Here is an 81,877-nt window from a genome sequence, read left to right on the forward strand (position 1 = left end):
ATATAATGGAATTTATGAAGAAGGTAAAAATAGTAAATTAACATATGATATTTATCAAAATTTCATATATAAAGATATTGATAAATTAATTAATAAATTTAAGGATCAAAAGAATAAAAAAGGTGTTCAATATATTTTATCTGATAATAATGGAAACTATGATTATATTAAATATAATTTAAATAATAAAAAAATACATAAATCTACTCCAATTTTAGATAAAAATAATAAAAAATTAAATAAAGTTGAAAGTAAAGATATTAAAGAAGGTGATATTATTATATATGGTAAAAATAATAGAAAAGCTAAGATACAAAAAATAGAAAATATCGATGGTAGTGATATGGCAACATTAGTTTATATGGATAATAATGAAATAGTGGAACAACCAGTTGATATAAATCTATTAAAAAAATTAAATTAAAATGAAAAATATAAAAACATATAAATTATTTATTGAAGGATATGAAGAAATTATGAAAGATATGGATTCTTCTGTTGATATTAAACAAATTGAAAACGCCGAAAAAGAAATTCAAAAGTTAAAAGATAATATAGAGCAAAAAAATGAAGAACTAAAAATAAAACTTCAACAATTGGAAGATTTCCAAGTTGATACATTAACAGATGATAATGTCGAAAAGATTGATAATAAAAAGAAAGAAATAGAAGAAACAATTGAGAAGATAAAGGATGATATAGAGAAACATAAAGAAACAATAGAAGTTTTTAAGAAAAAAATAGAAGATTTAAAATCAAATGAATAATAAGAAAAAGATACAAGAACAACGAATTAGAAACATCAAATCAAAATATTATTCAAGAATAAAAAGTTTATTCAATAAATCTCTAGGAAAAGATGGTGATGTTTTTTCTAAAATTGATGAAATAGATAATTTAATAAAAGAATGTGAGAAAGAAATTAGATTATATAAAAATGAACACCCATCACATATTCAAACATTTGAAAGTTTTACAAAATAATTTTTACAAATGGCATCTAAAATAGACCAAGCATTTATTGATAATTTACAAAACTTTACTAATGCACTAGAAGGTATTGTTGAATTATTAAAAGATCAGGCGGATAAAGGAGATTTGATAAATAAAATGGCTTCTGCTATGGATGGTGATAAAATATCCAAAATGACAGAAGATATTAAAAATATATTAGATGTATCTAAAAAAGTAGATGATAGGACAAAAGAAATATTAAATGAAATTAAAGCAGCCAGAAAACAAAAGGAAACTGGTATGTTTGAAAAAATACAAGATAAAGATAATAAGAAAAAAATTGTTGATGGTGTAGGAGTTATAATGTTAATTGCTGGTGGTGTTTTAGCAATTGGTATGGCTTTTAAAATAATAGGTAATATTGATTTCTTATCCGTAGTTGCATTAAGTGCTGGCATATTAATGATATCACATGCATTTGCTAAAATTGCAGAAATTAAAGAATTAACACCCAAAAAAGTTTTATATACTGGACTTGCTGTTATTGGTATTGCGGCTGCTGTAACGATATCTAGTTATATATTACAAAATTTTAAACCTATGAGTGGATTACAAATGTTCTCATTTGTTATTGTTAGTACTGCATTAGGGGTGGGTGCATATTTTATAATGAAATCATTAAATTCTTTAAAATTAGATAGTCCAAAAGATATAGCAAAAATATTATTATTACCATTGATATTACCTGCTATTGCTGGTGGTATAGTATTATCTAGTTTATTATTAACGTATATGCAACCGGTTAGTTTTATGCAGGCAATATCAGCAATATTTGTCGGTGCTATATTAGCTGTTGGTTCTATTGCTATAATGTTTATAATGAAAGCTACTAAAGGTGTTAATCCATTGCAAATGTTAATGACAACTGCATTAATCCCTTTAATTGCTGGTGGTATTGTATTATCTTCTATTATACTTCAATATTTTGAACCAATAAAGAACCCAATCGATCTTTTAATTGGTTCAGCAGTTATTGGTTTATCATTGTTGGCTTTTACTCCTACCGTATGGATATTAGGTAAATTGCCAATACAAGCAATGTTAATTGGATCATTAGGCGTTATTGTTGTATCAGCAGCTGTTATGATTTCATCATGGGTATTAAGTGTTGGTAATTATAGTAAATATCCAGATTTAAAATGGGCATTAGGAGCAGGTTTAAGTGTATTATTATTTAGTTTACCTATGTTTACATTGGGTATGTTGATGTTAAGTGGTGTTGGTGCAATTGCTTTAGCACTTGGTATAGGTGCAATTGGGATTGTATCCGCTGGTATAGTTTTAGCATCTGAAATATTAAGAAAAGGTAAATATGATGTATATCCTGGTTTAAAATGGGCATCAGGTGCAGGTTTATCATTATTTGCTTTTGGTACAGGTATGGTTATGTTAGGTTTAATACCATTTGCTGGTAAAATATTAAGTAGGGGTAATGAACAAGTACAAATGGTAGCAAATGCCATAAAAGATGTATCTTTTATTTTAGCTGGTGGTAATTATACGGGCGGTCCAACAAAAGAATGGGCAGAAGGTATTGGATTATCATTAAGTGCTTTTGCATATGCAGCGTCAGTATCAATGGAAGGTAAATCATTATTTTCATCTGGTAATTTAAATACTGATAAATTTAGAGAATTTATGGTATCTATTGCTAGTGGTATGATAGATGTTGCAAAAGTTTTAGGAAATTATGATTGGAATGATAAACACCCAAGTAAAGAATGGGCAGAAGGAGTTGCTACATCACTAGTTCCTTTTATAGATGCATATGATTCTATAAGTCAAAGAAAAAGAGCAAAAAATGAATCTTTTGGAATTTTAATGAAAGATATCGCAACATCTATGGTAGAAGTAGCAAATATTTTAAAAGGTGGTGATTTTACAGGTGGTCCTGATGAAAATTGGGCAAATGGTATATCAAAATCATTAAATGCATTTACCGAAAGTATAAGTAATATAGATGACAAAAAGGTTAAAGTTATTAAAAAGTTTTCAGACGCAATTAAAGACTTAGGTGAAAATATAAACAAATTAAATCAAAGAGGTATAGATAAACTTAATAATTTATCAACAAGTGTAAAAATTATATCAGTTATTGATCAAAATAAATTAGATGAAGTATTAGATATATTAGAACAAAGAAAAAAAGAATTATCTAATATTATTGAAAATCAACCAAGAAATATAGTAGATACAACAAAACAAAAAATAGCAGATATAATAAACCCAAAATCAGAATCAGAAGATAATTCTATATTAGAACAAGCTCAAATGAATAAAAAATTTGATATGATATTAGAAAAATTTGATATTCTATTAGAATTAATGACAAAACAAAATGCAGCATCTGATGTTGGATTAGAAGATGATGAACCTACTAAATAATTTTAAACTAAACCCATATTTTTAAATATATAAATAAAAAAAATTCTTATGCTTAAAAAGATAAAATATTTTTATTTATATCTAAAAATTTTAAATATAAATAAAGATAAATTAAAAATAGAACATGATCTATCTATTGATTGGGTATATAGACTTTATAAAACTTATAATCTAACAGAAATAGATATAGAAAACACTAAAAGTTTAGGACCAAAATATTTTAATGATGTTTTAAAAAAAGAAATAAATAGAATAGATAAAACATTTATTGAAATAGGATTAAGTGAATTAATCGGATTAATGGAAGTTATTGAACTTAATGATAATCAAGTAGGAATGGCATTTAGATTTAAATTTTTTAATACTGCTAAATTATTTAAAAGAATAATATGGTTATTGTTATATTTAATTGGTGGATTAATTGGATTTTTATTTTTTTCATATTTGGGAATTGGGATTGGACTTTTATCAATTTTTATAATATACTTAATCACAATAATATTTGTATAAAAAATAATTTAAATATATGATTAAAACAGACCAGTATTACGAACTAGATGATGAAATTATTGATTTTTTTAAAAAAATCGAACAAGAATTTGTGTTTGCGATTGACTTCAATTATACGTTTCAATCCAATAATAAACAGAAAAAATTAATACAAATAAAAAAGATACCAGATAATTATGCGGTTTTATTAAATAGTGAGATATTAGTTACTGTAAATGATACTTTATTTGATAAATTAGATGAAGAAATAAAAACTATTTTATTTGAACAGGAAATAGATAAAATAATTCCAAATTTAGAAAAAGGTACATTTTCAATTACTCAACCTACTTTAAAAACATCAACAGGTATAGTTAAAAAACACACTTATGAAAAAGTCGAAAGAGCAAATGAAGTAGAACGAATGTTAATCAAAGGATCAGATAAGGAAGAATAAAAATTTTTAAAAAATAATTTAAAATATGATCAAAAAACAAATTGAGCAAAAATTAAGAAATTATTCACTAGTTAAGATATAACATTAATAATTGCTATAATGGCTTTGGGTATTAGTATATGGTCGCTATCCATATCATATAGTGTTAAAAAAGAATTAAATTGGTTAAATAATAAACAAGATTATGTTATAGAAGGTTTAATGTTTAAAGATTTTAATATGGATAAAAAAAATAATGATTAAATATGAGTGAAGATAAAAAATTTAAAGAAGTATTAGATAAAGCTAAAGAATTAGAAAATATAGACTTTAAAAAAGTTAAAGATTTTAATTATGATGAATATTATAAAACAATTGAAGAAATAGCTAAGAAAAATAATACATTTAAAAATGAGGAAGCTGAAAATTTAATAAAAAATGACAATGGTGTATTATTAAATATTGACTTTTATAATGAATTAAATAAAAAGAAAGAAACCATTTTAAATTTAATTAGAAAGTATGATCCAAATACAGATATTATTAAAAATATGTCTGAACATGATGTGGATAAAGTATATGCGATATCTAATTATTTAGTTAATTCATATATTCAATATTTAAATGAAATGACATTTAATTTTGAATTAAAAGTAGAAGAATTAAAATTTTTAAATAAAATTTTAACAAATGTTATTGAATACAATGGTGATGATGTATTTAATTATGTTGAATTATATGAAAATTTTTGGCAACATGTTATGACTGAATATGAGTCTGATAAATCAAAAGATGTTTATGTTTTTAAAGTAAGTATTAAAAAAATATTAATTTTACATCATTTGATAAAGAATTATAAAGTTAGAGGAATAACAAATGAATTTAAATATTTTAGAAATATTTTATATAAAATTGCACAAACAAATAAGTTATTTAATGCCTACAATATCATTGTAGAAAGAGTTAAAGATGATTGTAAATTATGGGGTATTGCTTTAGATGAAGTTCTTTCAAATAAACAGAAAGATAATAAAGTAGAAGATATAAAAGAAATAACAGATACAAAACAAGAAAAAAAGGAAGTTTAAAACTTCCTTTTTCTTTTAATACAAAATTATTGTGATGATTTATATGTTTCTCCTAATACATAAGCACCAACAAACGGTGTTAATGCACCGAAGTATGTTGATAAATCTATTAAAGGTAAAGGTTTTAATATTGAAAAAACACCAACAATAGTCCATAATAATATAACTATATATGTTAATATTTCTCTTTTTGATGAATTTCCTGATTTGAATACTGTTGTTTTATTAGATTTTCTAGCAGATTCTCCCCATACATAAGCAATAATAAAACCAGTTAATGATATAAAATATACTGACAATGTTTTAAAATCATTTACACCATTAGTATTAAAATACATTAATGATGCAAAAAATATCCATAAAAATATAACTATAAAACCAAAAGTAATCTTTTTGAATTTATTGGTATTGGTAAATTCATTTATGATTTTAATTTTTTTAAAATATATTTAACATCATATTCTTTAACTTCATGTTCATTTGTATCCTTATTTATAATATCTAATAATACTAAATTACCCTTTAACCCAATTATTTGACCTGTTATACCATCAATTTCAATGAATTTACTTGATCTTAAAATATCATAAGGGTTTCTCATAGATTTATTAGGTAAATTATTAAACATTGGTTTATTTTTATCATCCTTTGTTCCTTTTATATGATCATCATTAAAATCATTTAAATTTAAAATATCTTTATTATTTTTTGATTCATTTAAGAAATCATTAAATTTTTTAATCATTTTTGTATTATTCTTTTTTAGATAATTCATCATAAATGGAATTGATTAAATTATTAATAGATTTATCAGATATATTTGTAGTAAAATTAACTAATGATTTAATTAAATTTATAATTTTATTTATATCTTTTGTATCCAAATAATAATTGTATATATTTGTATCTTTCCATATATAACTTTTATTATTCTTTATATTATAAAGACTAAAAGATATTAATTGTTGTCTATGACCTGTATATATATCAAATGAAAAATGAACATTATATCCATCTTCTTTTACATTTATTATTGGTTTTACTATTATTTCAGCATCTATTTCTTGAATACCTGATGATGTTTTATAATAAACCTTAATATCTTTATCAGGTAAAATATCATCAATGACTTCAACTATTCTTTTTTGGTATTCATTTTCACCTTTTTTGAAATCAATGGGTTCATGTATATTTTTTTCATTTAAGAAATCATTAAATTTTTTAATCATTTTAGTTATTTTTATTTTTTAGTCTTCTGTATTATTATCATCATCAGATACTAAAGTCATTTTACCACTAGGTGCAACATCTATTATTCTACCATCTTTTAATTCATATCTATTAAAAAAATCATTAGGTGATTCTATTTGTTTTGCTCCCTCTACTTCTTCTTCTGTTAATTGATCAGAAATATCAACTGATTCATTTATTTTAGATGATTTTTTAGCTTTCTTAATAATACCTTTTTTTAAACCTTCTGGTAATTTTCTTTGTTTTGGTGTTAAATATTTTTCTTCATCACTTTTATTAATATCATTCTTTTTATCTTTTTTATCATCTTTCTTATCATCGTCGCAGTCATTGCATTCTTCTTTATCTTTTTTATCATTTAATTTTTTACCGGATTTTTTCATTTTTTTAATAATTCCTTTCTTTAATCCTTCTGGTAATTTTCTTTGTTTTGGGGTTAGATATAATTCTTCATCATTCTTAGATTCATATAAAAAAGAATCATCATAATCAATACCTAATATATTAAATATATCTTCATATACACTAGCTAATCCATTCCTTTCTACAAAATATATCAATTTTTGTTCCCATGTTGTAGCTTCTAATAAATTATTATCTTCTGCAAATGATTTAATATCACTTTTTACACTTTCTGATTCTTCTCCTTCAATAATTGAGATTATGTCATTAGTATATCCATAAATATCCATATCATCTAAGATTTCGGTTATTTCATTAATTTGCCATTTTTTTAATTTTTTATTTGATTCAAATAATTTTTTATCTTTTGATTCGTATACTGTTTCATTGAATGCGTTTTCTATCATATCTTCAGTTGCTCCAATAAAAGATAATGCTTCTTTTTTATCACTATCTGACATCTTTCTAAATGTTACAAGAACATCATTTGTTTCTTCTAAATCATATTTAGACATTAATTTATATAATTTATCAAATCCGTCCTTATTAATATCATAGTTTTCTGGACTTTCATGTAAATCAATAAATAATTCTTCCATTTCACCAATAGGTTTATCTATTTCAAATTCAGGTTTTTTAGATTCGTTTATTGATTCTTTTAAGTTACTCCTTTTTTTAAAATCGGTAAATCTAGATAATTTCTTAATATTAGATGGTTGTGTGGATGCAGCAGCAATTGATTTATTATTAGCATCATTTTTGGAGAAATGTTCCCATGTATCTATTTCTCTTTTACTACTAAATGGATTATCCATATAATAAGCATTAGGCATTTTATTCTCTTTATATTTACTTGTGGTTCTTACTTTATGTTCTATATCACCACCTTCACTATCAATTGTTCTCTTCAAATTTTGAAGTTGCTTTTTAGTTCTATCTCTTAATAGAGATTCATCTATTTTATTATTTCTTTTCATTTTTTCTTTTTATTTTTTAATTATATATAAAAATCTAATATTAATATTTAATATATATTAAAAAATATAATTAATAATTATGAAAAAAATTAAGTCTTTTAAAAATTTTATAAAAGAAAATTTAGAGTTAGCTGAACCAAAAGTTAAACCAACTACAAAACCTACAACTAAACCAACTACAAAACCAGGTAGACCATCTCCATTTAGAAGAGATAAACCATCTGTTATACCAAAACCAAAAGCTACTGATAAACAAGTTGCTGATAAATTTCTTAAATTAACAAAAGGAAACAAAGAAATTGAAAATTACTTAATGAAAAAATATTCTAAAAATATTACCGAAAAATTTATGGGTAGTAAAGGAAATGAAAGAATATCTATTGATTTAAGAGGACCAGAAGGCAATGCTTATGCGATATTAGGATTAGTGAATAGATTATGTAAACAATTAAAAGATGTTGATCCTGAAAAATATGATAGTGAAAGAATAACAAATGAAATGATGTCAGGGGATTATAAAAATCTTGTAAATACATTTGAAGAATATTTTGGAGATTATGTTGATATATATAATTCAGATGTTCTTGATGAATATTAAAAATAATATAAAAAATAAAATAAAATAATGAAATTAAAAAAGTATAAAGAAATATTTGAAGAAGCAGATATTAAAGATGCTCTAGATGATGAATATTTAAAAAATGTTGAAAGAAAAGCTCGTCAACAATACGGTTATGGTCCATCTCGTCAAGAAATGATGGAAGCAATGGATTTAATAAATAAAATATCAAGAATTCAAAGAGGACATGAGAAAGAATTAGAAGAAATTGGAATAAATGTACTTAAAAAACATTATCCTATTTTAAATGATATTGAATTAGATGTTAAAATAGTTAATCCTGATGATGAAGAAAAAATGGAAATGGCTCAAAAAATGATGGATGATGATCAAGAAGAAATGAATTTTGATGGAAATGAAGATTATGGACCAGATGCACCACAAGATGAAATAAATAAAAGAAAAATTATTAATAATTTAATGCAAGGTGAATCACAAAATGTACATCCAATGCTTTTTGATTGTAAAGAAGAAGTAGATAAAATTAGTACTGAACTTATTAATCTTCATATGAGACATCTTGAAATTAATAAGAAATTTGATTGGTTTGATCAAGTATCATTAGAAGAAATGATGGAACAAGCACCACAAATGGTAAATGCAATGGAAACTGATTATGAAGAAGATGAAGAAACAGGTGATACAAAACCAAAAATTAAAGCAAGAGTACTAGATTTAGTAATGCTAATACATGAAGTAGTTAAAGGTATATATGAACTTATTGCCGCAAAGGCAATACCAGAAGATTCAGTTATGGCTAATAAAATATTATCAAAAACTGATAGTTTAAAAGATGAGCAACAAGATATTCGTTATGGACCATATATTGCAGCCGATTTAAGAAATTATTTAAACGAACATTTTGAAAAAATAATGATTGGTTATCAAGGAGATAATGTAAAGGAATTAATTTATGGTGAATTGGTTATGTTGCCGGCATCAGAATTTATTGACGTTATTAAAGGAATGTTAAGTAATGATACAACTGTTACATTAAGAAAAATTAAAAAAATAGTTGACGATGTTGTTAATGAAATAGATAATTATTATAAGAAATCAACAATGTCTGAATTTGAATATGAAGATGATGAAGATATTTTAGATTTACCAGTTAAAGAAGAACCTAAAAAAGAATTAACTGATAAAGATTATAAGAATATGGGACAAAATGAATTAAATTACCAATTAAATTTAGCTATAGACAATGGAGATTTTGAGTTAGCTAAAAAAATATCAGAATTTATAAAAGATTAAAAATAATAAAATATTATGAAACATGTAAAATCTTTTGATAATTTTAATAATGAATGGATTATAGAAGAAAGTGAAACTGAAATAATAACACTTTCATTAAATGAAAGTATTGATCAGGTTAAAAAAGTTGATGATGGTATAATATATAGAGGAGAAAAATTTACAGGTTATAATAAACCTAAAAAATATACAGGTAAAGGAAAATTTAAAAAAAGAGTTTTGGCTAAAGAAGGTGATAAAATTAAAATCCTAAACTATGGACATAAAGATTATGAAGATTATACAACACATAAAGATAAAGATAGAAGAAAAAATTTTAGAGCAAGACATAATTGTGATCCAGTTAGTAACTTATCGAAATTAACAAAAAGATATTGGGCTTGTCAAGATTTATGGTAAAAACAAAAACCACTTAAATATTAAGTGGTTTTTAATAAAATAAAAATTATTTAAAAGGAATTTCATTTTTTAAAATATCTTCTATATTTTGATCATATCTTATTCTTATAAGTTTAATATTATTATTTTGACAGTATTCTGTTTTAATTTGGTCTCTTAATTGTCTAGTCATTAAATTTTTTTTATTTTTTTCAAATCTATATTTCTTAAAATGTTGCTCACCGTCATATTCGACACATATATTATAATTTGGTAAATAAAAATCAAATTTTAATTTTCTTTTATATTCACATCCTTCAAACATTTTTTGTGATTCATATAGAATATTATTTTTTTCAAAAAATGATTTAATTATCTTTTCATTTTTACTTAATTTACATTTTGGGCAACCAGAACCATTCATATGATTTTGCGCATTTTGTTCAAATTCACCATGTTCATCACAAATTATTTTAATTTTTGATGTTAAATTTATTAAATTTACTAAAGAATAATCATATTTAAAATCGTGTTTTAAATTACATCTGTTAATATATTCATCTCTTATAATTTTATTATTTTTAGCACATTTTGGACATCCAGAACCATTAATATGATCAATTGGATTTTGTTCAAATATACCATGCTCTTTACAAATAATTCTAATTTTTGTTTTTGCATTTATATAATTTACCAAAGAATAGTCATATTTAAAATTATGTGTAATATTAGACTTTTTAATAATATAATCATTATCTCTTTTTAATGTTTTAGAACATAAATAACAACCATGACCACTTAAATGATCATCTGGTCTTTGTTCAAATACACCATGTTTATGACAAATAATTTTAATTTTTGTTTTATTATTAATATAATTCATTAAAGAATAGTCATATAAATTATTATGAACCTTATTAAAATCATTAATAACCTGCTCTTTTGTTTTTCTTTTATTTGACATAATAATTATATATAAAAAATCCCTCTTTTTAAGAGGGATTTTTGAGCAAAGACACCGGAATCGAACCGAACCCTATTTACTGGAAGTAAATCATGCTACCGCTACACCATTCTTGCATTTTGTATATTACATATATTATATATCAGTTAAAAAGTTTAATTTTTTTTCAATATTTTCATTATATTTTATCCTTATTAATTTAATATTATTATTTATACAATATTCATTTTTTATTTGATCTCTTTTTAATCTATTTTCAAAATCATCTTTTTTATCAAAAAATTCATTTATTATAAAATGCTGTTTACCATCATACTCTATACAAATATTATAATCAGGTAAATAAAAATCAAATTTTAAATTTCTTTTATATTTACAACCTTTAAAATATTTTTGATAATCATATTTTATACTATTATATTCTAGAAATTTTCTTATTTCTTTTTCTCCTTTTGATTCATTACAAATAGGACAACCTTGTCCTAATAAGTGTTTGGCAGGTGTTTGTTTAAACATACCGTGTTTAGGGCATATTATTTTTACTTTTTTTATATTATTTATATAATTAACTTGACTATAATTATAATAATTATTATGAATAATATTAAATCTTAATATAACATCTGATTGTTCTGAAGTCCTGTTTTCATTATAACAAATAGGACAACCATTTTTCTTAATTATATGATTCTGTGGTGTTTGTTTAAATATACCGTGTTTAGGGCATATTATTTTTACATTTGTATGTGCATTTTTATAATCTACTAATGAATAGTCATAAAAATTATTATGTATTATATTTGATTTTAATTTAAATGTTATGTTGGTATATTTTTTATTTTTACTACAATATGGACATCCACTGCCCATTAAATGATGATCTGGTCTTTGTTCAAAAACATTATGTTCTTTGCATATTATTTTAACTTTAATTTTAGAATTTTTATAATCTACTAATGAATAATCATATCTATCACCATGTATTTTATTAAATTGATTGATAATTTTTTCATTACTTTTCATTAAAACAAATTTTCATTTTATTTATATATTTATTTCAAACAATCATAATATAGTTTAATATAAAATAAAAAATAATTAATATTTAAATGTTAATAGATTATGAATATAGGCAAAAGAAGTTAATTGTAAGTTACATTGATGATAATGGTAATATAAAGTTAAAATATTATCCTTGGAATAATCCCACTAAATTTATAATATGTGATGATAATGACAGTGATAAATCAGGTAAATATGTTACTTGGGATGGTAAATCTATAAAAGAAATATACACACAACACCCGAATAGATATTCGGTTTATGATTTTTTGGATAAATTACCAGAAGAAGAGAAAAAATTATTGTTCGAATATAAAGAACCTAATATATTCTTTATAGATATAGAGAACGAAATAATTGATAAAAAACCACAACCTCATTTGGCTGAATCTGCTATTCAATCAATATCTATTGTTAATAAAGATAAAGTTTTAGTTTTAGGTACTAAGAAATTAAATAAATCGGAAATAGATTCAATTAAAAGTGGTATAAATAACCATTTCGATAAATTAAAAACAAATTATGATTTTATGTATCGTTATTATAATAGTGAGTATGACATGTTACTTAACTATTTTAAGTTAATGGTACCAAAAATGTCAGTATTAACGGGATGGAATTTTGTGAATTATGACTGGGTTTTTTTGGTGAATAGAGCAAGGAAATTAGGTATTGATCCTAGTATTTCTTCATTTACTGGTAATTTAAGATCATCTTGGATGCAGAATGATCATTCTGAAATACCTGCACACCGTGTCATAATTGATTATATGGAATTATATGCAAAATGGGATACGTCAATAAAAGTTAAAGAATCACAAGGGTTAGATTTTGTTTCTGATAATGTACTTGGTGTTAAAAAGATTAATTATGAAGGTAATCTTAAATATTTATATGAAAGTGATTATCAAAAATTCATATTGTATAATGCTATTGACTCAGCACTAGTTCAGCAGATACACTTAAAGATGAAATATATTGATATTTTATATGGTATTGCAACATTATCAAAAATTAGAGTTATTGATGCATTTACTACATTAACAGTAACAGAAGGTATATTAAGAGAGAAAATGAGATTTGAAAAGAATGTAGTATTTGTTAAAGATGATACAAAGAAAGATGATACTATTGATGACGATATGAATGTTAAAGGAGGTTGGGTTAAAGATCCGATAGTTGGAATGAATAGTTGGACTATTTGTTTTGATTTTGCATCTCTATATCCTACAACTATGCAAGAATTTAATATATCTGCTGATTCTTATATTGGTAAAGTTATAAAAGATAGAGGTAAAAGTATAAGTGACATGATAGATAAATTGCAATCTGGTGGAGATGTATATTCGGTATTTAATGGACATAAAATAAAATTAGATAAAAACTCAATTATAACATTAAATGGTGCTGTTTTTAGGAATGAAGATGGTGTAGTTAAAAAAGTTATGGGTAATATTTACAAAGAAAGAAAAAAATATAAGAAAATGATGATGTCTGCAAATGAAGAATTGAAAGATTTGCAAAATGAATTAGAAAGATTAGAAAAAGAATTAAATTAAGTGATTTTATATCCCTTTATTTTTTCTTATACATACCATAATTGGAGTTAGCTTTTGTTTCGTTGTCTTTACCTTTTCTTTTTTTAACTTCTTCTGATTTTAATCTATCAACTCTGTTTCTATTTTCGTGATTATATTTACTTCTTTTGCCTGATATTTTTCTATCTTTTTTCGATGTAATATATTCATTATCATCTATACTAGTTCCATCGGGTGCAAAACTTTTAATACTATTTTTATTTTCTTTATTTGTGTTTATTATATTTTTTCTTGCATCTTCTTGTATCTCTTTAGAGTTTTCAACATTAAATCCAACAACATCATCTCCATTTTCTTGTTTTGGTGATACAATTGTAGTATCATCATGTTCTACTTCATTTGTTATTATATCTCTTTCTAATGTATCTATTTTATTATTATCATTAAAATATACATTATCAGATACAAAAATATTTGGATTTTGTAAAAATTTTAGAATATGTTGATCTAATTCACTTTTAACAATAGGTGTACCTGAATTGCCCACCATTGATGTTGGTTTAACAAGAATATTTAAAAATTCTTTAAACCATTCTATTATAAAATGATCACCCAGTACTGCTCTTTGGTTTGCTTTTTCTGTACCTATATTAATTTTTCTTTTATTATCTTTTAATTCTATGTTTATATTGTCGTTATTCATTACTATTCTATTTAAAAGATGATCTATTATAAAATTATCTTTGTCTTGATATACTTGTGTTTTATGACTAAATAGTAAAGAATAAAAACTAACATAATCTTCATCAGATAAACTATCTAATTTATCTTGTAAATTTATATTATACATATCTGTATATATGTAGTATGGTGAATATATATCACCATTATCAAATTTTATACTAACTGTTTTTCCAATAGGTGGAATTGAATATGAACATCCGTATGGTATAATCTGTGGTGATGACCAGGGTATATGAGATGTTGGTATATTATCAAATACACCAATAATTCTTACTTTAACTCTTCCCTTTCTTCTAGGATCTATATTATCTTCTACTATTCCACTAAATATACCATCTTTATAATTCATAAAAATTAATTATTTTCGTCATAAACATTACCATCAGGGTATTTTCTATTATATTTATTATCTTCTTTCTTGTTTGTATTTGGAAATTTTTGGTTATAAGTTCCGTCTTCTTGTAAGTCACCTTCTGGGAATTTTTGATTGTATTGGCCATCTTCATGAACATCTCCTTCTGGGAACTTTTGATTATACTGCCCATCTTCATGAACATCTCCTTCTGGAAATTTTTGATTGTACTGCCCATCTTCATGAACATCTCCTTCTGGAAATTTTTGATTGTATTGACCATCTTCATGAACATCACCATCAGGATATTTTTGGTTATAAATTCCGTCTTCATGGACATCACCATTAGGGAACTTTTGATTGTACTGCCCATCTTCATGAACATCTCCTTCTGGAAACTTTTGATTGTACTGCCCATCTTCATGAATATCACCATCAGGAAATTTCTGATTATATTGAGCATCATTTTGATCTATGTCATCACCGATATTTAAGATATCATCATTTTCAATATCTCTATTTCTTGTTCTTCCTTCTTCGTCATATGCATTTGTATAATTATCTCTCCATTGGTTTCTACTCTTTATAGGATCAACATTATTATTTTTATTCTTTTTATTTCCTTTTATATCATCTAATTTTTTATCAATAAAATCACTAACAAATTTATCAACCATTCTAACTTTATCACCAGCTTTATCATAATAAACATTAACATCAGTTAGTGTTACTCCTACCTTTTCATTTAACCAATTTTGTGCTTTATCTGCTAGTTCAGTAACTTCATTTTTTAATTTATTAACAATGACACCTCTTATTTGTCTTGTTTCGTTTCTTAAATATGATAATAATTTACTTTTCTTAGTATTATCTTGTTCACCAATGGGTGATACAACACCGGGTATTGTATCATCAAAATATTCAAAATATATATCATGCTCTGGTAATCTCTTTCTAAAATCTAGTATATCAGAATTTCCTATAATGTGATCCCTCATCATTACTTTACTATATGACTTAAAATTTATTTTAAAGTTACTTTTAGATATATTTGGTTTTTGAGCATTATATCCACCTCTAATAATTTCACTTTCAAAATTTTTAGATTCAAAAAAATCAAATTGACAGTCATGTAAAATGTATATCATTTTAGACGGAATGCTATTCATCATATTATCATCAGTTTTCATATTTCTATAATCGCTTATTATTAATGACATATCAAATCTTAAAAGATTTTCGGGTATCAATACTCTATGTGTATCATAAGAATAAACTAAATTATTATATAATTCTGTCAAATATTGTGTACTCATAACAACATCTTCTGATATTGTAAATATTATTTTATCTTCTGGATAATTTATTATTTTTTTAGTTAATACATCTAATCCTGATATTGACTCTATATAATGTTCTTTATAACTTTTATCTTTATTTATTTCTGGAAGATTAGATGGAAATATTTTTTCAACTTCTAATTTAAATTTATAATATAAATCTAATCTATTATCATTACCTATTTCTGGTATATTAGAAGAATATTCATTAATGAAATTTTCTATATTTTTAATATTATTATTAGTTGTAAATAATGGAGAATTATCATAATCAATTTTAATATCAAAAACTAAATATGTTGGATCTTGAAATTGGTCAACACTATTTTTATTAAATCCTATTGTTATGTATGTGTTTAAATTTTGTTTAAACACATCACTTTGATTATCAAACATACCAAATCTATTAGTACCAGCATATTTATTTTCATTACCACTTATTTTTTTAACTAATTTTTTATTTTGTAAACCTGGTCCAAAATGTTCACCTGACTTACTAACATATTCACCATAACCATCAACATATCCTAAATTTTCTTTAGATTTAGTATCTGATGTATTGTCTAATAGATTAGAATCTTGTACATTTTTATTTTGTTGACTACTTTGTTTAGCCTCTTTTCTTAACTGTTTATTAATTTGTCTATTTGACATTGGTGCTCCTGGTTTGGCCATTAATTTTAATTATTTTTATAATTATATATAATTATTCTAGTTATTAAAATCATCATCATTAAATCCTAATTCTCTCTTAACTAATGTAACTTCTTGTGAAAACCCACTAATTTTATTAAATGTGTAGTTTATTGCAGTAATTAACCATTCACCTGATAATCTTTTATTTATTCTATTTTCATCATAATTTTCACCATTGTAATTTTCTACTTTTTCTGGTGTTGGTTTAATTGGTTTATCATCTGTTATTGATATATCATCCATTTTATAAAATTTAAGTTGTATTTTTTGAAATCTATATAAATTAAAATTCATAAGATTTATTACAACTTTTACTTTTATTTTCTGTAATGCATTTAAATTTTTAATATTTTGTTGTTTGGCATAAAGATAATTAGAATGAACATTATCAGTATCAATTTTACCTAAATTCATATAATCAATAGAATTTTCCATTAATTCTGATATTTCACCGACTTTACCTTTTAATACTACCTGATCATTATTCTTACCTGTTGTGGTTATAGTATCCATTAACAATTTATATATTACATTATCATTTTTATCATTGTATATTAATATAGATTTATATCCTATATCTAAATTAACTCTAGTTGAACTATTTATAATATTAAATTTATTAATATAATTATTTGAGTTTAACTTATCTGGGTGATTTGTTAATATTAAATCCATTTCTGTTTCTTCTGAATCATTATTTAGATTTGTTGTTAAATTGGAAGAAAATAAAATACCAGTTTGATCAGATATATCTTCATTTAATGCTGACTCAATATCCACATAATTTAAATTATAATAGAAATCAATATATGCATACATAAATGTAGAATCGTTTAAATATGAATGACTTACGACATTTTGTATAAATTTTAAATTTGTATTACCAGTATTAATCCATATCATACCATCATTCGTGTTATCTATATTAGTTGCGAATCCTAGTTCTGAATCAGTTGCTATTTTTTTTAAAACTTCAAAACTAGTATTTGGATAAGACGAGAATGAATTAAAATATAAATTATTAACATTCAGTATACCAACAATAGAATAAATTAGATCATTCTTTTCATTTTCTTTATTCTTTATAATATTAAAATCTAATATTTTAAAATCCATTCTAATCGGCATTAATATTTCACTATTGGATTGTATAAATAAACTTAATATCTCATTGTCAACTGGAAAAAGAACATCAAATAATCTATTAGTTGGATCTCTAAATTGTACTTCTATTTTAGGCAAAAATTGATTATTATACAGTATTGTTTGTATCATGTTATTAATTTCTATAACCGTATCTCCAATTTGTAGATATGGATATTTCCCAATTTGTTCAACATAATACTTAATATCATCATCATTTGTATCACCTTCATAATCAATAACTAAATCTCTTAATATTATAGAAGGTCTTTGTATAACTTTAATCATTTATCTAAATTTATTTATTAATTTAATTTTTTTAGAATCAAAATTAACATCTATTTGTTTTAAATTATCTGGTTTTATAGTAGGTGGTGATCCTAGTCTATTCGGATCTTTTTTAGTAGTTTTATTTTTATTCATATTAAGAATTCTATCTTTTTGTTCATTTGTATCTGGATCTTTATCATATAAAAAATCAAAATCACTTTTATTAGGTGGATAATAAATTATATCACCTGACTTTATTGTAAATGGATTAATAATATTATTTATAACCATTAATTCTTCTATATAATTTGTACTACCATATAGGAACATAGATATGAGATCTAATCTACCTGAATATTCATCAGTGACTACAAAATAATTAATATTTACATCATCTGACATCTTTATTGTCTTTTGAAATATGTCATAAAAATTGTTATTCATTTTTAATTTATTTAAAGAATAAAATTCCATATTAATTATTTTATTTTATTATAACTTCTTTTATATTGAATACCAAGTGAATCTAAAATTTCATTTTTTCCCATGTTTCTACCTTGTGATATATCAATACTAGCAGTTATATATTTTGGAATATCATTATATTGCATATCTCCATTTAATTTAACTGTAATGTTATCAACTTTTATATTATTTAAAGATAATAATGGGGCATATGGGTTTCCTATTGTTAAATGCCATGGTGTTGCTGCTTCACCAGTTAACATTGCAATAGAACCTCTTAATGGCCATACATATTTACCAACAGTAGATGCCAATATATTTTTTACTAAACTACCATGTAACACTTTATTTAATATAGATGTTTGTTTTTCTACAGATTCTAATCTTTTTTTATCATCTCCTGTATATGATTCACTTCTTTCTTTTTCATCTTCTTCTCTTTTTTTCTCTTCTGCTTCTATAACTTCTTTAGATTTAGGACTAGGTTTTAATTGTCTATTAACTGCACCAAGAAATGAATTAAAAACTTCTTTAATTAAATCAATCCAAGCAGATACATCTGTTGAATTATTATTAGCACTTCTTAATTTATTTAAAATACTTGAATTTAAATTTCCGATATATCTAATATCTGATGTACCCATAGTTAATAAATTTCTAATTATATTATATGTAGATGCAGTCATATCTACCCCACCAATATATTTTTGTTCATATACAGTTTCAAAACTAATGTTAAATTTAGATGTATGTCCTACATCTTCAGTTGATCTGGTTAATGATTCTCTTAATACATTAGGATCACCAAATGGTACTTTTGTATCAGGACTTACTAAACCAATTGTTTTAAGTATTCCAAATAATGATCCAGCTAACCATCCTGGCACAGGTGCCATTGAATCTAACCCAATTCCAAACTCTTTAGACATCATTTGATTTATTAATAAGTGTAACATTTCATCTTTATTTTGAGTTCTCCAATTTTCATTAAATGAAAAATTTAATATCTCATCTGAATCTGATTTTACCCACCCTACAATAACTGATACAGGTTCTACATTCATTTTAGATAAATCCTTTCTAACAACTGCCCCTTCAGGAAATCTTCTAAGTATTATTAATCTATTTAATGGGTAAACACCAATATCTCTTAAATAAGAAAAATCAGTAGGTTTTAATTTTAAACTTTTTGACATATTGCTATCACTACCTTCTCCGTTAAAATCCTTTAATAATTGAATATATGGATTTCTGCTAGTTGCATCATATGGAGCATTTACGCTAGAACTAATATAATTTTTAACATCACCTTGTGTTATAATATAATTATTTATACCGAATGTGTCATCTTCATTTTGGTTATATCTAACATCAGTGGATTGTATTTCTCCATATTCATTAGATATATAGTTTTCCATTTCAAATAAAAACTTCATTTCATCAAACATTATAAAAATGATTAATTTTTTAATAGTGTGTAAATATAAATGTATATATAAAAATAATTTTAATAACTTTTTAATATTTGAGATGCGTCAAATATATTCATGTTTGATAGAATAGATTGATATATATCTTCATCATTTTTAAATTCATCAAAAAATATTAATATGTTAAATTTTATATTTGAATCTAATACTTTTTTTATTTTAAAAATATCATTAACATCTAATTTTTTATTACTAAAATTGGGTATGTAATAAATATCTCTATTTTTAGAAAAAGATTGCACTATTTTATTATATATTAATAAATTAAAATAGCTTTTATAAATATCATAATTATTATGGATGTCGTATTCTTCTAATTGTTGTTTTATATCAATGATAACCTTATTTCTAATCTTATTAACTTTAACATATTTATCAAACTTTTTTTTACTTTTTGTAAACACTAAATAAAAATTCATATTATTAAATTATATTTTTATTATATATTGAATAGTAATAGTTCAGAATATATATTTTAAAATAAATTTAACTATAAATTAAACTTTTTATAGTATTTATAATAAAATTATAAAAATATAAAGATAATATCTTAAAAAATTAATAGATTATGCATGGCAAAGAAAAAATCAAATTCAAAAACGTTCTCGATATCACAATTATCAGGTTTAATAGATAAAATATCAGATGAAACAGAAATAATTGTACAAGGTAATGAAGATTCTGGTTTTATTGATACTGGTGTTTATATTTTAAATGCTCTTTTTTCAAAAAGTATTTTAAATGGTGGTATTCCAGATGACAGAATAACAATATTTGCAGGTGAACCAAATACAGGTAAATCATATTTATTGTATAATATTGCTAGAAATGCTCAAAAAAGAGGAGACTTTATAGTATTTATTGACACTGAACATTCTGTTAGTAAATCTACATTACAATCATTCGGTATTGATTCAAGTCCTGAAAAATTAAAACTTATATCTTCTAATAAAGTTGAAGATTTAAAAATATTCCTAACCAAATTTCTAGATGGTCTTAAACAAGAGAAAAAATCAGGATCAGAAATTCCTAAAATTATAATTTTATTAGATAGTATAGGTCAATTAGCATCAGAAAAAGAAATTGAAGATGCTAAAGAAGGTAAAAACAAAGCTGATATGACAAGAGCTAAAGCTATTAAACAATTGTTCAGAATTATTAACTCTGATTTAGGATATTTAGGAATTCCAATGGTAGCAACAAACCATACTTATCAAGATACTAGTTCATTTTTCCCTGTTCCAGTTATGGCAGGTGGAAAAGGAGCAGAATATTCAGCATCTACTATTATATTTTTAAGTACTGCTAAATTAAAAACTGGCAGAGAAGATGACTTAGATTTAAGTTCAACTGGTGTATTGGTTACAGCACAAGCAAAGAAAAACAGACTAGCTAAACCTAAGAAAGTTAAATTTGAAATTGATCATAGTTATGGTACAAATCCATATAAAGGATTAGAATTTTTCTTTACTCCACAAAATTTTGAAAATTTAGGTGTAGCAAAAGGAAAATTAAACGATAAGGGTGAGTTTGAACCAGGTGGAACAAGATGGTATATTAAACATTTAAATAAATCGGTTTTTGAAAAACAATTATTTACATCAGAAGTTTTTACGAAAGAATTATTAGAAAAATTAGAACCAATAATTTATAAATATTTTGATTACTCATCATTTGAAGAACAAGAATTATTTTTATCTAAAATGGACGAGCATGGAGAAGATTTAGATGCAGATTTTGATGATATTGATAATGATGATTTATTTTAATAAAATTTTAAAAATTAAAAAATGGGAGCTAATACAAATTTAGAAAAATTATTTTTTGCCAAGATCTTAGAAGAACCTAATCAATTTTATAAAGTAGAATCAAAATACTTTGAAAATGAATTGATTAGGTTTGTATATGATGTTATTAGAGAATATTATATAAATTCAAAAGATAAAATTGTACCTAGTCCAAAACAAGTTTGGTCTATGGTAAGTTTACAAGATGATAAAAAATTAGTTTCAAAAGAAGCTTTAAAATCATTGTTTACAGAAACAACACAAGATATAACTGATGAATGGTTAGATAGATCATTTAAAGCATGGAAATCATCAAAATATACAAGAGATAAAATTTATGAATCCATTGATATTATAAAAAACATGGATGAAGTAAATTATGACAATGTTATGGATATTGTCGGTAGATTAAAAAAGAATTTTAGTGAGATAGATATTATATCAAATGATGATGAAGATTTAGGGGGAGATTTTGATGATCCAGAAGAACATAAACAATTGATATCATTAAGAAAAATACCGACAGGATGGTCAAATTTAGATAAAATATTAGGTGGTGGATGGGATCATGCTACTTTTAACATAATAATGGGAGAAACTAATGTGGGTAAGTGTCTTATTTTCAACACTTTAATAAAAATTAAAAACAAAAAAACTAATAAAATCGAAAAAATAAAAATTGGTGATTTTTTTAATATGATAAAAAAATCTTCCTAAATTGGATTCACTTATTTTTATATATAAAAGTAAAAATGATTATGAAATGTAAAATTTGTAATAATGAATCTAAAGATATTAGAGGATTATCTATTCATTTAGTAAAAAAACACCATTTTAATAAAAATGATATTAAAAATTATTATGATAAATATTTAAAAAAAGATAATGAAGGTAAATGTTATTTTTGTGGAAAAAATTCAATTTTTAAAGATTTATCTAATGGATATCATAATATATGTGATTCTAAAGAATGTTTAGGTAAAACAAGAGCAACAGGTACATATGAATTTTTAATGTATAAATATAATTTATCAAAAGATGATGCTATAAAAATGATGAATGAAAGAGCATCTGAAAGAGGCAAAAAAATTAAAAAATCATTAAATGAAAAATTTGAAAATAATAAAAATTTTTTTAAAGAAAGATCACATCAATCAATTAACTACTGGCTGAAAAGAGGATATTCTGAAGATGATGCTAAAATAAAAGTTAAGAAAGTTACTGATATGATACATGAAAAAACATGGAAAAAGAGAAGAGAATATCCAGAATTATATGATGATGTTAGTCCAACACAATTAAAATATTGGTTAAAAAAAGGATATAATGAAGAAGAAGCAAAAGAAAAAGTAAAAGATAGACAAAGAACTTTTACATTAGAAAAATGTATTAAAAAATATGGTGAAGACGATGGTATAGATATTTGGATAAAAAGAAATAAAAGATGGTCTAAAAAAATGAAAGATATTTTATTAAAAAATGGAAATTATAAACAAGACTCATCAAATTTAGAAAAAATTTTTATAAATGATATTTTAAATGAAACGAATATTAATGAATATAATTGTTATATAAATAAGCAATTTATAATATTTTGTAATAGTGATTTTTATTACACTTATGATTTCAAGTATAATAATAAAATAATAGAATTCAATGGTGATTACTGGCATTGTAATCCTATTAAATATGATATGGATTATTTTAATATGAGAAAACAAATGTATGCTAAAGATATATGGATATATGATAAATTAAAAATTCAAAAAGCTAAAAAAGAAGGATATGATGTATTAGTTATATGGGAAAGTGATTATAAGAAAAATAAAGAAAAAATTATACAAGAATGTGTAAATTTTTTAAACAAATAAGAGATAATATTATAAAATATAAAAACAAAATTGTATAAATGATAAGTGACAATACATATAAAAAATTTATAGAAACATTTGATGTATCAGATTGGCAAATAGAAACCGATACGGGATGGGAAGATATAAAAGAAGTTGGTAAAACAATTGAATATGATGAATGGGTAGTAAAAACAGAAGATGGTTTAGAATTAATTTGTGCGGATGAACATATTTTATTTGATAAAAATTATAATGAAATATATGTAAAAAATTTAAAAATAGGGGATTATATTTTATCAAAAAATGGTATTTCTAAAATAAAAGAAGTATATAAAACTGATAAAAAGTCAAATATGTATGACTTGTCTTTGTCTGATGATTCAAATCGTAGATATTATACAAATGATATTTTATCTCACAATTCAATGTGGTTACAAAATATGGCTGCTAAAATGGCAGATAGTGGATATAATGTTGTTTACATAACATTAGAGATGGCAAAATATAAATGTATTAAGCGTTTAGGTGCAATGAGATTAAAAATTGATATTGATGAATATGATACAATAAGTAAAGATAGTACATTTATTAAAAATAAAATAAACGAATTAAAAACAATGGCATCGTCAAATAAATTATTTGATGGTGGTAAGGTTGGTAAATTATATGTTAAAAAATTTCCAACTAGTGATTGTACAGTAACAGATTTAGAAAATTATGTTAAAAAATTTCAAGAAACAAAAAATATAAAATTAGATGCAATCGTAGTAGATTACATTAATATTATGTCAATTGAGAAAGGTTATAATTTAGACACTATGTTATATCTTAAAGGTAAACATTTAGCAGAAGGATTAAGAAGATTAGCTGATAAGTGTGATGTTGCTGTTATTACAGCTACACAAGTTGATAAATCAGTATGGGGAGCAAATGATATTAATTTAGATGATATACCAGAAAGTAAAGCAATAGCAGAAGCAGCGGATTCTGTTTGGGCAATAATTAGAAACCCTTCTATGAAAAAAGAAAATACATATAGATTAAAAATATTAAAATTAAGAGATGGTGAACATCATGAGGAACAAGTGAAATTTGATTTTAATACTAAATATTTAACAATGGATAATGATATATTATTTGGATCAAAATAAAAAATAATAAATTGAAATGAGTGATGATAAAAATTACATAAATTTTGATGACGATTTAAATCAATATGATATAGATGAAGAATCAAATATTAGTAATGATAATATAGAAGAAGATAATAATATTGATGTTGATGATGATATTATAAATAATGATGATGATAATGATTTTATTGACATTGATGATGTATCTGATATAGAGGATTGTGAAAATTTTGATCTAATTTATAAATTTAATACTAATAAACATAGGCAAGAAGGTAAACATAGATTACAAAGAGATACTATTTTTAAAGGCAAATTAGATAAAAAAGAAAATGAAGATAATATAAGTAACAGTCATATAGATAATGATTATGATAATATTAATATATTTGATATTCATAATGATAGTGATGATTATTTAAGTACAAATGACTTAACTAAAGATGTCTATGATATACTAGATAAAAATACAGATTTAGATTTTAAACAAAATAGAAGAAAACCAAATAAAGAGGTTTTTAATAATTATTATAATTTATTAATAAGAGAATTAGGATACAGATATACAAGATCAGAGATATTTGTTGAATTATCATATTATTTTACAGATAACATATTTAATATGTTTAAACTTTTAGATAAAAAACCAGCTACATATATAATTAAAGAATTAACACAAAAAGGATTTTTAAAAAACCTTAATGGTATTAATTTTTTATAAAAATAAATATAAATATAAATGAATAAATACAATAGAAAAGAAGTAGAAAAAAATACATTAGATTATTTTAAAGGTGATTCTTTAGCTACTGAAGTATGGATAAATAAATATGCATTAAAAGATTCAGATGGAAATATTTATGAATTAACACCAGATGATATGCACAAAAGATTATCTAAAGAACTAAATAGAATTGAAAATAAATATCCTAATCCATTATCAGAAGATTTAATTTATAATCTATTAAAAGATTTTAAATATATTATCCCACAAGGAGGTCCGATGTCAGGTATAGGTAATGATTTACAAATTGTTAGTTTATCAAATTGTTTTGTGACTGGAAATGAAAGTGATAGTTATGGTGGTATATGCAGAACTGATGAACAACAAGTACAATTAATGAAAAGAAGAGGTGGTGTAGGTCATGATTTATCACATATTAGACCAAAAGGATCACCCGTTAAAAACTCTGCACTAACATCAACAGGAGTTGTTCCTTTTATGGAAAGATATTCTAATTCAACAAGAGAAGTAGCACAAGATGGTCGTAGAGGTGCACTCATGTTAAGTTGTTTTGCACCAGATACATTCGTATTAGTTGATTATGGTTGGGATAAAATTATTAATGTTATTAATAAAATAAAAAACGGAGAAAAAATAAAAGCATGGACACATAATGGTTTTAAAAATATAACAGATATTCAGGAATTTATTAATAGAGATGTTTATGAAATTGAATGTGAAAATGGCAAAAAGATAGTTGTAACACCAGATCACGAATTTCAAGTTAGAAATAAAAATACAAAAAAAGAATATTTAAAAGCTATTATTGATGTTGATATAGAAAACGAAGAATTAGTATTCTTTTTTTAAAAAAAACAAATTCGGGGTGTTTTATTTTTATATATAACAATAAAACACCTTAAAAATGAAAATAAAATTAAAGAAAATTAAAGAAGACAGAATTAGAATTATCTATAAAATAGATCAATATGATATTAATTTAGATAATAAAATATTTAAAATTAATAAAAATACATCTAATTTGAGTGCATATTTAAATAATAAAGGGGATAATTTGATTAATTTTTTAAATAAATCAATTAATAATAAATGTATAAATTGTTCAAATACAGTAACGAAAAATAGATTTGAAAGAAATAAATTCATTACGTATAAATTTTGTGATAATTGTAATAATATTGAAAATTGGAATAAATATGATAAAGTAAATTGTATAATATGTAATACTGAACTTTTTAAAAAAGATATGATATTTTCAACATGTGGAAAAGAAGAATGTAAAAATACACATAGAAATAACATTAATAAAATAATTAAAAATACACATTGGACTAAAAAAGAAAATGTTAATGAAATTTTAAAAAAAAGAAGTGAAAAAAGATTGTCTAATGATAAAAAATTAAATAGAAAATACAAAGCATGGAATAAAGGGAAAAAGGGCATATATACAAAAGAAACAATAGAAAAAATAAGAAATTCTACAATTAAACAAATGAAAGAAGGTAAAATTAAAAAAACTAAAATTGAAATAATATTTGAAAATTTTTTAATTGAAAATGATATAAAATATGTATATTCTTTTATTTATAAAAAAAGACAATTCGATTTTTATTTAAAAGATTATAATTTAATAATTGAAATAAATGGTGATTATTGGCACGCAAATCCTAAATTTTGGGATATTTATGGTAATGATAATAATAAAAAAAAGTTATACGAAACACAAAAAATGAAGATTAAAGATGACATAATTAAAGAGAAAATGATAGAAGATTCTAATTATAAATTTATTAAATTTTGGGAAGATGATATACATAATAATTTTTCATTAATTATAGAAACTTTAATTAAAAAATTTAATATAAAAATAAAAAATAAAAAATAAAAAATGGATAAAACTTATAGTAAAATATTTAAAATAACAAAAAAGGGTAAAAGTAATGTTTATGATTTTACTGTTGATGAAACACATAGAATACTCGCTAATAATTTTTATACTTCAAATTGTCATGTCAAACATCCTGACGCAGAGGATTTTATAGATGCTAAAATGACACAGGGAAAAGTTACTGGTGCTAATGTTTCTGTTAAATTGGATGACGAATTTATGAAATGTGTTATCGAAGAAAAACCATATATACAAAAATATCCAATCGATTCTGATAATCCAATTTTCACAAAAGAAATAGATGCTAAAAAATTATGGAAAAAAATTATTTATAATGCTTGGAAATCTGCTGAACCAGGTTTGCTATTTTGGGATACTGTTATTAAAGAATCAGTACCTGATTGTTATACTGAACATGGGTTTAAAACGGTGAGCACTAACCCCTGTGTTGTGGGTGATACTAAAATATCCGTTGCTGATGGAAGAATGGGTGTAACAATTAAAGAATTAGCAGAAGAATCAAAAGATGTACCTGTTTATTGTTTAGATAATAATGGGGAATTAGCAATTCGTATAATGAGAAATCCACGTATAACAGGTTATAATAAACAAATTTATAAAATTACATTAGACAATGGACAATATATTAGGGTTACTGGTAATCATAAATTTAGATTAAAAAACGGAACATATATAGAAGCTAAAGATTTAAAAAATGGTGATAGTCTTGATGTTTTTTCAAAGGTTATTATAAATAATAATAAAAGAAAAAACAATTACTATACATTAGTAAATAATTCTAATTCATATCTTGAACATAGAATGGTATCAGAATTTAATAACGGTAGAAAATTAAATGAAAATGAAGTAGTTCATCATATCGATTATAATGGATTAAATAATAATATTAACAATTTAAAAATTATGACTATTGATGAACATAATTCATTACATAGAATTGATAAATTAGGTAATAAAAATCCATATCACAGGATGTCAGATGAATGGAAATTTAATTTTGCATCAAGAAAGGGTGACACAAATAATAAATTTTGTGGTATATATAATGATGAAATTAAAGAACATTTTATAAAACTAACAAAAAAATTAAATAGAAGAATATCTAAAAAAGATTGGGTTGAATATGCTAAAGAAAACAATTTACCTCAATATTTTTCTTCTTATAGAAGAAATTACGGAGGAGATATTGTATCATTAGCTAAATTAGTATCATTAGAATTAAATATAGATAATAATTTTGTTGATGTAGATCCTAGAATTGTAAAAACTTATAAAAAATCTTTATCAGAAGGTTATAATTCTAAAATAGATAATAATTCAGTAATAGTAGAAAAACAATGTGAACATTGTGGTGAATTATTTTGGGTAGATTATCAAAAAAGAGAAATTAGTTTTTGTTCACAAAAATGTGCAAATGTTTATATAAATACCGATAAAAATATTAAATTAAAGAGAAAAATATCTATTAATGATACATATAAACAAAAGATGATAAACATCAAAAATAAACAAATGGATATTTTCAAAAAATTAGAATTTAATTTAAAAAGGTGTCCTAAATTAAAAGAATGGGAAAAAGAATGTAAATTAAATAATATTCCATATAGATTAAAAACTAAATATGGTTATCAAACATTTAGTGATATTAAAAAAGAATCAGAATATTATAACCATAGAGTAATATCTATTGAGTTAGATGGATTTGAAAATGTATATAATGGAACAGTTGATGATTTTCATAATTTTTTCAGTGGTGAATTTGAAGAAACTACAAAAACAAATAATAAAAAATATGTTTATATTAATCAATTAAACTGTGGTGAGATCCCCTTAAATGTAGGTGACTCTTGTAGATTACTGGCATTAAATTTATATTCTTATGTAGAAAACCCATTTACAAAAGATGCAAAATTTAACTATGATTTATTTAAAGAACATGTTATTTATGCACAAAGATTTATGGATGATATTGTTGATTTAGAAATAGAAAAAATTGATCAAATTTTAAATAAAATTGATAATGATCCAGAGCCAGAACATATTAAAAGAGTTGAAAGAGAATTGTGGAAATTGATTAAAGACAATGCAGTAAAAGGTAGAAGAACAGGATTAGGAATTACATCAGAAGGTGATATGATTGCAGCGATGGGGTTAATTTATGGCACATCAGAAGCTACTGATTTTGCAGAAAATATACATAAAATATTGGCTACTTATGCTTATAAATCTTCTATAATAATGGCAGAAGAAAGAGGTTCATTTACAGTATTTAATAAGGATAATGAAAAAAATAACCCATTTGTAAATAGAGTTCTTAATTCTTTGAAAGAATTTAAAGAAAATGATATTATAGAAAAGTATAATAAAACAGGACGAAGAAATATATCATTACTTACAATTGCACCAACTGGTTCTGTTAGTATAGTTACACAAACGACATCTGGAATAGAACCAGTATTTTTACCATCTTATACTAGAAGAAGAAAAATAAACCCAAATGATAAAAATACTAAAACATCATTTATTGATGAAGTTGGTGATCATTGGGAAGAATATAATGTATTTCATCATAAGTTTAAAACATGGGCTGAAATAAATGGTTATGATACATCTAAACTAGAAACAATGAAACAATCCGAACTAGATGATATAATCAAAAAATCCCCATATTTTAAAGCAACATCTAACGATGTTAATTGGGTAGAAAAGGTTAGAATGCAGGGTAAAATTCAAAAATGGGTAGATCATTCTATATCTGTTACTATTAATTTACCTTCAGATGTTACAGAAGAATTAGTATCACAAGTATATCAAACAGGGTGGGAGTCTGGATGTAAAGGAATTACTGTATATAGAGATGGTTCTAGAAGTGGTGTATTGATAACAAAAACAGATAATAAGAAAGCAAATATTTTTCAAGAAAATAATGCACCAAAAAGACCAGAATCATTACAGTGTGATGTTTATAGATTCCAAAATAAGGGAGATAAATGGATTGGGTTTATGGGATTATTAGATAATAAACCATATGAGATATTTACAGGTCTGCAAGAAAGTGTAAATATACCTAATAATATAACAAAAGGTGAGATTAAAAAAGTTAAATCAGCTGAATCTGATGGACATTCTAGATATGATTTTATTTATATAGATAAAGATGGATATAAACAAGAATTTAGAGGGTTATCTAGGGCATTTAATAGAGAATTTTGGAATACAGGTAGATTGATTTCCGCAGTTCTAAGACATGGTATGCCGTTACCAAATGTTTTACAAATAATGGATAAATTAATATTTGATAGTGATGATGTTATAACATCATGGAAACAAGGTATTAAAAGAATTATAAAAAAATATATAAAAGAAGGAACATTAGTAAAAGGACAAACATGTGATGTATGTGGTTCATCTAATATAGTTTTTAAAGAAGGTTGCATGACTTGTATGGATTGTGGTACATCTAAATGTGAATAGATAAAAAGACTCATTTAAATGAGTCTTTTTTATTTTAAAATGATTTTAGAACCATTGTTATATTATATATAATAATAAAAACATATATTAAAATGGAAGAACAAATTACAATAGAACAATTAATAGAAATTTTAGAAGATGCTAAACAAGATTATGATAAATTTTATGGCAGAAATATTAAAGCAGCGTCAACTAGACTTAGAAAAAAAATACAAGATGTTTCTAAACTAACAAAAGTAATGAGAAAACAAATAATTGATTATAAAAAGACAATTAAGAAAAAAGGGGAAATTTAAATTTCCCCTTTTTTTACATATTAAAAATATCTTTTATTACTTCTTTAAATTTATCTTTGCTTACACCCCCAACCATCATTTGTGGCTTTTCATCAACAGGTATAAATAATAAACTAGGTACACTTTTAATCCCGAACATAGCTGATAATTCTTGCTCTTCTTCTACATCTATTTTATAAAAATTGATATTATCATATTCATTATCTAATTCATCTAAAATTGGTTGAATTTGCTTGCAAGGCTGACACCATGAAGCTGTAAATTTTAAAATTGTAGGTTTATTTCCTAAATATTTCCAATCTTGATTATTTTCAAAATCAAATATTTCTGTTTTAAATGTTTCTAATGTTAAATTGTTCATAATTTTATTTTTTATTTATACATAGTAAAAAAAACAAATAAAGTTTATTTATATATACAATAAAAACCAATATGGATAATATACTTACATATCTAGAACAATCTATTGAAATCGAATTAAATATATCTGAATTATATAAGTTGTTTTTTCTTAATTTTGAAGAAGATTATGATTTTTGGTGGAGATTATATATAGAAGAAATAAATCATGCATCATTATTAAAATCAGGTAAAGATTTTATAAAAACGAATGATTTTCCAAAAGGTTTGTTATTAGATAATATAGAGGATATTGTTAGTATAAATAGTAGAATTCTATCATACATTGATTATTTCAAAAATAATTCATCAAGAGAACAATCATTTAAAATCGCACTTGAAATTGAAGGTTCAGCAGCAGAATTACATTTTGAAAATTTCATGAATAGTATATCTAACAATAAAGTGGTTAATATTTTCCAAAAATTGAATGGTTTTGATATAGAACATTATAATAGAATAAAAAAATATATTGAAGATAATAATATTAATATTAATATTGATAATATTAAATAAATTTATTATTTTTGTAAATTAAAATTAAATAATATGACAAAAGAAATTAAAAAATTTAATGAATTTGAAACGGATTTAAATAAGTTAAAAAATGATATTATAGATATTCCAGATTTTCCAAAACCTGGAATTTTATTTAGAGATATATCTACACTATTATCACAACCTAGTAAGATTAGATTAATGGTAAATAGTTTTTATAATTATTTAAAGAATAAAGATATAGATATTGTTGTTGGTTTAGATGCTCGTGGTTTCATTTTAGGTTCAATGATTGCAGATAAATTAGATGTAGGATTTGCTATGGCTAGAAAAAAAGGTAAAGCACCTGACCATTATGTATATAAAAAATATGATTTAGAATATGGTAGTAATGAAATGGGATTATCACCATTAATTATTAAAGAAGGTATGAGAGTTCATATTCATGATGATTTATTAGCAACCGGTGGTTCATCTAAAAATATTATAAATATAATTGAAAGCTTTGGTGCCATTGTAGATTCTATTTCATTTATAATTGAATTAGAAAATTTAAACGGTAAAGAAATATTAAAAGGATATGATATATATTCATTAATAAAATACTAAAAAATAATATAATAAAAATGATTAAAAAATTTAGCCAAATGAATGAATCAATTAGTATGAATTATACTAATACATTAATATCATTTTCAGGTGATGATTGGGTAGGTATTTATAAAGATGGTATTCTTTATCAACAAGGACATAGTATATATTGGAAAAATTTACTAAAAGATCTAATTAATGATAAAGTTGATTTATATTCGTCTTGAAAGAAAACCAATAAATCTTTAGTTTATTGGATGAATTTCAATTAAATTTTTTAAAATATTTTTAAACTATAAATAACTATAAATCAATATTTTAACCATTTAATTTTTAAAAATGGAAAAAATGATATTTTTCATTTAATATATAATTATACAGATAAATCAAAAAAAGGTTGTATAAAAATGAAAACATATCAAATAAGATTATATCCTACTAAAAATCAAATAGATGAATTGAATGAATTATCATTCACCAGAAGTGAAATATGGAATGAATTATTGGATATACAACAAAAATCATATGAAAATAATAAATCTATATACAACAAGTTTGATCTTAACAATATGTTACCTAAATTAAAAGAAAAATACCCAACATGGAAAAAATTAAACTCTAAATCAATTCAAACAATATCAACAGAATTATTTGGTTCTTATAGATCATTTTTCAATTTAATTAAAAAAGATAAAAATACTAGACCTCCGAAAAAGATAGAATTTAATGATTACCATACGATTACATGGAATCAATCTGGTTGGATAATAAAAGAAAATAATATTATAATAATAAATAAAATATCTTTTAGATATAAATCTAATTTGGATATTAAAAACTTAAATATTAAAGAAATTAGAGTTAAACATGTAAGAAATAAATGGTTATGTGATTTAATTGTTAATGATGAAATTAAATATAAAAATGATTTAAATATTAAAACAAATGTTTTAGCCTTTGATTTGGGTTTGAGTAAATTAGCAACAGGAATAGATAACAAAGGAAATCAAATAGTAGTAGAGAACAAAAGTAAAAAAATAAATAAATATTTTCAAAAACAAATAGGCAAAGTACAAGAAAAAAGAAGTAAAACTAAAAAAGGTTCAAAAAGAAATAAAAAGTTAAGAAAAGATTTAAATAAATTATATCATAGAAAGAACGAACAAATAAAACAAACTCTCCATATTCAGAGTAAAAAATTAGCGAATATGAACTATAATACAATTATAGTTGGTGATCTATCAGTTAAAAAATTAATGGAAAAAGAAGGAACAAATAAAAAGAAAAAAGGTATTAGAAAGTCATTTCATCAATCTAATATCAATATGTTTTTACAATTTCTTTCTTATAAGTGCCAGAGTAAAAATATTAATTTAACAAAAATTGATGAAAAATGGACAAGTCAATTAAATTGTTTAACCGGTAAATTATTTGATAAAAAAATAGAATTGAATAACAGAAAAGTTAAATTATCAAATGAAATAACAATAGATCGAGATTTAAATTCAGCCATAAATATAATAAAAAGATGGTTTGAAAATCATTTTGCTTCCATGAACGAGCCATTGGATTTAACCAATGTACTTGAAAAGTATAATCTTTCCAATGAAACACACAAATCTTTACCATTCATGGTTATTTAGTTTGTGTGTAGTTCATCAATAAATGATATATATGATGAAGAATTCTGGAACAAATCAGGATATAATTGTCCAAATACAATAAATGAGTTAGTTAATATTTGTAAAGAATTAAATATAAAAATAAAAATAAAATAGTATGTATAAAAATATCATTAAAAAAACATGTGAAGAATGTGGATATTATGGTGATTTTGAAGAAATTTTAACGGAACAGGATGAATATTTTATAAATTGTAATAGATGTGGATATTTTAAACAAAAAATGATAAAAAATGTTATTAATGATATTAATAAGATAAAAGAAACATTTCCTAAATATACAGAAGATGAAAGGTTTATAACAGTAATAAAAGGTGGTTTTGGGACTTGGAAAATTATACAGAATAATGTTAAAAATGAAGGTTCATTTGTAGATCAAAATCATATAAATGATTTTCTATCTAATATAGAAAAAATTATTGATATTGAAGGTGTAACTGAAATTTCATATAATATAAAAGTTAATAATAATTGGGAATATAAAGAAATAAAAAAACCTTCTTAAAGAAGGTTTTTTTATTTATAAATCATTAAATCTTCGTATAATTTTCTTATTATTATCTGATATTGTTTCTATTGGTTTATACTGTTTAGTTTTAGTTAATGTATCTTTTTTATTATCTCTGCTCTCATTTTTTGGCTTATTATCTACATTTTCTTCGATTTTTGATTCTTCTTCTAATTTTTTCATTTGTTGAACCAATTCTATTTCTTTTTGTTTTTCTCTTTCTAAGATATCATCTATGTTATTAACATGTTTAACAGTTGGTATTACTTTTTCTTCAACTTTTTTTGGTTTTTCTTCAACTAATGGTTTATCTTTTTCTAAAATAGCGTCAACCATTACTTTAGGTTTAGATGGTTTTTCTATTTCTTGATAAAGTTCTTCTATTTTTACATTGGCTCTTGTTTTAATTTCAAATTCATCTGACCAAACAGGAAAATATAATTCTTCTGATATTATTTCGAATTTTATTTTTCCGGTCTCACCTTTATTATAATTTGATAATTGTGGAATATTAAATGTACAAATATTATCTGTAACATTACCAAAAAATAAATAATTATTATTTTCATTAGTTATAATTAATCTAGGTTCAATATTATTAATATCGATTCCTTCTATATTAATTTTAAATTTTAATTTATCGTTCTTTTCATTATTGTAGAATTCCATAATTGTTAAAATTCTTTTTTATTATATATAAAAAAATAAAAATCATTTTTATTAAAAATAATAAAATACATATTTTTTATTTAATATATATATTAAAATATACAATTAATATATTTCTATGATGAATAGATTAAGATTACATAATATTTTAATAAATAGTGGGTATGAATTAAATAGTGATAAAGTCATAATTTATAGCAATCCATCTAAATTTTACTATAAAGATGGTATAATTATAAAGTTTTTTGATGATAGAAGTGTTATAATAGATGATACTTTTTATAATAGAAAGTATAAATTTAATAAAAATGATAGTAATTATATAATATCTAATTTTATAAAAATGTTAGAAAAAAATCCAGATAAAGTTTTTTAGATTAAAAATTATTTTATATATTTGCATCTAATTTGTTAATTTAGATAAAAATGAATAAAATAAACAACAGATTTAATATTCTATACAAAACAATAAACGACTTCAATTTAAATATAATAAATAAACAGAATATTTATAGTAAATATTCTGACATTCATGGTATTAGAATATCAAATGATTTATTGTCGTTTTTTACAAATCTCAATGATACTAATAATAAAGCAGAATACATATTACAGTTATTATTTAGTAATACAATGAATTATGATTATTGCAATCATATTAAAAATAATTTTTTAGTAGATTTAATTAGTTTATCATTTGGTGATAATGGTTATATAAATACACATAATGATAAACAAAAAATAAAACTTGGTAAATTTATAAATAAAATAGTATTATTAGTAAATCAATATGGTTATAATGAATGTATAACTGATGATCAAATTGAAAAAATTGTTGATAAATATAAATCATTTAATACACCTAATGATAACATATATTTTAATATACTAGAAGGTGATGATATTTTAAAGGGGTATCAGATAGATAATTACGAAAAAAGAAACTCTAGTGCACTACATGGATCTTGTATGAATAATAAATCTGATCTATTAAAATTGTATACACAAAATAAAAATAAAGTAAAATTATTAACATTAAATCGAAATGATAAGATAATCGGAAGATCGTTAATATGGGATTTAGATAAACCTAAATACATATTTATGGATAGAATATATGCAGTTGATAATTATTTATATAAAATATTTGAAGATTTCGCAATATCTAATAATTGGATATATAGGGAAAATTATGCTAGAAATGTTTTTAAAGTAAATTGTTATTTTAAAAGTAAAAATTCACATATTGAAAAACTATCAAATAAAATACGTTTAACAGTAAAATTAAATACTGATAATATTAAACTATATCCATATATGGATTCATTTGTATATAGAAGTCATTTAACTAACAAATTTTATATAAATAGTAAAAATATGATAAATTACACATATTATCAATCTACTAATGGTGGTAAAACAACCATTAAAAATATACCAATGTTATCATTATTTAGTTAATTTTAATTGAATTGATTGTATTATTTGTAAATATTTATTTTGTATATACTTTATAATATCATTTTTTTTACTAATATCTGATGTAGTTAATAATTTATTTACTATGTCTTGTATCAATTCATCTCTGTTATATTCAGATATAAAATGAGATAATTTTATATTATTATGGTATATTTTATTTAATATTATTATATCATTATCGAAATTAGTATTTACTATTTCTACAATTTTTTCGTATATAAGTGATTTTTTAGGAATAAACATTGTTTTTTCGTTATTAAATAAAATATTATCTATAATATCATTTACAGAATTTGTTACATCTACTAATGATGTTTTTAATGTTAAAGATATCATATTTATACTGGATTGATCATCTAATATATTTTTATGTTCTCTTAGTTGTTCTATTTTATCTATTATTTTATTATTTTGTTCTTCAAAACTATTAACAATTTCTTTAATTTTTTTTCTATCATTTCTCTTATTATAAATAATAGTAAATACATATGCTAATGTTATTATTATTAAAGCAGATAACTTGTAAATACTATCAATAGAATCTATCACACTAGGATCAATTTGAAGCAATAACATAAATATTTATTTTTATTTTATATATAAAATTAAGAATATTAAATTTTAATATATAGATAAAAATATGTGAATTAGATGTATTATTTACTAGATAAAAAATCAGATGAAACTTTTACAATAAATTTTATAGGTTCAGAAAAATTTGATATTGGTAATAAACTAATATTAAAGATGCCTGAATGTGTAAAGGGAATAACTAAAATAACATCATTTAATGATATAATTATAGGAGAAACAAAGACATCATTTTTAAAAAAATCATTCAGATATAAAAATGGAAAAACATATGAATGGTCTAATATTTTATCAATAGATGAAATAACAAATATAGAAATATGTCCATCTAGATGTTTAGAATTAGAAATAATATATTTTAGAGTAGATGATAATAGAGATAATAATACTGAGATTTTCTTAAACGGTGTAACTATAAATGGGGAATATAATATAATGAAATCTGATAGTTTTGTAACTTTAACTATTGATAATCCTTTACAAATATTAGAAGTAGGTGATTTATTAAAAATATTCTCAATTGATGCTTTTGAAATAATATCTACATCTAAACTAGATGATCATTTTACAATAAAATATAGATATTCACAAAATGATAAAAGATCATGGACAAAATGGGAACCATTAACAAAAGAAAATATATCTACTGCAAAATGGGATAAATTAAGATTTGTTGAATTACAATATCTATTTGAACTATCACCAAATGTTATAAAACCAGTTAAAATATATGACGTTATATTATATGGCGATTTCCAAAATGTAACAGCTAACTATAAAAAAATCAATAAATTCGGATTAAAAGAAAACTGTGTGAATTTAGCATTTAAACCTTCTGATATAAAAGAACAAACAAGTGGTATAGATGAAACTATACCAGCTAAATCTTTAGATTCTAATACATTATCATTGATAAAGGAAACATCAGAATACCAATTAAGAATGAATTGGTTAACACAAGGTATAAATTGTTATTCTAATGTATTATCATCTGAAGGTATGACACAATTAGATGTGTTAAATGCTGAAAATAAAGCTAACTCTGCTAATTTTTGGAATCCTTATGAATTTGATAAGATAACAAATTTTCATGATATGTTAGCTAAACAAATATCAGATATGTTGGGTATGACAGTGGAATACCATCTGACCGATCCTGATGGAAATGGTATAGATAGAGTAATTCATGAGTATCAATTACATAACATAATAGATTATAAAAATATTAAAGTATTAGTACCTGATAATCAATTCCCAGAAAATCAAATTATAATAAATCAGTTTAATCTTGATTTATTTGATACATTTAAGGTACATATATTAAAAAGTGATTTTAAAGAAGTATTTGGTATAGGTAAAAGACCTGGACAAGAAGATGTTTTATATTTTTGTCAAGTTAATAGAATGTATATTGTAAAACATGCTCAAATTCATAAGAATATTATGAATGCTGGTATTTATTATGATGTTGTTCTTGAGAAATATGAAAAAAGATCTAATGTTATTAATAGGGTTGAAGAATCTAAATCAAGAATTGAACAACTTACAAGAAATACAACAATTGATGAATTATTTGGTTTTGAAGAAGAACAAGACTTTAAAAAGGTTGCAAATAAAATTCAGTTAAAACCAAAATCATTCGATTTTATAAGATCAAATATAAATAAAGATACTAAAATTGTTAAAAATGATATTTATAATGGAAGTATTAAAGTAATGGAAAATTATTATGATATTTCAAGAGTTCAATCATCAGATAACGCTGTAACTTATAAAAAAGCAGATAATAAATTATTAAAATCTGATAACAGGTCATTTATATTTTGGTTTAAATTTCCTAATGAATATGATGTTAACAAAGCAATAACTAAAAGAGTGATAAATGGTTATGATATAGATGATAATAGATATTATTTTTTAGTAAATTATGATGATGATAGTGGATTAGGCTATTCTATATTTTATCAAAGTGGATATATATATCTTCAAATAAATGATAATTTATATAAGATGGAATCAGATATTATGACAAATGTTTGGTTTAGTTTAATTATTAATTTAGAACAAAGACAGAATAGTATTACAATGAAACTATATAGAAGAAATACATCAGTTAATGTTTTACTATTCAATCCATTATCATATGATAGAATTCAATTAAATATTGAAGATATTGAAGACATTGATTATGAAATGAGAGTTAATGGATTTAGAGCAGTAGATAATATTGAGATAAATTCAGAAGAAGTTAAATCTAAATATTTATTAATAAACTCATTAGAACAACAAATAAACCCAATTGATTTTGAACATGTGAAAGATATGTATATACCTGGTTCTAAGATGAGTATATCTAATATAAGAATATTTAATGATATTATTCCTAATGATTATGATAATATAATATTAAACCAGTTAATTATAAAAGATGAGCAGAATTTGATATTATCAGATAATGCAAATAAAAAATTAATAACTACAAATTATCCAAATAAACAATGGAGATAATTTTTTTATTCAAAAAAAATTATTATATTTGCAAATAATTTCATAATAAAAATGGATAAATTATATACAAGAGTTAATTTAATAATCGAAGTTAAAGACTATCCTGTTGGTGGTATAGTAAAAATGCATTTTTGGTTAAATTATATATTAGACGTTGAAGATGTTGATAAATTTATCAAAGATAATATAGAATTTAATCAAGATTTTAAAAATAAATATACTATAAATAAGGTATCAGTGGGAGGAATTCATTATTGTTCAAGTATGTCTAATAAAGAAGGATTTGGTAATTTAATATTTGATTCTTATATTAGACACACACCAATATTTAATAAAGATAATAAAAATGAAAATAATACTGAATATAAAAAGAAAAAAAACATAACATTAGATGATATTGATCTTTTTAATATAGATAATGAAGAATTAAAAAATTATATAAAAAAGATAAATAATGAATTATTTAAAAGAGAATATTTTTTAAGTGATGATGAATTTAATTTTTATGATAAATCTAATGGATCAATTGATATAAAAGATGTTAAAAATATTTATAAGAAATATAATGGTGATTTAATAAAGTACAAAAAAGATATAATAAGAAATAAATTAAAATGTCTAACTATATAGTTAGACATTTTCTTATATCTTTTGAGTTATAGTATACAAATATCTTATCTCTTTGTTTAACATTTATAATATCTAAGTTTTTAACTTTATCTGATATTTCATTTATATAATCTTTTAATTCTTTTAATGATTGAGTATAATTAAATGGTGGGTTATAATAATCAGGAAATTTATCTAAATATGTTGATATTTCTTTAGTTATAGTATTTTTATTTATATATAACTCGTCTTTTATAATATTACTTTTTATTTGTAATATATCTAATATATTTTCATTGAATCGATGTATTAGGTTATTGGTTTCTATTATTTTTAATAATCCAATTGCATAAGCATCATTTTCACTTAACGATATTGGTTTATTATCATTTACTATTTTTTTTATTTGATCTTCATCTTTATCATGTAAACAAAACTTTTTATATTTATCCCATAAACATCTTTGTATTATATCATTTGGTGTAACTATTATTTGCATATATTATATTTATTTTTTAATATTATTTTCATTTAAATAGATATTAATAGTTTCATACTTTTTACAATTATTTATAAAATTTACTTCATCATAAATGTCTAATTTAAACCATTCTCCATTAACTTTTTTATGTCTATAAATATTATGTAATGTTTTTTCTATTATTTTACTATAATCTGATTGATATTCATCAACTATAATAATTTTATTAGGACAACCTGTTTGTAAATTTTTTAATCTTGAATTTACTGTACTTTTTGTATATCCTATTTTATATATTGGAGAATTATCATCAATCATTTTTAATAAGTATACTTTTGGCATATATAATATTCTTTTTGGTTATATATTATAATATATATGTCCAAAAAGAATATTTATTTACTTATATCTTCGGTATTAATATCTACATTAAGATCAACATCAACATCGATATCTAAATCTACATCTACATCTACATTAGTATTTTCATTTTCTACCACATTAGATATTTGCTGCTGATTTTTTAATTGAAATTCTTTAACCTTTTCAAAATAATCTTTTATTTTTTGTTCTTTTAATCTCTTATTGGTTACTTGAATTTGTCTTTTATATTCCGCTACTTTCTTTTTGTGTTTTTTCCCATGTTTTGATTTTGGCATAATTAATTTGTTATTTTTTAAAATTATTTAATTATTTATTATATTTTATTAATGTTTTAAAGTTTATTTTCATTTAAAAAATTATTTAGTATTTCTTCTGTATTTGGTATGCTATTATGTATAAAATAGATTAATTCGTTTATTTTATCATAGTCATAAATATTATCAATGTTTAATTTTATTAATAATTTGTCTTCTGGTACTATTCTAATATTTCCATTTCTATCATACCAATATCCTATTTCATATATATCTTCACCTGCAATCATATTTAATAATAACGCTACACCATTATCTATTTTACCAATATAATCAATTATACTTATGGATATTGGTAAATCTTTAATAATATCATTCATATAAATAGAAACATTTTATTTTTATATATAATAGAAAATAATATTTGTTTTATGCCAAACGCGGATATTAAAGATTTTAATATTAGATATAAAGGACATCCAAAATTTAAAGATTTAAAATTAATAGAGGATAGAACATTAGAAGTAATAATACAGAAATTAGAAATGATGCTTTTTACAAATAAAGGCGAAGTTCTAAATGATTATAATTTTGGTGCCAATTTAGAGTATTATTTATGGTCAACTAAAGTACCTGTAAATAGAATAAAAGATGAAATACAAGAACAAATAAATCAATATATACCAGAATTAAATAATTATGAATATACAATTGATACAAAATTATATAATGGTACAAAAAGAGATATTTTATTTATAAATATAAATATAAAAGATATTGAAGTTACATTTCTCTTAAAATAAAAATGTATTATGAAATTAAATAAAAATGAGTTAGATGAAAAGTATATTAATATATTAACAACCAATAGAGTTAATGATATTATAGAAAAACAAAATTTAAATTTAAAATTAACCAAAGATGAACATATATGGTTTGATAGGCAATTTGGTGTTCGTAGAGCAAATCTAAAATTTGCACATACAAAAAAAGAATTAGAGGAATATACCAAATGTAAGATGGATATTCATTATTTTGCTGATAATTATTGTCAAATAAAAAGAGAAGATGGTACAATAGGACCAATGAAATTAAGAGATTACCAAAAAGATATTTTAGATTTATATGCAAATAACAGGTACTCAATATTAATGGCTAGCCGGCAAATGGGAAAATGCAACTCTTTGATTTCTAAAGTGTTAGTAAAAGATAATAATGGAAAAGAGTTTAATATAACAATCGGTGAATTATATTATACTTATATTCAACAAGAAAGAAAATTAACACTAATAGAAATATTAAAATTATTTTTATATAAAATATTGTCATTTTTATAAATTACTTTACCAAATTATCTTTTAGCCATAAAATTTTTATATATAAAAGAAAAAATAAAAATATGAAAATTAAAATATTAAGTAAATTAAAAGAAAAAAATATTGTTATTAAAGAAAATATAATAATTAATGATAATGATGAATCTGTTACATCTAGAATTGATGGAACTCAAAGAAAAAGGATATATGGTAAATATTTAAAAAGTATTGGTTTAACAAGCGAAGAATATAAAATATTATTTCCTGATGCACCATTGATGGCAAAATCTGATTATAAAAATACTACTAAAAATTCAGGTCAACATATGAAACAAGAAAAATATAAACGACTTTTTTCAGAAAAAATTAAAGGATGTAAAAATCCAAATCATAAATCAAAAACTACAGAAAAAGAAAGAAAAGAACGAAGTCCTTTTAGTAAAGATTTTTATAAAAATAAATATAAAAATATAACAGATAAAGATATTGATTATATTAGAAAAAATTTTATAAAAGACTTTATTAAAGATAGAGTCACAACAACTCAAATCGAATATTATTTAAATAAAGGTTATGATGAAAAAACATCAAAAAAAATGTTGTCTGAAAGACAAAAAACATTTAGTTTAGATTTATGTATTAAAAAATATGGCAACGATAAAGGAAAAGAAATTTGGAATAATAGGCAAATAAAATGGCAAAAATCGTTATTACAAAATGGTAATTTAAAATGTGGATATTCCAAAATATCACAAAAATTATTTTATGATATTTTAAATAAATATAATATTAATGATAAATCTTATATTTATTTTGCTACAAAAAATCAAGAATATTATTTATCTGGTGGAAAAGAATTATTTTATCAATATGATTTTGTTGATTTAAAAAATAAAAAGATAATAGAATATAATGGAGATCAATATCACGCTAATCCAAAAATATATGAATCAAATGATAATCCACACCCGTTTAGAAAAAACATAACAGCTCAAGAAATTTGGGATAAAGATAATAATAAAATACAATTAGCTCACGATAATGGATTTGAAGTATTAATAGTATGGGATTCAGAATATAAAGAAAATAAAGAAATAATATTAAAAAAATGTTTAAATTTTTTAAATATTAATAAAAAATAAATGGTTTATGTTTAAACTTATATTAAGATTTATTATTTATAAAATAATAGAATTTATTGAAAAAATAGAATACCGAAACTATAAATTTGATAATGATAATCCATTTAATAAAATAATCAATATTATAAATAATAATGATTTATTAATTAAAACTGATTATGGATTTGTACCATTTAGTGAAATAAATTTAACATCGCCTTTGCCACTTTATAGATTAGAATTAGAAAACGGTGATTGGTTAGAATGTGCTGATTATCATATAGTTTTTATAAAAGGACATCATCAAAAATTCGTTAAAGATTTAACTATTGATGATTATGTTTTATGTAAAGGTGATTATATAAATGGTGTGAAGGTAAAACGAATAACAAATTTAAAATCTAAAGTTAGTATGGTTGATATTACTGTGGATACCAATGAACGAAGTTATTATTCCAATAATATATTGTCACACAACACGATAAGTGCTGCCATTTTAATTCTCCATTTTTGTCTATTTAATAAAGATAAAGGGGTTATGATTGTTGCTAATAAAGGAGCAACAGTTGTTGAAATCATAGAAAAAATCAAGAGTATATACAAATTATTACCTTTCTTTTTAAAGGTTGGAATTGTTAACTGGAACCAATCTAGTATAACATTTGATAATGGGTGTAGAATAAAAACAGATAAAAGAACAAAAGAACCAGCAATCGGTTTTACGATTGATCTACTTTATTTAGATGAATTTGCACATATACCTAATAATATTGTAGAACCATATTATACATCAGTTGTTCCAGTAGTATCATCTGTAAATAATTCAAAAATAATAATAACATCAACCCCAAAAGGTTTAAACTTGTTTCATAAATTATTAACAGAATCAGAATTACCAGAAGATGATCCAAACTGGAATGGATATAGATCATTAAGAATATATTGGTGGCAAATGAAATCTAGAAGAAATACAAAAATATTTTTTAATGATAAAAAATTAAGAAAATTTAAAATTAGAAAAGATGATATTAAAAAATTTTTAATAAATAAAGGTTATGATATATATTCAGAAAAAGAAAATGGTATGGATGGGATATTTATTGAACATGATAAAAAGAATGAAGAAACAAATATAGAATTTATAAGAATGTTGAGAATGAATGATTTACCATTAGCTGAATTAGGAATCATTACCAACTGGCAAGAACAACAAACAAAATTAATTGGTGGTGAAGATGCATTTAAACAAGAATTTGATCTACACTTTATTACAGGTAATAAGATGTTATTTGATAATATTACAATTGAAAAAATAATAGAAGATAGATTAAAATTTGAATATGTTGATATAGATAAGTTTAACAAAAGATTAAAAATACCATATAATGGATTACAATTTGTAAAGGATAAAAATTTATTTAATTTAGATGAATGTAAAAATTATCATATTGGTATATCCATAGATTTAGGAGAAGGCTTAGGAAATGATTATAGTATAATAAATATATTTAGATTATTGCCAAAAACTAAAGAAGAAATAGATATACATAAGAAAAAATTTACAGATAAATATGACTATTTTAAATTAGAACAAATTGGAATATTTAAATCTAATATTTATTCAGTAAAAGAAATATCTGATATCTTATATATGATAGTATTTGAATTATTTGATGAAAACAAAGTTAAAATTGCATTAGAAAGAAATACATATGGTGATGAACTTTTAGCACACATACCACACGTGTTTAATGATAATAATAATTATTCAAATCATGTTTTCTTAAGATATAAACATAGAATTGAAGATAAAAATACTAAATTAGGTATCAAAATAACACAAAATAAAAAAATATTAATAAAAGATTATCAGATAAATACCAAAAAAGGAAATATTATCATACATGATCAATATACAATAAATGAAATAAGTACATTTACTAGACATGATTTAGCATCAGGTGATATAACATTCAGAAGTGAATCTGGTCATGATGATGCTATTATGTCAACAATAGTTATGTCAACAATATTTTCAATGATTAGTTATAGGGATATGATAGATGAGTATATGGAAAATAATTCATTGAATATTACAGAAGATATAAACACATTTATAGACGAATATGCAGACGATTCTCCTGATCTCATAACAATAGTAGGTGGGTATAAAAAAGTCTATAATAACCCACATAAAACACCAAATAATGGAAATTTTAATAAAAGATTCACTCCGGTTAATCCATTATCTAAATTTCCTAGTAAAAATAGATTTTAATATGAAATATAGTAATAAAAAATCAAATACATTAGAATTTATAAAGAGGTCTAATAATGTACATAATGATAAATATGATTATTCAATTGTGGATTATAAAAACAATTCAACTAAAGTTAAAATTATATGCAAACAACATGGTGTTTTTGAACAATTACCTGTTGCACATATTAATTTTAAACAAGGATGTCCTAAATGTAAAGGTGGTGTATCTATAACAAAAGAAGATTTTATTAAAAATTCAACAAAAATACATTATGACAATTATGATTATACTCTAGTAGAATATAAAAATATGAAAACTAAGGTTAAAATTATATGTAAAAAACATGGTGTTTTCGAACAGATACCAGATAATCATATTCGTAAAAAATATGGTTGTCCAAAATGTAAAAAATCTAAAAATGAAATATTAATCGAAAAAATATTTATTGATAATAATATTAAATTTGAAACACAAAAAACATTTGATGGGTGTAAATATAAACAAAAACTAAAATTTGATTTTTATTTAACAGATTTTAATACTTGTATTGAGTATGATGGGGAACAACATTTTAAAAAATATAGATTCGAAAAGGATGATAGTAATTTAAATATTAGAAAATTAAGAGATCAAATAAAAACAGATTATTGTAAAAATAATAATATTCAGTTAATTAGAATAAAATACAATGAAAATATTGAAAAAAAATTAAACTTTTTAATTAATATATAATAAATATTTGTACAAATGCAAGAATAGTGTAGTGGTAGCATGATTTACTTCCAGTAAATAGGGTTCGGTTCGATTCCGGTGTCTTTGCTCAAAAAGGAATAAATTATTTAATTTATTCCTTTTTATATTTAAAACAAAAATATTTTTTTAATATAAAATATAAAAACATAAAAATAATATGGCAAAAACATTAGAAATCCCATTTAAAATAACCAGCGAAAATCTATTAAAAATTATAAACATACTTAAAGATTTAAGTGTTATACATGATAAATCATTATTTAAATTTGATAAGAATAATCTTTTAATATATTCTATGGTTGGTGAAGGTAATGGTATAAATGCTTTTAAAAGTTATACATTTAGTATAAAAGATATAATTGATATTAATGTTGATGAATTGGATGTAAGTGTAGATTTTATAGCAAAAGATATTAAAAGTATTTATAGAAATCTACAAATAATGGTTGATATGAATAAAGATATAACTGGTAAATTATACTATGATCAAATTGGTGATAAATATTTTTCAGATAGACTATTTTTTAAAGTTGATAGTAAATTAAAATTAAATTTTTATGGCAGTGATCCAATGTCATTTAATACAAATATCACTATTAATCATATTAATAAACTAACAAATATAGATAATTCAGAATTTAGTTTTGAACTAAAAATAGATGACTTTAATAATATTAAAAAATTATCACTTACAAATAAGGAATCTGATGTTTTTTATTTGAATACATTTGAAAAGGATGGTAAGTATTTAATATCAATAGGAGAAAGCAGTTGGGATTTAATATTGGGTGATATAGATAAGGATATTATAAAAACTTTATCATTTCCAAAGAAATATTTAAAAATAATAAATGTGGATGATATATCTAAAATATATGTATTTGATAGGTTTTTAATGATTAAATCAGATAATTCTAATTTATTAATTAGTACAGAAATAACAGTATAATGGAAATAACGAGAATAATTAAAGAAGCAATAAACTTCTATAAAAATGATCCAGTAAAAAATTGCACATTATATAAATCGGTTGGTTGTTCTCATATAGATTCATTTTTATGTGATTTTCCAGAATGTATTATGTATAAAGAACATTGGAGTAGTATAGAAAGATATTTTAAAATTAAGAATATAATTAAAAAGGGGTTAAAAAATAATTCCCCTTTTAATATTATTTAACTTTTAATATTATTTAACGAATTTTACTTCATTTCCGAATTCCCATGTTTTTATATAAACATATCTATTTTTTTCATCAATTTGATCAGATAAGTCATTTTTTTCAAATTCTTCACCCCAATCATCAGAACATTCATTATCTATAAATTTTCTAACATGTTCAATTTCATCATCTGTTAATTCTTCATCAGATATAACATCAATAATAAATAGACTTTCATCGATATTAAAATCAGTCATTTTAATTTTAATATCCTTATTAATATTTAATTTTTTAGATTCATTATAGTTATTAAAATCAGATGATACAATTTCAAATATTTTGGTTATTAATTTTTCATCAATATCATTAAGTGTGTATTCATTATTTAATTCATTTATAATATCATTCCAAAACTCATCTACAATATCATTAAATATTTCACTTTTCGACATAGATATATAATCATCATACTCTTCTTCATTATCGCTATTAACATCTAATCTATATTCATATTCATCAATAATAAAATTTAAATCTATATCATATTCTTTTTCTAATTTTTTAATATCTTTTATTGATTCTATGTCAAATTTTGTATCATCTACCTGATATAATACTTTGACTGGTGATGTAAATTTGTAATTATACATAATACATTATTATTTTTCTGTTTATATATGTAGTTTCTTTAAAAGTTTAGAAATTATATTATTTAATTTATAATTTCTTTTAATATCAATTGGTGTTAAACAATCAATTATCCAATTTTTTAAATTATGATAATCATCATTGTCTAATACTATTTCATATCTTAAAGATTCATGATTAAATATTATTGTACTATTTTCTATTAATATATTAGAAACATTATTTAAATCATCCCCATAATTATAATATTCAGATTTAAATATTTGTAGTACTCTATCTCTTCCTTGATAACTCACAAATACAATTAATCCATTTATTGTTATTGCTATATAATTTGTAATATATAAATTATAAATATTATTTAATGAATCTTTATATGTATATATTTCATTATTCATAATTATATTCAAATTTTAAGTTTCCTGAATTATATATTCTATATATTTTTCTTTCTAACATTATATCATGTTCTGATTTGGTTGGATCAAATCCTTCTTTAATTAAAATGTCTTTTCTAAATCCAAATCTATATTTTTTAATACCATTAACTACATAATAGTAGTTAGGTTTTGTTATATGTCGTAATTTAAATTTAAGTTTTTTATATAAATCACCATTACTATAATTTCTATCTGCATATGATATAATTTTCTTAGGATTATAATTTTTAATAAAATAATTAAATAGTTTAGATCCACCTCCAATGACAATGGTGTTGAGTTTATTACAAAATCTTAACATCTCATATTCATCATTTTTAGATATATTATTCATAGATTTCCTCAATTTACCAAATGTCATTAAACTAACTAGTTCATCATTATAAAATAAACCTATTTTATGTTTTGAACCAACAAAACCTTGAATATGGTTTTCATCTAAAAACTTTTTAATCAATTCGTTATTATTTACTTCTTTAATTTTACATTTTCTTGCAAATATTTTATTAGATATTCTATTTAATTTATTCAATATCATTGATTTGATTATTTCTTGTTTATAAACCCAATCGTCTTCATAAATATGTATTAACTGAATTCCATTTCTTGTACATAAATCGGTTTTCATTTTATGATAATTATTATCACAATATAACTCGTTATGCCAATATACACCATTAAATTCAAATGCTAATTTTAAGTCAGGTAAATAAATATCTAATTCATACGGGTTTATTATTTTTCTATCATTTTCTATAATATCACCATTATAATTTTCTTTAATAAAATTTAACAATTTAATTTCTAATCCTGATGTATGTAACCCAATAGGGTTACAAATTATACACGGTATGGTATTTGAATGTAATCTTTGGTTAAGAAGAACGTAATTAATTATATATTCATTGTTACACAATGGACATTTAACTAAATATTTTTTATCATAATAATTTAATAAATCTATATTATATTTTTCTTTATATAATTTTTTATTTTTAATAAATAAAGTTGATAATATATTATTTTTAATTTTATTAGATATATGTAAATTACATGATGGTACATGTGATCCATATTTTTCTAAATTTGTATTAATTGTATTATTTCTAATAATATTGTTTTGTTGTGGATGTTTAAATCCATATTTTTTTAAATTAGTTTTTATTATTTTTTCTTTTATAAATTCATTCTGAAAAACATTTTCAACTCCATATTTTTCTAAATTTGTATTAATTAATTTTTGTTTTATTTCTTCCGAATACATAGGATGTTCAACACCATACTTATCAGTTAATGTTTTCTTAATTTTATCTTTAATATTGTCATTTAAAAGAGGTGTTATATTTCCATATTTTTGTAAATTAGTATTATCTTTCTTTTTTTTAATATCAGGTGATGACAATCCATAATCATATCCATATTTTTCTAAATTAGTACTAATTAACTTTTGTTTTATTTCTTCCGAATGCATTGGATGATCAACACCATACTTATCAATTAATGTTTTTTTAGATTTTTCTTTTATTTCTTCTAATTGAAAAACATTATCAACACCATATTTATTTTGTAATCTCTTTTTACATTTATTGTTTGCGCATTTCTTACTACAACAATAATCTTCTTTTAAACCATTAGTATTCTTGTAATAATTATGATATTGGGTTTTTTTGGTTTTTCCACATATATCACATTTAACATCTATTTTATAATGACTACTATGTGGTAAATCTGTTATTTTAACAATAGAATTATCAGTTGAAACATCATATCCAATTGATTTATAATAATTCTTTAATTTTCTATTGTTTACAGTTATATATTCATCTATTATCATAATTTAACTTTCATCTCGTTAACAGGAAATCCTTGTTTTTGATAGATTTTATCTCTTCTACTTATATATTGATTATATAATATGTTATTATACTTTTTTGATAATTTATCTGTAATATCAAATACTACTAATTTACTCTTTTCTTTATGCAACCTTAATCCCCTACCAATGGACTGTCTAATTAATTTATCAGATTTAAAACTATCCGCAAAAACAATATTAAATATCGATTTTATGTTTATTCCTGTTGAAAAAGTACCAAAAGATGCAACCAATATTTTTGGTTTATCTTCTGTTATTTCCATTAATTTTTTAATAGTTTCTCTTTTTTCTTTTATTGTTGTACCGTCAACATAATATAAATGTTTATTTATACAATTATCTCTTAAATATTCATATAACATTTTACCATACTCTATATTATGGAATAATATTAATGAGTTATTATTAAATCTGTCACATAATTTTTTAAAAAATAATTTTCTTCTTAGTGATTTCTGAACAAATTCTTTTTCAAGTAAATAGGCTCTTTTCCCATCCCCTCTTTTTTTAATCATAAAAACATTTTCAGCAAACTCATTTTCATTGTGATCTAATATTATTGAATTAATTTTTACTTTTGATACTAAACCTTTGTCCATTAATTCTTTTGCTTTAACAGTAATTAATTTTGGACCCATTAAGGATTGTATGGTAAGATATTCAGCAGAATCATTATTGGGATATGTACCAGATAAACCAATACGATATTTGGCAAATCCAAAAGTTTTTGATAGTATGGTATCTAAACTCTTACTTTTTGCAGTATGTGATTCATCACATACTACAACATCAAATTGTTCAAAAAATTCTTTTGGATAATTAATTAAACTTTGATATGTTCCGATAAAAACATTTGGTTTAATTCCATCTCTTACTTTTCTTGGTTTATCAGAAAATATCTCTTCTACTCTTAAATCAAATGGTTCTTTTTGTTCCTTATTATAACCTAAATTATAATCAATAATATCGTCATAAAACTGAGTTACCAAACTCATTTGAGGAACTATAAGTAAGAATTTATAATCAGGATTAATATATTTAAGAATATAGAACATAAATACTGCAAAAATTAGAGATTTACCACCTGCGGTTGCCACTTCAACTATACCAAACTTATATTTTAACATATTAAAAACTGCATCAGTTTGGTGTTCATATGGTATAAAATATCCTTCTGGATTATTTTCAGTTGGTTTTACTCTATAATCTTTAAAATATTCTGTGCAAAAATTTACAATATCTTCTTTTTTTATATCTAAATCAAATGGAAATTGTGATTTATCTATTTCAAATTTATAACCATGATCTTTACAACATTTATATATCTCCTTCCAAAGACCATATCTCATTATACCGTTTTTAAAATGATCTATACTACCATCCCATAATCCCATCTTATGTCTTTTTTTAAAAAAATAGTTATCTACTTTTCTGGTAAGATGTAATTTAAGTTGATGATATTCTTCTCGTGTTGATTCTTTTAAAACGATTTTACTTTTATCTTCTGTTATATTTAATTTCATTTTCTTAATTTTCTTATAAATTTATTATTAAACAAATAACAATAAATTATCCATTTTTGTAATTTATACCATCTATATATTTTTATATAAAATGGTTCATTATCCATTTCTTTTAATAAATCATCTATTATTTCGATATTATAACTCATATTATAACCCTAATGCGTTCATTAATTCAATTCTATTCTTCACTGCATAATTGAGTGATTCTAAATTAGATGCAGTATCTCTTAAAAATTGAATATGTATTTCTAGTAATTCACTTCTTTGTCTAATTCTTGCAATATCAGCTTCAACTAATGATTTTTTAGCAGTATCATTTTTAACATTTAATTGATATTTAGTAGAATAAAATTCATATCTTTGTTTTATTAATTCTTTTATTTGTGTATTATTTTTAGATAACATTAAAGCATAAGTTTTTATTTCTTCTGATGCTATTTGACTATAACTAATTATTTCTGCTTGATACTCTATTAATTTTTTAATATCAGCATATATATTTCTAGTTTGTTGTTTTACTATTTTTGACCAATTTTTAGATTCGATATCCATTTTATTTTCTAATGATTTAGTATCTTCAATAAAAATATTTAATTTATCATCATTATTTGCCATTTTAATAATTTATTTTTAAATGATATAGGTTTATATTCTAATAAAGTTTAGAACAAAATAGTAATCAAATTTATATAATTTTGATGTTTTTGTTTGTTTATAATTTAATTCTACATTATTTTCAAAAATAATTGAATTTGCATTTTTTATTAAATTATCTTGATTTTTAATATTTACATCAAATTTTGGATTATATTGTAAATTTGATTTTTTATTAAAATCCCCATCATCTAATGTTTTATATTCAACATAGAAATTAATTGTATTTAATTCATATCTATTTAATATATTTTTATCAATATAATTTTTAATATAAAGGTTTATATTGTTACCTAAAACATCATTATATTTTATTCCTTTAAATACTCTTTTTTCTTTTATTTTATAAAATAAATATTCTTTTAATATATTTCTCCATTGTATATTTATAGTCCAATTTGTATTTGTTATTTTATCCATATCAGATTGAGGTGATAATACAATTGTATGATTATTATTTTTTATATCAATTAAATCTATTAAATATATTTTCTCATTCTCATATATATCATTATAGTATTGATAACCATTGTTATTTGTATTATCATTTATTTCACTATATTGTATCGTCTTTTCATCAATTATTATAGTATTCTCAACATTTATCATTTTTGAACCAAAAAATGTCCTTGGTTCATAATATGATTTTGTTCCTATTATTGGTTCACTTTTAAATCTTGTTATTATTAAATCGTTTTTCATAATATATTATATGTTTTTATTTATACTGCAATTCCACCTGAAAAGTATATATTCCTAACATTAACTGATATTACTCCATGATCAGGATTTGTTAATATAGTAAATGGTTTATTACTCCAATCTTCGTTATCTCTAACACATTGAACTGTTATTGAACTAATTCCACTACTGCCACTTGATGGATAAACATTAAAATAGGTACCATATGTATTATTTATTGTCCAATTAGAACTAGATGTTATTTCAATTATAACTTGATATACAATTGAATATCCACCATGTTGAAATATTACTGATATTGGACTAATATATATACCATTTAACGTAGTTACTGATTTAGTTTCACCTAAAAATAATTGTTCACCAACTTTTACATATGATCTATAATAATATGTTGTACCTGGTAATAAATTACTAATTAAAGAATTATAACTATTTGTTGATAATGAACTATTGTGATTAATAGATTGAAGTGGTATAAATGTATTAGATAATGAGTATTGTATACCATATTCAGTAATAAAATAAATATCACCATCTGTTATAATACCGCCAGCTCTAAAGGATTTCATTGTTAAATCAGTATAATTTGTTGTTGATAATGTTATATCCAATATATGTTCAAATTCCCATATATAAGTATCAGCAAATTCAATATTTGATATATCTGTAGTACCTGGATTCATAGATTGATTATTATTAATAATTTTACCCCCTCCTATAATATATCCTTTGTTATTTGATGTAGCAAATGCACAATATGTTCTATTTATACCTGTAAATGATAAATTATCGTATTCTTGAACGACTATAGAATTTATTCTATTAACATACATCTTATTATCTATATCTGATGAAAATTTATTTGATAGTGTCATATATATTTTATTACCATTTAAAAGAAATGATGATCCACTTCCTCCTAATTGTTCAATATCAGTAAGACTAAAATTATATATTGTTATATTATCATTACTACTAGATGATGATATACTATTATATTTATAAATATTAGTACCTGTATTAGTTGTGTTATCTATATTTATATAACCACCAATTTTATAATATTTATCATCGTAAATGACACTTGAACTATCATATGTTCTTTGTGAACTTATAGCACTATTATCCATTTGTTCATTGATTCCACCATAGGCATTAATAGTGTATTTTTTATCAGATAATCCAGATGATGTTCTACCTCCTCTTATACATAAAAAATCACCTTTTACAAATGAATCAGCATAAGCTAATCCCGCTGATAATGTAAAATGATAAGAATCGAATGTATTTAAATTTATATTATATCTAGATATTGATGTAATATATCCTGTAGAATTTATACCACCTGTTATATATATGTGTGTTCCATCTGTACATATTGATGAAAATGCTCTAGGTATATTATTATCTAATTCTGTTATAATTTTAGTATTTACATTATATTTATAAAAATCACTCTTATAACCAACTGATGATCTACCCATACCATAATAAATATAATCACCGATTCCTATTGCTACCATACCAATTCTACCATTTGATCCAAAAATAGGTTCTTGTTCCTTTACTACTTTCCAATATTGCTCAACTTCAATTGTTTCTTCTACAAATACTCTATTATTTGTATCTTCTTGATTTAAATCAAATATATTAACCGGATATTCTACTGCAAATACAATTTTCTTCTCTGTAAATCCACCAACCAAAGGAAATGTTATATTATCGAATGATACATCGACTTCTAATGTACCTACTGATACTGTTTGTTCACTCATTATATGATAATCTAACATAGAATCATCTATTATCATCAATTTAACAGTAGCATTATGAGTTGGTTTAATATTATTTCTACCATTATTTCTAAATTTCATACTAAAATCATATGATTGATTTGGTATGTATGTTATACCAGTTTGCAATTCATATTCTAATATTTCGTAATTAATATCATCATTATATAGATCAAATCTTATATCATTATTACTATATAATATTTCACTTGGTTCTTCTAAACTATAAAATTCAAATCTACAAACAGTTGTAGTTTTTATTTGATTATCATCATATTCTATTGGTCTATTAAATTCTATATTTTTTTGTATTGTAACATCTTTTCCTATTGTACCCAATGATTCATCAGATATTAATGTACTAGATTGTTGATTTAACTTATCATAATATAATTTAACACCATATGTTTTAGAAACAATTGATAAATTAGTTACATTAAATCTAAATGTTATTTTATCGCTAGGGTTATTCTTATTAAATCCATATATCATATTATAAGTTGTTACTGCTGCACCACTTCTTCTAGATGCTTCTCCTCCCACTTGTTCTTCACCGGTTGTATAAAATTCTAATCCTAATGGATCAGATACTGAAATACTATTAACAGATAGTATTGCTTGATATGATATAATATAAGTTGGAGACTTAACAAAATCTGAATATAATGTATGTTCATTTAATGTTTTTAAATAAAAATTACTATCCCACGAAGATAAAAATATATTTCTACTTGTTTGTGATAATCCAATTTCATCAACCATTGGATATATACTTCTATCAGTAGATATATTATTTAATTTTAGAAAATTACCATCATCACTAACTTTCGAATATACCATTTCTCTTATTGTTCCAAAATCAGATACATCATTATCAAAACAATAATTTTTATCTAATCCATAATACCTATTTTCATCTGACCAATAATATAAAGGTTTAAATACATTAATATCATGAAATACTGGATCATAATACCCGATAAATCTTTTAATTAATTTATCATTCTCTATTCTTTCGCCATGCCTTACTATATTTATAGTTTCATCTTTTTTATTAATAACTATTTTTCTAGATAATGGTTGATCTATTATAGATTGAGTAACAGGCATATCATCTAGATATATCATATACTTATCATAGATATTATAAGATGGTCCTTTTATTGGATAAATATTATAAGAATTTTTCTTTAATAAAATATCATCAGGTAAAGATACTTCAACATAAAAACTAGGTATCTTATTATTTAATTGATTTAATTTAAATTTACTAACATTATTACCATTTATTTCATAATATATTATATGTTGATCAAATATACCCTTTTCATTTAAATTATTCATCGATTGAATAAAATAATAAGCTGTTAATTTATTTGGATCATATGTATTGATAGATAATCCATCTACAGATGGCATAGTATTATAATCATCTTTAGTTTTAGAATAATATATACCATTTGATTCTCCAAATACTTTAGTATTATTAAATGATATCCATTCTTTATTTATTGGTATATTTTGATTTATTATTATAATAATATTTTTAAAATTATAATTGACAATAACATGTATACCATTCTTATCGGGTGAGTCTAATGTAGCATTTAAATCGTCAATTGGTGATGATACACTATTTATAAAAATAGGATTACTATATACTCCTGAATTTTCATCAAAATCATAATAATGATATCTATCATTTAATATAACAGATAGTTTATATTCATTAAAAATATTACCACCTCCTGGTATTATACTTCTAATTGATCCGTCATTATTAAATACAATATCTTCAATTGAATTTATTTTATATTCAATTCCTCTAAATAATGATGATGCTGGTAATTCATTATCACCTCCATTAAAATATGAATATTTTTTATAATATTTTTTATATAAATTTCCATTATCTTCTATATACATTTTATTATTAAAGAAATACTTAAAATAATCAAAGTAATTGGCTTCATATAGTGATAAGTCAAATTTATCATTATCTAATAATGATGTTTGAATATTAGTGCTTTGGTTTAAATAGTAATTAAATTCTATTTCTGTTACTATAATTTCTTTAAATGTACAATTTACATATCCACTATATAATGTTATATAACCATTTTTACATTTACCCATGAATGATATAATCACATCATTTCCGGTTGTAAATTGATTTGATTTACCATTATCAAAAGAACTATCATATATACCAACAGACCAATTATTATTGGGTATTGCATCATCAATTGTTATCCTTAAATATACATAATAGTAATTATCTGTACCTAAATATGTAGTATAAATAGATTTATTTTCTGATGTGTTATTTGAACATATTAATGTATTATTTAAGTACGTCCAATATGTGCCTGTGTCCCATTCACCTGCATTAAATTGTTCAACAACATTATCATCTTTTTTACTAAAAAAATTACCAATTCTATAAAAATAGTCATGTGTTTTTTCTTTAACACTAGATACTGATGTATCACAATTTGTAGTTCTATTATAAACACCGCCGTGTTTTTTAGAGTTATTTAATTTATAGATATAATCAGAATGACTTATAGAACCAATATATCCCCATTTACATATATTTTGGTTCTTTTCCCATATATAACTTATACTATTATCCAATAATTCAAATGTTTCGTCACCTGCTGAATATTCTGATGATATATTTAATGGTTTGTATTGTCCATTGCTTCCTTTATCATGTGTTTTAACTCTTTTTGGTACACTAAAATCTCTATATTCAATTGCATTTAATTTATCTTCTTCTGTTTCTACATAAACATTTTTTTCATATTCAAAATCAGAATATCTTGTATTTATTCTATCAAAGTCAAAATCTTTTATATCAGAAAATTTTAATCTATAAATATTATATTGTAATGGTATATCATCATTTACTATTTTCTTTGTTATAGTATTATTAACACCACCTTTCCAATATTTTAAATATTTATTATCAGATGTAATTGCATAATCTCCGCCTATATAAAAATTATTAATATATTTATTAGTTGTGTTATCAAAATATTTATCATTTTTTAAAACATGATATATACCATCAATTTCAATTAAATATAAATCAGCTGGTAATTCATCAACGTGTCCTTCATTATTAATAAATTTATCTATTGTTAATTCAAGTTGATCATTTAAATTTTTTATATTTGTTCTGTTATTTACATATTCTATTTTAATTTTATTAGAATTAAATATAGTCATATCATTTGATGATATATCAAAATCTGATATTAATTTATAATAACCATTGTTCAGTTTTTTTATTTCGTAAAGTTTGTTATTATACATTATCCATCCATTTTCTTTTATTTTATTAGTAAATGGGTTTACTGCATTATCATTATTATCAACAAATATATTATTTTCTATTCTTATATTTACATTATCATCAAGATCATCAAGATCATAAGTTGTTAAAGATTTTATATGTTCAAATTTATCGATATAAAATCCAAAATATCTATTAATAGAATATTCATTGTATTTATCTGGATCTCCTGGTTTATCATCAAATAAATATTTAATATTAAGTATATATGGATATATTAATCCGTTATTTTCAAATCCTTTTGTTATAAAATCTTCTAATACAAAATGGGGATTTTCATAATATAATTTATCATCTAGTATTGTTTCGCTAGTTGTATAAATACCATTTTTATAATTTAATCCAGACCATTTTGAAAAGTTAAACTTTTTAGTATCAAAAAAGAATGAAAATTCAGGAAATCTATTATTATCATTTATATTTCTTTTTAAGAAATTACCAAAATTAGAGTTTTCACTTAGATCTATAACTTTTACACATTTCCATTTATCAATTATTTCACTTCTAAAATTATCTTTATTTAAACCAATTAATCTATAATCAGTATCATAAATATCATAAATACCTGGATCATCTACTCTTAATATTATAAATTTCTCTGGTATATTACCCTTCTTAATATATAATGGTGCAAAATATTCAAATTCTTCGTTATACCATTGATCTTCAGCATTTTTAGCACCCGCAAAATATGTATCATCAAATTGATTGTTGAATGAATCATACATTATATTTACATCAAAATCAGTTTTAGGTGAAAATGCTAAGTTTTTTGGCAAAGAGTCATAGTATTTTGGTAATTCATCTTCTAATAATGCCTCTTTATTTAATAATTTATGTTTATACTTATCATCACTTAACTCTTTACAAGAATCAAAACTTTCAAAATATAAATTATATTTACTATCAACAACTAATTTAATATTAGTTGTTAATCTTGGATTAGTTCGTATTAGTTGAAAACTTTTTTCCATTTATTAGTTATTTTTTCTTTTAATATTAAATTTAACACTAAATTCAAAACTAGAATTTAATGATGATGGATTTAATCTAATTCTTATGGATTTATTATGCTCTACTTGTGATAATGTATTTAAATTTACAATTGTGTCAATTGCCGTTTTAAATCTCCAATATATATTAAATGGAATAATAATATAATTAGATGGATTAACTGATTTAAAGTTAGTTCCAATATTTTCTATTGATATTAAATCATTTATCGAATTAACAGATGGACATATTAAAGTTGCTAAAGTATCACCAATATACCAATCATTATTAGTAAGTGGCGTTCCTTCTCCTAATGCGTTATAACCATTTCCTTCTAGATTACCATCTTTACCTTTATTTATATAATCTCCACTAAGACCTGGTAATTTATCTGTGCTAATTATAGCACTATTTATCTTAGAGTATCCTGGTATTGATGGATCATGAAAAGTATTACCACTATATAATAAATCACCGCCTGATTTATCACAGAAATAGATAAATTGATTTGGTTCTTGTACAACAAATTGATTATCTTTATCAACCAAACATGGTAAATTATCATAACCTGTTCTTATTGTAGTTCCGCTATTATAATTATCTCTAACTAAAAATGATAATTGTGTATTTGATATATTTTCTAGTTTTATATAATAATCTGTATTAACATATATATTATTTTTGTACTGTGATCCAATTGTTCTTATTGCGTTCTTTTCACATATAAAATCTAAATTAACTGTTGAATTATTATCTACATTTATTTCATCTATACCATTAAAAATAGATACTTTTAATTTACCTTTAGCAGAATATACAATATCTTCTAAACTTTTTATTTTATTTGTAAGATATTCAAGATATTCTTTTAATGTAAAGGATTCACCTGTATCATCCTTATATCCTGTTTGTATATTATCATCATAGTGAGCAATAAATTGATCATTTAATGTAAAAGAATCTCTAACATGTCTATTTATTCCTTTTGATTCTAATGTTTGTTCAAATTGAATAACCATGTTATCTTGTGATGCTTCTTCTAATATATATTGATTAGAATCTAATATATCATTTAGATCATCTGGGAATTCAACTGTTATAATATCTGACCAATCACTTTCTATTATTGAATCTGGATATCCAACTTCTGATATTGATGATACTCTAATTTCAACTTTTTCCCCTTGTTGTATTGGTATATCTAATTGATTAATATTAGGAGTATCTGCTTCTGATATATCTTCTATTTTCCATACCCACTCTCTTTTCATGTCATCGTATACTCTCTTTCTTAAATCTGATTTTATTGATACCCAGTTTGAAAAATAACCAGTTTTTCTAACCTCTTCATTTGATGTAATTACACTATATCCTTCTGTTTGATTTTCTAATCCACTTTTAGATGAATATCTATATTGTATATTAAATTGTACTACCTCTTGTGGTCTATATCCAGCTTGTGTCTTTGGTTCTGGCATATTCCAAAATCCCCTTACTCTAAATTTAGGTTCACTTTTTGTTAATGTATTACTTTGACTCTTTATCTGTGTAGTTATAGATTGCATCAATTTAGATAATGATTCTTGTTCTTGTACCAATTTAGTTAATTCATTTTGAGATTTATCTTTTTCTGCAATTGTTTGGTATTTTTTTACAGATAACTCTTTATTTTTTTGTGATATTGAATTATTTACCTGATCTAATTTTGTTTTTATCTTATTCTTTTCTGAATTTAGATCTTTTAATTTTTTAGTATCAGACGTATTAGTTAAATGTTTATTTATTTGAACAACTTTAAAATTTTCATTATTTAATACTGGTGAATCTGGTTTTATTGCATATTGACTTGGTATGGTTTTATTTATTAAATCTCTTAATAATTCACCATAATCATAAACAGTGTCTAAGTAATATTTTGCCATAGATACACTATTATCAGTACTTAATACTAAATCGTTTGTGTATAATCCAGTACCTTTAGACCAAACACTTCCTTTAATTCTATTTTTACTATTTGTTGGTTTCATAAAAACAACAAGGTATTCATCAAAACCAACTGATATATTAACAGTTTTTTTAATACTTACATTACCATAAAATTTTAAAATATTTGTTCCTGTTGGAAGCGGATCAAAACCTTCAATTCGTTCTACCCTTATTCTAAAATCAGATTCTGCTACACTAGTTTCTATAATCTTCCATCTAGTAACAGACTCTTGTTTATTTAAAACTAATTCATCACCTGATTTAAGTGTTTTTTCTTCTCCGTTTAATGTTGCATAATTAAATGGGTAAATATGATACCACATTTTATTATTTATTGTATCTATATCTTGTTTTAAAATTGAAAATATACCATGTTCTGTTATTTCTTGATAATCAAATGTAAAATGTTGTTCATCATAATTCATTGTTCTATTATTTATAACACCTAAATTTGTAGGATTAGTATACCAATTAATAAAGTCATTATAATTTATATTATCATTATTAACAAATTTATCAATAAAATCATTTCTAGATTTTAATCCATTAGTTGTATATTCACCATCAGAATCTCTTTCAAATGATACTATATATCTTCTTGATATAACACCATCTACTGTTCTATCAACTTTATCAGTCATATCAAACTGTAAAGAAATTAAAGGATTCATTAATGATTCAAAAAACCAATTATTTTTTGAATTAAATTGAGTAACTTTACCTAGTAAATTAATATTATTTGGTTCTCTATTTAAATCTGATAAATATACTTTTTTAGTTGATTTTCCATCTATTATATGTACATTATTATCATTTAAACCTGATAATCTCATAATATTATTATTTATAGTATTAATATCACTTTGTAATTTACCCACTGTTGGTAATGAATAATTTGTTTCATTTCCTTGTTCATCTAATTGGGTTACATTTACAACAGAATCACTACTTGATACAATATCACTGATTCTACTTAAAACTTCAACAGAATTTTTATTTAGTAAACTAATTTGTTCTGCAATACTTACAAAACTATTCTTTTTTGATGGCATATTGTTGTTATTAATTTTTATTATATATAAATATAATATGGTTAATCAATAGTAAAATAATAATAAACCTTATTATATATATTTGTATTTATTGACCATTTATATTTAAATGGCATTTTTTTAAAAATATTATCATTTATTATATTATATAAATATTTTTTATTTATAACATCATTATTACTTGATTCTATAATCACACAAAATTTATTATTATTTATTGATATATAAACATCAATATCATCATATAAATGCAAAACATTTATAAATACTTTTTTATAATGATTTATTAATTTTAAAGTAGATAAAAATTTATTAGATAATATATCAATATTTATATCGGTATCATTTGATATTATAATATCTGATATTTTTTTAATATCAATAGTTTTATACTTAAATTTACCTATATTTATTCTTTTGTTATTTATAATATACCCAAAATTTAAATACGAATAATGATCAATACCAATATAAAATTTTATCTGAATATTATTATCAGTATATAAATCAATAGATGTAACAACAGTAGATAATATTTTACTATATTTAAATTCTCTTTTTACATCTGTACTATTAATACTATTAGTTTCAAAATAAATATCATAATTATCGTGATTTAAAGAGTTATTAATACCTTTAATATATTGATTATTTAAAATAAATTTAAGTTTTAAATTTTTTAACCTATTAATAAAATTATAAAATAAACTATTTGATACAATTTTTAATGATTCTAATATAACATCATCTTTAACATCTAATTCATTATCATTATTAATAACAGTTATTTTATAATATTTATCTATTAAATTTTTTGCAGATTCTAATGATGATAATCCATCATTATAATATTTCTCTATCTCTTTATTTATATCTATATGTTTTTTATAATTTGGTGATAATAAATTATCAGTAAATATGGTAGCCTTATCTTCTGACATATCTTTATTCTTTATTAATTCATTAACAATATTTTTCCTGATTTTTTCTTTAAATCCTTTAAAAAGAATAGAATAAGCATCATCACCTGTATTTAATTTATAATCTTTAAATGATACTTTAAATTGTGTATTTCTATATGGTCTATAAAAAAAATTATTAAAATAATCTGACATTTAAATATGAGTTTTTATGTATATATAAAATAAAAAAGGTGAATTTTTAGATTCACCTTTTAAATAAAAAAATTATTATTTTACAAAATCTCTTGCTTTTTCAGGACCTATATATTTTTTATATTCATCAATTAAAAATTGAGCAAATCTTTTTGTTTTATAATAATCTGTATCCATTTTTACACCACCAATCAAAAAAACAGCTGATGATAATTCTTCATCAAGAGACCATTGTACTTCAATTGTAATTTTTTCGTCACCTGTATTATAATGATATTGACCAGGTAGGTAATAAGGCGTTCTAATACCTATGTTTTTTGATACTGTGATCTTTGATGGATCAAAATTATTTTTAATTTTTGATACTATTTTATCAAATATCCAATCATCTTTTCTTTCTTCTGATTTTAATTTTGATTTTTTACCGAAAAAATCTATTTCTTCATTTACAAAATTTTCAAAATTTTTAATATTTTTCATAATCGTTTTTTTTTGGTTCTACCATATTTTAATATTATATATTTAATTTAAAAACTCGATTTTTAATTAAATTCTTCAAATTTTAAGATTGTTCTATCAGAAAACATTTCTATTTCATAATTTTTATTTTCTTTTACTGGTACCATCTTAAATAATTGATCTTTTGTTATTTCTACCCCCTTTTCGTCAACTGGTACAACATTCCATACATATTCTTCTATTTCTCCTTTTTCTGTATTAATAGTTAATTTAGCAGTAATTGGTTTTCCTGTTACTTTTAATACTTCTCCCCACAAATCAATATTTTCTGGTTTACCATATTTTTCGTTTTTAATAATTTTAACGAAATCACCTTTCTCGTAAAAAATATTAAATGTTTTATCATTATAAATTTTAATTTTCATATCACCATTTTTATTTTTAACTATATATTAAATCTTATCTTTCAATTTCCATTCTTTATCTTTTATAGACCAATATGCTGACCATGTTTCATTGTTATAATTAATAACAACTTGCATCCAATCCTCATTATCATTCCAATATGGAGATATAACAATTTCTGAATTAATATATCTATCTGTATCAAATAAATTGACTTTTATTATATCACCAATCTTATATTTCTTAAACTTATTTAAAGTTTTATCTATACTATTTTGTTTAGTTTTTATAAGACTATTTACACTTTCACTAACAAATTGTTTAAACGTTTTCATATTTTTAATTTTTTCTCATTTTTTTTATAAAACTATATATTAATTTAAAAAACTAACTTTTTAAAAACATTTTATCATATTCAATCTATATTTTAAAAAACTATTTTATATTTAAATGTACGAAAACAAAATTTATCACCCCCTAAAATATAACCCAAGGGATATACAAATAGATGCATTAAACTTTACCAAAACAAATATAAACAGAGGCAAAAAATATATACTTATTAATGCTCCAACAGGAATAGGTAAATCATTTTTTTCTGTTATGTTCATGAATTGGTATTTAAACTATATAAACGATGATGCAAGATTCGATATACTAACTAATAGTAAAATACTTCAAAATCAATATGTTAAAGAATTCCCTTTTATGAAAAGTTTAAAGGGTAGAAATAGTTATACATGTGATACTTATAATTGTTCTTGTGCAGAAGGTAAAGAATTTAATAAGGCATTAAAGAAAAAATGTACAGATTGTCCTTATGATAGAGCCTTTTCTGAATGGAAATCAACAAATACAGCGATGACCAATTTTCACTTGTTTAATACAATTCATTTATTTTTACCTAAATTAATAGAAGAAAAAAAATCTAATGTATTAATAATAGATGAAGCAGACTCATTTGAATCAGTATTATGTGATTACATATCAATGAAAATATCACACAGAAGTTTAAAATTAATGGGGTTTAATGACACTAATATTAATCATGTATATCGTGAAATATCAAAAGTTAAGAACATATTTCATTATATTGATTTTGTTAAAAATTACTTTTTAAATATATTGGATGAAATATCAGAATCATTATTACAGAAATTGGGAAATCCTTCTATTATACAGTCTGAAAAAATTAAAATTAGTAAATATATAACAAATATAAATGGAGCAAAAGAATCATATACTGCATTTATAAATGATATAGATGGAGAAGAAGGTAATATTAATAATTGGGTTATTGATATAGATAAAGATGAATCTAAAATATTTCCAACTAACTATTCAATTCAACCAGTATGGTCAAATAAATATTTATATGATGTTATTTGGAAACATTATGATCATGTTATATTTATGTCTGGTACTATATTAGACAAAGATATGTTTGCATATATGAATGGATTAGATACTAAATTATGCTGCTATTACAGTGTACCATCACCATTTAAAGTTAGAAATAGACCAATTTATTATATAAAAGTTGGTAAAATGACATATACAGAAAAAGAAAAAACATGGGAAAAACAAAAACTAATTATAGATAAAATAATAAAGAAGAATAAAAATAATAAAGGTATAATTCATACAACAAATTATGAACTATCAAATTGGTTACAAGAATATTATAAAAATGATGATAGATTTATATTCCATAAATCAGATGATAGAGATCAAGCATTATATAAACATATAACATCCACTAAACCAACAATATTGGTAAGTCCTTCGATGATGTCCGGTGTAGACCTTAAAGATGAATTATCTAGATTTCAAATAATCATGAAGATACCATATCCAAATATTTCAAGTAATAAAATTAAAAAAAGACAAAAAGATAATAAAGATTGGTATTCATGGAGGACTGTTGCTGATATTATACAAAGTTATGGTCGCTCTATTAGATCAGATGATGATTTTGCAGAAACTTATATAATTGATGAATCTTTTTCTAATATATTAAGATATAATTATAAATTTTTACCCGATTGGTTTACTGATGCTATTAAGACACTCAAATAATTTTTCTTCTATATTTTCATCATATTTTATCCTTAATAAATTAATATTGTTATTTTTACAGTATTCGTTTTTTATTTGATCTCTTTTTTTAATTATTTTTAATTGGGTTTTTCCTCCCCAAATTTCTTTAGTTTTAAAATGTTGTTCTCCGTCATATTCTATACATAAATTATATTTTGATAAATATAAATCAAATGGTAATGGGTATTTATATCTACAATCTTTAAATCTTTTTTTGTGACTCAAATTTTATATTATTTTTGTTTAAATATTTTTTTATTTCTTTTTCTCATCTAGATTCATTACACATATAACACCCATTATTTTGAATATGTGCATCTGGTTTTTGTTCAAAAATACCATGTTTAGGGCATATTATTTTAACTTTAGTCGAGTTATTTTTATATTCAACTAAAGAATAATCATACTTATTACCATGAATTTTTTAGCTTCTTCTATAAATTGTTCAGTTGTTTTTCTTGTCATTTAAACAATTTATTATTTTTTCTAATTGTTTTTCTATCCAATTATTCATTTTGTAACTATTTTTATTACAGTATTCTTTAATATCATTATGCAATTTTGGTGATATTTTAATTGTTTTAAACTGGCTCATTTCTATTTTTTTATCCATAAACATTTTTATTTTTTAACTATATATAAAAAACAAAAGTGTAAAAATGTGTAATTAAAATAAAAAATAATAAAATAATCATGAATGAATCTAATTTAACAAACGGAGAAATTAAAGAGTTAAGAGATAAACTTAATAATGAACATATTAAGTTTGAACCCAATTTATTAAACAATAATAGATTTGAAATATATTCAGTCTTAAAAGATAAAAGTACAATTAAAATAGGTGATATAGAAGATCGTGGTATTATATCTGATTTTTTTATAGATGATAATATGATATATGTTAGATACGCAAATATATTAAGAGGACATGACAAAATAAAGATTAAGAAAAACGTATGTAAATTATAATGAAAAAAGATATAAAAATAAATTCCATATATGATGACGTAATATCAGAATACAAAGAATTTGGTATGGATATGATATGGGTTATGAAGGACGGGAAAGAAATTAAAATAAAAAATATGGAAACATCACATGTTAAAAATTGTATTAATATGTTAAATAGAAAAAGAGAAAATGAAACTAGAATAGCATGGATTGATATTTTCACAGATGTATTAATGAAAAGAAGAGAAAACAAATTAAATAAAATATTAGATAACATAAATGAGAACAGAATATGAATATGGTGAAAAAAATGTTTTTTATGTTAAAAAAACAAAAGATCTAAAATTATTTAATAATAGTATAATTAAAATTTATAATTGTACTAATTCAGAAGACTTTTATGAAGTAAAAATAAATTATGATTTATATAAAAGATTAGTTAAATTAAATAAAATATCAAAATCAGAAAAAATAGACAATATTATTAAAATGGTCGATTATATTGAGAAAAATATGACATCATTTAATAATATATTTGAACATGAATTGGTTAAAGAATTAACAAAAGAAATTGATAAACAGATACTTAAAAATTTATTAGATTTAAAATGATAAACGAAATAATAATATTTAAAGTAAATATTGATGATTATTATGATAGACAATTAATAGAACAACAAATGTTAAAATATCCATTTATTGAATCTATGGGAGTTAGTAGAATTGATGCTAAAATGTTAATAAAAATAAAAACTGATATATTAACTGAAAGAAAAAATAAATTAAATAAATTACTTAATAAACCATCAGATATTGATATATTCTTAGAAAAGTATAAAAATAAAATTCAATATGTTGATCTTTTTAAAAATATCAACAAAAACGACTTAAATTAAAAAATAAAAATATGATGTGATATTAAAATTTTGGTATTATGGTGATTGTAACTTACAAATTGTAAAAAAGTTTAAGAAAGTAAACGATTATGGTACAACAATTTGGCCATATTTCCAAGTTCAATTATCTAAAAATACAATAGATATAATTTTTAATGAAAAATATGAAATATTGCAACAACTATTTCGTAGAATTAAGATAGAAAAAATGAATACTAATAGTATTAAATTTGATAATGAATTTTTAATATTTTATATAGAAAATATTGATAATATAAACATAACAAAATAAAGAATATGGCAAACTTAAAAGAATTGTTGTTTTGGGAAAAGTATAGACCAAAAACATTAAAACAGATGATATTAATACCTAGAATAGAATCCATTATTAATAATGGTGTCTTTGATAATAAGATTTTATATGGTACACCAGGCACAGGAAAAAGCACATTAGCGAATATATTATCAGAACAAAACAGTTTTATTAAAATAAATGCATCAATGGAGAATGGAATTGATGTATTAAGAAATACAATTGATAATTATATAGATACATTGGATTTTAGTTCTATAGATGGATATAAAGTTATATATTTAGATGAATTTGATAGAGCGAGTGTTCAATTACAAGATGCATTAAAAGGATATGTTGAGACTCATCATGATAGGGTTAGATTTATATTTACTACGAATCATATTCATAAAATAACACCAGAATTAAGATCCAGATTTACTGAAATTTGTTTTAATCCAATTGGTTCAAATGAAAGAAAATTTTTATATGAAAAACAAGTTAATTATTTAAGGGCAATTTGTAAAAAAGAGAATTGTGATTTATATAATGATAAAGAACCATTTAAAAAAATTGTTAATAAATATTTTCCAGATTTAAGAAAATCTATACAATTATTAGGACATATTATAAAATCAGGTGATTTATCTATAATAGAATCCGATATAAATACAGAAGTTGTTGATGTATATAAATTTATAATTGATGGTGATTTAAATCCTATTATAAACTATGATTATGTCATGAATAATTTTTATACAAATTATGAAGAAGTATTTGAACAATTAGGAAGACCTTTTTTTGAATATCTAAAAGAATACCATATCGAAAAAATATTAGAAAAGGGTTCATTAATATTAAATATTCAAAATGAATATAATAATAATATATCAATTTCACCAGATCCATTAATACTTTTAATAAATTACATTTTATCACTAAAAAAGGCATTAATAAATTAATATATATCTTCATGATATATGATTACTTAAAAGATAATAATATTTCCAATCTAGGTTGTGTTGCTATTATAAATGATAGCTATTATCTTTTTATTATAACCGAAAAAGAAATTATGAAGGGTATACCAATAGATGATAATGAAGGTATATATGATGGTTTACAATATAATGATATAGCATTAGTTGGTGTAAATATTATAGGAGAAGATGATTTTATTGATGCTTCACAAATAACAGATGATAATATGGTTTCATTATTATATGCTATTAGTATATTATATATTTATACTTTAAAAACAGATGGATTAATAATAGAAGATATTGTAGATCTAAGTCTATTTGAATATTTAATAGATAAAGTAATTGATGATTTTGAAACTAATAATTATTTAAAAAATTTATCATAGATTATTTCTGCACTATATTTTTTCCTATAACCTAGTTTTTCATGTTCTTCTATATTTTTTAAAATATCTTGATTATTATGAACAGATAATTTAGTTGATTCTATTATATCATCATATCTTTTAAAATCTTTTTCAGATACTCTATTTTCTTCTCTTACTATTTCTATTATATTAGAAATAACATCTTTTAAATATGATGGTTTATAATTAAATATAGAATCTATACTTTCATTTAATTCATTGAACTTTTTTATTTTCATATTATTCATTATTTTTTAATACAGACAACGCCTTTTTGGTATTTTTAATTCTTATATTCATTGGTACACTTATATCATAACTATTTAAGCTATCGTTATAAATTTTATCATAATTTTCTTTTTTAAACCATAATGGTATATTTTTATTATAGAATACATTATACCAGTTTATATAATCAGGAAATTTTTTTATAATATTAATTAATTCTTCTTCGTTATAATTTGGATTGTCTAAAACATTATCAATAAAAGACGGAAATAATTTTAAATCTTTATATTTATCTATAAAATCAATACTCAATTTAATATTTCTTAATGCATTTTCAAATTTATATCTAAAATCAGAAAATCTAATATTATTTAATTTTCTCATAACAATATTCCAATTATTATGACCTATAAAATCTAAAATTTGTTTTCTTTCATCTTTTAAGGAATCATTACCTTCTAATACGTATTCATTAAAGTTTTTAATCATTATATTTCAATAATATTTTGAGATAATTCACAATCAACAAATTCTCTTTTAGTTTGTGTACCATCTTGATTTTTAGTTCTTAATTTAGCTCTTAAAAATTGACCTTGATAAAAAGTACCATTGAATATTATTCCATCTTTAAAAAGTCCATCTTTCCAAACACCATTAAACCAAACACCATCTTCCCATGTACCAAATTTCCATTCTCCCCCTCTAAATGCACCAAATTTCCATACACCATTATACCATGTACCAGCATTAAAAACTAGTGTATCATTTAAAATTTCTAATCTGGTTTTAAATGTTTCGGCATCAATAAACCATGACATTTTTTCTTTAACTAAAATTTCTTCTATCTGATATGGTTCAGTATATATCTTTCCTTTATATTTTAATTCTATATATTTACTCATACTTAAAATATATTTTTTAGTATATATTAAAAAATAAAAACCATCTTTTTAAGATGGTTTAAATTGTTCTTTCTATTTTTTTAGATTTATAATATGGTATTAGTTTTAGTTCTGTTAATGTATTAATATCATCAGAATCTATTTTAGATAACACTTTTTTGTTTTTTAATAATATATTAATATATGAATAATTTTTAATTTCAATTGAAAGTTTAAGTGCTTTATTATTTGCATAAGAAGGATCAAATCTATTATCACATAATAACATATTTAATATTTCATATCTATAATCATTCATATTATATTCAATAAAATCAGTAAATAGGTTATTAATATGGTCGGTTATTTTTATATCTGGTAATGATAAGAAATATGATAATATCTCTAATTTATTAGAATGTAGACAATTATAAATTATTGTTTTTAATAGATTATCTATTTTATTTTTTACTCTTTTATCATTTATTAAAATTTTAAAAACTTCTAAATTAGATTTTTCTATACAAAGTTCGAATGCATGATAATTAAAATCTAATGGATTTACACTATTAAATTTAAGTAATTCCTTTAATATTTCTATTTCATTGTAGTATGATGCCCATCTTAATGCATAATTTTGATCAGAATCAACATTTACATTTTTCTTTGTTTTTAATATGTGAATAATATAATTGGGGTTAACAGTACCAACTGTATTATACAATATTTCTTTAATATTATATACTTCTTTACTCATAATATAAAAAATTTATGATGCAAAGGTAATAAAAATTATTTGATTTTCGTGCTTAAAAATATAAAAAATTCTCTAACTTCAGTAACATTTATTTTAAACATTTTTCCGTTATATTCAAAAAACCCTTTTCTTGCTTCGTTTTCTGGTTTGAATATTCTTATTCTGCCTAAATTATCACTTTCATATTCTATATGAATTGATGATTTTTTTGAACCGTCTATTTCTTCAATTGTATTACCAATTGATATTTTATGATAAATATTATTATCTATTTCAAATTTTATTTCTTTTTTAATAAAATCAAATGAAATATCATTATCATCATTCATTCTTTTTATTTTTCGATAATTTAATTCTCTTTCCATTTGATCTCTTTCATTATTATCCATAAAATTTTTATCAAATTGATTAAATTTTTTTATAATAGGCATTATTAAGTATTTATTTTTTAAACAATAATTAAACTTTTTACTATATATAAAAAAAATTAGACAAAAATGAGCCAATTTTATAAAAAAGATGATGCACAAAGAAAGATTGTAACAATTGTTGATGAACAAGATATATTTTATCAATTATCAGATGGACAAATGATTAAAAAAGATATCTTTAATAAATATTATTTACCATTTGTATCAAAACAAAATACAAATATAAATAATCCACCATTAAATGAATCAAGTGAAATTGATCCTGTATCTTTTTTTAATACACCATCAGTAAAACAAGATGTAATTCAAAAAATAAAGAATACAGATACATCAAATATACCAGACGTTAAAATGCCACCACAAGTTGTAAATAAACCAATTGATAATTTACCAAATCAACAAATGGTTAATGAAAGTATAGTTAAACAAGTTGAAGATTTACCTATACCTAATAATACAAATACTGATGTATCACAATATAAAGTATATGATAATGACGATGATGCATATCAAGATTTTATTAAAAAAAATCAGCACCCACCAGTTCAACAACCACCAACACCTGCTCCTAAACCTTTAAGTGAAATAGATCAATTATTTGAAGACGAAAAGATGGCATTTGGTGAAGAAGAAGCTATAAAAAGAAGAGATATTAGATTAAAAAAGAATCCTGTTGTTCAAAGACAAACAATAGAACAAACACAATCTACTCATCAATTTGATCCATCTGAAATGATGTTTAAATCATTTAAGAGAAATCACCCTATTAGTGTAACAATTAAATTTGAAGATAAAATAGGAAATCCTGATTTTGTTAAAATGATGATGGAAAATATGGATGGTGATATTGTAGGATATTATAAAAAAATAATAATGAATAATATTATTAATAATATTAAACATGTTGAAGACGAAGTAGAAAGATGTATAAAATTAGAAATTTTTGGAGAAGAACCAGAAGATGAATTAATTCCAGGTGGAAAAACAAAAGCAGGTAAACAATTATATAAATACATTGACGAAAATGGTAAAATAATTGAAATGTTACCAACCACCGCTAAAAAGAAAAACTTAAAACCTTATAAAACAGAATAATGAATATTGTATTAGATTTTGATGGAACTTGTGTATCACATGAGTTTCCATCTATTGGAAAAGATATTGGTGCAATACCAGTATTAAAGGAACTTGTAGATAATGGACATAATATAATATTATTTACAATGAGAAGTGATAGATTGGAAAATAATGATACTGGTGATGATAATATAGATGATATCACTGGTAATTTTTTAACGGATGCTGTAAATTGGTTTAATGAAAATGATATACCTTTATATGGTATACAAACAAATCCTACACAAAAAAATTGGACAACATCTCCTAAGGCATATGGAGATATTTATATAGATGATGCTGCACTTGGTTGTCCTTTAGTTTATGAACATGGACATCGACCATATGTTGATTGGATAAAAGTTAAAGAAATGTTAAAATTGATGGGATTAATTTAAAATCCCATTTTTTATTTTTAATATGTACTAAAAAAATATAAAAATATGATTAAAAAATTTAAACATTATATAAATGATTCTGATAAAATATCAGAAGATGATTATAGATATTTTAAAAGAAACTTCTTAGATGATAAAGGTAAATATGTAAAAGATATTAAGGATAATAGAAATAAATGGGAAAAGATGATGTTAGCAACATGTAAAAATCATTGGGGTATTGGTGATGGCGGAAAAGATTTCCCAAAAGAAGAAATGAAAAAAGTTATATCTGAATTTTTAGATGATTACATTAAAAAATTTGATAAGATAGATTCTATTTAAATTCTTAGATTCATTTAAACAAAAATAATAAAAACAAAATACAAAATTATCCCTATATATATATTATATGGGGATTTTTTATGACAATGTATTTAACTAAACCACCATCAAATCCTAAAGATGGTGATTCTTTTTATGATAAAACAAACAATCAATTTTATATTTACCATTTTAATAAGTGGTATTTGTTTTCTATTGTAAAAAATCAAACAAATATATTATTTGAACGAAAACAAAAAATAAATAAACTTTTATATAATATTAATAATATAAACTAAAATTAAAAATTAAAAACTAAAAATTATGAAAGCAAAAATCGTTAAAAAAGAGTATTATGTAGCTGTTACAAAAGATGGTAAAGAATACTATGTAGATATTGAAGATAAATTAATTAAGGATGCTTACAAAAATAAAAAATCCATTAAAGGTAATATTATAGAAGATACAATTGTTAATGTTTATGATGATGGTACAATGTCTAGAAGTTATTCTGTTTATGAGAAATTTATACCTATTGAAGATAATTGTAAATGCAATAAAAAATGTGATTGTGAAAAATAATGTAAATAATAATGAAAATAGATTTACTATATCTAAATGAAGCAAAAAGAATAAGATTAGATTATTTAAATAACCTAAAGTATATATCTGATAAAGAAGAAGATATTAAAAGTTATTTAAGTAAATTAGATGATATAAAGAAGTATATAACAGAAAATGAAATAGAAGATAGAGGAGAATATAATGATATACTATTAAATATAAATAAAAATATCGATATTTTAAAGGATTATATAAGTGTATATAATGATAATATTAAACAATTAGATATAGATCAAAAGAAATTATATTTCAATATTAAAGATAAATATAAAGATATATCTGATGATGATATAAGAAAACAAATAATAGAGTATATTAAACCATTCGATGAAGAATTTAAAAAAAAATTAAACAATGAATAAAGAATTTTTAATAGATTATTTAAGTACAAACTCTCCTTCTACATATGAATTAGAAGGACAACTATTATGGAAAAATTATTTATCAAAATATGTTGATAATTTTCATGTTGATAATTATGGTTCAATTGCAGCTATAATTCATAACAATGACATAATGGCTGAAAAATTTAAAGTTGTAATTGAAGCACATGCTGATGAAATTGGTTTTATTGTAAATAATATTACAGATGATGGTTATATTAATGTAATCGGTAATGGTGGAATTGATTATAATATTGTACCAGGTACACATGTTAACATAATGGGAAATAATGGATTAATTAAAGGTGTATTTGGATGGGTACCTGTTCATCTTATTGAAAAAGAAGATAAATTATCACCTAAACAAGATAATGTTTTTATTGATATTGGAGCTTCTTCGAAAGAAGAAGTTACTGAAATGGGAATAGAATTAGGACAATTTATTGTATTTAATAGAAAACCAGAAATAATTAATAATAAGATATTTAGTAAATCTTTAGATAATAAAATAGGTGGATATATTATAGCAGAAGTAGCTAGAAAATTAAAAGAAGAAAACATTAAATTGCCTTATGATTTATACATTATAAATGCTGTTCAAGAAGAAGTTGGATTAAGAGGAGCTAGAATGATAACCGAACAAATAAAACCAGATATTGCTATATGTATAGATGTATGTCATGATACCAATATACCATTAATAGATAAAAAGAAACACGGTGATTATAAAATAGGTGAAGGTATTGTAATAACACAATCCCCTGCTATACAAAGAAACTTTTTAAAATTGATGAAAGATACAGCAAAAGAAAATGATATTAAATTTAAATTAGAAATTAATAAATATAATACTGGAACAGATACAGATGCATATAACTTATCTAATGGTGGTGTAATATCAGGTTTAATTTCTGTGCCAGTTAAATACATGCATACACCAAATGAAGTAGCATCATTAGATGATGTACAAAATGCAATAGACTTCTATTTTAATTTATTACAAAATATACAACATCAACATGATTTTAAATACTTCTAATCAAATGATTAATAACCACTTAAAAATAAGTGGTTATTTTTTTATAAAAAATTTGTATAATTAAAAAAAGTTATATACTTTTGTAATCTCATTTGAATTAAAAGAATGCACACTAAATTAGACATTGAGATTACAATAAGTGATTTGAAATTATCTGGTAATGGTATATTGAAAGATGATACCATTAAATCTATTTACATTAAATTTAATGATGTTGATGATAGATTTCAAATATTTAATTGTATAAAAAGACACCAATTATATATTGATACCAATGATATGAGAGTGTTGTGTTCTGATGAAGCACCTACGGGCAGATTAACACATAAAGCTATAATAGTACCATCTTTATCTAATATAGGTAATGAAGTATCATTAAGTTTTTTTGATGATGAATGTAGAAAAGATTACCTTAAAAAATTATATACTACATTATTAAACTGGGCAAATAATTGGCATGGTTTTGATAAAGATTCACCTAGTAATATATCAGTTGTTGATAATAGATGGGTAGTTTATTGTGATAAAAAAAATATGGATGAATATGATGAATGTTAAAAATAAATAATATGAAAAAAATTAATTTTGATGATTTAAAATTTATGGTAGGTATAACCATTGGTATTGTGGTATTTGCAGTAATTATGTATTCAATTTTTAAAATATTAATTTAATTAAAAATGAAAAAACTAAAAGATTTTCTTTGACAGTATTTAACTATAATTGATAAAGTATCAAATATAGTTCGGTTGTATCAATCGTTAAAAAGGTAAATAAAACAAAACAATTAAATTATTATTAACTTAAAACAAATTAAATTATGTTAACTTTTTTTGGAGTATTAGCTGTAATTTTAGGAATTGCACTATTTATTATTAAACCATTTTTATCATTATCTGATGAATACCAAGTAAAAACAGATAGACTTGGAAATCAAGTTAAAGTATTAGTTAAGAAAAAGTCACACCCATTTTTAATTCAACTAACTAAAAAATGGAATGCATTATCGATCCTATTAGTTGGTTTATTTCTAATTATGATACCGTATTTATTTTTCTATGCAGAAAGAGGCTATAATTATCTATTAGTATACCCAAATGGTAAAATGGATGCTGTAATGACACAAGGTATTAAATTTAGATGGTTTGCAAAAATTGATCAATGGCAAAAATATATTGATGTAAAAGTTGTGAATGAAACTAATCAAAAAGAAACAGATGTCAGTGAATTGGAGGGTGTAATGAGACCTGTTCCTATTAGATTTATTGATCAGGTAACAGCAGATGGTTATGTTTCTCTTAGGTTTCAAATACCAGAAGTTAAAGAACTATTTATTGAATTAGCCGTAAAATATAGAACAATGAGTAATTTGGTTTATAATACAATTATACCAACCGCACGTGAACAACTTATTAATACTGGTTATATGTTTGCTGCGCAAGATTATATTTCAGGAGATGCTCAAAGTTTTAGACAAACATTTGAAGAACAATTAAAAAATGGCACATATGCTGTTAATAAAATTGAAAAAATTGATACAGTATATGCAGATATAGAAATGAAAGATAATTCAAGAAGAATTAAAGAAATAAAAACTAGATATGAAGTAAAACGTATTGAAGTAGATGGTATAGTTAAACGTATCCCACATGAATTATCAGAGAATAATATTATTGTATCACAGGTTATTGTAGATGATATTGATCTTGAAAAAGCATTTAAAACAAGATTGGAAAAACAGAGGGATGAATCAGCAAAAAGACAACTTGAACAACAAATGATTGAAACTGCTAAAGCAGAACAACAACGTATCATTGCTCAAGGTGAACGTGATAAAGCACAAGAAAGAGTAAATCAAGAAAAAGAACAAGTATCTAAACTTATTGCAATTGAAACTAAACTTAAACAAGAGTCAACAGAACGAGATTTAGCAAAAATTGCACTCGAAACTGAAAAATTAAAATCACAAGCAGTTAAAGTAAAAGCAGATGCAGAATCATATCAAAATAGACAACTTGTTAATGCTGGTCTTACTCCACAGGAAAGAGCTAAAATTGATAAAGAGACCGCTATTGGTGTAGCAGCTGAGTTAGCTAAAATGAAATTTCCTACCTATATGGTTATTGGTGGAGAAAATGGTGAAAGTAATCCTATTGAAGCATTAATAGGATCAGCAATGGCAAAACAACTCTTAGAACCAACAAAAAAATAATTAAATTATAATTATTTTTAAACCCTGTCTCAAAAAGATAGGGTTTTTTATTTTATATATATGGGTATAAAAAATATTCTTAATATATGAAATTGATAAAAACACATCAAGATTACTTAGAATATCTAATAATTGAATCTATTAATAATGATGAATTTCTTTTTATTATTTCTTCTGAATTATATAATTTATTAAAAACAATTAATCATCCCATTGCAGAAGAATTAGTAACACAATACTTAGGTATTTATGATAATTTAAAAAAACAAACATTTTTAGATATTGTTTATGATGAACATGATAAATTTTATTTTGTTAATAGTAATAAATTGATATCCGTTATTAATAAAGATTATCCAGAATCATGGAAAAAATATAATCCAAATAGATATATAATTGATTTAGTTAGAGAAAATCCATCAATTATAAATAAAATAAGAACTAAAATCAGAATAGGTAGATTAATAAAAAAATTATTTGGTGATAAATTTCCAGAAAGCGGAAAACCAGGAGAAGATATACAATCATTCATGGATGAATACGCAAGACAATTTGAAGTAAAAGGGGATTTTAGAGTAGTAGAAGGTGAAGATATTATAAAATATTATAATGTAAATAAATATTCTCAATCTACTAAATCAAATCCATTAAGAGGGTCATGTATGAGATATGAAGAATGTGGGGATTATTTAAAATTTTATGCAATTAATCCAGATAAAGTTAAACTTATTATATTAATGGATGAAGATCATGATGATAAAATAAAAGGCAGAGCATTATTATGGAAGATAGATGAAATAAATGAAGAAAAAGTAGACGATGTTTATTTTATGGATCGAATATATTTTATTGATAATGAAACACTTAATAATTTTGTTGCTTATGCTATACAAAATGGTTATCTTTATAAAATGAATCAAACATCACAAAATGATGAGAAAATTGTTAATCCTAAATTACAAATATCTGATAAATTAATATTAAAAGTTAAAGATATAAATTATGATAAGAATTTATTATTCCCATATTTAGATACATTATATATGTATAATCCATATGAAAAGATATTAACTAATGATGATCAAAAATATGGAGCAAAACAAAATTATGTGACATTAGATGCATTAGAAGGTAAAACTAAAATAATTTGGTCAGATAGATATAATGATATTTTATTAAAAAAAATCAATTCATACTATTCTGAATATTTAAAAGAATATATTAAAAAAGAAGATAGTGAAACAGTTGTAATTAATGGTGTATATGATAATATAACAAAAGAAGATTTAAAAAAACTTAAATTTAGTAAAGAGTATCAAACATATTATGATGAAAAAAATGTTATATACCTAGAAGAATATGACGATTATATACCTTTAAATAAATTAGATTTATATTTCGTATATTCAGACTTTTTTAATAGATATTATAGAGATACAGATGCAATATATTCTAAATATATGAATGATTATATACCGATTGAACATGCAATAAGAGTTTATACTGATAAAAATCGTAATAATTACTATATTACATTGATAGATGATCCAAATGAAAATTTTTACAAATATAACGGAGAATATTATTCAAATGATGTTAAAAAAGAAGATTTAAAATAAATGAAAATACTATTAGATTTTAATGATTATATAATAGATTTAGTTTTAGAGAACATTAGTAAAGATTTACCATTTATTTTATCAGGAAGATTAGTGGATATATTAGAAAACATAGACCATGATATTGTAGATGAACTTTTATCAAAACATAACCAATATGAAAAAATATCATTAATTGATATATCAGATGAATTTGATAAATTCACTGTATCAAATTCACCAAAAATAATTGAACTTTTATCAAAACATTATAACAAAGATAATATAACAGATATAGATTTTTATAATTATATTGATACAAATAAAGATATATGGGATAAATTTAGAAATAAGGTAAAGATAGGTAGATTAATAAAAAAATTATTCGGTGATAAATTCCCTGACAGTGGTAGTGATGATAGTATAGAATCATTTATCA

87 protein-coding genes, 2 tRNA genes and 2 pseudogenes are annotated in these 81,877 nt (G+C 22.3%); 52 read left to right on the forward strand and 39 right to left on the reverse strand.

The genetic code is table 11. The features are described 5' to 3' along the window. The 7 genes from RBR25_RS06635 to RBR25_RS06665 form a co-directional block, all read left to right on the forward strand. The coding region (locus tag RBR25_RS06635) for a hypothetical protein (RefSeq protein WP_432818761.1) at nucleotides 1-424 on the forward strand (424 nt) is incomplete at its 5' end. Nucleotide 425: 1 nt separating this feature from the next. After that, nucleotides 426-767 (forward strand): hypothetical protein, encoded by a 342-nt coding sequence (locus RBR25_RS06640; protein WP_432818762.1) that lies wholly within the window; start codon nucleotides 426-428, stop codon nucleotides 765-767. Continuing rightward, on the forward strand, nucleotides 760-984 hold the full coding sequence (locus tag RBR25_RS06645; protein ID WP_432818763.1) for a hypothetical protein: 225 nt from the start codon (nucleotides 760-762) through the stop codon (nucleotides 982-984). The genes RBR25_RS06640 and RBR25_RS06645 overlap by 8 nt, the downstream gene beginning before the upstream one ends. Nucleotides 985-993: 9 nt before the next feature. Beyond that, the gene (locus RBR25_RS06650; RefSeq protein WP_432818764.1) at nucleotides 994-3,399 is read left to right on the forward strand and encodes a hypothetical protein; all 2,406 of its coding nucleotides are present in this window, start codon (nucleotides 994-996) and stop codon (nucleotides 3,397-3,399) included. Between the two features lie 48 nt (nucleotides 3,400-3,447). Beyond that, nucleotides 3,448-3,909, forward strand: a complete 462-nt coding sequence (locus tag RBR25_RS06655; RefSeq protein WP_432818765.1) for a hypothetical protein — start codon at nucleotides 3,448-3,450, stop codon at nucleotides 3,907-3,909. A 16-nt stretch (nucleotides 3,910-3,925) separates the two neighbouring features. Continuing rightward, nucleotides 3,926-4,345: a putative metallopeptidase gene (locus tag RBR25_RS06660; RefSeq protein WP_432818766.1), complete on the forward strand. Its 420-nt coding sequence runs from the start codon at nucleotides 3,926-3,928 to the stop codon at nucleotides 4,343-4,345. A 245-nt stretch (nucleotides 4,346-4,590) separates the two neighbouring features. After that, complete coding sequence (locus tag RBR25_RS06665) at nucleotides 4,591-5,412, forward strand: hypothetical protein (protein WP_432818767.1); 822 nt, start codon at nucleotides 4,591-4,593, stop codon at nucleotides 5,410-5,412. 26 nt (nucleotides 5,413-5,438) lie between these two features. Here the strand turns inward: RBR25_RS06665 and RBR25_RS06670 are convergent, their stop codons facing one another. From RBR25_RS06670 to RBR25_RS06685, 4 genes are all read right to left on the reverse strand, one after another. After that, nucleotides 5,439-5,750, reverse strand: coding sequence for a hypothetical protein (locus RBR25_RS06670; RefSeq protein ID WP_432818768.1), 312 nt, complete (start codon nucleotides 5,748-5,750; stop codon nucleotides 5,439-5,441). An 83-nt stretch (nucleotides 5,751-5,833) separates the two neighbouring features. Next, nucleotides 5,834-6,157, reverse strand: a complete 324-nt coding sequence (locus RBR25_RS06675; RefSeq protein ID WP_432818769.1) for a hypothetical protein — start codon at nucleotides 6,155-6,157, stop codon at nucleotides 5,834-5,836. Nucleotides 6,158-6,164: 7 nt separating this feature from the next. Then, nucleotides 6,165-6,641: a hypothetical protein gene (locus tag RBR25_RS06680; protein ID WP_432818770.1), complete on the reverse strand. Its 477-nt coding sequence runs from the start codon at nucleotides 6,639-6,641 to the stop codon at nucleotides 6,165-6,167. Between the two features lie 18 nt (nucleotides 6,642-6,659). Further along, entirely contained in the window at nucleotides 6,660-8,042 is a 1,383-nt protein-coding gene (locus RBR25_RS06685; protein WP_432818771.1) for a hypothetical protein, read from the reverse strand. A 79-nt stretch (nucleotides 8,043-8,121) separates the two neighbouring features. On the opposite strand from RBR25_RS06685, the gene RBR25_RS06690 reads away from it, so the two are divergent. From RBR25_RS06690 to RBR25_RS06700, 3 genes are read left to right on the forward strand one after another with little or no spacing between them, the layout of a single operon-like run. Further along, entirely contained in the window at nucleotides 8,122-8,640 is a 519-nt protein-coding gene (locus tag RBR25_RS06690; protein WP_432818772.1) for a hypothetical protein, read from the forward strand. Nucleotides 8,641-8,667: 27 nt separating this feature from the next. Further along, complete coding sequence (locus RBR25_RS06695; RefSeq protein ID WP_432818773.1) at nucleotides 8,668-9,915, forward strand: hypothetical protein; 1,248 nt, start codon at nucleotides 8,668-8,670, stop codon at nucleotides 9,913-9,915. A 15-nt stretch (nucleotides 9,916-9,930) separates the two neighbouring features. Then, entirely contained in the window at nucleotides 9,931-10,314 is a 384-nt protein-coding gene (locus tag RBR25_RS06700) for a DUF5754 family protein (protein WP_432818774.1), read from the forward strand. A 46-nt stretch (nucleotides 10,315-10,360) separates the two neighbouring features. Here the strand turns inward: RBR25_RS06700 and RBR25_RS06705 are convergent, their stop codons facing one another. The 3 genes from RBR25_RS06705 to RBR25_RS06715 form a co-directional block, all read right to left on the reverse strand. Further along, on the reverse strand, nucleotides 10,361-11,257 hold the full coding sequence (locus RBR25_RS06705) for a hypothetical protein (protein WP_432818775.1): 897 nt from the start codon (nucleotides 11,255-11,257) through the stop codon (nucleotides 10,361-10,363). A 44-nt stretch (nucleotides 11,258-11,301) separates the two neighbouring features. Beyond that, a tRNA-Gly gene (locus RBR25_RS06710) sits at nucleotides 11,302-11,373 on the reverse strand. 19 nt (nucleotides 11,374-11,392) lie between these two features. Beyond that, nucleotides 11,393-12,280: a DUF723 domain-containing protein gene (locus RBR25_RS06715; protein ID WP_432818776.1), complete on the reverse strand. Its 888-nt coding sequence runs from the start codon at nucleotides 12,278-12,280 to the stop codon at nucleotides 11,393-11,395. A gap of 86 nt (nucleotides 12,281-12,366) precedes the next feature. Here RBR25_RS06715 and RBR25_RS06720 point away from each other — a divergent pair, with 86 nt between their 5' ends. Beyond that, nucleotides 12,367-13,878, forward strand: coding sequence for a DNA polymerase domain-containing protein (locus tag RBR25_RS06720; RefSeq protein ID WP_432818777.1), 1,512 nt, complete (start codon nucleotides 12,367-12,369; stop codon nucleotides 13,876-13,878). 16 nt (nucleotides 13,879-13,894) lie between these two features. On the opposite strand, the gene RBR25_RS06725 is transcribed toward RBR25_RS06720, so the two are convergent. The 6 genes from RBR25_RS06725 to RBR25_RS06750 all read right to left on the reverse strand — a co-directional run bounded on the left by RBR25_RS06725 (nucleotide 13,895) and on the right by RBR25_RS06750 (nucleotide 20,776). After that, nucleotides 13,895-14,950, reverse strand: coding sequence for a phage baseplate assembly protein V (locus RBR25_RS06725; RefSeq protein ID WP_432818778.1), 1,056 nt, complete (start codon nucleotides 14,948-14,950; stop codon nucleotides 13,895-13,897). Between the two features lie 5 nt (nucleotides 14,951-14,955). After that, entirely contained in the window at nucleotides 14,956-16,947 is a 1,992-nt protein-coding gene (locus tag RBR25_RS06730; protein WP_432818779.1) for a hypothetical protein, read from the reverse strand. A 57-nt stretch (nucleotides 16,948-17,004) separates the two neighbouring features. After that, on the reverse strand, nucleotides 17,005-18,420 hold the full coding sequence (locus tag RBR25_RS06735; RefSeq protein WP_432818780.1) for a hypothetical protein: 1,416 nt from the start codon (nucleotides 18,418-18,420) through the stop codon (nucleotides 17,005-17,007). Continuing rightward, nucleotides 18,421-18,804, reverse strand: coding sequence for a hypothetical protein (locus tag RBR25_RS06740; protein ID WP_432818781.1), 384 nt, complete (start codon nucleotides 18,802-18,804; stop codon nucleotides 18,421-18,423). It abuts the gene before it with no gap. A gap of 77 nt (nucleotides 18,805-18,881) precedes the next feature. Beyond that, a complete protein-coding gene (locus RBR25_RS06745) occupies nucleotides 18,882-20,285 on the reverse strand; it encodes a hypothetical protein (protein WP_432818782.1) in 1,404 nt (467 codons plus the stop codon). Between the two features lie 89 nt (nucleotides 20,286-20,374). Then, entirely contained in the window at nucleotides 20,375-20,776 is a 402-nt protein-coding gene (locus tag RBR25_RS06750; protein WP_432818783.1) for a hypothetical protein, read from the reverse strand. 153 nt (nucleotides 20,777-20,929) lie between these two features. Between RBR25_RS06750 and RBR25_RS06755 the strand changes: the two genes are divergently transcribed. The 9 genes and pseudogenes from RBR25_RS06755 to RBR25_RS06795 all read left to right on the forward strand — a co-directional run bounded on the left by RBR25_RS06755 (nucleotide 20,930) and on the right by RBR25_RS06795 (nucleotide 31,554). Next, entirely contained in the window at nucleotides 20,930-22,126 is a 1,197-nt protein-coding gene (locus tag RBR25_RS06755) for a hypothetical protein (protein ID WP_432818784.1), read from the forward strand. Nucleotides 22,127-22,147: 21 nt separating this feature from the next. Beyond that, nucleotides 22,148-22,861: a hypothetical protein gene (locus RBR25_RS06760; protein WP_432818785.1), complete on the forward strand. Its 714-nt coding sequence runs from the start codon at nucleotides 22,148-22,150 to the stop codon at nucleotides 22,859-22,861. Between the two features lie 41 nt (nucleotides 22,862-22,902). After that, on the forward strand, nucleotides 22,903-24,015 hold the full coding sequence (locus RBR25_RS06765) for a hypothetical protein (RefSeq protein WP_432818786.1): 1,113 nt from the start codon (nucleotides 22,903-22,905) through the stop codon (nucleotides 24,013-24,015). 38 nt (nucleotides 24,016-24,053) lie between these two features. After that, nucleotides 24,054-25,148, forward strand: coding sequence for a DnaB-like helicase C-terminal domain-containing protein (locus tag RBR25_RS06770; RefSeq protein WP_432818787.1), 1,095 nt, complete (start codon nucleotides 24,054-24,056; stop codon nucleotides 25,146-25,148). 16 nt (nucleotides 25,149-25,164) lie between these two features. Continuing rightward, the gene (locus tag RBR25_RS06775; protein WP_432818788.1) at nucleotides 25,165-25,851 is read left to right on the forward strand and encodes a hypothetical protein; all 687 of its coding nucleotides are present in this window, start codon (nucleotides 25,165-25,167) and stop codon (nucleotides 25,849-25,851) included. A gap of 18 nt (nucleotides 25,852-25,869) precedes the next feature. After that, nucleotides 25,870-26,610: pseudogene (locus RBR25_RS06780) on the forward strand (adenosylcobalamin-dependent ribonucleoside-diphosphate reductase); the annotation flags it as partial. Nucleotides 26,611-26,779: 169 nt separating this feature from the next. Further along, entirely contained in the window at nucleotides 26,780-27,760 is a 981-nt protein-coding gene (locus tag RBR25_RS06785; protein WP_432818789.1) for a hypothetical protein, read from the forward strand. Between the two features lie 126 nt (nucleotides 27,761-27,886). Beyond that, nucleotides 27,887-31,258: pseudogene (locus RBR25_RS06790) on the forward strand (HNH endonuclease); the annotation flags it as partial. Nucleotides 31,259-31,350: 92 nt separating this feature from the next. Further along, the gene (locus tag RBR25_RS06795; protein WP_432818790.1) at nucleotides 31,351-31,554 is read left to right on the forward strand and encodes a histone H1; all 204 of its coding nucleotides are present in this window, start codon (nucleotides 31,351-31,353) and stop codon (nucleotides 31,552-31,554) included. Nucleotides 31,555-31,567: 13 nt separating this feature from the next. Here RBR25_RS06795 and RBR25_RS06800 read toward each other — a convergent pair whose 3' ends face one another. Then, on the reverse strand, nucleotides 31,568-31,915 hold the full coding sequence (locus RBR25_RS06800; protein WP_432818791.1) for a thioredoxin family protein: 348 nt from the start codon (nucleotides 31,913-31,915) through the stop codon (nucleotides 31,568-31,570). 71 nt (nucleotides 31,916-31,986) lie between these two features. On the opposite strand from RBR25_RS06800, the gene RBR25_RS06805 reads away from it, so the two are divergent. The 5 genes from RBR25_RS06805 (at nucleotide 31,987) to RBR25_RS06825 (ending at nucleotide 35,229) form a co-directional block, all read left to right on the forward strand. Continuing rightward, the gene (locus tag RBR25_RS06805; RefSeq protein ID WP_432818792.1) at nucleotides 31,987-32,469 is read left to right on the forward strand and encodes a rubrerythrin family protein; all 483 of its coding nucleotides are present in this window, start codon (nucleotides 31,987-31,989) and stop codon (nucleotides 32,467-32,469) included. Between the two features lie 33 nt (nucleotides 32,470-32,502). After that, nucleotides 32,503-33,060, forward strand: a complete 558-nt coding sequence (locus RBR25_RS06810; RefSeq protein ID WP_432818793.1) for an adenine phosphoribosyltransferase — start codon at nucleotides 32,503-32,505, stop codon at nucleotides 33,058-33,060. A gap of 17 nt (nucleotides 33,061-33,077) precedes the next feature. After that, a complete protein-coding gene (locus RBR25_RS06815) occupies nucleotides 33,078-33,269 on the forward strand; it encodes a hypothetical protein (protein ID WP_432818794.1) in 192 nt (63 codons plus the stop codon). 180 nt (nucleotides 33,270-33,449) lie between these two features. Next, a complete protein-coding gene (locus tag RBR25_RS06820; protein WP_432818795.1) occupies nucleotides 33,450-34,685 on the forward strand; it encodes an RNA-guided endonuclease InsQ/TnpB family protein in 1,236 nt (411 codons plus the stop codon). Between the two features lie 136 nt (nucleotides 34,686-34,821). Continuing rightward, nucleotides 34,822-35,229 carry a hypothetical protein gene (locus tag RBR25_RS06825; RefSeq protein WP_432818796.1) on the forward strand — a complete coding sequence of 136 codons (408 nt, stop codon included), beginning with the start codon at nucleotides 34,822-34,824 and terminating at the stop codon, nucleotides 35,227-35,229. Nucleotides 35,230-35,244: 15 nt separating this feature from the next. Here the strand turns inward: RBR25_RS06825 and RBR25_RS06830 are convergent, their stop codons facing one another. Continuing rightward, nucleotides 35,245-35,901, reverse strand: a complete 657-nt coding sequence (locus tag RBR25_RS06830; protein WP_432818797.1) for a hypothetical protein — start codon at nucleotides 35,899-35,901, stop codon at nucleotides 35,245-35,247. A gap of 426 nt (nucleotides 35,902-36,327) precedes the next feature. Between RBR25_RS06830 and RBR25_RS06835 the strand changes: the two genes are divergently transcribed. Further along, a complete protein-coding gene (locus RBR25_RS06835; protein WP_432818798.1) occupies nucleotides 36,328-37,362 on the forward strand; it encodes a hypothetical protein in 1,035 nt (344 codons plus the stop codon). On the opposite strand, the gene RBR25_RS06840 is transcribed toward RBR25_RS06835, so the two are convergent. After that, nucleotides 37,351-37,959 carry a hypothetical protein gene (locus RBR25_RS06840; RefSeq protein ID WP_432818799.1) on the reverse strand — a complete coding sequence of 203 codons (609 nt, stop codon included), beginning with the start codon at nucleotides 37,957-37,959 and terminating at the stop codon, nucleotides 37,351-37,353. The genes RBR25_RS06835 and RBR25_RS06840 overlap by 12 nt on opposite strands. Before the next feature lie 75 nt (nucleotides 37,960-38,034). Here RBR25_RS06840 and RBR25_RS06845 point away from each other — a divergent pair, with 75 nt between their 5' ends. Together RBR25_RS06845 and RBR25_RS06850 are read left to right on the forward strand one after the other, a co-directional pair. Continuing rightward, on the forward strand, nucleotides 38,035-40,482 hold the full coding sequence (locus RBR25_RS06845) for a hypothetical protein (protein WP_432818800.1): 2,448 nt from the start codon (nucleotides 38,035-38,037) through the stop codon (nucleotides 40,480-40,482). A 51-nt stretch (nucleotides 40,483-40,533) separates the two neighbouring features. Then, the gene (locus RBR25_RS06850; protein ID WP_432818801.1) at nucleotides 40,534-41,112 is read left to right on the forward strand and encodes a hypothetical protein; all 579 of its coding nucleotides are present in this window, start codon (nucleotides 40,534-40,536) and stop codon (nucleotides 41,110-41,112) included. On the opposite strand, the gene RBR25_RS06855 is transcribed toward RBR25_RS06850, so the two are convergent. From RBR25_RS06855 to RBR25_RS06870, 4 genes are read right to left on the reverse strand one after another with little or no spacing between them, the layout of a single operon-like run. Further along, complete coding sequence (locus tag RBR25_RS06855) at nucleotides 41,105-41,590, reverse strand: hypothetical protein (RefSeq protein WP_432818802.1); 486 nt, start codon at nucleotides 41,588-41,590, stop codon at nucleotides 41,105-41,107. The genes RBR25_RS06850 and RBR25_RS06855 overlap by 8 nt on opposite strands. A 9-nt stretch (nucleotides 41,591-41,599) precedes the next feature. Next, a complete protein-coding gene (locus tag RBR25_RS06860) occupies nucleotides 41,600-41,914 on the reverse strand; it encodes a GIY-YIG nuclease family protein (RefSeq protein ID WP_432818803.1) in 315 nt (104 codons plus the stop codon). Between the two features lie 53 nt (nucleotides 41,915-41,967). Continuing rightward, nucleotides 41,968-42,231, reverse strand: a complete 264-nt coding sequence (locus RBR25_RS06865; protein ID WP_432818804.1) for a hypothetical protein — start codon at nucleotides 42,229-42,231, stop codon at nucleotides 41,968-41,970. Nucleotides 42,232-42,287: 56 nt separating this feature from the next. Continuing rightward, nucleotides 42,288-42,590, reverse strand: a complete 303-nt coding sequence (locus RBR25_RS06870; RefSeq protein WP_432818805.1) for a hypothetical protein — start codon at nucleotides 42,588-42,590, stop codon at nucleotides 42,288-42,290. Between the two features lie 51 nt (nucleotides 42,591-42,641). Here RBR25_RS06870 and RBR25_RS06875 point away from each other — a divergent pair, with 51 nt between their 5' ends. The 7 genes from RBR25_RS06875 (at nucleotide 42,642) to RBR25_RS06905 (ending at nucleotide 48,613) form a co-directional block, all read left to right on the forward strand. After that, complete coding sequence (locus tag RBR25_RS06875; RefSeq protein ID WP_432818806.1) at nucleotides 42,642-43,013, forward strand: hypothetical protein; 372 nt, start codon at nucleotides 42,642-42,644, stop codon at nucleotides 43,011-43,013. 9 nt (nucleotides 43,014-43,022) lie between these two features. Then, a complete protein-coding gene (locus tag RBR25_RS06880) occupies nucleotides 43,023-43,547 on the forward strand; it encodes a hypothetical protein (RefSeq protein WP_432818807.1) in 525 nt (174 codons plus the stop codon). A 62-nt stretch (nucleotides 43,548-43,609) separates the two neighbouring features. Then, nucleotides 43,610-44,668: a hypothetical protein gene (locus RBR25_RS06885; RefSeq protein ID WP_432818808.1), complete on the forward strand. Its 1,059-nt coding sequence runs from the start codon at nucleotides 43,610-43,612 to the stop codon at nucleotides 44,666-44,668. Between the two features lie 7 nt (nucleotides 44,669-44,675). After that, the gene (locus RBR25_RS06890) at nucleotides 44,676-46,925 is read left to right on the forward strand and encodes a terminase large subunit domain-containing protein (protein WP_432818809.1); all 2,250 of its coding nucleotides are present in this window, start codon (nucleotides 44,676-44,678) and stop codon (nucleotides 46,923-46,925) included. Nucleotide 46,926: 1 nt separating this feature from the next. Next, a complete protein-coding gene (locus RBR25_RS06895) occupies nucleotides 46,927-47,643 on the forward strand; it encodes a DUF723 domain-containing protein (protein ID WP_432818810.1) in 717 nt (238 codons plus the stop codon). Between the two features lie 17 nt (nucleotides 47,644-47,660). Further along, nucleotides 47,661-47,732, forward strand: a tRNA-Gly gene (locus RBR25_RS06900). Between the two features lie 89 nt (nucleotides 47,733-47,821). Continuing rightward, complete coding sequence (locus tag RBR25_RS06905) at nucleotides 47,822-48,613, forward strand: hypothetical protein (protein WP_432818811.1); 792 nt, start codon at nucleotides 47,822-47,824, stop codon at nucleotides 48,611-48,613. A gap of 239 nt (nucleotides 48,614-48,852) precedes the next feature. Here the strand turns inward: RBR25_RS06905 and RBR25_RS06910 are convergent, their stop codons facing one another. The 12 genes from RBR25_RS06910 to RBR25_RS06965 all read right to left on the reverse strand — a co-directional run bounded on the left by RBR25_RS06910 (nucleotide 48,853) and on the right by RBR25_RS06965 (nucleotide 66,174). Continuing rightward, nucleotides 48,853-49,476, reverse strand: a complete 624-nt coding sequence (locus RBR25_RS06910; RefSeq protein ID WP_432818812.1) for a hypothetical protein — start codon at nucleotides 49,474-49,476, stop codon at nucleotides 48,853-48,855. A gap of 21 nt (nucleotides 49,477-49,497) precedes the next feature. Then, entirely contained in the window at nucleotides 49,498-49,872 is a 375-nt protein-coding gene (locus RBR25_RS06915) for a hypothetical protein (protein WP_432818813.1), read from the reverse strand. Continuing rightward, entirely contained in the window at nucleotides 49,865-51,748 is a 1,884-nt protein-coding gene (locus tag RBR25_RS06920; protein ID WP_432818814.1) for a DUF7487 domain-containing protein, read from the reverse strand. The genes RBR25_RS06915 and RBR25_RS06920 overlap by 8 nt, the downstream gene beginning before the upstream one ends. Further along, nucleotides 51,745-53,313: a DEAD/DEAH box helicase family protein gene (locus tag RBR25_RS06925; RefSeq protein WP_432818815.1), complete on the reverse strand. Its 1,569-nt coding sequence runs from the start codon at nucleotides 53,311-53,313 to the stop codon at nucleotides 51,745-51,747. The genes RBR25_RS06920 and RBR25_RS06925 overlap by 4 nt, the downstream gene beginning before the upstream one ends. A 150-nt stretch (nucleotides 53,314-53,463) precedes the next feature. After that, the gene (locus tag RBR25_RS06930) at nucleotides 53,464-53,931 is read right to left on the reverse strand and encodes a hypothetical protein (protein ID WP_432818816.1); all 468 of its coding nucleotides are present in this window, start codon (nucleotides 53,929-53,931) and stop codon (nucleotides 53,464-53,466) included. Nucleotides 53,932-53,961: 30 nt separating this feature from the next. Then, complete coding sequence (locus RBR25_RS06935) at nucleotides 53,962-54,672, reverse strand: hypothetical protein (RefSeq protein ID WP_432818817.1); 711 nt, start codon at nucleotides 54,670-54,672, stop codon at nucleotides 53,962-53,964. A gap of 20 nt (nucleotides 54,673-54,692) precedes the next feature. Beyond that, nucleotides 54,693-60,803, reverse strand: a complete 6,111-nt coding sequence (locus RBR25_RS06940) for a hypothetical protein (protein ID WP_432818818.1) — start codon at nucleotides 60,801-60,803, stop codon at nucleotides 54,693-54,695. A gap of 3 nt (nucleotides 60,804-60,806) precedes the next feature. Beyond that, entirely contained in the window at nucleotides 60,807-63,860 is a 3,054-nt protein-coding gene (locus RBR25_RS06945; RefSeq protein ID WP_432818819.1) for a hypothetical protein, read from the reverse strand. A gap of 41 nt (nucleotides 63,861-63,901) precedes the next feature. Next, complete coding sequence (locus RBR25_RS06950) at nucleotides 63,902-64,975, reverse strand: hypothetical protein (RefSeq protein ID WP_432818820.1); 1,074 nt, start codon at nucleotides 64,973-64,975, stop codon at nucleotides 63,902-63,904. Nucleotides 64,976-65,050: 75 nt separating this feature from the next. Continuing rightward, complete coding sequence (locus RBR25_RS06955) at nucleotides 65,051-65,455, reverse strand: hypothetical protein (RefSeq protein ID WP_432818821.1); 405 nt, start codon at nucleotides 65,453-65,455, stop codon at nucleotides 65,051-65,053. Between the two features lie 62 nt (nucleotides 65,456-65,517). Continuing rightward, on the reverse strand, nucleotides 65,518-65,859 hold the full coding sequence (locus RBR25_RS06960; protein WP_432818822.1) for a hypothetical protein: 342 nt from the start codon (nucleotides 65,857-65,859) through the stop codon (nucleotides 65,518-65,520). A 27-nt stretch (nucleotides 65,860-65,886) separates the two neighbouring features. Beyond that, entirely contained in the window at nucleotides 65,887-66,174 is a 288-nt protein-coding gene (locus RBR25_RS06965; RefSeq protein ID WP_432818823.1) for a hypothetical protein, read from the reverse strand. A 115-nt stretch (nucleotides 66,175-66,289) separates the two neighbouring features. Here RBR25_RS06965 and RBR25_RS06970 point away from each other — a divergent pair, with 115 nt between their 5' ends. Next, entirely contained in the window at nucleotides 66,290-67,918 is a 1,629-nt protein-coding gene (locus RBR25_RS06970; RefSeq protein WP_432818824.1) for a helicase C-terminal domain-containing protein, read from the forward strand. Here RBR25_RS06970 and RBR25_RS06975 read toward each other — a convergent pair. Together RBR25_RS06975 and RBR25_RS06980 are read right to left on the reverse strand one after the other, a co-directional pair. After that, entirely contained in the window at nucleotides 67,877-68,164 is a 288-nt protein-coding gene (locus tag RBR25_RS06975; RefSeq protein WP_432818825.1) for a hypothetical protein, read from the reverse strand. The genes RBR25_RS06970 and RBR25_RS06975 overlap by 42 nt on opposite strands. 220 nt (nucleotides 68,165-68,384) lie before the next feature. After that, nucleotides 68,385-68,552 (reverse strand): hypothetical protein, encoded by a 168-nt coding sequence (locus RBR25_RS06980; RefSeq protein ID WP_432818826.1) that lies wholly within the window; start codon nucleotides 68,550-68,552, stop codon nucleotides 68,385-68,387. Between the two features lie 80 nt (nucleotides 68,553-68,632). Between RBR25_RS06980 and RBR25_RS06985 the strand changes: the two genes are divergently transcribed. The 6 genes from RBR25_RS06985 (at nucleotide 68,633) to RBR25_RS07010 (ending at nucleotide 71,447) form a co-directional block, all read left to right on the forward strand. After that, nucleotides 68,633-68,908 carry a hypothetical protein gene (locus tag RBR25_RS06985; protein WP_432818827.1) on the forward strand — a complete coding sequence of 92 codons (276 nt, stop codon included), beginning with the start codon at nucleotides 68,633-68,635 and terminating at the stop codon, nucleotides 68,906-68,908. Beyond that, nucleotides 68,908-69,186 carry a hypothetical protein gene (locus RBR25_RS06990; protein WP_432818828.1) on the forward strand — a complete coding sequence of 93 codons (279 nt, stop codon included), beginning with the start codon at nucleotides 68,908-68,910 and terminating at the stop codon, nucleotides 69,184-69,186. The genes RBR25_RS06985 and RBR25_RS06990 overlap by 1 nt, the downstream gene beginning before the upstream one ends. Continuing rightward, entirely contained in the window at nucleotides 69,170-69,502 is a 333-nt protein-coding gene (locus RBR25_RS06995) for a hypothetical protein (protein ID WP_432818829.1), read from the forward strand. The genes RBR25_RS06990 and RBR25_RS06995 overlap by 17 nt, the downstream gene beginning before the upstream one ends. Beyond that, nucleotides 69,499-69,786, forward strand: coding sequence for a hypothetical protein (locus tag RBR25_RS07000; RefSeq protein WP_432818830.1), 288 nt, complete (start codon nucleotides 69,499-69,501; stop codon nucleotides 69,784-69,786). Before RBR25_RS06995 ends, RBR25_RS07000 begins: the two co-directional genes overlap by 4 nt. 297 nt (nucleotides 69,787-70,083) lie before the next feature. Beyond that, on the forward strand, nucleotides 70,084-71,040 hold the full coding sequence (locus tag RBR25_RS07005) for an AAA family ATPase (protein ID WP_432818831.1): 957 nt from the start codon (nucleotides 70,084-70,086) through the stop codon (nucleotides 71,038-71,040). An 11-nt stretch (nucleotides 71,041-71,051) separates the two neighbouring features. Next, a complete protein-coding gene (locus tag RBR25_RS07010; RefSeq protein ID WP_432818832.1) occupies nucleotides 71,052-71,447 on the forward strand; it encodes a hypothetical protein in 396 nt (131 codons plus the stop codon). On the opposite strand, the gene RBR25_RS07015 is transcribed toward RBR25_RS07010, so the two are convergent. Genes RBR25_RS07015 through RBR25_RS07035 form a run of 5 tightly spaced genes read right to left on the reverse strand, consistent with a single transcriptional unit; the run spans nucleotide 71,426 to nucleotide 73,765 of the window. Then, complete coding sequence (locus RBR25_RS07015) at nucleotides 71,426-71,707, reverse strand: hypothetical protein (RefSeq protein WP_432818833.1); 282 nt, start codon at nucleotides 71,705-71,707, stop codon at nucleotides 71,426-71,428. The genes RBR25_RS07010 and RBR25_RS07015 overlap by 22 nt on opposite strands. A gap of 1 nt (nucleotide 71,708) precedes the next feature. After that, nucleotides 71,709-72,185, reverse strand: a complete 477-nt coding sequence (locus RBR25_RS07020) for a hypothetical protein (RefSeq protein WP_432818834.1) — start codon at nucleotides 72,183-72,185, stop codon at nucleotides 71,709-71,711. After that, nucleotides 72,185-72,598 (reverse strand): hypothetical protein, encoded by a 414-nt coding sequence (locus tag RBR25_RS07025; protein WP_432818835.1) that lies wholly within the window; start codon nucleotides 72,596-72,598, stop codon nucleotides 72,185-72,187. The genes RBR25_RS07020 and RBR25_RS07025 overlap by 1 nt, the downstream gene beginning before the upstream one ends. Nucleotides 72,599-72,656: 58 nt before the next feature. After that, nucleotides 72,657-73,334 (reverse strand): hypothetical protein, encoded by a 678-nt coding sequence (locus RBR25_RS07030; RefSeq protein WP_432818836.1) that lies wholly within the window; start codon nucleotides 73,332-73,334, stop codon nucleotides 72,657-72,659. A 35-nt stretch (nucleotides 73,335-73,369) separates the two neighbouring features. Next, nucleotides 73,370-73,765, reverse strand: coding sequence for a hypothetical protein (locus tag RBR25_RS07035; protein ID WP_432818837.1), 396 nt, complete (start codon nucleotides 73,763-73,765; stop codon nucleotides 73,370-73,372). Nucleotides 73,766-73,831: 66 nt separating this feature from the next. Between RBR25_RS07035 and RBR25_RS07040 the strand changes: the two genes are divergently transcribed. The 10 genes from RBR25_RS07040 to RBR25_RS07085 form a co-directional block, all read left to right on the forward strand. Next, nucleotides 73,832-74,860, forward strand: a complete 1,029-nt coding sequence (locus RBR25_RS07040; RefSeq protein WP_432818838.1) for a hypothetical protein — start codon at nucleotides 73,832-73,834, stop codon at nucleotides 74,858-74,860. Beyond that, complete coding sequence (locus tag RBR25_RS07045; protein WP_432818839.1) at nucleotides 74,860-75,279, forward strand: hypothetical protein; 420 nt, start codon at nucleotides 74,860-74,862, stop codon at nucleotides 75,277-75,279. The genes RBR25_RS07040 and RBR25_RS07045 overlap by 1 nt, the downstream gene beginning before the upstream one ends. A 45-nt stretch (nucleotides 75,280-75,324) precedes the next feature. Further along, on the forward strand, nucleotides 75,325-75,603 hold the full coding sequence (locus RBR25_RS07050) for a hypothetical protein (RefSeq protein ID WP_432818840.1): 279 nt from the start codon (nucleotides 75,325-75,327) through the stop codon (nucleotides 75,601-75,603). A 303-nt stretch (nucleotides 75,604-75,906) separates the two neighbouring features. Further along, entirely contained in the window at nucleotides 75,907-76,164 is a 258-nt protein-coding gene (locus RBR25_RS07055; protein ID WP_432818841.1) for a hypothetical protein, read from the forward strand. Between the two features lie 11 nt (nucleotides 76,165-76,175). Then, complete coding sequence (locus RBR25_RS07060) at nucleotides 76,176-76,568, forward strand: hypothetical protein (protein ID WP_432818842.1); 393 nt, start codon at nucleotides 76,176-76,178, stop codon at nucleotides 76,566-76,568. Continuing rightward, complete coding sequence (locus RBR25_RS07065) at nucleotides 76,561-77,628, forward strand: M20/M25/M40 family metallo-hydrolase (RefSeq protein ID WP_432818843.1); 1,068 nt, start codon at nucleotides 76,561-76,563, stop codon at nucleotides 77,626-77,628. Before RBR25_RS07060 ends, RBR25_RS07065 begins: the two co-directional genes overlap by 8 nt. Before the next feature lie 105 nt (nucleotides 77,629-77,733). Further along, entirely contained in the window at nucleotides 77,734-78,186 is a 453-nt protein-coding gene (locus RBR25_RS07070; protein WP_432818844.1) for a hypothetical protein, read from the forward strand. Nucleotides 78,187-78,448: 262 nt separating this feature from the next. Continuing rightward, nucleotides 78,449-79,840 carry an SPFH domain-containing protein gene (locus RBR25_RS07075; protein ID WP_432818845.1) on the forward strand — a complete coding sequence of 464 codons (1,392 nt, stop codon included), beginning with the start codon at nucleotides 78,449-78,451 and terminating at the stop codon, nucleotides 79,838-79,840. Between the two features lie 86 nt (nucleotides 79,841-79,926). Next, entirely contained in the window at nucleotides 79,927-81,459 is a 1,533-nt protein-coding gene (locus RBR25_RS07080; protein ID WP_432818846.1) for a hypothetical protein, read from the forward strand. Next, nucleotides 81,460-81,877 (forward strand): hypothetical protein (locus RBR25_RS07085; protein WP_432818847.1); only part of this gene is annotated, 418 nt, incomplete at its 3' end.

This window comes from Trichloromonas sp., from assembly GCF_034006665.1.
Lineage (GTDB): Bacteria > Desulfobacterota > Desulfuromonadia > Desulfuromonadales > Trichloromonadaceae > Trichloromonas.

Excerpts from the sequence above, each read along its gene's own strand:
- RBR25_RS06640 (WP_432818762.1), top strand. The coding sequence starts at position 426 with ATGAAAAATATAAAAACATATAAATTATTTATTGAAGGATATGAAGAA.
- RBR25_RS06645 (WP_432818763.1), top strand. The coding sequence starts at position 760 with ATGAATAATAAGAAAAAGATACAAGAACAACGAATTAGAAACATCAAA.
- RBR25_RS06650 (WP_432818764.1), top strand. The coding sequence starts at position 994 with ATGGCATCTAAAATAGACCAAGCATTTATTGATAATTTACAAAACTTT.
- RBR25_RS06655 (WP_432818765.1), top strand. The coding sequence starts at position 3,448 with ATGCTTAAAAAGATAAAATATTTTTATTTATATCTAAAAATTTTAAAT.
- RBR25_RS06660 (WP_432818766.1), top strand. The coding sequence starts at position 3,926 with ATGATTAAAACAGACCAGTATTACGAACTAGATGATGAAATTATTGAT.
- RBR25_RS06665 (WP_432818767.1), top strand. The coding sequence starts at position 4,591 with ATGAGTGAAGATAAAAAATTTAAAGAAGTATTAGATAAAGCTAAAGAA.
- RBR25_RS06670 (WP_432818768.1), bottom strand. The coding sequence starts at position 5,750 with ATGTATTTTAATACTAATGGTGTAAATGATTTTAAAACATTGTCAGTA.
- RBR25_RS06675 (WP_432818769.1), bottom strand. The coding sequence starts at position 6,157 with ATGATTAAAAAATTTAATGATTTCTTAAATGAATCAAAAAATAATAAA.
- RBR25_RS06680 (WP_432818770.1), bottom strand. The coding sequence starts at position 6,641 with ATGATTAAAAAATTTAATGATTTCTTAAATGAAAAAAATATACATGAA.
- RBR25_RS06685 (WP_432818771.1), bottom strand. The coding sequence starts at position 8,042 with ATGAAAAGAAATAATAAAATAGATGAATCTCTATTAAGAGATAGAACT.
- RBR25_RS06690 (WP_432818772.1), top strand. The coding sequence starts at position 8,122 with ATGAAAAAAATTAAGTCTTTTAAAAATTTTATAAAAGAAAATTTAGAG.
- RBR25_RS06695 (WP_432818773.1), top strand. The coding sequence starts at position 8,668 with ATGAAATTAAAAAAGTATAAAGAAATATTTGAAGAAGCAGATATTAAA.
- RBR25_RS06700 (WP_432818774.1), top strand. The coding sequence starts at position 9,931 with ATGAAACATGTAAAATCTTTTGATAATTTTAATAATGAATGGATTATA.
- RBR25_RS06705 (WP_432818775.1), bottom strand. The coding sequence starts at position 11,257 with ATGTCAAATAAAAGAAAAACAAAAGAGCAGGTTATTAATGATTTTAAT.
- RBR25_RS06715 (WP_432818776.1), bottom strand. The coding sequence starts at position 12,280 with ATGAAAAGTAATGAAAAAATTATCAATCAATTTAATAAAATACATGGT.
- RBR25_RS06720 (WP_432818777.1), top strand. The coding sequence starts at position 12,367 with ATGTTAATAGATTATGAATATAGGCAAAAGAAGTTAATTGTAAGTTAC.
- RBR25_RS06725 (WP_432818778.1), bottom strand. The coding sequence starts at position 14,950 with ATGAATTATAAAGATGGTATATTTAGTGGAATAGTAGAAGATAATATA.
- RBR25_RS06730 (WP_432818779.1), bottom strand. The coding sequence starts at position 16,947 with ATGTCAAATAGACAAATTAATAAACAGTTAAGAAAAGAGGCTAAACAA.
- RBR25_RS06735 (WP_432818780.1), bottom strand. The coding sequence starts at position 18,420 with ATGATTAAAGTTATACAAAGACCTTCTATAATATTAAGAGATTTAGTT.
- RBR25_RS06740 (WP_432818781.1), bottom strand. The coding sequence starts at position 18,804 with ATGTCAGATGATGTAAATATTAATTATTTTGTAGTCACTGATGAATAT.
- RBR25_RS06745 (WP_432818782.1), bottom strand. The coding sequence starts at position 20,285 with ATGGAAAACTATATATCTAATGAATATGGAGAAATACAATCCACTGAT.
- RBR25_RS06750 (WP_432818783.1), bottom strand. The coding sequence starts at position 20,776 with ATGAATTTTTATTTAGTGTTTACAAAAAGTAAAAAAAAGTTTGATAAA.
- RBR25_RS06755 (WP_432818784.1), top strand. The coding sequence starts at position 20,930 with ATGGCAAAGAAAAAATCAAATTCAAAAACGTTCTCGATATCACAATTA.
- RBR25_RS06760 (WP_432818785.1), top strand. The coding sequence starts at position 22,148 with ATGGGAGCTAATACAAATTTAGAAAAATTATTTTTTGCCAAGATCTTA.
- RBR25_RS06765 (WP_432818786.1), top strand. The coding sequence starts at position 22,903 with ATGAAATGTAAAATTTGTAATAATGAATCTAAAGATATTAGAGGATTA.
- RBR25_RS06770 (WP_432818787.1), top strand. The coding sequence starts at position 24,054 with ATGATAAGTGACAATACATATAAAAAATTTATAGAAACATTTGATGTA.
- RBR25_RS06775 (WP_432818788.1), top strand. The coding sequence starts at position 25,165 with ATGAGTGATGATAAAAATTACATAAATTTTGATGACGATTTAAATCAA.
- RBR25_RS06785 (WP_432818789.1), top strand. The coding sequence starts at position 26,780 with ATGAAAATAAAATTAAAGAAAATTAAAGAAGACAGAATTAGAATTATC.
- RBR25_RS06795 (WP_432818790.1), top strand. The coding sequence starts at position 31,351 with ATGGAAGAACAAATTACAATAGAACAATTAATAGAAATTTTAGAAGAT.
- RBR25_RS06800 (WP_432818791.1), bottom strand. The coding sequence starts at position 31,915 with ATGAACAATTTAACATTAGAAACATTTAAAACAGAAATATTTGATTTT.
- RBR25_RS06805 (WP_432818792.1), top strand. The coding sequence starts at position 31,987 with ATGGATAATATACTTACATATCTAGAACAATCTATTGAAATCGAATTA.
- RBR25_RS06810 (WP_432818793.1), top strand. The coding sequence starts at position 32,503 with ATGACAAAAGAAATTAAAAAATTTAATGAATTTGAAACGGATTTAAAT.
- RBR25_RS06815 (WP_432818794.1), top strand. The coding sequence starts at position 33,078 with ATGATTAAAAAATTTAGCCAAATGAATGAATCAATTAGTATGAATTAT.
- RBR25_RS06820 (WP_432818795.1), top strand. The coding sequence starts at position 33,450 with ATGAAAACATATCAAATAAGATTATATCCTACTAAAAATCAAATAGAT.
- RBR25_RS06825 (WP_432818796.1), top strand. The coding sequence starts at position 34,822 with ATGTATAAAAATATCATTAAAAAAACATGTGAAGAATGTGGATATTAT.
- RBR25_RS06830 (WP_432818797.1), bottom strand. The coding sequence starts at position 35,901 with ATGGAATTCTACAATAATGAAAAGAACGATAAATTAAAATTTAAAATT.
- RBR25_RS06835 (WP_432818798.1), top strand. The coding sequence starts at position 36,328 with ATGAATAAAATAAACAACAGATTTAATATTCTATACAAAACAATAAAC.
- RBR25_RS06840 (WP_432818799.1), bottom strand. The coding sequence starts at position 37,959 with ATGTTATTGCTTCAAATTGATCCTAGTGTGATAGATTCTATTGATAGT.
- RBR25_RS06845 (WP_432818800.1), top strand. The coding sequence starts at position 38,035 with ATGTATTATTTACTAGATAAAAAATCAGATGAAACTTTTACAATAAAT.
- RBR25_RS06850 (WP_432818801.1), top strand. The coding sequence starts at position 40,534 with ATGGATAAATTATATACAAGAGTTAATTTAATAATCGAAGTTAAAGAC.
- RBR25_RS06855 (WP_432818802.1), bottom strand. The coding sequence starts at position 41,590 with ATGCAAATAATAGTTACACCAAATGATATAATACAAAGATGTTTATGG.
- RBR25_RS06860 (WP_432818803.1), bottom strand. The coding sequence starts at position 41,914 with ATGCCAAAAGTATACTTATTAAAAATGATTGATGATAATTCTCCAATA.
- RBR25_RS06865 (WP_432818804.1), bottom strand. The coding sequence starts at position 42,231 with ATGCCAAAATCAAAACATGGGAAAAAACACAAAAAGAAAGTAGCGGAA.
- RBR25_RS06870 (WP_432818805.1), bottom strand. The coding sequence starts at position 42,590 with ATGAATGATATTATTAAAGATTTACCAATATCCATAAGTATAATTGAT.
- RBR25_RS06875 (WP_432818806.1), top strand. The coding sequence starts at position 42,642 with ATGCCAAACGCGGATATTAAAGATTTTAATATTAGATATAAAGGACAT.
- RBR25_RS06880 (WP_432818807.1), top strand. The coding sequence starts at position 43,023 with ATGAAATTAAATAAAAATGAGTTAGATGAAAAGTATATTAATATATTA.
- RBR25_RS06885 (WP_432818808.1), top strand. The coding sequence starts at position 43,610 with ATGAAAATTAAAATATTAAGTAAATTAAAAGAAAAAAATATTGTTATT.
- RBR25_RS06890 (WP_432818809.1), top strand. The coding sequence starts at position 44,676 with ATGTTTAAACTTATATTAAGATTTATTATTTATAAAATAATAGAATTT.
- RBR25_RS06895 (WP_432818810.1), top strand. The coding sequence starts at position 46,927 with ATGAAATATAGTAATAAAAAATCAAATACATTAGAATTTATAAAGAGG.
- RBR25_RS06905 (WP_432818811.1), top strand. The coding sequence starts at position 47,822 with ATGGCAAAAACATTAGAAATCCCATTTAAAATAACCAGCGAAAATCTA.
- RBR25_RS06910 (WP_432818812.1), bottom strand. The coding sequence starts at position 49,476 with ATGTATAATTACAAATTTACATCACCAGTCAAAGTATTATATCAGGTA.
- RBR25_RS06915 (WP_432818813.1), bottom strand. The coding sequence starts at position 49,872 with ATGAATAATGAAATATATACATATAAAGATTCATTAAATAATATTTAT.
- RBR25_RS06920 (WP_432818814.1), bottom strand. The coding sequence starts at position 51,748 with ATGATAATAGATGAATATATAACTGTAAACAATAGAAAATTAAAGAAT.
- RBR25_RS06925 (WP_432818815.1), bottom strand. The coding sequence starts at position 53,313 with ATGAAATTAAATATAACAGAAGATAAAAGTAAAATCGTTTTAAAAGAA.
- RBR25_RS06930 (WP_432818816.1), bottom strand. The coding sequence starts at position 53,931 with ATGGCAAATAATGATGATAAATTAAATATTTTTATTGAAGATACTAAA.
- RBR25_RS06935 (WP_432818817.1), bottom strand. The coding sequence starts at position 54,672 with ATGAAAAACGATTTAATAATAACAAGATTTAAAAGTGAACCAATAATA.
- RBR25_RS06940 (WP_432818818.1), bottom strand. The coding sequence starts at position 60,803 with ATGGAAAAAAGTTTTCAACTAATACGAACTAATCCAAGATTAACAACT.
- RBR25_RS06945 (WP_432818819.1), bottom strand. The coding sequence starts at position 63,860 with ATGCCATCAAAAAAGAATAGTTTTGTAAGTATTGCAGAACAAATTAGT.
- RBR25_RS06950 (WP_432818820.1), bottom strand. The coding sequence starts at position 64,975 with ATGTCAGATTATTTTAATAATTTTTTTTATAGACCATATAGAAATACA.
- RBR25_RS06955 (WP_432818821.1), bottom strand. The coding sequence starts at position 65,455 with ATGAAAAATATTAAAAATTTTGAAAATTTTGTAAATGAAGAAATAGAT.
- RBR25_RS06960 (WP_432818822.1), bottom strand. The coding sequence starts at position 65,859 with ATGAAAATTAAAATTTATAATGATAAAACATTTAATATTTTTTACGAG.
- RBR25_RS06965 (WP_432818823.1), bottom strand. The coding sequence starts at position 66,174 with ATGAAAACGTTTAAACAATTTGTTAGTGAAAGTGTAAATAGTCTTATA.
- RBR25_RS06970 (WP_432818824.1), top strand. The coding sequence starts at position 66,290 with ATGTACGAAAACAAAATTTATCACCCCCTAAAATATAACCCAAGGGAT.
- RBR25_RS06980 (WP_432818826.1), bottom strand. The coding sequence starts at position 68,552 with ATGGATAAAAAAATAGAAATGAGCCAGTTTAAAACAATTAAAATATCA.
- RBR25_RS06985 (WP_432818827.1), top strand. The coding sequence starts at position 68,633 with ATGAATGAATCTAATTTAACAAACGGAGAAATTAAAGAGTTAAGAGAT.
- RBR25_RS06990 (WP_432818828.1), top strand. The coding sequence starts at position 68,908 with ATGAAAAAAGATATAAAAATAAATTCCATATATGATGACGTAATATCA.
- RBR25_RS06995 (WP_432818829.1), top strand. The coding sequence starts at position 69,170 with ATGAGAACAGAATATGAATATGGTGAAAAAAATGTTTTTTATGTTAAA.
- RBR25_RS07000 (WP_432818830.1), top strand. The coding sequence starts at position 69,499 with ATGATAAACGAAATAATAATATTTAAAGTAAATATTGATGATTATTAT.
- RBR25_RS07005 (WP_432818831.1), top strand. The coding sequence starts at position 70,084 with ATGGCAAACTTAAAAGAATTGTTGTTTTGGGAAAAGTATAGACCAAAA.
- RBR25_RS07010 (WP_432818832.1), top strand. The coding sequence starts at position 71,052 with ATGATATATGATTACTTAAAAGATAATAATATTTCCAATCTAGGTTGT.
- RBR25_RS07015 (WP_432818833.1), bottom strand. The coding sequence starts at position 71,707 with ATGAAAATAAAAAAGTTCAATGAATTAAATGAAAGTATAGATTCTATA.
- RBR25_RS07020 (WP_432818834.1), bottom strand. The coding sequence starts at position 72,185 with ATGATTAAAAACTTTAATGAATACGTATTAGAAGGTAATGATTCCTTA.
- RBR25_RS07025 (WP_432818835.1), bottom strand. The coding sequence starts at position 72,598 with ATGAGTAAATATATAGAATTAAAATATAAAGGAAAGATATATACTGAA.
- RBR25_RS07030 (WP_432818836.1), bottom strand. The coding sequence starts at position 73,334 with ATGAGTAAAGAAGTATATAATATTAAAGAAATATTGTATAATACAGTT.
- RBR25_RS07035 (WP_432818837.1), bottom strand. The coding sequence starts at position 73,765 with ATGCCTATTATAAAAAAATTTAATCAATTTGATAAAAATTTTATGGAT.
- RBR25_RS07040 (WP_432818838.1), top strand. The coding sequence starts at position 73,832 with ATGAGCCAATTTTATAAAAAAGATGATGCACAAAGAAAGATTGTAACA.
- RBR25_RS07045 (WP_432818839.1), top strand. The coding sequence starts at position 74,860 with ATGAATATTGTATTAGATTTTGATGGAACTTGTGTATCACATGAGTTT.
- RBR25_RS07050 (WP_432818840.1), top strand. The coding sequence starts at position 75,325 with ATGATTAAAAAATTTAAACATTATATAAATGATTCTGATAAAATATCA.
- RBR25_RS07055 (WP_432818841.1), top strand. The coding sequence starts at position 75,907 with ATGAAAGCAAAAATCGTTAAAAAAGAGTATTATGTAGCTGTTACAAAA.
- RBR25_RS07060 (WP_432818842.1), top strand. The coding sequence starts at position 76,176 with ATGAAAATAGATTTACTATATCTAAATGAAGCAAAAAGAATAAGATTA.
- RBR25_RS07065 (WP_432818843.1), top strand. The coding sequence starts at position 76,561 with ATGAATAAAGAATTTTTAATAGATTATTTAAGTACAAACTCTCCTTCT.
- RBR25_RS07070 (WP_432818844.1), top strand. The coding sequence starts at position 77,734 with ATGCACACTAAATTAGACATTGAGATTACAATAAGTGATTTGAAATTA.
- RBR25_RS07075 (WP_432818845.1), top strand. The coding sequence starts at position 78,449 with ATGTTAACTTTTTTTGGAGTATTAGCTGTAATTTTAGGAATTGCACTA.
- RBR25_RS07080 (WP_432818846.1), top strand. The coding sequence starts at position 79,927 with ATGAAATTGATAAAAACACATCAAGATTACTTAGAATATCTAATAATT.